Raw genomic sequence first — 115,343 nt, forward strand, 5'->3', positions numbered from 1 at the left:
CCTTTTCGCAAAAAGTGAGTGAATCGCTTATACTGAGCGCAGTCGAAGTATCTCAGAGAACCATTTTTTGCCTTTTCGCAAAAAGTGAGTGAATCGCTTATACTGAGCGCAGCCGAAGTATCTCAGAGAACCACTTTTTGCCTTTTCGCAAAAAGTGAGTGAATCGCTTATGCTGAGCGCATCCGAAGCATCTCAGAGAACTACTATTTCTCATTCATAGTGTAGTGTAGCATCTAAAATTAAATAGAATAACTAAAAGCGTTTCCTTGAGAAACGCTTTTTTTACATCAACAAATAAAATAGCATGTCGATAAAACACACTTTTAAAGCAACAGTAAACTGGGTTATTAACCAAGGTGAAAGCACACAAAATCCAAGAACTTTTAGTAGAAATCATGAAGTTTCAATTGCGAATAAATTGTCGGCTTTAAAAGTATCGGCTGCAAAACCATTTAGAGGTGATGATGCTTTATATAATCCAGAAGATTTATTATTGTCTGCTTTAACATCATGCCACATGATGTCTTACTTATACGTTTGTGCTCAAAATAATATAGAAGTTTTAAGCTATACAGATAGTGCTGAAGGCGATTTAGAAGTTAATGCTTCAGGAAGCGGAAGTTTTAAAACCGTAAGATTAAAACCTAAAGTGACTATAAAGGATATTAATCAAAAAGAATTAGCGCTGAGTTTACATAAAGAAGCAAATAGTTTATGCTTTATAGCTAATTCTTGCAACTTTCCAATTACTCATGAAGCCGTAATATTAGTAGAGTAATTCTTATTCAGTAAATATTATTAACTTTTTTGCATCTTTTTCAAGATTATCTCGTCTATTATATGAACATAAAAAATAGATATCATGAAAAATAAAGAATGTAACTGCAACTGTGAAGGTTGCTCAAAAGGAAATTGTAACAACTGTACGTGTGATAACTGTACATGTACAAATTGTAATTGTTAAATTAGTGTTAGTTCGGATGCAAAGTTTTGTGTCCGAACTAATTTTAATTAATTTAGAATATGACTACGAAAGATGTTTGGGGAATTTATGCAGAAGACATAAGACACTTTATTTTAAGTAAAGTAAAGAATCCTGTGATTACGGAAGATATTCTTCAGGAAACTTTTATTAAAGTACACACAAAGTTACATACCTTAAAAGATGAAGGCAAGCTGAAATCATGGTTGTTTTCAATCGCTAGATATACCATTTTAGATTACTTTAGAGAAAGTAAACGAGAAATTCCTGTAGACGATCTAGAAATAGAATCGGAACCAGAAATGAAAGCGCATTCCGAGCAAGATTGCCTTAGAGGTATTATAAAAAGCTTACCTAAAAAATATAGAGACCCTTTGTTTTTGTCAGATATAAAAGGCTTAAAACAACAAGAGGTTGCTAATCAATTACACTTATCATTATCCACGGTAAAATCACAAATTCAACGTGCTAGAAAACAAATAGCACAAGGTTTTATGGATTGCTGTGGCTTTAAAATGAATGACGAAGGACACTTGGTTGGAGAAATACAAGACAAAGCCGACTGTAAAGTTTGTCATTAATAGTATCTTTGAAATCTAAATAGCTAAATCATTAATCAAGCTATTGATTTAATCAGTAAGATGTCTTTCAAAAAACTACACCCTTTATTAAAAGAATCCCTAGAAAATGCAGGATTTGAAACTTCAAATGCATTTCAGAAAAAAGTATTACCTACTTTAAAAGGAGGTTCAGATGCCTATGTGATTGCACCAAAAGGAAGTGGTAAGACTACAGCATTGATTATTGCAACTATTCATAAATTAAAAGCGGAAGCTTTTGAGGATTCACCAAGAGCTATCATTACAGTAAAAGATAAAGCGGATGCTTTGGCCTTAAAAGAAGAATTTGAGCGTTTTACCAAAAATACAGACTTAAGGGTTTATGCGTTATATGATGAATATGATATTGAAAAACAAAAAACAGAAGTCTATTACGGACAAGACATTGTAATTGCGACGCCTTCTCGATTAAGTAAACTCTATTTTCTTAATGGAATTCATTTAGGGGAAGTACAACTCTTTGTTATTGAAGATGCTGATTATTTAGGTCGAAATAATGCTTATAATCATATATTAAGACTATCTGAAAGTGTTACTAAATGTCAGTTTTTAATTATTGCAGATGCAATGAGCCCTAAAATACAGAATTATCAGAATGCTTTTATGAATAACGCGCATATTATAAAACAGAAATAATGGTTTATAATGTCATCATCCAATGATGCTTTAATTTTCTGAATTTTCTTAATTCACCTTTAAGTATAGGTAAATAATCTTTGCCATTACTGTTCGCCATTTCTAATTTTTTGCAATTTCTATATAAACGGGTAGTTAAACGATCTAGACTTTCAAAATATTTACTTTTTTTATCTGAGCAGCTTTCTTGTTCTGCATTAATAATTTGAGGTGCAAGATTAGTAGATTGTTGTATGATGTCGCCAGTGAAATAAATGTGTTGATCTTCTGATCCATCTGCCTTTAAATAGTTTAGATCCTGATTTAAATACGTGGATATGCTTCGGGAAAGCACAAGGATATCCATAGCTTTCTGGTAAACAGGTAATTCTGAAAAATGCAATGGCAGGTTATAATTCATAATTTTAATAGCAATGTACACGAAGTTAAACCCAAAAATTCAATTCAAGCTTTAATATTTAAAGTTATTCTGTATATTTACTTTAATATTTATGTTATTAAAGCTTATTTTCTTTAAATGATAATTGATGAATTAAATTGGAAGATTTTAAAGTGCCTTCAAAATAACGCACGTATGTCTAATGCAGAGATTGGCAGGCAGGTTGGTGTAACATCACCTGCGGTTTCTGAGCGCATAAAAAAAATGGAAGATGCGGAAATCATTCAAGGGTATACCACTTTTGTTTCGCCTTTAGATGTTGGTTATCAGTTTAAAGCGCTTATTACATTAAGTGCATTTATGGGCATGTTAAAACCCTTTTTAGAAAAGGTAAAAACCTATGATGAGGTTGTAAATTGTTATAGGATTACAGGTAATGAAAACATAGTTATGGAAGTGGTTTTAAAAAACCAAAGACATCTTCAAACCTTTATTGACCAATTAATAATTTTTGGTGAAACAAAAACTCAAATTGTATTATCTCATGTTATTAAACACAGTGAGGTAAAACCTCTAAAATAATCAGATAAGGTTGTTTTCAATATGATTTGAAATTATTTTGGCGTGAATCCTAGAATTTTCAATGAACCATTTATGGGTTTCTAATCCACCACAAATAACACCTGCAAGATAGATGCCTTTAACATTAGATTCCATAGTTTCAGAATTGTAAACAGGAATTTGTTTTCCATCTTGAGAAAATTCAATACCAGCTTTGGCTAAAAATTTAAAATTTGGCCTGTAACCTGTAAGTGCAATTACAAAATCATTAGGAAGCGTTAGATTACCATTTGGTGTTTTTACTACAATTTCATTGGGTTTAATTTTAGAAATTTCAGAATTAAAATAGGCTTTAATGCTGCCTTCTTCAATTCTATTAATAATATCTGGTCTTACCCAATATTTCACACGTTCGCCTATGGCATCATTTCTAATAATCATGGTTACATTTCCACCTTTTCTATAAATTTCTAAGGCGGCATCTACAGATGAGTTGCTCGCACCAACTATGGCAATATTTTGCAACGTATAAGGATGTGCTTCTTTGTAATAATGTAGCACTTTTGGTAAATTTTCGCCTGGTATATTTAGCAAATTTGGTATATCATAAAACCCTGTAGCAATAATTACTTTTTTTGTATGATAGCTATTTTTATCTGAAATTACTGTAAACCCATCAGCTGTTTTCTCAAAAGATTGTACGTTTTCAAATAAATTAATATTTAAGTGGTTTGATGTTGTAACACGTCTGTAGTATTCTAAAGCCTCATTTCTAGTTGGTTTTGGGTTGTTGCTTATAAACGGAATATTATCAATTTCTAATTTATCTGAGGTGGAAAAAAAGGTCATGTTTAAAGGGTAATTGAATAGGGAATTGGTCAATGCTCCTTTTTCAATTACAGTGTAATTCCAACCATGTTTTTTGCATTCTAAAGCACAGGCAATACCTATTGGTCCTGCACCTATAATTACTACGTCTTTATGTTCAGTATTCATTTTTTAATTTTAATTGATTCTCCAATGCGGACTTTTTAGGTTTTTTTCTTTGTGATAAATGATTACGGAAATACCATCAAAATCATTTATATGTGCTTCCTGCCATAGCCAAGACTGTTCTTTTATTTCAGAATTAAAAATAATACCTTTTTCTTGAAGTTTAAAAACCATTTTTTAAACTTCAAAATAGGGACTAACTCCTTTATTGATTAATAAATCTTCAGTCTGGTGAATGGAAAACGTAGCGCCTCCATCAAGACGCTCCAAACGCGTATATAATGGTTAGGCATCAACTATAAGTTTTAGTCCCAATTTTTTATGAAATTTTACAGGTGTTCTGCTATCTAACGATGAGATAGTAATTTGGTTTAAGTTCATTATAAATTACGTTTTATACGTTTTTGTAGCCAAATAGATAGAATAATAGCCAGTAAACTGTATGATCCCGTGATTATCCAATTTATAGTATAACCATAATTTTCAATAATATCCATTCCTATTTTAGGGCCTACAATAAATGCGAGGGCAAATGACATGGTATATAGAGCCATATAACTGCCTTCACTTCCTGGTTTTGCTCTACTTAAAGCAAATGCATTGGTATATGGAAAGCCAATCATTTCAGCAAAAGTGAGTAATATTATGTTTATGATAAGTATACCAACCCAAACATCAAATAATAGAATAAAATAACTAAGCGCAAATAATATTGAGCTAAATAATATCAGTTTGGTATGAAGGATTTTTTTAGCTTCTAAATAAGCAATAAGTGGCATTTCAAAAATTACAATTAGAGCTCCATTTAAAAACATAATTAGACCTGTTTGCAATTCTGTTAGTCCATATTTATCAAAATGATAAATAGGCATTGATGTAATTAATTGAAAAAATGATAAAGCAATTAAAAAACTAATGGTAAAAAAAATTAGAAATGATTTGTCTTTTAATGCTGCGTTTTTGTTTTGTTTATGAATTAGTTTTTCTTCAATTGAGGCCTTTTTTACGGTTTCTTTTATTAATAATTTGAATAATAAAATGGCTAAAATACATGTGATGCCATCAATCCAAAATAAAAGTGAATAACCATCAAGCCCAATAATTAATCCAGCGATGATTGGACCAAAAGCCATTCCTAAATTTATAGCTAATCGCAGTAATGTAAGTGAACGTGTTTGATTCTCTGGTTTGCTATAAGTTTTAAGTGATACAAATAATGCAGGTCTAAAGGTGTCTGCAATACTCATAAGTACTAAAATACCAATACATAAACCTAGAAATGATGTAATGTATTGTAAAATAATGAAGCCAAATCCGGTAAAAAGTAAGCTGTAAAACATCACTTTGTAGAATCCTATTTGGTCTGTTAATTTACCACCAAGCCATGAACCAATTAATGAGCCAATACCAAAGAACATTAAAATTGTGCCAGCATCTGGTATTGAAAATTCTAGGTTTTCTTTAAGATATTTAGACAAAAATGGAATGACCATAGTACCTGCTCTATTTATTAGAGTAATAAGTGCAAGCAACCAAACTTCTTTAGAAAGTCCTTTAAAGTTGTTTATATAGTTGGTGTATATTTTATTCATTTTGGTGGTTGTATAAATATAAAAAGTCCGACGGTTAGGTCGGACTTTTAAATATTGTTTAATAATATATGTGAATTGTTACAATAGATAATGCGTCCGAATGACTTCCCAAGAAATCACGGTGGTTTGCTTTGTATATCTAATAATCTGTAACATTGTTTTTCTTTTATTATTAGCTCAAAGCTACAATAAAATTTGATATGTTGTATTTTTGGGATTAAAATTTATGTAGAATGAAGAATTTATTATTGCTTTTTTTAGTTGTTTTTTCGTTTGGTTGTGCGCAGCACCAAACAAAGACTATAGAAGAAACTCTTTTTCAGAAAACTATGAATGATGAATTTAAGGACGCTTCAAAATCTCCATTAAAAGCAAAAGATTTAAAAACATTTGAAGGGTTAGACTTCTTTTCTTATGATTCTGTTTTTGTTGTAAAAGCCTCAATAAAACGTTTGCCAGATGCGGAATGGTTTAATATGAAAACAACAACAGATCGCTTATCTAAAGAGCGCGTTTTTGGCATTTTAACTTTTCAGTTGAAAGGAAAATCTTTTCAGTTGAATATATACCAAGGACAAGAACTTATGCAAGAAGAAGGTTTTGAAAATTACTTGTTTCTACCTTTTCTAGATAATACCAATGGCACATTAACTTATGGTGGTGGGAGATATATAGATTTAGAGATCCCTGAAGGAGATACTATAGAGATTGATTTTAATTCTGCTTATAATCCTTATTGTGCCTATAATGAGAAATATTCTTGCCCAATAGTTCCTAGAGAAAATTATATTGATATAGACATTAAAGCTGGAGTAAAGGCTTTTAAGAAATAGGATTTATTCTTTTGAGATCAATATAATTGCTTAACAAAAAAGCATAAAAAAAGCCTGAACATTACTGTAATGTTCAGGCTTTTTTTTTAAGCTTTAGATTTTATTTATAAATTAAATCCAAGGGTTACTACGAAATCGGTATAATTTGTTTCAATAGACGCTGCATCTGTAAGTCCAACATCATATAATTGATAATTGGTATCTCGCATGGCTTGGCTAAAAGCAAAATCTAAATTAATATTTCCAAAATTATAACCAAGACCTAAAGAGTATCCAGTTAAATCCCCATAAAAATCAGTGTCTTTATATGGGCTTTCTTCAAAACGGTAACCACCTCTAAAGCTCATTTGTTTATAGCGATATTCACCACCTAATCTAAAAGTGGCTGCTGAGGTTAATCTGTCGTTGATGTCGTTATTTATTGCAGAAAAATAGGCGTCAGAAGTTGGTTTAAATTTTGTATTACTATAATCCTTCATTGAATAATCAAGACTCAATAAGCCACGCTTTCCAAAGACATAAGCTAAACTACCTGTGATTTTAGCAGGAGTTTGTAGTTTGTATTCCTCATATATATTAATAACATTTGGATTAACAAATTGATTAATGTTTTGTCCGCCTTCTATTCTAGATGTCGCTAAATATTGAGATGTTTCATCCGAAACTCTATACCATGTAGGTGAGTTATAAGACAGTCCAACTCTTAATTCTTCAGTTATTTTTGCAATACCTCCTAATTGAAGTGAGAATCCTGTTCCTGTGGTCAGTAAATTGTTTTCAAAATTAACATTGGTTACTGTGGAACTTAGATTTGAGTTTGATTCATTTAAAAATGTAGAGCGTTCATAATTTATAAAATGTGAATTCAGATTCAGACCAAAATAAAATTTATCGTTATAACTAGTGGCGAAGTTAAACGCTAGTTTGCCATTATAGCCAGTGCTTGAATATGCAAAGCGTTGGTTGTAATCACCTCCGTTTATGTTTGATGTATAATTTGTGTTTTCATCAGTATCTTCTACGGGATTAATAATATACCCTTCGTACCCTAAAAAGGCTTGTTGGTTTTGAAAACCAAATAAAGAGCCAATTTCTGAATAAGCTTGTGATATGGATTCTCCAGGTAAGGCAGAAATTTCATCAAGTCTTAATCCTTCGGCATTTAATCTAAAATAATCACCAATAGAATTGTTTGGGTTAGTTCCATTTGCAACCCAGTCATCATCAAAATTCCCAGAGCTATCATATGCCACACTCAATGAGAATTTTTTCCAAAGTGAGTTTGAATTCATATTATCAAAAACAAAAACAGCTCCTAATTGATTTAAATCTACGTTTAAGTCTGATGAAGAATTAATGCCTCCAAAATAATTAATATCGTTGCTTTTATTATATAAGCCTAATGATATTGATGCATGACTGTTGTTAAAAATAGCAGAACCTGCCGGATTAATATTAACACTAGACATATCACCGCCTAAGGCTCCAAAAGCACCACTCATAGCCTTAAAACGTGCAGTACCTTGGATTTCATCCATAGAATATCTTACTGCATCTGTAATGTCTTGTGCTAAAATAAAAGATGAGCTTACTAAGCCTATGCAAAGCATAAGTAATTTTTTCATAAGTAAAGTTTTTTTAATTTGGAATTATTTTAATGTCTAACCTCTTCCTCGTCTGCTGCTACTACTAGATGAACTACTTCTACTGCTACCGCTACTAGATCTAGAACTTCCAGATGATCTTACACTACTAGATGAAGATCTTGAGCTACTAGAGCTAGAACGAGTGGTTCCGCTTGATCTTGTGCTTCTTGTTGGTGAAGTTGATCTAGTACTATTAGAAGATCTAGTTGTAGATGGTCTAGTAATTCTAGTGCTAGATCTTGTAGTACGCGTTGTTGGAGTTGTAGCTCTTGTATTTCTAATAGTTCTTGTTGAAGTATTAGATCTAAGCGTTGAGTTTCTAGATATGCTTGATGAATTAGATAATCTGCTTGTTGAATAATTTCGTCTCGTTGATAATGCAGAATTACTTCTACTACGGCTCAAATTATTATTGTAAAGTAAAGACCCTCTTCTAGAATTGCTGTAGGCATATCTACTTGTGTTTCTATAATATCCGTTATTGTAATAACCGTTATTCCAGCCCCAATTATTATAGCCATAACCGTAGCCATAGCCATAATTCCATGGTGAGTTATAACCATAAAATCCACCATATGCCCAATGATTGTTCCAGCCCCAATTGTTCCAGCCCCAAGGTCTTCCCCAGCCACCATAGTAGCCATAAACACCTCCATACATCCATGGACTATTGTAACCATACCAACCATTATCTATATAATTTATAGTTATAGTATTATTGTCTTGTCCCCAACCACCATATGCTGGTCGTTGTTCTAAAGTATCTGTAGCTTGTTCTACATAATTACCTTCATAAGAATCTACATCTGTAAAAATTTCGCTTTCTTCTTGTATAGCATCTACTTCTGCAGAATTCTCTGCGAAATAGTTTTTATAATAATTAGAATCGTTAGTGGAAGTTGTTACTACAGCTTCATCAGTTTCGTAATCTTCAGTAGAATAGATACCATCATTATCGTATCCTGAATACTGAAACGAACCACAAGAAGTTAACACGGTAGCTAAACCGAGTGCAACAAAAAATGGCAATTTTTGAATTAAAATAGTTTTAAATTGCATATCTCTTTTATTTTATTGTTGAACATAGCAAAAATAGTTAGTTTTGCTGAACTATTTATTACATTTAACATAAGCACAATATTTGTGCCAAAACACTGAAAATGAGTAAAAATCTTACGAGTAGAGCTGAAGATTATTCAAAATGGTACAATGAATTGGTTGTAAAGGCTAATTTAGCAGAGAATTCTGCCGTTAGAGGTTGTATGGTAATTAAGCCATATGGCTATGCTATTTGGGAAAAAATGCAAGCTGAATTAGATAGAATGTTTAAAGAGACAGGGCATGAGAATGCCTATTTTCCATTATTTGTGCCTAAAAGTTTATTTGAAGCAGAAGAGAAGAATGCGGAAGGTTTTGCTAAAGAGTGTGCTGTTGTTACACATTATAGATTACAAAATGACCCTGATAATGCAGGGAAATTACGTGTAGATCCTGAAGCTAAATTAGAAGAAGAACTTGTGGTTAGACCAACAAGTGAAGCTATAATATGGAATACTTATAAAGGATGGATTCAAAGTTATAGAGATTTACCTATTTTAATAAATCAATGGGCTAATGTGGTGCGTTGGGAAATGCGAACACGTTTATTTTTGCGTACAGCAGAGTTTTTATGGCAAGAAGGCCATACGGCACACGCAACAAAAGCTGAGGCATTGGTAGAGGCAGAACAAATGAATGATGTGTATGCCAAATTTGCAGAAAATTTTATGGCTATGCCTGTCATTAAAGGTGTAAAAACAGAAAGTGAGCGCTTTGCTGGTGCTCTAGATACATATTGTATTGAAGCACTAATGCAAGATGGAAAAGCGCTTCAAGCTGGTACTTCGCACTTTTTAGGTCAAAATTTCGCAAAAGCTTTTGATGTTAAGTTCACCAATAATGAAGGTAAGTTAGACTATGTTTGGGCAACATCTTGGGGAGTTTCTACACGATTAATGGGAGCTTTAATTATGACTCATAGTGATGATAAAGGTTTGGTTTTACCACCAAATTTAGCTCCATTCCAAGTGGTTATTGTTCCTATTTATAAGAATGATGAACAGTTTGAAGCCATAACAGAGAAAGCAGAAAGTATAATTAAAGAACTTAAAGCATTAAACATAAGCTGTAAGTTTGATAAAAGAACAACACATAGACCAGGTGCAAAATTTGCGCAGCACGAATTACAAGGTGTGCCTTTGAGAATTGCAATAGGACCAAAAGATTTAGAAAATAATACTATTGAATTAGCAAGACGAGATACGTTAACAAAAGAAATTGTTCAAATAGATGAACTGACGTCTACAATAAAAGATCTTTTAAAAGTTATTCAAGATGAATTATTTAATAAGGCCTTAAATTATAGAGATGATCACATTACTGAGGTAAATGATTTTGAAACATTTAAAAAAGTTTTAGAAACAAAAACAGGCTTTATTTCAGCACATTGGGATGGAACAGCTGAGACTGAACAAAAGATAAAGGAACTAACAAAGGCAACGATTAGATGTATACCAATGAGCAATAAACTAGAAGATGGTGTATGTGTTTATAGTGGAAAACCATCATCACAAAGAGTGCTTTTTGCTAAGGCATATTAATTTTTTTTAAAAAAAATTAATCAAGGTGTTGCACAATTTAAAAATAGTTGTATTTTTGCATCCGCAATGGAAACGTTGTAGGTTCATTTAAATAATTTAATAACCAAAATGGCCCGTTCGTCTATCGGCTAGGACGCATGGTTTTCATCCATGTAAGAGGGGTTCGATTCCCCTACGGGCTACAATTTTTAATAAGAAAAAAATATAATGGCAAATCATAAGTCAGCTTTAAAAAGAATAAGAAGTAACGAAAAAAGACGTGTACTTAATAAGTATCATCATAAAACGACTCGTAACGCTATAAAGAAGTTACGTGAAATTACTGATGCAAATGAAGCTCAGAAAATGTTACCATCTATTATTAGTATGGTAGATAAGTTAGCTAAAAAGAATATTATTCATGCTAACAAAGCTGGTAACTTAAAGTCACAGTTAACTAAATATGTGGCTACAATATAATTGTAGTTTCTATTAAGATATTTAAAGTCTTTCCGAAAGGAAAGACTTTTTTTTGTTAATGAAATTTGAGCTGTGAAATGATCATATTTTTTTCTAGACTTTTTAGAACAATCCACTAATCTCTCCACTATCACTTATATCTATACCTTCTGAGGCTGGGTGTGTTGGCAAACCAGGCATTCTCATAATATCTCCAGTGATTGGTATTAAAAAGCCAGCTCCAGAAGCTATTTCAATTTCACTAACGGTAATAATAAAGTCTTTAGGACGACCTAAAAGCTTTGGATTATCTGATAATGATTTTTCAGTTTTTGCAACACAAATAGCTAATTGATTTAAGCCAAGGTTTTTAATACGTTTTAGTTGACGTTTAGCATTTGAGGTATATTCTACATGGTCAGCACCATATATCTTTTGTGCTATAGTTTCTATTTTAGACTCTATTGTGTCTTCCCATTTATATAAAGGCTTAAAATTGGTTTTACTAGATTCAACAACCTCAATAACTTTTTTAGCTAATTCAATAGCTCCTTCGCCACCTTTAGCCCATACATCTGCAACAGCAACGCTTATGTTTTTAGTTTTAGCAAAGTCTTTTATCAATTGTATTTCTTCAATACTATCAGATTCAAATTTGTTAATTGCAATTATAGGAGTAAGCCCAAATTGCTGGATGTTTTCAATGTGTTTTTCTAGATTTGGAAGTCCCTTTTCTAAAGCTTCCAAATTAGTAATAGTTAATGCTTTTAAATCTGCACCACCATGATATTTTAACGCTCTAATTGTTGTTGTGAGCACTACAGCTTTAGGAGAAATATCTGCACTTTGACATTTAATATCTAAAAATTTTTCTGCGCCTAAGTCACAACCAAATCCAGCTTCAGTGACAGTATAATCTGAAAATGTCATTCCCATTAATGTGCCAATTACAGAGTTTGTGCCTTGAGCAATGTTTGCAAAAGGACCTCCATGAATAATAGCTGGATTTCCTTCAATCGTTTGTACCAAATTTGGTTTTATAGCATGTTGTAACAAAGCTGCCATTGCTCCAGCTACTTTTAAGTCTTTGGCGTAAATGGGTTTGTTAGAAAATGTATAACCGATAAAAATATTACCGATACGCTTTTTTAAATCGCTTAAATCTTTAGAGATACAAAGAATAGCCATGATTTCTGACGCAGCAGTTATATCAAAACCAGTTTCTCTTGGTATGCCAAAAGTAGTCCCTCCCAAACCAATAATTATTTTTCTTAAAGCTCTATCATTTACATCAAATACACGTTTCCAAGTAACCGTTCTTGGATCAATGCCTAAAGAGTTTGTTTTACTTTGAATATTATTGTCAATTATTGCAGCAAGTAAATTATTGGCTTTTTCAATAGCCGAAAAATCACCAGTAAAATGTAAATTAATATCCTCTAATGGTAAAACTTGTGCATAACCTCCGCCTGTAGCTCCGCCTTTTATTCCAAAAACAGGACCTAATGATGGTTCTCTTAGCACTACAGTGGTTTTTTTATTCAATCTATTTAGAGCTTCAGATAATCCAATTGAAATGGTTGTTTTACCTTCTCCAGCAGGAGTAGGTGATGTAGCAGATACTAAAATAAGTTTGCTTAGGTTGGCTTTAGTTTTGTCTATACAAGAAACTGGAATTTTAGCTTTATGTTTTCCATACATTTCTATGAGTTCAGAATCTATTCCGAATTTTTCAGCTATTTCCGTAATTGGTTTTAAGGTTACCTTTTTCGCAATTTGAAGATCTGTCATAATAGATAGAAATAAGAAGTTATCTCTCAAATTTAAAAGAAAAATTGTGTTAAAATGGTGATTTTTGTCATGTGTAAAATTGTATTTCAACTCTTTTATGACTTAATGGTTTAAAGATTGTAACTTTGCAATAAATTTTTAAAGATGCACAAAGCTGGTTTTGTAAATATTATTGGTAATCCTAACGTGGGTAAGTCAACGTTAATGAATGCATTTATAGGTGAGAAATTGTCTATAATTACATCTAAAGCGCAAACTACAAGACACCGAATTTTAGGTATTGTAAATGGTGAAGATTTTCAGGTGATATTAAGTGATACACCAGGAATAATAAAACCTGCTTATGAACTGCAAGAATCTATGATGGATTTTGTAAAATCTGCTTTTGATGATGCAGATGTATTAATTTATATGGTAGAAATAGGAGAGAAGGAGCTTAAAGATGAAGCCTTTTTTAATAAAATTACCAATTCAAAGATTCCAGTGTTATTATTATTAAATAAGATTGACACATCTAATCAAGAGCAACTAGAGGAACAATCAGAGTTATGGCAAAGTAAAGTGCCTAATGCTGAATTTTTTCCTATTTCTGCAACTGAAGGATTTAATGTTCAAAATGTATTTGATAGAATTATAGAGTTATTACCTGAGTCACCTGCCTTTTATCCTAAAGATCAATTAACAGATAAACCAGAACGCTTTTTTGTAAACGAAGCGATAAGAGAAAAAATCTTAATTCATTATAAAAAAGAGATTCCGTATGCTGTAGAGGTTGATACTGAAGAATTTTTTGAAGAAGAAAATATCATCAGAATGAGATCTGTTATTATGGTAGAACGCGAAACCCAAAAAGGAATTATTATTGGGCATAAAGGTTCTGCTTTAAAACGTGTTGGAGTAGAAGCACGTAAAGATTTAGAAAAGTTTTTTGGTAAACAAGTTCACTTAGAATTATACGTTAAAGTGAATAAGAACTGGAGAAGTAATCAGAATCAATTAAAACGTTTTGGTTATAATCAGCGATAAACGCGAATTGTTTCTTTCATAAAGCTGTGTAGTTTGTGCATCTCAGGCATGCCTTTAGAGCGTCCAATTCTTCCAGCAAAATACAATACAAACCATATGATTATCATAAATAGGGTTAGAAACAGTTGTATGGCATAAGAGTTTCCTAATGTTGCATTTGTGTATGCCCAAATTCCAAAACCAAAGAATAATCCTGCGACTATAAAGTGTAAGAACATAAACATAGTCCAAACTGTTGGATTGGGTCCAAATAAGCCATGTATAATAGATTTATCATCACTTTCGCTATTGATTTCTAAATGCAACTGAGGTGACCAAAAGTGTTGGTCTTTTTTGGGGAATTTAATAAAAACATGATCATCTATTCTTGAAACTATAAATGCAGTTTGATTAGATTTTGTGCGATCAAAACCCTCTAACAATGATTCGTTGTTTGTAGCGACTTCAAATTTGAACCGTGGTCTTAAAACAATGTCATTTGAAAGAGCCATTATTAATTTGGATATAAGGAAACTTCCTTATTTTAGAATTAGGAATTCACAACGTCTATTAATTGAAAATTCTGTTTCTGTACAGTCATCACCACATGGTACTAATGGCTTAGTTTCACCATAACCTTTAGATGTTAATCTTGATCTTGATATGCCATTCTCTACCATATATTCTAAAGTAGCTTGTGCTCTTTTCTGTGATAATTCTAAATTAAACTCAAAACCAGCTCTAGAATCAGTATGCGCTCCTAATTGAATTTCCATACGTGGGTACTTTGTAAGTAATGCCACTAATACATCTAAAGTTTTTGCTGCTTGAGGTCTTATATCCCATTTTGCAAAATCGAAATATATATTTTCTAATTCAATATATGTGTTGCCTTCTTCATCATCCGTAACGATCTCCTCGGCATCTTTATAAGATTCAATTTCAAGTTCAATATTGAATTCTATATTACCTTTATCGTTAGTGTCAAAAAATTCAATTTGAGGGATATATTTTGGTTGAAAACCTTCAACAGAATACTTCTGATTAGGTTTTGTGGTTAATTGATATTTTCCATCTTCCCCTACAAGTTGTTCTGCAATTACATTGCCGTCTTCATCAAAAAGTGTAACAGTTGTATTTGGCAGTATTTCACCTGTTACCTTATCTGTAACTAATCCTTCAATAGTATAAGTTCTTTCATTTTCAATACGTTTAAACGTATAGATATTATCTTCTCCAGATCTATTAGATGATAAGAATCCTGTATTTAGCGAATCTACAACTACAAATGCGAAGTCGTCTTTTTCGGTATTTATAGATTCTCCTAAATTGAGGGCGTCTAAGTATTTTGAGTTTTTAGAACTACTAGAAAATAAATCTAAACCACCAAATCCAATTTTACCATTCGAAGCAAAATATAGTGTGCTGTCTTTTGCAACAAATGGAAACTGTTCTCTACGAACGGTATTTATGTTTTTACCAAGGTTTACTGGTTCTCCAAAAGAATTAGTATCTAAAATATCCACGTAAAAGATATCAAATGAACCTAGAGTATTAGGCATATCACTAGAAAAATAAAGTCTTGTTTCATCACTATTTAAAGCAGGATGCATGGTAGAATACGTGTCACTTGAAAATGGTACGGGTTCAATATTTGTCCATTCGTCATCAACTAATTCTGCTTTAAAAATACTTACAACTGCTATTTTTGTAGAATCTAAATCAATACGTTTTTTTAGATTTCTAGAAAAATACATGGTTTTGCCATCCTTGGTAAACACAGCATTACTTTCATGTTGTTTTGATGTATTTATTTTTTTGTTAAACGGTTCTATACTGTCTAATGTTATAGAATTGCCAACGGTAACTTTACCTTCATATAAATCTAAATAGGGTTTACTATTCCATTCGTAATTTGGATTTTTTAAGTTTTTTGTTGAAGCAAAAGTGATTTTATCTCCGTAAATACCCACTCCAAAATTAGAACCTCCTATATCTTCGGTAAGGTTTATGAGTTCATATTCGTATGGAATAATACGTTTTAATAAAGATTTAAAGCTTTTGGTATTAATTGGATTGTTTAAATGAAGTGTTGAAATTTCATCAGATTCTTCATATTTTCTAGTTCCTTTTAATACGTCAAAGTATTTGAAATAAAAGTCTTCAGTGAGTTCTGTATTGTCTTTTAAATCGTAAACTTGTTTATAGGCTTGATAGGCTCTATCAAATTCAGAATTATAATAATAGCAGTCTCCTAACTTTTCTAAGTTAACAGCTGTTTTTGGAAGCTCAGAATAAATTTCTGCAGCTTCAACATACGCTCTGTTTTCATATAGAGCGTCCGCTTTACTAGATTGCGAAAAACAAAGATTTCCTGTTGTTATTACAGCAAATAAGATATATAGTTTAATCGTTTTCATTTGTCTTTAATTAGAAAAATCTTGGTGATTTATCGTAGCCTTTTCCGAGTTTGCCAATGTTAAATAATAACATTATTTCGTGAGACCCAGAATTAAATCGACCTAAATTAGAAATTGTATGGTCATATGCATAACCAATACGAATAGCGTCTGTCATAGAAAAATTAACCATACCACTATAAGAATCATCAAAGCGATAACCTGCACCTAGTTCTACTAAATCATTAATTAAAACATTAGCATTTAAATCTATGGATAAGCGTGCTCCATTTACATGCTTAGCCATAAACGAATGTTTAAATTTAAAAGTATCACTTAAATCTATAACATAGCCACCTGTAAAAAAGTAGTGTATATTTTCTGAACCTTGGGATACAACACCACTATCTTCCTCTAGATGTTTCGTTTCTAAAAGGTTTGGTGCTGAAAAACCTAAATAATAATGATCTGAAAAAAAGTATAAACCTGCTCCTATGTTAGGAAATGTTTTACTTATGTTTTCAGCAAATGCTGGATCTTCATTTATTGGATCTGAATAAACAAAACCATCAAAATTAGTATTGAAAATGGTAGCACCTGCTTTAACACCAAAAGATAATTTTGTGTTAGTGCCAACGGGAAGTACATAGGCAATATCTGCAAAAGCACTTGTTTGTTTTACTACATCTCCTATTTCATCATGCACAACTGAGAGTCCTCCTTCTAAACGGCTTGTAATCGTAGAATGTACAAAGTACGTTCCTGTTGTAGGCCCTCCAACAGCCTTAGCCCATTGATTACGGTAAAGCAAGCCAATATTCATTAAGGTATTATCATCTGTAGCATATGCAGGATTTATAACACTCATATTATACATGTATTGAGTGTATTGCGGATCTTGCTGTGCATGCGACAATAACCCTAAAGTTAGAGTTGCTATGGCAATGCAATATTTTATTAACTTATCTATCATTTTGATTTGTCGTAATTATCTACTTAAATAAACTCTACCTTGTACAGGCTCTGTCTCTCCATCATTAAATTCTATAATATAAAAATAGACTCCTACAGGTAAAACGGTACTGTTATTTTTCCATGTACCATCCCATTGAGGTGTGTTTTTATTTCCTTCGTAAAGAATGTTTCCATAGCGATTATAGACACTAACTTTATAGTTTGGATAAAGGTCTTCTAAAAATAGAATGTCAAAAACATCATTTATACCATCGTTATTTGGTGAAAAACCATCAGGTATAACAAGGTCTCCTATACATTCTATAAAACTGACATTCGCTTCTAAACGAATTTCGCTCTCACAACCAAAAGCAGATCTAATAGAAGCATAATAAATAATACCTTCCTCTAGTACTTCAGAGTTGTTATATTGAGTACCATCTGTTAATTGATCGTACCATATAACTATTTCACCATCTTCATAGTTAACATTAGTTATATTATTTGATAAATCGTTTAGGGTTGAATTATCTTCTAAACAAAACTCTGTACCGTTGTCAATTAAAATTGGAGTAGGTATTTGTTCAACTATTATTTTTACAGGTTCTATTCCAGTTGTTATGGCGCTACAACTCTGTCCAAGAACAAATAATTGGTTGAGGTTAACTATGGTTAAACCAGAGTTTTCTAACAATACTTGTGGAATAGTAAATGTTGCATTTCCGCCTGAAATTGAAATAGCAATAGTGTTTACAGAAACATTTGAATCTGAAAGTTGATATACAATAGAATAATCTCCATCTGGCAATTGATTTGCACCTGTAATATCTATTATAGCATCTTCTAAACCTACACAAATTACATTATCTTCCATAGACATAGTAAGACCTGTAACATCTGGGAGATCTAGTATGGTAACCGTCACGTTTGCAGAAACCGTAATATTACATTCTGTTGAAGTTACAGAGTATGTATAGATACCATCATTATCTATGGTTGGGTCAAAAATTCCTGATCCACTAGTTAAAGTAGGAGACCAAGTGCCTCCAACATCTGGATTTCCTTCAAGGCTTTCAAATAAATTAATAGTATTAGTTTCATCTATACATAGAAGAACAGAACTGTCTATACCAGCGTTTGGTGTTGCAATAATAGAAACTTCAATAGATGCAGCAGCAGCTGGACAACTTGATGTGCTATCCGAAACGGTATAAGTATATGTGCCAGCAGAGTCAATTGCTGGATCAAATAGACCTGTGCCACTATTAAGTGCAGGAGACCAAGTTCCAGTAGTGTTAGGTGTTCCTTCTAAGCTTTCAAACAAATTGATAGCAGTAGCATTACTACATAATTCGATAGAAGTACCAATACCAGCATCATTTGGATTAGAGGTTGAAACTGTTACTTCCGCAGAACTTGTTCCACAAGAATTACTTACAGTATATGTATAAGTACCAACAGTATCTGTATTAGGATCAAATACCCCAGTCCCACTAGTTAATGTTGGAGACCATGTTCCTCCCGTATCAGGTGAGCCTAATAAGGCATCGGTTAAATTTGCTGTAACGGTTGCATCACTTAAACATATATCTAATAAGGCATCGGTTCCAGCATTTGGTAATTGTAAAACTGAAACTGTTACTGTTGCAAAGTCATCAGGACAGGACGCTGAAGCGCTTGTTACGGTATAAGTATAAATCCCAGAAGAATCTATAGTTGGATCAAAAACTCCCGTAGTACTGGTTAAAGTTGGTGACCATGTACCTCCCATATCTGGTGTTCCTCCTAAGCTATTAAATAAATCTAATGGAGAATCAGTAATACAAATTTCAAGATTACCATTGTCTCCTGCTTCTGCACTATCAGATGAAATGGTTACAGTGGAAGAGCTACTTCCACACGTATTACTTACGGTATAAGTATAAGTTTCAGCTGTATCTGTGCTAGGGTCATATATGTTAGTACCACTTGTTAGTGCAGGTGACCAAATACCTCCTGTTTCAGGCGTTCCTGTTAGTATATCAAATAGATTAACTGTATTTGTTGAATTACATAAATTTAATGTTCCGTTGCTACCAGCATCAGGTACTTGTAAAACAGAAACTGTAACTGTTGCAGTATCATTAGGACAAGCCGTTGTGCTACTAGAAACGGTATAAGTATATACACCAGCAGTATCAATAGATGGATTAAATACACCAGTTCCACTTGTAAGCGTTGGTGTCCAGGTTCCTCCAGAATCAGGTGATCCTTGTAAACTATTGAACAAGTTTACAGACATATCAGTAATACAAATTTCAAGATTACCATTATCGCCCGCGTCAGCACTGTCGGATGAAATGGTTACAGTGGCAGAGCTATTTCCACATGAATTACTTACAGTATAGGTGTATACAATAGCAGTATCAGTATTAGGATTATAAATGTTAGTACCACTAGTAAGTGCAGGTGACCAAACACCTCCTGTTTCTGGTGTTCCGGTTAGAGAATCAAATAAATTAACCGTATTTGTAGATCCACATAAATTTAATGTTCCGTTGCTACCAGCATCAGGTCCTTGTAAAATAGAAACTGTAACTGTTGAAGAATCATTAGGACAAGCCGCAGTACCACTTGAAACGGTATAAGTATATACACCAGCAGTATCAATAGATGGATCAAATACACCAGTTCCACTTGTAAGCGTTGGAGACCATGTACCACCAATATCAGGATTTCCACCTACACTATTAAATAAATCTACAGAAGTATCTGTGTTACAAAATTCAACTGTTCCATTATCACCAGCGTCATTCACATCAGATAGAGAAACGGTAACAGTTGCTGAGTTAGTGCCACAAGCATTACTTAGCGTGTAGGTGTATGTGCCTTCAGGATCAGAGTTAGGGTCGAAAATTCCAGTGCCACTAATTAAAGCAGGTGACCACGTTCCTCCTGTTTCTGGTGTTCCGGCAAGACCATTTATTAGATCTATTGTATTTGTTGTGTCACATAGGTTTAATGTTCCGTTGTTACCAGCATCAGGTCCTTGTAAAACAGAAACTGTAACTGTTGCATAATCATTAGGACAAGCTGCTGTACCACTTGAAACGGTATAAGTATATACACTAGCAATATCAATAGATGGATCAAATACACCAGTTCCACTTGTAAGCGTTGGAGACCATGTACCACCAATATCAGGGTTTCCACCTAAACTGTTGAATAAATCTACAGAAGCATCTGTGCCACAAAGTTCTATTGTCCCATTATCACCAGCATCATTCACATCGGATAAAGAAACGGTAACAGTTGCCGAATTAGTACCACAAGAATTGGTTAATGTATAGGTGTAAATTCCTTCAGGATCAAAGTTAGGGTCGAAAATTCCGGTGCCGCTATCCAAAGTAGGTGACCAAGTTCCTCCTATTTCAGGAGTACCAGAAAGACCAGTTAGTAAGTCTATTGTATTTGTTGTATCACATAGGTTTAATGTTCCGTTGCTACCAACATCAGGTCCCTGTAAAACAGTAACAGTAACTGTAGCAGAATCATTAGGACAAGCCGTTGTACCGCTAGAAACGGTATAAGTATATTCACCAGCAGCATCAACAGACGGATCAAATACACCAGTTCCACTTGTAAGCGTTGGAGACCATGTACCACCAATATCAGGATTTCCACCTAAACTGTTGAATAAATCTACAAAAGCATCTGTGCCACAAAGTTCTATTGTTCCATTATCACCCGCATCATTCACATCGGATAAAGAAACGGTAACAGTTGCCGAATTAGTACCACAAGAATTCGTTAATGTATATGTATAAATTCCTTCAGGATCTGTATTAGGGTCGAAGATTCCAGTGCCACTTGTAAGGGGTGGAGACCATGTGCCTCCTGATTCAGCTGTTCCTCCAAGCCCATTGATTAGATCTACAGTTATAGTTGCATCACATAAATTAAGGGTTCCATTGTTTCCTGCGTTTGGCTCTTGTAAAACTGTAACCAAAACGGTTGCAGTATCATCAGGACATAAATTTGTGCTGTTAGAAACAGTGTACATATAGGTTCCTGCAGAATCAACAGTTGGATCAAACATTCCAGTGCCACTATTTAACATAGGAGTCCAAGTTCCGCCAATATCAGGATTTCCACCTAAACTGTTAAATAAATTTATAGGTGCATCATTAAAACAAAGTTCTGCATTTCCGTTATTTCCAGCATCGTTAGCATCTGTTACAGAAACTGTAATGGTTGCAGTACTATTATTACATATTGCCGAACTTATAGAGTAAATGTAATCGCCTTCAGGATCTAAATTAGGGTCAAAAACGCCAGTTCCACTTGCTAGTGCTGGTGACCATGTACCTCCTGTTTGTGGCAAACCACCAAGACTACTAAATAAATCTACCGAATTGGCTAGACTACATAAATTTAGTGTGCCATCTAAACCTGCATCAGGTGATATTTCAATAGAGACTTCTACAGTAGCTTCATCTTCAGAACAAGGTCCTGAACCAGAAGTTGTATAAGTATAAGTTCCTGCTGCATCTATTAAAGGATCAAAAACACCAGTTGTACTATTAAGTGTAGGTGTCCAAATACCTCCAGATTGAGGTGAACCACCTAGACTGTTAAAAAGATCTATAGTGCCATCATTAGTACAAGCGGTAACAGTACCATCTGTACCAGCATTTTGGAATGGTACTACTGTTATTAGGATTGTTGCTGTATCATCTGCACAAGGGCTTGTTCCTGTTACTGTATATGTATAATCACCAACAGTATCAACTAAAGGGTCAAAAATATTTGTGCCACTGGTAAGTGCAGGAAACCATGTTCCTCCAGTTTCAGGGGTTCCACCTAGGTTATCGAATAAATTAATAAGCCCTATATTATCACAAATATTTATTGTAGCATCTATACCAGCATCTGGTGCTGGAATTACTGAAACTTCAACAATGGCTTCATCGTCAGAACAAGGTCCTGTTCCAGAAGTTGTATACGTATAGGTGTCGGCTAAATCGATAGCAGGATTAAAAATTCCAGTTCCACTAGTTAATGTTGGAGACCATGTACCACCAACTTCTGGTATACCTCCAAGACTATCAAAAAGATCAATTGTACCATCATTAGAACAAACAGTTACGGCACCATCTGTACCAGCATTTTGAAATGGTATAATTGAAATAGTTACTGTTGCTATAGCATCAGCGCAAGGACTGGTTCCTGTTACTGTATAATTATAATTACCAATAGGATCCACTAAAGGATCAAATATTCCTGTTCCACTTGTTAATGTAGGTGACCAAGTTCCACCAACTTCAGGATTTCCTCCAAGGCTATCGAACAAGTCTATTGTTCCATTATTACTACAGATATTTACAGTAGCATTTATGCCTGCATTTGGCTCTTGAATTATTATTACATTTACTTCTGCTGATATATCTGTACATGGAGGAGTTCCAGATACCGTATAAGTATATATTCCTGCGGTATCAGTAGATGGATCAAAGACACCCGTGTTACTAGTTAGTGTAGGTGACCAAGATCCTCCTGGTTGAGGTGTGCCACCAAGGCTATCAAATAAATCTATAGTGGCTAAGTCATTACTACAAAGGGTCAGTGTAGCATCACTACCAGCAATTGGTAATGGAACTACGTTTACAGAGACTGTTGCAGATTCATTAGGACAAGGATCATTTCCTGTAAAGGAATAGGTATATGTACCTGCAGAATCAATTAAAGGATCAAAAAATCCTGTTCCGCTAGTTAATGCTGGAGACCAAACTCCTCCAATATCAGGTACACCACCAAGGCTGTCAAATAAATCAATAATACCAACATTATCACATACATCTATAGATCCATTTTCACCTGCATCTTTATATTCGGTTACAGATACAGTTATAGTTGCAGTAGCATCAGCACATGGACCTGTTCCAGTTACGGTATACGTATAAATACCATCAGAATCAATAGCAGGATTAAATACACCAGTCCCACTATTTAATGAAGGAGACCAAACTCCGCCTGCTTCTGGATTTCCACCTAAACTGTCAAATAAATTGATAGCAGCATCTATACTGCAAAGATCTAAGTTGGCACTTGTACCTGCATTAGGGGCAGGAATTATAGATATTGTTACTGATGCAGATCCATCAGGACATGTGTTATTTGAAGCAACTGTATAGGTGTATTCTCCTACAGGATCTATATTTGGATCAAAAATTCCTGTGCCACTATTTAATGTTGGTGACCATGAACCTCCAGTTTCAGGAGAGCCTTCAAGTGATAAGAATAGATCGAAAGTTGAATTTAAATTATTATCACAAATATCTAGTATACCATTTTCACCAGCATCTGGAACTGTGTCTAAAATTGCAAGTACGGCTAATCTTCCGGTACTTTCGCACGGTGGATCTAAAGTTGTTGCATAATATGTTTGCCCACTTATTAAAGGAGTACTCGGAGACAAAGGTAATGCTGAGAATAATGAAATATACCAATTATTGTTTCCACTTGCTACTAAATCTCCGACAGTTGGCGTTGATCCTGAAGTGCTACAAAAATTTTGAACCATATCTCCTGTTGGAATAGAAGTTGAGCCTACAATAACTAAAACAGGTAGTCTAGAAGTTCTACAGCTTCCATCCGGACTTGCTTGATCTGCATAATACAATGTGCTATTTACTAATATATCACTGCCATCCAAAGGAGTGCCACCAGCAGGAGATGAATACCATTGTACATCATTTCCTGTTGCTATTAAACTACTTACAGTAGCTTGAGATACGTCATCTAAACAAACTCCTTGAAAGTTATTACCAGTAGGAGGTCCAATAAGAGTAAAATCTACACGTGCTCTTGTTCCACAAGATCCAGTATTGTCATCTGCATAATAATCTTCACCACTTATTAAACCTGCAGAATTAGATAAAGGTGTTGTAGAGTCTGCCGAAGCATACCATACTATTCCTCCACCATTATCCGTAGCTTCAAGATCACCAACTAAAACGGATTGCAAATCGCATAACGTTTGCGTACTGTTAGTTACTGTTGGGCATTGTGCATTAATAGAATTAAATGCGGTAGTAATTGTTAAAAGAAAAAATGTTATAGATATAGGATAACATTTAAAACGTTGCTGTTTGGCTTTCATTAAGAAAAATTAAAATAATTACTTTTGTTGAAATTGATGCCATGGATTAAGAACAGCAAGTTCAAAATAAAATCGTTCACTTGCAAAATTGTAAGATAAAGGGGAAACAAATATATGTAATTAGCCTTTACTTAGCAAAATTTAAATATGTCAGTTTTATAGTTTTTTTTATTTTAACATTCTAGCGCATTAATCAAGCTCCATTAATCCTTCATTTGAATGGTATTGCATTATTCTGACTCCATTGTTAGAATAAATAGAATCATTAGATTTTTGATACTCAAATTTTAGGTGAGGATGTTCGGAAATAACAGTATTTATAGTGTTTTCAAAAGATGAATTTTGGGAAAGTCTTAATAATATGTCTAAGGTAACATCAAATCCTAATTCAGAATATCTTGAGGGATTTGATTCAAATATATCTTTGTAATGACGCTCAAAGTCGTTCACTCCTTTTTTATTCCTTGGATCTGTAATTGAAGGGAAAATTAAGCGTAAAACACGATATCTCATATCTGAGACTTCAGTTTGATTAGGTCGTAATGATGATTTAAGCATTACAAGCTGAATGTTGAAGTCAGATAATTTACTCATTAATGTTGTTGTTGAGTTTAGAAAAATAATGGTTTTTTCACTGTCTAAAATCAAATAATTTAATTTGTCTTTTCTTAACGTATTTTCTAATGCATTTGCTTCAAAGAAACCAGCTTTATCTACTTTTAAGAATTTTGCATTAGGAATGATATTTAAAATTAGATTTTTATTTCTAGCTTCTTCAAGATCACTAACAACTATAACTTGTGCATTTTGCGTGGCTAAATAATTTAATGTTTTGGTTTTTTGAAAATTATCTGAAGGAATTGATTGATAAACTTTGCTACTATCTTTAGGGATAATATTAGATTCTATATCAATAATTGAAAGATCTTCATTAGACGTAATTTCTGGGTAATGTGAGGCGTTATCTAAAAATGGAACAAGAATTGCATTTTTTTGATGAGGACTCTCAATATTTAACTGAGGTTTACCAATATTCTTTTTAATTAATGTGACATCAAAATTAAGATTTAAGGTTTTAGCCGAATCGATTGCAATTTGAGCACCTTGGAAAAAATCAATATATTTTTGAAGATCTGCATTTGCACTGATCATTTTATCTCTTTGCTCAGGAGAACTTAATTCTTCACTAGAAAAAGGAGTATAAAAATAAATACCATTGGCTGTTTCTGTGACTAAATTATCATATAACGCTTGGTTTTTATTAACGCCAGTTTCTTCGTAATTAATTTCGGTTACAGTATCTGTAGTGCTTGATACCACGTTTATTGGCATTTTAATTATGTCTCCAGTATTAACAGAGGTTAGTAATTTTGGATTTAAAGTTGTTAATTCATTAATGGTCATGCCGGCTTTTTTAGATAAGCCATAAAGTGTTTCTTTTGGTTGAATAACATAATCCCTGTATTCTCCGTCAGAGGATGTTGTGCTTATTTCTGTTACTGAATTGTCTGTATCAGTAGAGCTAATTGTTTCATCTTGAGCGTAAGTGCTAGAGTTGTCTACATTAAGTCTATGACCAGCCATTAACATATCTACAATATGAGGGTTTTTGCTCTCGAGCTCAGCTATAGTCATATTAAAACGTCTGGCCAATTCAAATTTTGTATCACCTCGCTTTACTAAATATTCCCCTTCGGTTGTAATCTCTGCGTTCTTGTCTGGAATCACTAAAGTTTGTCCAATTTGCAAAAACTCAGATAATCTACCAGCGTTTGCAGCTTCTAATTGAGCAAGACTAATGCCATTGCTTCTTGCAATTCCCCAAAGCGTCTCTCCTTTAACTACAATATGCTCACCAGGCGCTGCCTGTCGTTCATTTTCTATAATAGTTTTGTCGATATTTATAATATGTCCTGCTTGAAGCATTCTAACAATATGGGGATTTTGTTGCTCTAACATAGCAATACTAACTCCAAAACGTCTTGAAAGGCCAGATTTTGTTTCACCTCGCTTTACTTCGTAGTTACTAATTAGGCTATCACTAATAACGGTATTATTATTATTATTATTATTATTATTTACTTGTGTATTAGTATCACTAGAATTAGGTATTTTTAAGGTTCTACCTGCGTATATTACATCTTCAGATCCTGGATTAAGTGAGAAAATCGCATTTACAGTAACTCCGTATTTTTTCGAAATCATATAAACACTTTCACCTTTTTGAATGGAGTGTTCAACGTAATTCTCTTGAGCTATTGCAAATTCCAAGCTTAAAAATAAAACTAAGATAAGCGTAAAGTATCTCCCCATTCTTTTTGAATATTTAATTATAATATTTTAGTGTTTAATACTAGCAATCAATAAAACCTTATGTATTGTTTTAACACACAATTTCCCGCAAGAAAAGGGGCTGTTTCTCGAAAGATTATGTTTGTTAAGCCTTTTTAAGGATGTGTATGAAAGCTTCATTTTATACACGCCTTAAAATTACTAAAAATATACGTCTCATTTTTTAAATAAATACTTGTTATCAACAGGATGTTAACAATATTAGCTGTGTTATTTATGCTTTTACTTTTTAATTTGTATACTTTTTAAAGTAATAAATGAAAAGTGATTAATAGTGCGCCATAACTAGGAAGGAAGTAGTATCTTTGTAGCCTTAAATAAAAATAAATGGGTAATATAGTCGCTGTAGTGGGTCGTCCAAATGTTGGGAAATCGACATTTTTTAATCGTCTTATTAAAAGAAGAGAAGCTATTGTTGATGCTGTTAGTGGTGTAACAAGAGATCGTCATTATGGAAAAACAGACTGGAATGGAAGAGAGTTTTCTTTAATTGATACCGGAGGATATGTCCTTGGTAGTGATGATGTATTTGAAGCGGAAATTGACAAGCAAGTTGAGTTAGCCATAGATGAAGCTGATGCTATTATTTTTATGGTTGATGTAGAATCTGGAGTTACAGGTATGGATGAAGACGTCGCTCAGTTATTACGAAAAGTTAAAAAACCAGTTTTTTTAGTAGTTAATAAAGTTGACAATAATAAACGTCTTGAAGATGCCGTTGAGTTTTACGCTCTTGGATTAGGAGAGTATTTTGCCATTGCAAGTATAAACGGAAGTGGTACAGGTGATTTATTAGATGCCGTTGTTGAGGCTTTACCAGAAAAAGAGGAAATTGAAGAAGATGAATTACCACGTTTTGCTGTGGTTGGGAGACCTAATGCAGGGAAATCTTCATTTATTAATGCTTTAATTGGAGAGGAACGCTACATTGTAACTGATGTTGCTGGTACAACGCGCGATTCTATTGATACAAAATATAACCGTTTTGGGTTTGAGTTTAATTTAGTAGATACGGCTGGTATTCGTCGTAAATCTAAGGTTAAAGAGGATTTAGAATTTTATTCTGTAATGCGAAGTGTAAGAGCTATTGAGCATTGTGATGTTTGTTTAGTTGTGTTAGATGCTACTCGTGGTTTTGATGGTCAGGTTCAAAATATTTTTTGGTTAGCAGAACGTAACAGAAAAGGTATTGTAATCCTTGTCAATAAATGGGATTTAGTAGAGAAAGACACAAAAACAGCCAAGGAATTTGAAAAACACATTAGAGAACAAATTGCTCCTTTTACAGATGTGCCAATTGTGTTTATTTCAGTTTTAAATAAGCAACGTATTTTCAAAGCTATTGAAACGGCTGTCGAGGTTTATAAGAATAGATCTAAACGTATAAAAACAAGCGTTCTAAATGAAACCTTATTACCAATAATAGAGAATCAGCCACCTCCAGCTTATAAAGGTAAATTTGTGAAAATTAAGTATATTATGCAGTTGCCAACTCCGCAACCACAATTTGCTTTTTTCTGTAATTTACCACAATATGTAAAGGATCCATATAAGCGTTTTTTAGAAAATAAACTACGTGACATGTTTGATTTCAATGGTGTTCCGATAAGTGTGTATTTACGTAAAAAATAATAGATTTTACTTAACGACCTAAAACACAAAAGCTATTTGCCATTGGGTTTTAGGTCGTTTTTTTATTTTATAAAAATAGATTTCACTTTTTTAAAGTGTACTAGTTTTTCTTGTTTAAGTTCTCTAATCTATACATGTAGAGCTACTTAGTGTTTGATGAAAATTTCTTAAAAAATTAATTAATTGGAATTAATATGAAGAAATTTCATACGAATTCTTAATTTAGGGCGTTTAAGAATTAATCATCAATCAATCAACTAACCAAACATGAACAAACTAGTCCTAGTTTTTGCACTCCTCTTTGCAATTAATTCATTTTCACAGGAAAAAAAATTCGAAATTAAAGGAACACTTATAGCTGAAGACACTAATAAACCATTAGAATCTGCAACTATTTATTTGGAGCGCGTAAAGGATAGCTCTGTAGTTACTTATACGATTTCTGATAAAGATGGAAATTTTAAAATTGAAAGCTCAACTTACGATAAAAGCTTAAATTTCTATGTGTCTTATATTGGATATGCTACTTATTTTAAAAAAATAAATATAGATAAAGAGAAGATAGATCTAAAGGCTATTTCATTACAATTAGATAACCAGCTTGGTGAAGTTTTAGTGAAATCTACTGCTCCAATAACTATTAAAAAAGATACCCTGGAATTTAATGTGAAATCTTTTAAAACTAAAAAAGATGCTAATGTTGAAGATTTATTAAAGCAATTACCAGGTGTAGAAGTTGATGAGGAAGGGAAAATTACGGTTAATGGTAAAAGTGTCAATAAGATTTTAGTGAATGGTAAGCCATTTTTTGGAGATGATCCTACCATTACTACAAAGAATTTAACTAAGGATATAATTGAGAAAATTCAGATTGTAGATACAAAAACAAAATCTGAGGAGTTTACAGGAGAAGAAGGTGACAAGGAAAACAAAACAATCAATCTTACCATTAAGGAAGAAAATAACAAAGGAGTATTTGGTCGTGTTTCTGCAGGTGGAGGAACAGATAAGCGTTATGAACTCGCTGGCATGGTTAATGTTTTTGACAATGACAGGCGTGTAAGTGTCCTTGCAGGCGCAAACAATACCAATACACCAGGTTTTAGTTTTGGAGAGATATCAAAAATGTTTGGAAATGGAGGAGGAGTTTCGTTTAATAGCAATGGATCTTTTTCAATTGGTGGTCGTTCGTTTGGAGGTGGAGAGGGTATTACAACATCACAAAATGCAGGACTCAACTATGCAGATGTTATAGGCGAAAAAACAGATCTATCAGCAGATTATTTTTTCTCATCAAGTAATTCCGAAAATATATCGTCATCTCAACGTGAAACGATTTTGTCTGATTCAAGATTTTTTACCAATTCAGATTCTAGATCAGATAACGATACAGATAACCATTCATTTAATTTAGAGTTTGAAATTAAAACAGATTCAACCTTTCAAATAAGTATTGAGCCATCTTTTGGGTATTCAAAATCGAGAACCAGGTATAATAGCAATGAAGAAACATTAGATGAAAATTTAGTGTTAACTAATCAATCTGAAGTGAACTCAGATGTAGAAAGTTTTGCGAGAAGATTTTCTAATGATATTTCTATTACAAAACGTTTTGGGAAGCGAGGAGCTTTTATAAAAGCGGAATTAGAAACTACGGTGAACCAGCAAGAAAGTGATGATTTTTTGGATTCAGAGACTGAAGTCTTTGGCACAAACCCTGAAACTATAGATCGTAATCAATTTACAGATGGTGAAAATAATAGTTATGGTGTTTCAACAGAATTGTCTTATAGATTACCGTTGATTACAAAAAAGTTTTTTTTAAATTTTAAATATAGATACGCTAGAGATAAAGATAATAATAGAGAAAGTACCTTCGATTATAATAATAGTACACAAGATTTCACGGATTTCAATACCGATCTAAGTACGGATTTTCAATATACAGATTATAGAAGTATTCCGGGATTGGGATTGTCTTATAGAGGCGATAAATTTTCTACAAATTTTAATGTAGGTTACAATATCCGGACATTAAAGAATGAAGACTTATTAAGACCTCAATTTAACGTAGAACGTGATTTTAAGAATATTGAAGCTAACTCTTATGTCAGTTACACGTTTAGTCCAAAAGCATCGATTTATGTTAATTATTGGCTAGAAAATCAGCCGCCAGCATTAAGACAACTTCAGGCATTTGAAGACGTATCAAATCCATTACAAACTATAATAGGTAATCCTAATTTAGAGCCTTCAAACAATCATAGTTTTTATGCAGGATATAATGGTTTTGATTGGCAAAAGCGCACAGGCTTTTATGTAGGTATTAATGCTAGTATTTCAGATAATCAAGTGGTGTCTAAAACTTTTGTAGATCAAGAAACGTTGAAGCGAACTACGACCTATGTAAACGTTGATGGTAATTACAATATTGGTAGTTGGGTTAACTATAACAAAGATTTTAAAGTTGATACATTAAGAACTATTAAATTAAAGGTTAGGGCAAGTTATAATACTTCAGAACGAATTAATTTTAATAATGATGTAAAATATGCGAGTAAGATAAATAGAATATCACCAAGAATAGGTATAGATTTTATTTGGGATAAAGTATTAGAGTTTAAGCCATATTACCAGTTGAGTTTTACTAATAATGCTTATGATATTGCAGCTTTTGAAGATCGTGAATTTACTAGCCATAATGCAGGTGTAAGAACGGCAACTTTTTTGCCTAAAAACCTAGAGTGGAGAAATGATATTAACTTTAATTATAATCCAAATGTAGCAGATGGATTTCAAAAAAGTGCTTGGTTTTGGAATTCTACTTTAGCCTATAGTGTGTTTAATGACAAAGCTATTGTTACATTAAAAGTATATGATTTGTTAAACCAAAATACCAATGCAAGACGTATAGCAACACAGGATTATATTGAAGATAAACAAAGTACCGTTTTAAGACAGTATTTTATGTTAAGCCTAAGTTATAAGTTTAATAGTTTAGGAAGTAAAGGTGAATCGGGAGGTGATGATGTTTACTTTTTTGATTAATGAAAGGACCTAAAATTACCAACCACCAGAAGCTCCTCCGCCTCCAAAACTTCCTCCACCGAAGCCACCGCCAAAGCCGCCTCCAGAGCTACCACCAAAGCCACCTCCAAAGCCACCAGAAGATGAGCCTCTAGAATAGCTACCTCGTCCCATATTGCTTAAAATAATAGCTTCAAGAAGACTTCTGCTGTCAGATTGGTTGCCTCTATTTCCACCGTTTCCGCTACCACGACTTTTAGAAATTGCTATAACGAAAATTATAAATATGATGACTAAAAAAATGATAACCTCAACCGGAAATTCTCGATTTTCGGATTGTCTTGTGCCTTGATATTCGCCATTCATTACTTCAAAGATGGCATCTGTAGCACGATTTAATCCTCCGTAATAATCATTGCGTTTAAAATAGGGAATAATGTCTGTGTTAATTATACGTTTACTCATAGCGTCTGTGAGTAAATGTTCAACACCTTTTCCTGTACTGATATTTATTTCTCTATCGTCTTTAGCTAGTAGTATAAAAATACCGTTGTCTTTGTCAGCTTGTCCAATGCCCCATTTTTCTCCCCATTGTGCGCCTAAGTAGTTAATGTATTCTCCTTTTGTGGAGCTAATTATTGCAACAACAATTTGCGTTGAGGTAGAATCAGAATAACGAATAAGTTTACGTTCTAAGTTACTCTTTTCTGATGCAGACAATAATTTTATCTCGTCATCATAAACGCTGGTCTGAAATTCTGGTTTGTCAGGAATATTATATTGTGCTAATCCTACCAGCGGACTTGCTAAAATTAATAACAATATAACTTTAAACGCTATGTGTTTCATGTTTTGCATTAACCTTTAGAAATAGCATTATCTAATTCGTCTTTATCATTATGGTGCCAAGGGAAGTGCTTAGATAATACTTTGCCTGCCTCAGTTATTCCATTTACAATACCTTGCTTGAAGTTGCCTGTTTTAAATTGTGTCGCAATTTTGTCTCGAGTAGAATTCCAAAAATCAGCACCAACAATATTATTAATGCCTTGGTCACCAAAGATTACAAAAGCTTTATTGTCTACAGCAACATAGATAAGTACGCCATTTCGCTGTATGGTATTGTCCATTTTTAAAGTATGAAATACCTCTAGTGCATGTTCGTAAACATCAGTGTCACATTTCTGTTCTATATGCACACGAATTTCACCAGAAGTATCGCATTCAGCAATTCTTATAGCTTCAACAATTTCCTCTTCTTCTTTTGATGTTAGGAAATCTTCAATTTTTGGCATAATTAGATTTTATTTAAAATCGAAATTAACATCTGGTGCATTTTCGCTTCCAGCATCTGCTTTATATCTTGGCATCTCTTCAAACCCAAACCAACCAGCTAAAACTGATCCTGGAAATTTTGAAGTATGAATGTCATAAATGTTTACTTTTTCGTTATAACGATCTCTGGCGATATTAATTCTGTTTTCTGTACCTTCTAATTGGCTTTGTAATTCTAAGAAATTCTGATTTGCTTTTAATTCAGGATAGCGTTCAACAGATACTAAGAGTTTAGATAGTGCTCCACTTAATCCACTTTGGGCTTGTTGGAATTGCGCCATGTTTTCAGCATTTAGATTGCTAGCATCTATTGTTGTAGATGTTGCCTTCGCTCTAGCTTCAATTACTGCAGTTAAAGTTGATTTTTCAAAATCAGCAGCACCTTGTACGGTTTTAACTAAATTACCAATTAGGTCATTTCGTCTTTGATAAGAACTTTCAACATTAGACCAAGCTGTTTTAGCATTAGCTTCATATTCTACAGCCGTATTATTAAATCCTACTGCCCAATTATAAATACCAAATGCAATAATTGCAATTACGATTACAGGAATTAGCCATTTTTTCATGATAGTTTATTTTTTAAAGTTGTGTTTTAATTTTTGTGAGTTGTGCTTTTATACTTTCAAGCTTATCAATTATTTCAAATTTATTTAAAGCTTGTTTTTTTTCTTCTTTAAGGTGAATTTTTGCGCCTTCAAGTGTAAATCCTCTTTCTTTTACTAAGTGGTAAATAAATTTAAGATTCTTAATATCTTCAGGTGTAAATTTTCTGTTGCCCTTGGCGTTTTTCTTCGGCTTTAAAACATCAAATTCTTTTTCCCAAAACCTAATCAAGGATGAATTTACCTTGAAAGCTTTGGCTACTTCGCCAATACCGTAATAACGTTTTTCTGGTAAGTCTATGTGCATCTTAATCGAGAGATTGGTTTTCTAATGACGCTTTTTTCAGCAAAATATCATATTCTTCTGCAGATAAATTACCATAGTAAAAATTAATAGGGTTAATACGCTCTCCATCTTTAAAAACTTCGTAATGTAAGTGTGGTGCTTCAGAACGACCTGTACTACCAACAAAACCTATTAAATCACCACGTTTTACACGTTGATTTACTTTAACATTATACTTGTACATGTGTGCATACAACGAGATATAACCGTAACCATGATCTATTCTTATATGGTTTCCGTAACCTGTAGAGGCATTATCTGCCCTTTTTATAACTCCATCTCCAGAGGCATAAATTGGTGTGCCACGAGGAGCTGTAAAGTCCATACCAAAATGAAATTTCCTCACCTTTGTAAATGGATCTGTTCTGTAACCGTACCCAGAAGCCATACGCGTCATGTTTTCATTGCTTATAGGCTGAATAGCAGGTATTGCTTCTAAAAATTTTTCTTTGTCTTCGGCAAGTTTTGCAATTTCATCTAAGGATTTTGATTGCACTACGATGGCTTTTTCTAAAATATCCATTCGCTTATTGCTTTCTGCAATGAGTTGCGAATTGTTATATCCTTCGTATTTTTTATATCGGTTAATGCCTCCAAATCCTGCTCTACGCTGTTCTGTAGGTATTGGGTTGGCTTCAAAATAAAGTCTGTAAATAGCATTATCACGTTCCTCTACATTTTCTAAAGCAGCAAAGGCATCATCTGTTCTTTTGTTTAACAACTCATATTGCAATTCCATATTCTGCAATTCTCTTGCTAATTGTTTCTCTTTAGGAGATTCTATATATTGACTAGCAATAAAAAATGATAGGAATCCAAAAAGTGCAGCAGCAGTTAAAAACACCGAAGCATATTTTAAAGTAGTGGTTTTTTTACGCTTTATCTTACGGTAAGAAAGCGTTTCAGAATCATAATAATATTTTACTTTAGCCATGTTTGAATTTATACTATTTTTGCAGCTAATAAGTGCACAAAGCAAGCAACTTATTTACAGCGTAACGACCAAAGATAAAAAAATGTTTTTCATTTACGCTAATTTATTACAAACAAGCTCTAATTTCAATATATGAAGTCTCAAGAAATCCGTTCTAAATTTTTAAATTTCTTTGAAGGAAAACAACACCTTATTGTTCCTTCTGCACCAATGGTATTAAAAGATGATCCAACATTAATGTTTGTTAATTCAGGAATGGCACCTTTTAAAGAATACTTTTTGGGCAACGCAGAACCAAAGAAAAATAGAATCTCAGATTCTCAAAAATGTTTACGAGTTTCAGGTAAACATAACGATTTAGAAGAAGTAGGTTATGATACTTATCACCATACGTTGTTTGAAATGTTAGGTAATTGGAGCTTTGGTGATTATTTTAAAAAGGAAGCTATTGCTTGGGCTTGGGAACTTTTAACTGAAGTTTACGGCATTGATAAAGACATTTTATATGTAACCGTTTTTGAAGGAAGTGATGATAAGGATAAGCTAGATATGGACACTGAAGCTTATGATATTTGGAAACAATACATTTCTGAAGACCGAATTTTAAAGGGGAATAAGAAAGACAATTTTTGGGAAATGGGAGATCAAGGACCATGTGGACCTTGTAGTGAAATCCATGTAGACATTAGATCTAAAGAAGAAAGAGCAAAAGTCGATGGAAAGACGTTGATTAATATGGATCATCCGCATGTGGTTGAAGTTTGGAATTTGGTTTTTATGGAGTATAACCGAAAAGCAAATGGTACACTAGAAACTTTGCCAAACAAACATATTGATACAGGTATGGGATTTGAACGTTTATGTATGGTTTTACAAGGCGTGCAATCTAATTATGATACTGATGTTTTTACACCAATTATACGTGAAATAGAAACAATTACTGATAAAAAATATGGTGATAATGAAGAGGTTGATGTTGCAATTAGGGTTATTTCAGATCACGTAAGAGCGGTTGCTTTTTCAATAGCAGATGGTCAGTTACCAAGTAACACAGGTGCTGGTTATGTTATTCGTAGAATTTTAAGAAGAGCAGTGAGATATGGCTTTACCTTTTTAGATAAAAAAGAGCCATTAATATATCGTTTAGTGGATGTGTTGAGTAAAAAAATGGGTGATGCATTCCCAGAATTGAAAGCTCAAAAGCAATTAATTGAAAATGTAATTAAAGAAGAAGAAGCCTCTTTTTTAAGAACATTAGACCAAGGTTTGGTTTTATTAAATCGTATTGTGGAAGAAACAAAAGGTGATACTGTGTCTGGTGAAAAAGCCTTTGAGTTGTATGATACTTATGGATTCCCTATTGATTTAACGGCATTAATTTTATCTGAAAAGAACTTAAAATTAGATGAAGAAGGTTTTAAAGAAGAATTACAGAAACAAAAAAATAGATCGCGTTCTGCAAGTGAAACGTCAACTGAAGATTGGACAATTTTAATTGAAGATGATGTTGAAGAATTTATAGGTTACGATACATTAGAAGCAAATGTAAGAATAACAAGATATAGAAAAGTAACGTCTAAAAAGGACGGAGAAATGTATCAGTTGGTTTTCAATTTAACACCATTCTACGCTGAAGGTGGTGGACAAATAGGAGATAAAGGGTTTTTAGAAGATATTAGTGGTGATGTTGTTTATATATTAGATACAAAGAAAGAAAATAACGTTATCATTCATTTTACAAAAGAATTGCCAGAGCATATTAATGAGGGTTTTAAAGCCGTTGTAAATAACGAGCACAGAGCTTTATCATCTAGTAATCATACCGCAACACATTTATTACACCAAGCTTTAAGAACCATATTAGGAGAACATGTAGAGCAAAAAGGGTCGTTGGTAAAACCAAAATCTTTAAGATTTGACTTTTCGCATTTTTCAAAAGTAACACCAGAACAATTACAAGAGATTGAAGATTTTGTAAATGCAAGAATTGAAGGCAAATTACCATTAGAGGAAGAACGAAATATTCCTATGGAAAAAGCCATTGAAGAAGGTGCCATGGCTCTATTCGGAGAGAAATATGGTGATACGGTAAGGACTATTCGTTTTGGAAATTCTATTGAACTATGTGGTGGAATTCATGTAAAAAACACATCAGATATATGGCATTTTAAAATCGTATCTGAAGGAGCTGTTGCAGCAGGAATAAGACGAATTGAAGGTATTACCAATAAAGCCGTTAAAGATTATTTCTCTGAAAATAATACTGCTTATCTTGAAATGAAAGGACTTTTAAATAATGCAAAAGAACCAGTAAAAGCATTAGAGAACCTTCAAGATGAAAATGCCGATTTAAAAAAGCAAATTGAAGGCCTTTTAAAAGATAAAGCCAAAAACATAAAAGGTGAACTTAAAAACGAATTAACCGAAATTAATGGTGTTCAGTTTTTAGCTAAGAAATTAGATTTAGACGCCTCAGGTATCAAAGATGTTTGTTTTGAATTAGGCAGTCAGTTTGATAATTTGGTGCTTTTATTTGGTGCAGAGAATAATGGAAAAGCGATTTTATCTTGTTACATTTCTAAAGAATTAGTAGCTAGTAAAGGTTTAAATGCTGGTACTATAGTTAGAGAATTGGGAAAACACATTCAAGGTGGTGGAGGCGGACAACCTTTCTTTGCAACTGCTGGAGGAAAAAATCCTGCAGGAATTGAAGCTGCTTTAGAAGCTGCTAAAGGTTATGTTGTTTAAATTAAAGATATTTCGTGTAAAGATTTTTATGATTTTTCGCGCAAAGATGCTAAGGCGCAAAGAAAAATGACCTAAGTTATAATTTATTGTTTAGGAAATAGCATATAAGACTTTGTAACTCTGAATGTGAAAATTAATTTATGACTGAAAACGAAATTTCAAGGATTATAGTAGATGTTAGTTATCACATTCACGTTGAATTAGGTCCAGGTTTATTAGAATCGGTTTATGAAGAAATTTTATTCGTTGAATTAAAAAATGAAGGATTATCAGTAGAGCGACAAAAACCTTTGCCAGTCGTTTGGAGGGGAAAACAATTGGATTTAAGTTACAGAACAGATTTAATTGTTGAAAATAAGGTAATTATTGAGATTAAGTCGGTTCAAGAGATTCATCCTGTTCATCCTAAACAATTGATGACCTATTTAAAACTTACAGGACTCAAATTAGGATTATTAATTAATTTTAATAGTCCATTAATTAAAACAGGTATTACAAGAATAGTAAATAATTTGTAACTTGTTTTACAGCTGAGCAAGCCTTTGCGACTCTGTGACTTTGCGCGAAAATATGAAACTACAAACACAAATACCATTAAAAAAACAACAACATAATCAAATAGATTACAACTCTAAGATTATGTTGTTTGGTTCGTGCTTTTCTGAAAATATAGGAGAGAAATTTAAATATTTTAAATTTGAAAGTAGTATTAATCCTTTCGGGATTTTATTTCATCCGTTAGCGATTGAAAATCTTATAACACGTGCTATAAACAGAGATTATTATTCGGAGGAGGATTTGTGTTTTCATAATGAACAATGGAGTTGTTTAGATGCACATTCTAAATTAAATAAAACATCTAAAGTTGAATTGTTAGCGATTTTAAATTCTCAAATTGATGAAACCTACAATCAATTAAAAAGTGCAAGCCATGTTATAATCACATTAGGAACAAGTTGGGTTTATAGGCTAATAGAATCTGATAAAATTGTAGCGAATTGTCATAAATTACCTCAGAAAAAGTTTTTAAAAGAGTTACTTTCAGTTGAAGAAATATCAGAATCTCTTGAGGCAATAATTAGTTTGGTAAAAAGTATTAATCCTGAAGTCTCGTTTCTATTTACAGTATCTCCAGTGCGACACGTTAAGGATGGTTTTGTGCAAAATACGCAAAGCAAATCTCATTTGTTGGCTGCCATACATCAAGTTGTAGAGCCAAGAAATCAGCTTTATTATTTTCCTTCGTATGAAATTATGATGGATGAATTAAGGGATTATCGTTTTTACAATTCTGATATGTTACATCCAAGCGAAATCGCGATTAATTATATTTGGGAAAAATTTAAAAATGTTTGGTTATCTAGTGATGCTTTAAATACTTCAGAAGTTGTTGCTGCTATTCAAGCAAAAAAAGCGCATCGTCCGTTCAATCCAAATTCTCAAGCACATCAAGCATTTCTTGCAAAACTTCAAATAGAAATAGAGAATCTACAAATGATATATCCTCATTTCAATTTTAATTAGATTGTAAACGGAATAAATAATTAGGTAATCCATAACCTTAAGATAAGATTCCGTATTAGACTTATTAAAAAGTGCTAAGAAAAATAATGCTCTGTTTTATTTATTAATTGAGATTTACTCTAGTTAATTACTAAATAATCTTATTTTAACAGTCTTATTTAAAAAAAACTAAACATGAAAAAACTGATTTTTATTTTTTGCGCCTTTGGCTTAATGCTTAATTCTTGTTCAAGCGATGATTCATCTGATGATGGTGGAGATCCAGACACTGTTTTATTGCAAACTTTAATTGAAACTTATGAAGGTGATGATTATATAACTAATTTCACTTATTCTGGGAATAAATTAATTGGTACTTCTGATAATGATGGTTACTCTGAAGAGTATATTTATACTGGTGATTTATTAACTACTATTAAGGAATATGAAGATGGTGTTTTAGATTTTCAGACCGAGCTAGGATATGACAGTAGCGATCGATTAATAACCGAAACATTTACATTTGGTTCAAATTCAGTTGACGTTAATACATTTACTTATAATGCAGATGGTACTATAACTTTATCAGAAAACGGAGAAAACACTTATATTTTAACTTATGCTGCAAATGGAAACCGTTTAGAGGAAGAAGATGTTGATGGAGGACAAGATTATACATTTACTTATGACACTAAGAATAATCCACTTAAAAACATCCACCAAAGAGAGGTTTTTGAATTAATAGGTAGATATGCATATGAGAATAATGTGTTAGATGAAGTTAATACAGGTAATGCAGTTTATGCTGATGAGAGTTCATTTACATATACTTACAATTCTGCAAACTATCCTACTACTGGTGTAGAAACAATAACGCTTGACACTGGAGGTGAAGAGGATTATATTTTACAATATATTTACGAGTAAATATTATATTCGCTTTTACATAGTAATAAAAAACTCAAGCCTTAACGGTTTGAGTTTTTTTATACTTTAAATATTTTTCTATGAGTATTAATAATTTGTTATCGGTTTACCCTCACACTTTCTGGAACCAAAACCGTATAATCACCATTGTTTCTTAGTACATCACGTACTATTGAAGACGAAATAAAAGAGGTTTTAGCCGCAGTTAACAAAAAGACTGTTTCAATTTTTGAGAGTCTTCTATTGGTATGTGCTATGGCCTTTTCAAATTCAAAATCAGCAGGATTTCTTAAGCCTCTTAATATAAATTCTGCATCAATTTTTTCACAGAAATCAATAGTTAATCCAGTATAAGTGACCACTTTTACTTTGGGTTCGTTTTTGAAGGCTTCCTCAATGAATTTTTTTCGTTCTTCTAAAGAGAACATATATTTTTTGTCGGCATTGATGCCAATTGCCACTACGACTTCGTCAAATAGCTTAATACCACGTTTTATAATATCGAAGTGTCCGTTTGTAATGGGATCAAATGATCCAGGGAATAATGCTCTTTTCATTGATTAGCTTTATAATTTGACAGAATGTTAGTTAAAGATACTAAACTTAATTATTTTTTTGTTTTTCCCATTCACTTTCAAAATATGTTACATACTTAGAAAACTGAGAGGTTCCATTAATATATTGTTTCGCTATTTTTATCCACTTGCTATATTTCTTTTCGTCTTTTTTATTGAAATAAACAGAACACATATTTATAGCCATTTCAGCCTTAATATTATCGTCTTTAGCGTTTTTAATACCTTCAGTAAATGCATTCTCAGCTTTTTCTAAATCTTGTAAATTCATAAAAGCGTAACCTAATTCTTTGTAAATTAATTGGTCATTATTTTTATTCGCTATTGCTTTTTCTAAAACGGGAATGGCTTTTTTAAATTGTTTTGTAGCATTATATGCAAAAGCTAACTCAAACTCTAATCCTTTAAAATGAGGTTGTTGGTTATAAGCTTTTAACAATGGTTCAATAGCATTTGCACTTGCTCCTACATGGTTGTAGAGATAACCAATTTGCTTAAGGTATTCAACATTATCGTCATCTCTTTTGTACAATTCTAACCAATCTGGAAATAATGGTAAGTTGAGTTCTTTTAGTTGTTTTGAATTAATTATGGCAACGTTTTTTGTGTCTGTATAAAGTCTACTTTTTATATATCCTATTTTTGAAACACTATCTGTTTTAGTAGGAATTAATATCTGGTCTTTGATTGTAAAAGAATTCTCAAAATTAAAAGTAAATCCTGCCATTTCATCTATATAGATAAAACCTAAAGTATATGTAGAATCCTTTTTAGTTTTAGGGAAAGCAACCCATTTATCTACTGCGTTATAATACTTGGTGTCAAATTTTAGAGGAATAGAATCGTTTTGAGCAAAACAAAATATTGAATTAATAGAATAGATAAGTATAAGAAAAGCCAGTTTGTTCATAATAATTGTTTTAGTTTTTTAAGGCTTCTTCAATAGCATTTCCAAACAAATCTACCAAACTAATTCCGGCTTCAGCAGCCTGTTGAGGTAATATACTCTCTTTAGTTAAACCAGGAACGGTATTTACTTCTAACAAATAAGGTTCATCGTTTTTAGAAATAAATTCGCTTCTAGAAAAGCCTTTCATTTTAAGAATTTCGTATATTTTTTTTGCTTCAATTCTTACTTTATTCGCGTAAGATTCAGAAATACGAGCAGGAGTAATTTCTTGAGATTTTCCTTCATATTTAGCTTCATAATCAAAGAAGTCGTTTTCAGAAACGATTTCAGTAATTGGCAAAACCAGAGTTTCATTGTTGTATGTAATGACACCAACAGAAACTTCTACACCATCTAAAAATTGCTCTATAATGATTTCATTATCTTCCTTAAATGATTTTTCGATAGCTGTTTTTAAATCTTCTTTTTTATAGACTTTAGAAATTCCAAAACTACTTCCTGCTTTATTAGCTTTTACAAAACATGGTAAGCCAACTTTTGCAATAATAGCATCTTCATCTATAGTATCACCAAGGTTTAATGGATAGCTTTCGGCTGTTTTAATACCGTACGGCTTAAGTGTAGCCAACAAATCGCGTTTGTTAAATGTAAGCGCAGCTTGGTACATTGAGCAGCTGGTTTGTGGCATATTTAACAAGTTAAAATATGCTTGCATGTAACCATCTTCGCCAGGAGAACCATGGATAGCATTAAAAACACAATCGAAATTAATTTTTGTTTCGTTTACTAAAACCGAAAAATCATTTTTATCTATTGGAAATTCTTCATCTAAATCATTCACAAAAACCCATTTGTCTTTGAAAATATGAACACGGTAAGCGTTGTATTTATTTTTGTCTAACGTGCTGTAAACCACGTTGCCACTCTTAAGGGAAATCTTATATTCACTAGAATAACCTCCCATTATAATTGCGATATTTTTTTTCATTATCAGGTTTAAAAAAGTCTTACCGTAAATGTATAATTTATTTTTTATAAACTAAATCACTTGTTCTAACGTATTTTATACATGTGTCGTTAATATAACGTCAGAATTTCTTAGTTTTGTCAACAATTATATAGCTTATGAGTTTAGTTAAGTTTCTTACTAGTAAAGTGTTTTTTAAACAATTGGCAATTGCCGTTGTTGCTATTGTGGTATTATGTTTTTTAATATTAAAATGGTTAGATGTCACCACCAATCATGGAGAATTTGTAATCGTTCCTGATTTAAAAGGTAAATCCTTAGAAACGGTAGGCATAGAATTAAAAGATCATGAACTGGCAATGGAAATTCAAGATTCAGCAAATTACAACCCAAATTACCCAAAGTATTCCGTTATAGAACAAAATCCAATAGCAGGATCTCACGTTAAGGAAAATAGAAAAATTTATTTAATCTTAAATCCTTCAGGTTATCGTAAAGTAGAGGTGCCAAACATCTTAAAACGCACTTTTAGACAAGCCAAACCACAATTAGAAGCTTTAGGATTTAAAATAGGTGAAATTAGTTACAAAAAATCCATTGGAGAAGGTGTGATGTCTATGTCACACAATGGAAAGCCGCTAAAACCAGGTACATTATTGCCTTTAACTTCAAAGATCGACTTGGTAATAGGTAAGGTTGACTAAAAAAAAATGATAATGCCAAATATTCCTGATATTTCAGAAAGTGACGATAACGAATTGTACGAGCATCACGCTTTTAGAGTTGTTGCGGGTCAACAACCACTTCGAATAGATAAATACTTAATGAATTTTATTGAAAACGCCACGCGTAATAAAATTCAAGCTGCAGCAAAAGACGGAAGTATTTTTGTGAATGATGTCCCTGTAAAGTCTAATTACAAGGTAAAACCCAATGATCACATTACAGTTAGGTTTGAGCATCCTCCGCACGAAAATTTATTAATTGCAGAAGACATTCCAATAGATGTCGTTTACGAAGATGATGATTTGCTCGTTGTAAATAAACCAGCAGGCATGGTAGTGCATCCAGGTCATGGCAACTATTCTGGGACCTTAATAAACGCATTAATTTTTCATTTTGAAAATCTACCAAACAATTCAAGTGAAAGACCAGGTTTAGTTCATAGAATAGATAAAGATACCAGCGGATTATTAGTAGTTGCTAAAACAGAACAAGCCATGGCGCATCTTTCTAATCAGTTTGCTAAAAAAACGAGCGAACGCGAATATGTGGCACTTGTTTGGGGAAATATGGAAGAAGAGGAAGGTACTGTTGAAGGTAATATTGGTCGTCATCCCAAAAACAGATTACAAAACACCGTTTTCTTAGATGACGAAGAAGAACAAGGTAAACCAGCCGTTACACATTATAAAGTCATAGAACGTTTAGGTTATGTAACGTTAGTGAGCTGTAAACTCGAAACCGGACGTACACACCAAATACGTGTGCACATGAAACATATTGGACATACCTTATTTAATGACGAACGTTATGGTGGTGAACGCATTTTAAAAGGAACCACATTTACAAAATATAAGCAGTTTGTAGATAACTGTTTTAAAATTTTACCAAGACAAGCCTTACATGCCAAAACTTTAGGTTTTGTACACCCAACAACAGGTAAGTTTATGCAGTTTCAATCTGAAATCCCAGAAGATATGACGCAGTGTATTGAAAAGTGGAGGCACTACGCTAAACACACAAAGGATTAATAAATTTTGGGCGTTTCTCTACTACGCAATAGCTACGTAGAGTCAGGCTGTCCATTATATCTTTTTTTTCGTGCCTCAAAAAAAGGATGCCATTTCCATCCTTAACGCACTTGCCGATGGTAAGTGATTATAAAGCTAATGCAATTACAACAACTCAATAGGTTTAGTGTAGTTGCATTTTTACTTTTGTTATATAAAAATGAGTTTCTGTCTCTTCATAGTTATTCATTATAACACTATCAAGATTAGTTCTCACTAAGATTTGAAACTCTTTCATTTACATCGTATTTTTACATTGAGAAAGAAAAATTGTTTAACTTTTAATGAAAAATCCACGTTTGTGGACATGTGTTATGAAATTAGTACTATCACCAGCAAAATCTTTAGATTACGATACTAAACTGCCAACAACTAAAACTACAGAAGGTGTTTTTTTAAATGAAGCAGAGCGTTTAAATAAATTACTAAAAAAGAAATCAGCAAAGAGTTTATCTACGCTGATGCATATATCAGATAATTTAGGGCAACTGAATTACGAGCGCAATCAAGAATGGGAATTACCATTTACATCAGAGAATGCAAGACAAGCTATTTACGCTTTTAGTGGAGATGTGTATAGAGGATTAGATGCTTATACCATTGACACAAATAAATTAGATAAAGTGCAAGATACTGTTCGTATTCTATCAGGATTATATGGTGTTTTAAAACCTCTAGATTTAATACAACCTTACCGATTAGAAATGGGGACAAAAATGCCCGTCGGTAAAAACAAAAATTTGTATCAATTCTGGCAAAAGAAAGTTACTAAAGCCTTAAATGAAGAGTTAGAAGACAACGAGATATTTCTTAATTTAGCAAGTCAAGAGTATTTTAAAGCCATAGATACAAAAGCTTTAAAAGTGCCAGTAATAAATGTAGCGTTTAAAGAGTTTAAAAATGACAAGTATAAAATCATAGCCATTTTTGCAAAATTAGCCAGAGGATTAATGACGAGATATATTATTGATACCGATGCAAAAACTATTGATGATATTAAAGGTTTTAATTACGATAACTATGGCTTTAGCGAAGCGTTATCTTCAGAGAATGAATTGGTATTTACAAGATAAAATAGATCTGTAGTGCTTTAAATTGTATTTATGTATTATTTACTTATTGTTGTTCAAGTGTATTGTTTATATCATGCCTATAAAAACAACAAGCCTTTTTATTGGTATTTTCTTATCTTTTTTGTTCCTGCCATTGGGTCTTTAATTTATATTGTAACCCAGATGTTTAACAAAAGTGATGCAGAAAAAATTCAAGAAGATATAACATCAGTCATTAATCCTACCAAAAAGATAAAAGAGTTAGAAAAGAAGGTTCAGCTTGTAGATACTTATACTAACCGAATAGAATTAGCAGATGCATATTTTAAAAACAATGATATTACTAATGCTATTATACACTATAAGAAAACATTAGAAGATACCATTCAAGATGATTTATATGCAAGGCAGAATTTAATCTTGTGTTATTTTCAACTAAAAGATTATGAGGGTGTCATTGAGCAAACTGAGTTTATCAAAGAGAAAGCTGAATTTAAAGGTTCAAAACAACAATTTTGTTATGGTTTGGCATTAAATGAATTGGGGAAAATAAATGAAGCAGAAGTACAATTAAAACAAATAGATAGACCATATTCAAATTATGCAGAACGTTTAGCTCTTGCTAAGTTTTATATTGAAAACGATAGGATTACTGAAGGAAAAGAGCTTTTAGAGGAAATTTCTACAGAATCAAAACGTTTAACCAAACCAAACAAAAAACGTTATGGATCAACCATAGTTGAGGTTGAGCGTATGTTGTCTGCATTATGAGATTTTACGTCAAAATCCAAACCAATGATTTATAATATCCACTAAGGTCGTTTTACTCAATCCTCACTTCCCCAAGGAGCATCTGGTGTTTCAATAGTTTTAGTTAAATCAAAACGAACCGTAAACAAACGATCACTACCTAAACGACGTAGGTTATAAGTTAAACTTGTATCATCTATTGTAAACCACCAAATATTAGTAGAAGCTGCAGGTAAAATTTTTGCAGTATGTGCATCGGCAGGAAACATTTGTAAATTAGCCAAACCTTGATTTGCACTTGTGCCTCCGTATTGTGTTAGTTTTTCTTCGGAGCCGTCTTCATGTCTATGATCGTGTTTTAGGCTAATTATTTTTTCATCATTCATATGTAAAACCCAGGTACGTGATTTGTTGTCACCAACAAAAAATGGAATTTTAATGTCGTTAGTATCGCAAGAACGCACATGCATCACTAGTTTTTCACCCGTAAAGCCATCACCTAATTTTCCTCCTTCTATAATCTCGCCTTCGTAAGCATTGCCACAATGCGCTTCGAGTTGCTTCCAAAATTTTTCTGAATTGGTTTGTTCTTGTGCTAAAAGGTGTAGTGGTAATATGAATAAAAAATAGAGTAGTGCCTTCATAATTAAATATTCTTAGTATACGTTTCTCTTACAGCTAATATACATGAATTCTTGAGGTTAAATAATTTTATAAAACGATGAAGTACTGATATAGAATCTAATTAGTTCATTAAATGTATAGGATAAAAATAAATAAGTACCAATAAGGTTCGTACCGTTTCATTTAAGTTAAAATATGGACAGAATAAGCTAAACTAATGCTTCATATGTTTTAAATTAGAGGAAAATTAAATCATGAAAAAAACGCTTCAGATAGGAAATATTATAGCTTTAATTTTAACTATATTCATCAATTATCTCTCTAATACAGGTGCCTTAAATAACACCACTATTGGCGAAGTTTCTAATAGTTATAGATCCTTGTTTACTCCAGCAGGTTATACGTTTGCTATTTGGGGACTAATTTATTTACTGTTGATAGGTTTTGCCATTTATCAAGGTCGTAGCTTGTTCAAAAAAGTTGAAAATGATGATTTTGTAATGAGAACAGGTTGGTGGTTTATGCTCTCATGTTTATTTAATTCGCTTTGGGTGTTTGCTTGGATTTATGAATATACAGCAGTGTCTTGTGTTTTTATTTTCTTATTACTTTTTTCATTAATAAAGATTGTAATCAACAACCGAATGGAGTTAGATGACGAGCCATTATCTATTATTGCTTTTGTTTGGTGGCCTTTTGTGGTGTATTCGGGTTGGGTAACTGTGGCTAGTATTGCTAATGTCTCAACGTATTTAGTAAAAATGGGTTGGGATGGTTTTGGTGTTTCTGATGTCACTTGGACAATACTATTAATTGCAATTGCAGTCCTTCTAAATATATTGATAACATGGAGGCGAAATATGAGAGAGTTTGCGCTTGTTGGAGCTTGGGCATTAATTGGCATAGGAAATGCCAATAAGCTCAATAATGAGACACTGATGTATGTGGCTTTTATAAGTGCAGCTATATTGATAATAAGCAGTTCTATTCATGGTTATAAAAATCGTGATACTAGTCCGTTAAAGAAGTTTCAAGAACGGAAGAATTCATAGCGTTTATAATATAATAGCCATTTTTTTAGAGTCAGGCATAAATTAGCTGTAACTTCGCACCAAATTAAAGGAGTGACCTAAATAAATAGAGTTTGCTTCATAAACACTATTTATGTCATTTAAATCTTTGGGCCTATCTGAGCCTTTACTTAAAGCTATCCAGAAAAAAGGATACGAAACACCTTCACCTATTCAATCAAAAGCTATTCCTTCTGTATTAGAAGGGAAAGACGTTTTAGCATCAGCACAAACCGGAACTGGGAAAACAGCAGGTTTTACATTACCGTTGCTTCACTTGTTATCTAATGGAGCTCAGCAAAGACATAGACCAATTAGAGCTTTAATATTAACTCCAACACGTGAGTTAGCAGCACAAGTTTACGCCAATGTTAAAGAGTACAGTGAGTTTTTAAACATTAGAAGTACTGTTATTTTTGGTGGAGTCAATCAGAAACCACAAGTTAATAAATTAAGTCAAGGAGTTGATGTTTTGGTGGCTACACCAGGACGTTTAATCGATTTAGAAAACCAAGGAGTAATATCTTTAAATAAGGTAGAGATATTTGTTTTAGATGAAGCAGATCGTATGTTAGATATGGGTTTTTTACGCGATATAGAACGTGTTATGAAACTTATGCCAGCTAAACGTCAGAACCTAATGTTTTCTGCAACCTTCTCTAAAGATATTAAGAAACTAGCCTATTCAATTCTTAATAATCCTGTTCAAGTTGAAGCGACACCTGAAAATACAGCTGTTGAGGTTATTGATCAAAAAGTATATCGTGTTGCCAAAGGCAAAAAAACAGGACTAATTATAAAGTTAATTTCTGAAGGGAATTGGAAACAAGTTTTAGTTTTTACAAGAACAAAACATGGAGCCAATAAACTTTGCAAAAAGATGATAAGCGATGGCATTACTGCAGCAGCAATTCATGGAAATAAAAGTCAAGGAGCCAGAACAAAAGCATTAGCAGGTTTTAAAAATGGATCGGTTAGAGTTTTAGTGGCTACAGATATTGCCGCTAGAGGTTTAGATATTCCGTTATTACCACATGTTATAAATTTTGAATTGCCTAATGTATCTGAAGATTACGTTCACAGAATTGGTAGAACAGGTAGAGCAGGAGCTAGTGGAGAAGCTATTTCTTTAGTAAGTGCTGATGAAACTACTTTTTTGCGAGATATTGAAAAGTTGATTGATATGAAGATTGAAATCGAAATCGTTGAAGGTTTTGAGCCAGATCCTAATGCTTCAACAGAACCAATAAGGCCAGGTCAGAATAGAAATCAAGGTCGTCGTAAAAATTCGAATAATAGAAATTCAGGAAAGGCTAAAAGCTCTAATTCAGATCGAAATAAAAACCGAAACCGTAATAGAAACAACGATAGTAGACGCTAAGTAATGACTTCAGCTTTAAAAGATAAAATCATAGAAGTTTGCGATAAGAAGATTGCTCAAAAAGGCACTAATGTTGGCATTTCATTTTATGCGTTTTTTAAAAATAAAAATGACAATCCAGAATTATTAATGGAAGCTGCTATCTGGTGGATTAAAACTCACCAATTAGATCATTTTGAAAAAGCGGTTAAGATTAAGGCTTTAATTGAAAACTAAATGTCAACCCAACCCAACAATCCACTTCACGGAGTAAAATTAGAACAGATTATAACAGAACTGCAAGCACATTACGGCTGGGAGTATATGGGCTATCAAATTAGTATTCGTTGTTTTACGGATAACCCTTCAGTAAAATCGAGTTTAAAGTTTTTAAGACGCACACCTTGGGCAAGAACTAAGGTTGAAGATATGTATTTAGACTATTTAAAAAAGAATAAGAAATAAGTGGTTTTAAATTCTTATTTAAAGTCATAGAATTAATTAAGAGACTTAAATTTTAGGTAACGTTTTACCCTTTTTCTTATCAAGATAATGACGTAAAACGCCACCTTTTACATTATTTACATCAAATTCTACTATAAATGCATTTTCGTCTATATTTTCAATAATACGATGCATTTTCTTTATGTCAATACGATTAATTATGGTGTGAATAATATCAAAATCTTGTTGTGGTCCATTACTACCAAAGCCTTTAGAACCTTTATAGGTTGTTAAGCCAACTCCTAATTCAATCATTATAGCATGCTTAATTTTAGCATAATCATTAGAAACGATTGTAACACCAATAAAATCTTCAAAACCTTCAATAGTCATGTCTGTAACTTTTGCTGTGACGATGTAAGTGAGGATGGAGTAAAGCGCTATTTCTAAAGAAACAACCATTGCCGTGATACTAAATAATATAATATTAAATATAAGAATTACTCTACCTATGCTTAATCCAAATTTATCATTGAGATAGATCCCTAAAATTTCTGAGCCATCTAAAACAGATCCATTCCTAATGGCAATGCCAATACCTCCACCCAAACATAAGCCTCCAAAAATGGAGATTAATAGTTTGTCGTCTGTAATGGTATCATAATTTCCAAAATGAATCAATGATGCAAAAGCGAGAATACTTAGAATAGACTTTATAACAATACGCTTAGAAACCGTATAATATCCAAGGATTAAAAATGGTAAACTGAAAATGACTAATAGTAATGAAATATCTACACCAATCAGTCTATTTACTAATAATGCTATTCCTGTAACGCCACCATCCATAAAACCATTGGGTAATAAAAAAGCTTTTAAACCTATACTCGCTAAAATAATACCTAGCGCAATCTGAGCAAATTCTGAAAAAAAATTATAGGATTTAGAGTGCTTCATAATACTGTATTAGATTAATGAAAAGTTACAAAAGGAAAATCATTTAAATGTTATCTAGGGGTAAAAAAAATATCCTCTAAAGTAACTTCTAGAGGATATTTTAAATCTTGATATTAAAAAATAATGTTATTCTTTTTTATCTAATTCAGCGCTCTTTTTTTCTTGAACCTTAATTTGATTTTTTACTCTCTTTGGTTTCTGTTTGCTATTGTAAAAAACACTAAACTCTTCTCTATTTAAAGTACCGTTTTTATCTGTGTCTATACTTAAATATCGTTTTTTAACAAGTTCTTCTTTAGATGCATCTTTTAATCTAGCGGTTTTATATTCTTCTAGAGTAATCACATCATCGGAATTTGCATCTATATGATTGAACATTTTTGATGAGTTATCTTTTTTTAAATCGACTGTTTCTTGAGCGTTAGAAAAAGAAAATGAAGCAACTGTAATTATAAAAATTCCGGTTTTTAATGTTTTAGTAATCATTGTATTATGATTTAGGGTTTGTTTAAATTTAAGACCAATATAAGCGAAAAAGGTTTAATTACCATAATAATTATTTTATTTGTCGCAATCCTTCATAAACTACAATGCCAACAGCATTTGCTAAATTTAGACTTCGTATGGATTCGCTATAAAGCGGAATTTTAAATAATTGTTTTTTATGATGTTCTATTATAGGTTTTGGTAAGCCAACAGATTCTTTGCCAAAAACTAAAAACATATTGTCTGTAAAATCAATATTCCAATGCGTTTTTGTGCCATGGCTAGATAAGAAAACCATTTTAGCATTTTTATTTTTTAAGAAGAATTCGTCTATATTATCATAGTAGATGACTTCTAAATGTTGCCAATAATCTAAACCAGCACGTTTAAGACGCTTATCATCAATTTCAAAACCAAATGGTTTTACCAAATGTAATTTAGAACCTGTTGCTAATGCTAAACGACCAATGTTACCAGTATTATTTGGTATTTCTGGTTCTATAAGTACAATATTAAGTGGCATTTTTATGCGTAATTTTTATAAAAATTAATCTTATTAATAATAGAAATGGAAAACCATGAAATACGACATCGAACCAATCCTTTAATGTCATTCCGTTTGCTCCACCTGCTATCCATCTTATTTTTCCAATGATATGAGGTTCTGGAAAAAAAGGTGCTAAACCTAATGTTAGGCATAATAGCAGTATAACACGCCAATCGTTTAAGATTTTCATATTATCTGATTGAGGTTATAAAGCTATCGATAGAGTTGGTGCCATTATTAGTAATGTGTTTAATAAACGCACTTCCAATAATAGCTCCTTTTGCGTACTGTGTTGCTTGTGTAAAAGTTTCATTGTTAGAAATTCCAAAACCTACTATTTGAGGATTTTTTAACTTCATATCTGCAATACGCTTAAAATAATTAGTTTGTTCATTTCCAAAACCAGAATTGCCACCCGTTACACTTGCAGAACTGACCATATAAATAAAGCCGTTAGAAACAGAATCAATATAACGAATGCGTTCGTCTGAAGTTTGAGGAGTAATTAAAAGGACATTTATTAAACCGTATTTTTCAAAAGTTGATTTATAATCGGAGTGGTACACGTCTACAGGCAAATCAGGAATAATAAGTCCATCAATTCCAACTTCTTCACATTTTTTACAAAAGGCTTCAACACCATATTGAAACATTGGGTTAAAATAACCCATTATAATTAAAGGAATGTTAACGGATTTACGAATGTCTTTGAGTTGCTCAAATAATAATTCGCTAGTCATACCATTTTTTAATGCTTGCGTAGAACTTGCTTGTATGGTTGGTCCATCTGCTAATGGATCACTAAATGGCAATCCAATTTCTATCATATCTACACCACTTTTTTCCAGATTTTCAATGATACTAACGGTATCATCAACGTTTGGATATCCTGCTGTAAAGTAGATGGATAAAAGTTTTTTGTCTTCTGCTAATTTTTGGTTAATTCTGTTCAAAATTTAAGTTTTGTTATTGGGTAGTGAACTTTAGAAAATTTTCACGGTAATTTGTTTAATGTAAAAGTATAACTTAATTACGAAACTTCGGTATTTTCATAAAACCTTCTTTTTGGATAATAGTGCATTTTTAGTGCTTGTTTTTATTGTTAAATTAGGAGATATATCTCTAAAAATTATATTGGCATAGTAATTGAAATTATGCGATTATGTTAGTTTTGTTTACTCATTAGTTGTTTCAGGAAATGACTGATAATAAAACATATTAAAATTTTAATTCATGAAATATATTATAAGCATCATAATACTACTGAGTTCCGTAATGGCGTTTGCGCAAAATGAATTCCATGTTTTTCCTGTAGATGGTAAAACAATAGCCGGAACACCAAGTGGAAATGGCAGTATTGAAAAGCCTTGGGATTTACAAACAGCATTATCGCAATCTCCAGAATACGTAAATGGAGGAGATACAATTTGGATTCATGATGGTGTTTATAAGGGAAGATACATTAGCTTAATTCGGTCTTCAAACTCAAAATTTATTACAGTTTCAGCATTTAAAGATGATACTGTAATACTAGATGGAAATGTATCTACCGAAGGCAAATATGTATTGGAGGTTAAAGGTGGTAAAGTAATATTTAGAAATTTTGAAGTGACCTATTTAGGAGATTTTCCGAGGTTGTATTCAGATAAAAATATTAGAGGAGCTAACGGAATTAATCATATTTCTGGCGAATGTAAATTTCAAAATTTAAAGATTTATAATATTCCTGGACTAGGGTTTGGTTCATGGAAATCAACAGGTGGTTCTGTCATAGAGGATTGTATTATTTATAATAATGGAATTATTGGTAAAGAAAGAGGTTATGGTGAAGGTATGTATGTTCAAAATCATAGTGATAATACTAGGATTATTAGAAACAACATCATCTTTAATAATTATTATAAAGGTGTAGAAATTTGGTCTGCAAGTTCAGGTCAGAATAAGGAGTTTGTTAAGAATATAAACTTAAGTGGTAATATTATATTTAATAATGGAATTCCCTCAGGAAGGCACCAAGGCAATGTAATTATAGCAAGTAATGACCGAGAAAGTGTAAACATTGCCAAGCATATTAAAGTAGAAAACAATGTGTTATATCACAACGTAGATTTTATTAAAAACAATAAATTAGGAGATGCTTCGTCTTTGCTTTTGGGTTTTATAAAACAAGCACTTGTTGAAGATATTACAGTTACGGATAATGTAATTATTGGTCAAAATAATGGGTTTAGTATTTTGCATGCTAAATCAGTTTTTTTTAAAAATAATACGGTTTATGCTGGTTATGTGCATTTTGATGCATCAACGTTACTAGGTTTAGAGTCGCAATTAATTCAAATGGATTATAATAGCTACTATACTAAAAGAGGAGTACCGTTTAGGATTTTAAAATACAAAGATTATACACTAGCAGACTGGCAGAATACTTTTAAAATTGATGTCCATAGTTCGGCTAGAGTTTTAAAAGAATTTGAAATTAATTCTGTGTTAAAAGTGAGTCCATTACATACAAATCCAAGTCACTTTAATGTTGCGCTTATAGAAAAAAATGGAAATGATGTTGAAGTCAATTTTAGTGATTTTAATATTGAAGAAGGTATGACATATAAAATCTATGATATAGAAAACAGTCATCAGGTTTTAAAATCTGGAGAAATCACAAAAACTTTAAATGTTAGTTTTCCTATGACTTTGAATAACTTTGAGAAACCGTTACACAATACTTTAGCCATAAAATCTGCTGAAAATTTTGGTGTATTTAGAATTGAATTCGAAAAATCAGAAAAGAAAAGTTTTTTCAAACGCTTATTCGGATGGTTGTTTTAAGGATTAAACACCTCTTACTTAATTATACCAACTATTTTTAATAACTCCGTTTATAATTATAAACAAATTCTATCGTTATAGATTTGGGATTGAATTATATTTGACATTAAATAAAATCATCAAAAAAACGTAAAACTAATGATGTTACTCAAAAAACAGTTAATCATCGTTTTTCTTGTAGTTTCTTCGCTTGCAATGGCTCAAAAATCGGCTGTTTACACTAGTGATTTACAAGATTATCAAAAAGCATTAACCTTATACAATAATAAACAATATCATGCAGCTCAGTCTTTGTTTGATAATGTTAAAGACAGTACAGACGACATTACTATCCAATCCGATTGTGCCTATTACATCGCTAATTGTGCTGTGCGTTTAAACCAGAATAATGCAGACGATTTAATCACAGAATTTGTTGAAGATTATCCAACAAGTACTAAGAGAAATACAGCTTTTTTAGATGTAGCTGATTATTATTTTGATAACGGAAAATATGCTTATGCTCGTAAATGGTATGAGAAGTTAGATGAAGGTAGTATAGCACGTTCAGAAAAAGAGCGTTTCAATTTTAATTATGGCTATGCTTTATATTCAACTAAAGACGAAAAGAAAGCGACGAAGTATTTAAATAGAGTTGTAAATTCTAAAGAATATGGTTCTCAAGCCAAATACTATATTGGTTTTTTAGCGTATCAAGGTGATGATTACGATACGGCGAATGAGTATTTTGATCAAGTTAGTGATAACGAAAAATACAAAGAAAAGTTATCTTACTACCAAGCGGACTTAAACTTTAAGTTGGGGAAATTTGATAAAGCCATAGAGCTTGCAGAAGCACAATTACCAAGAAGTAGTGCTGCAGAAAAATCAGAATTATCAAAAATTATTGGTGAAAGTTATTTCAATTTAGAAAAATATAAGGAAGCCATTCCATATTTAAAAGCGTATAAAGGTAAAAAACGAAAATGGAGTAATACTGATTATTACCAATTGGGTTATGCATATTACAAGCAAAATGATTTTGAAAGTGCGATTTCAGAATTCAATAAAATAATTGGTGGACAAAATTCAGTAGCACAAAATGCCTATTATCATTTAGGAGAAAGTTACATCAATTTAGATAAAAAGCAAGAAGCTTTAAATGCCTTTAGAAATGCATCACAAATGGATTTTGATTTAAAAATTCAGGAAGATGCATGGTTAAATTATGCTAAGATTAGTTACGAAATTGGAAATCCGTACCAATCCGTTCCTCAGGTTTTAACGAGTTATTTAAAAGCTTATCCTAATTCTGGCTATAAAGAAGAGGTTGAAACACTTTTAATAGATTCTTACATTACTTCAAAAAATTATAAAGAAGCTTTAGAACTTTTAAAAGGAAAAAATAGTTTTGAAAACAAAGCCGCTTATCAAAAAGTTGCTTTTTTTAGAGCTGTAGAATTATTTAATGAAAATAAATATAATGAGGCTTTAGATTTATTTAAAGGCTCTTTAAAAGAACCAATAGATGCAGTTTTTGTTGCCAAAGCAACCTTCTGGAAAGCAGAAACAGAATATAATTTAACTAATTATAATGATGCTTTAATTGGCTTTAAGCAGTTTGATGGTTATAGTGAATCTTCTAGTTTATCAGAAAACGAAAATCTAAATTATAATTTAGCATACACTTATTTTAAGCTGAAGGATTACACAAATGCTTCTAACTATTTTGAGAAATTTATAAAAAATAAGTCGAATGATAAACTACGCCAAAACGATGCTTATTTAAGATTGGCAGATGGCTATTTTGTTTCTAGTAAATATCAAAATGCGATTGATGCCTACAAAAAAGCCATTCAGATTAATGAGATTGAATCCGATTATGCCGCATTTCAAATAGCGATGAGTCAAGGGTATTTAGGAAAAGGTGCTGATAAGATCTCAGAATTAAAAGCTTTTATAAATCAATATCCTAAATCAGCATTACGAGATGATGCTATGTATGAGTTGGCAAATTCTTATGTAAAAGCAAACGAATCTGATAAGGCAATGCAAATGTACGATCGCTTAAATTCTGAATACAAAACAAGTGCTTTTACTTCTAAGGCCTTATTAAGGCAAGGTTTGGTTTATTATAATGGGAATGATAACACACGTGCATTAACTAAATTTAAAAAAGTAGCTACTGATTTTCCTGGTTCAGGAGAAGCGGTTCAGGCGGTTTCAACCGTAAGATTAATTTATATAGATTTAGGTAAAGTAGATGAATACGCAACTTGGGTAAGAACTTTAGATTACGTTGAGGTTACAGATGTAGATTTAGATAATGCCACCTATTTAGCAGCAGAAAAACCTTATTTAGATAATGAAACTGATAAAGCTATACGTCAGTTTAATAAGTATTTGAGTGAGTTTCCAAAAGGACTTCACAATGAAAAAGCGCATTTTTATTTAGCGCAATTGTATTACAAAAAAGAATTGTTTGATAATGCACAACCACATTATAAGGCTATTGTTGAAGCTTCAAAATCAGAATATACAGAACAAGCTATGGTTAAGCTTTGTGAAATTTATTTAGGTAAAGCTAATTGGGAAAAAGCAGTGCCTGTTTTAAAGCGATTAGAGCTCGAAGCTGATTATCCGCAGAATGTGATTTACGCACAATCTAATTTAATGAATGCGTATTATCAAACTGAAGACTATCCTAAAGCAGAAAGTTATGCTGAAAAAGTATTAAGCAATTCTAAATTAGATAACAAAGTTAAGAGTGATGCTAAATTAACTATTGCACGTTCAGCTATTAAAATAGGAGACGAAGCTAAGGCAAAAATAGCATATGCTGAGGTAGAAAAATTAGCAACAGGAAGTGTGGCTGCAGAAGCGTTGTTCTATAATGGTTATTTTAAAAATAAAGCAGGCGATTACGAAGCATCAAATATCACTATTCAAAAATTAGCAAAGGATTTTGGTAGTTATAAGTTATATAGTGCTAAAGGTTTGGTAGTAATGGCTAAGAACTTTTATGCTTTAGGAGATGCATTTCAAGCCACCTACATATTAGAAAGTGTAATTAGCAATTTCCCAGACTTTACAGAGGTTGTAACGGAAGCGAAAGCAGAATTGAATAAAATAAAAGCTGAAGAAGCAAAAACAAATTCATCAATCGAAACTGACGACAACTAAAGGTAGCATTAATCAAACGGTTAGGCTTAGCCTGCCGAAGCCAAGTTGAAGTATAAACAAAACATTTAAAATGAAAATCAAATTTTTAATTTTTATTATAACCATATCAAGCAGTATGTCTTTTGTTGTAGCTCAAGAAAAAGATACCATAGCAGATCAAACGGTTAACGTTATAAAGCCATACACACCAACAATTTCTGATGCTTTTAAAGTTAAGGATAATCCTAAATTGAATGATTCTAGCGCAGTTAAGAAAAAGGAAATTAAGTATAATATTTTTTCAATACCTGTAGCATCCACGTTTACACCTGCAAAAGGAAAGGCAGCAACCGTAGATAAAGCTAAAGCTGTGAAATTATACGATAATTATGCATCGCTTGGTGTTGGTAATTATGCTACGCTTTTAGGCGAAGTTTATTTAAATTACGAACTAAGTAAAAGTGAAAATGTTGGTGGTTACTTTAGCCATCATTCATCTCGAGGTGGTATTGATAATTTGTCATTAGATGATTATTTCTCTAAAACCAAATTGAATGCACATTACAGTAAGAGTCAACGCGATTATACATGGAAAGTTGATGGAGGTTTCGATTTGCAAGCCTATAATTGGTATGGTTTACCAGAAGGTGTTTATACTGATACACAAATCGATGTAATTGATTCTAAACATACCTTTAATAGTTTTAATGTTGGAGGAAAAATTAATTTCGATGATGCTATTGTAAAAGATGCTAGCCTTAGGTTTAGACGTTTTGGTGATAATCAAGATTCTGGTGAAAACCGTTTTATGGCTAATAGTAATTTTGAAGTTTCTATACAAGATGCAGATATTGATGCAGAAGTATTTATTGATTATTTAGGAGGAAGTTTCGATTCTACTTATTTAGAAACCCTACCAAAAACATCAATAGATTACGGTAATATTATGTTTGGTTTGGCTCCTTCTTATCAACTTAATCGAGATGATTTAACCATTAATTTAGGTGTAAGATTAACTTACCTTAATGATACAGAGTTAAGCAAAAGTAAATTCTATGTACATCCTAATATTAAGGCGTCATACCGTTTAGTAGACGAGCTTTTAATTGCTTACGCAGGCCTTACAGGTAAAGTGATTCAGAATTCGTATTACGATTTTGCTAATGTGAATCCATTTGTATCACCAACACTTTATGTAAGCCCAACAGACCAACAGTATAAAACTTTTGTAGGTGTAAAAGGGAAACTAACTAGTAATATAAGTTATAATATTACAGGGAATTATGCTTCTGAAAAAGCAAAAGCATTATACAAGTCTAATGAAGCAATAGCTACAGCAACAGAAGACTATCAATTTGGAAACTCGTTTAATGTTGTTTACGATGATGTAACTACATTTTCTATTGCAGGTGAATTAAATGTAGACTTTAATAGAAATTTCACTTTAGGAATTAAAGGAGAGTATTTCGCTTATGGTACAGATGATGAAGCTCAAGCATGGAATTTACCGGATTTAGAAGCCTCATTGTTTTTAGATTATCAGATTTCAGAACAATGGTTTGCTGGTGCAAGTGCTTATTTTGTTGGTGAACGTAAAGACGAAAGAATTGTTGAAATGGTGTTTGATAATGTCGAATTAACAAGAGTAAGTTTAGATAGCTATTTTGACCTTAATGCCCACGTTGGTTATAAAATAAACGACCAATTATCTGTTTTTGCAAAGGCTAATAATATTTTTAATCAAGATTATCAACGCTGGTTAAATTTCCCAGTTCAAGGTATTCAGTTTTTAGCAGGTGCAACGTATCAGTTTGATTTTTAAATAGAATGATCATTACGCACTTAGAGTAGTAATCTGATTAATTTATACTTATATGCAAAAGTGTTCCATTTGGAGCACTTTTCTTATTTTTACAAAGCTTATAAACTAACTATCATGAAATTTAAAACTTACAGACTAACTTCAATTTTAATACTGTTAACCATTTTTTCCTGCCAAAAAGATAAATTACAAGCAGATTTAGTTGTTACAAATGCTAATATATACACTGTTGATAACGACTTCAATAAAGCGGAAGCATTTGCTGTAAAAGATGGTAAAATAATAGCTGTAGGATCAACATCTGAAATTAAGGAGAAATACAAGGCTATTGATACGCTCAATGCTGAAGGAAAAACACTGTTGCCTGGATTTATTGATGCACATTGTCATTTTTTAGGTATGGGACTTATGCAAGAAACGGTAGATTTAGTTGGCACTAAGAGTTTTGAGGAGATGATGAAACGTGTTTTAGATTTTCAGAATACAAAACATAAAAAATTTATATACGGACGCGGTTGGGACCAAAATGACTGGGAAGACAAACAATTTCCAAATAAAAACTTATTAGATAAATTATTTCCTAATACACCTGTTGCTTTATTGCGTATAGATGGCCACGCTATATTAGCAAATCAAGCGGCTTTAGATTTAGGGAAAGTTACCAAAAATTCTAAAATTGATGGTGGTGAAGTCATAGTTGAAAATGGAAAACTAACCGGAGTTTTAATTGATAATGCAGAACAATTGGTAATGAATCATTGGCCACAACCAACAAAAATAGAACAAGCAAAGGCGTTATTAAATGCACAAAAAATTTGTTTCGATTTAGGCTTGACAACCGTTGATGACGCAGGTTTAAGCAAAGATGCTCTTGAGATTATAAATAACCTTCAAGAATCTGGAAAGCTAAAAATGCGTATATACGCAATGGTATCCTATTCTGAAGAGAATTTAGATTACTTTTTAAATAAAGGTATCACTAAAACAGACCGACTCAATGTGCGTTCATTTAAGTTTTATGCAGACGGAGCACTTGGTTCTAGAGGAGCTATGCTTAAAGAACCATATTCTGATAAACCTGGTCATTTAGGATTACTGGTTACTGATTTAGAAACGTTAAAGACATCTGCAGAACGTATTGCTAACTCAGAATTTCAAATGAACACGCATGCTATAGGAGATTCTGCAAACAGAGCCGTTTTAGAAACGTATAATAAAGTTTTAAAAGGTAAAAACGACAGACGTTGGCGTGTAGAACATGCGCAAATTGTCTCTCCTGAAGATTTTGATTTGTATAAAAATATAATGCCATCTATTCAACCAACACATGCAACAAGTGATATGTATTGGGCTGAGGATAGAGTTGGAGCGGAACGTGTAAAAGGCGCTTATGCTTACAAACAATTATTAGAAGCTTATGGAAAAGTAGCTTTAGGTACAGATTTCCCTGTAGAACGCGTTAGTCCTTTTTTAACGTTTTATGCTGCTGTGGCTAGACAAGATTTAGACCAATATCCTGAAGGTGGTTTTCAAATGGAAAATGCATTGAGTAGAGAAGAAGCTCTAAAAGGAATGACTATTTGGGCAGCGTACTCTAATTTTGAAGAAAACGAAAAAGGAAGTATAGAAGTTGGTAAGTTTGCAGATTTCATCATCTTAGATGAAGATATTATGACGGTTGATGCTAAGGAAATACCGAATATTAAAGTGTTAGAGACCGTTGTTGGAGGTGAAATTCAGTAATTGTTTTTTATAATTCATTAGGTTTTGGAATAATATTTGAGCAGTTTTTGATATGAAAAAATACTTACTAATTTCATTTCTATTCGTTTGTTTTAAATCAATAGCTTGCACTTGTATTATGGGAAGTCCCTCTCAAATATACGATGACTATGATTATATTTTTACTGGTAAAGTAACAGATATAAAAGAATATTACCCTGATTCTAAAAGAGTAAAACAAATTAGTTTTTCTATAGAAGAAAATTTTAAGGCTGACATAGATTTTAGCTTAATCAATGTAGATAGACCAGATGGAATGTGCCCAATTCCTTACTTAGTCTTAAATAGTAGTTATATTTTTTATGTCAATAAAGAGGATGGTGTAGTCAACATATCTATTTGTAACCCAACATTGAGGCTTGAAAAAAGTAAGAAAAAATTAGATCGCTATAAATTTTATGTAGAAGAATTACGTTTAATTAAAGAAGCTATATCTGAAAATGAGGAGACTATTGTTTTTGATAATGTTATTAAAAATAGTATTAGCTCTGGAAGACGATTTGCAAGAGGTATCACTAAATATTTAGATGCTAATTTTAAAAAGGAAGATTACAAGAGTGATCTAGGTTTTTATTTAGTTGTTTTTGATGATACGGATTTTAAATCGAATCATTTAATTATTCGCAAAAGTCATGGTGATAAGATAGATGATGCTATAAAAAAGTATATTAAAAGTGAAGAGTTTCTGACTTATCTGGAAAAAATAAAGGTTAAATATAAGAGCTCAGAAAACCTTATGTTGCCCATATTAATTCAAAAACCGTTAAATGATTTAGATTAAGCTTAGCTTCGCTAAATAATCAAAATGCTCACCGTCCATAACGTTTTCACATTTTAATCCAACCGTTAAACAAGCTGTTTTTAAAGTTTCAAAATCGAGATAAAGCCATTTCATAGCGGCTTCTTTTTCGCCTTTGTAAGACAAATAATAGTCTAATTCGCCAGGATAACCTTGGTTGAGGTCTAACCACATACCACCATCTTCATCTTCGTACATATATGAAATGTCTGAAGAGTCTACAAGAATTTGTCCTTCTGGTTGTAATAGCGATTTCAAATGCTTCAAATACATTGAAACTTGAGATAATTCTTGAAAAATCCCAGTACCATTCATCAATAATAAAATAGTGTCAAACGTTTCGGTTTCTTCCAAAAGTGGTTTTAATTCGGCATTTAGAATTCCACGCTTTTTAGCCACTTCAATAGCGCCTTTAGAGTTATCAATAGCTTTTATTTTTAAACCCTTTTCTTGTAACCAAAGTGAATGACTTCCAGAGCCACAACCAACATCTAAAATATGACCTTTAGATAATTGTAGTGCTTTCTGTTCTAGTTTTGGCATTTCAGAATAACCTCTAAATAGGTAGGGAAGAGGTAAGGCATCTTCATCCGAAATATTAGTAGAGGTTATGAGGTCTTCAGAATAATTTCCATTTTGGTAATCTAATAAGGCCTTTCCAAAAATATCTTTAGTCATAGTTTTTGTCTGTTTGAGTGATTTTTGTTTTAATTGAAATTGTATTGAGAACTTTAGTTAAATTTGTTTTATGCAAGACCAGATCAATAACCTTCCAAAGCTCGCCAAAGATAAACATAAGGAGAACAAAACCTTTTTTACAAAGCTAAAAAAGAAACCACCAAAGCAGTTAGACTATTTAATGCAAGAGTTGCACGAAGATGAATTTGAGCGTACCGATTGTTTAAAATGTGCCAACTGTTGTAAAACCACAGGTCCTTTATTTACAGATAAAGATATTCAGCGTATTGCTAAATCTTTTAAAATGAAAGAACAGCAATTTATTGACGCCTATTTGCATTTGGATGAAGAAAATGATTATGTACTGCAAGCTGTACCTTGTACTTTTTTAGGAGCAGATAATTATTGTTCTATTTATGATGTGCGCCCAAAAGCGTGTAGAGAATTTCCGCATACAGATCGAAAAAAATTTCAACAAATATCTAATTTAACCTTAAAGAATGTTGCTATTTGTCCTGCAGCTTACAATATTGTAGAAGAAATGAAGAAGAGAATCCAATTGTAACAGGTTTAATGTTTTCGGAATAATTTTTGATGTTAACACGATTAAAAAATACCATGGAAAAACGAATTATTATATCGCTATTGTTTTTTTTTACGATCAGTTTATCACATGCTCAAGCATGGATGACGAACTTGGAAATCGCGCAAAGTTTAGCTTCGGTGCAAAATAAAATGGTTTTAATGGTGTGGGAAGAAACAACAAAATACCCTTACCCTGTATTTATAAATAGCGAAAATGGCAAAACAATTTTTATAAATAACTTATTCGAAGATGAATTGGTCAGTCCTATAATTTGGAAAAATTTTGTGCCTGTAATTGTAAGTGAAGATGAATATGCGGATTTATATTTAAAAATTAAGGGTAAGCGTTCACAAAAATATATAGATAAGTTTAATGATGATTCTATTAAAATACTAGATATAAATGGTAATATATTAAATACATCTTATAGCTCACTTGATTATGAGAATATTACAACAATGATTCAGGAGTACGCATTAAATACCGAATTTATTGCAGTAGAATTAATGAGTTATAAGCAAAAGCAAGACTTTTATTCGGCTTATTATTTAGCTTCAAAATATATAGATTATTCCATGTATATGAAAGAAAGTGTTAGGCAAGAAGTTATTGATTTAGCAAATATCTATTTAAGTGAAGCTGCTGGTTTTGTTGAAACAGAAAAAAATGAAGATCAACTTTTATTACAGCAACGCGTAAAGCTTTTAAAAATTCAGGAAGATTTAATTACCAAACGTCCCAAAAAAGTATTGAGACAATTAAAACGAATAAATACTGAAGATGTAGAGACTAATAACCAAGCTTTCGTTGCTTTTTTATATTATACAGCTTATGAGATTTTAAATGACAAAACTAATGCTGAACAATGGAAGTCTAAGATTTCTTCAGTAAATTTGAAGAAAGCGGAGTTAATTATTAATCTTAATTCTTAGAAATAGTTTTAGTTTATGAAAAAAGTAATAGGACTATTATTAGTCGTTTTTATATTTAGCTGTTCAGATGATGATAGTTCTACAAGTCTCGATTTAAATTTATTATATGGTCAATGGTATGAAGTAGGTTTGTGTCAAGAACAAAATAGTTTGTTGTTAAATTCAGACGGAACTTATGAAAGTTTTAGTTCAGGAGCAATAGATTGTAATAATCCAGAGCCTGATACCTATAAATTTACAGGCACATATACAATTAATGGTAATTTCTATAACAGCAATGTGCTTACAAGTGAAATCGTAATCGACGGCACAAATCTCAGTGTTTTTGATTTTGAAAACCCTAATCTTAAAAGAGAAATATTAGAGCTTAGTGAGACTTCTTTGGTTATTAAAAGCTATATAGATAATGGTGATAACCATAACCAATTACTCGGAGAAGTAACATACGAACATTAAATATGGAAAACATTATTAATTACTTTGAAACTATTCCTTCATTACACAGAAGTCTTATTTTAGTTGGTGGACTTACATTTTTTTGGTTATTAGAAGGAGGTTTACCATTATTTAAGTTTAAATATAAAAAATGGCAACACGCTATTCCTAATCTGTTCTTTACATTAACTACGATTGTTATAAATTTTGCTTTAGCATTTGTACTTTTAAATTCTGCAGATTGGGTAAAAGCCAATGATTTTGGAATTATAAACTGGTTACCGCAAATGCCATTATGGTTATATGTATTTCTAGGTTTATTATTTTTAGATTTTTTTGGAGCCTATTTAGCACATTATGTGGAGCACAAAGTAAAGCCACTTTGGATGGTGCATTTAGTGCATCATACAGATCATAAAGTAGATACGACTACTGCAAATAGACATCATCCAATAGAAAGTTTTATTAGGTTTGGGTTTACGTTACTAGGTGTTTTTGTAGTTGGTACACCAATAGCTTTAGTGATGATGTACCAAGCCATGTCTTTAATATTTACGCAGTTTACTCATGCAAATATTAAATTACCAAAAGGCTTAGATAAAGCCTTAAGCTATTTTATTGTATCGCCAGACATGCACAAAACGCATCATCATTATAGGTTACCATATACAGATTCTAACTATGGAAATATTTTTAGTATTTGGGATCGTATTTTGGGAACTTACAGGTATATGGATCGTGAGAAGTTGATTTATGGAGTTGATGTTTTTCCCGATGAAGCTAAGAACAGTAATATTAAACATTTACTTAAACAACCTTTTCTGAATTATGAAAAATCAACACTTTCAGCAGAAATTGAAAATTAGTACAATCGCATTTTTAATTCTATTATGTATGAGCTGTAATACCAATTCAAAACAAATAGATATACAAGGACATAGAGGTTGTAGAGGATTGTTACCAGAAAATTCATTGCCAGCTTTTGAAAAGGCAATAGAATTAGGTGTGCATACTTTAGAGCTAGATATTGTGATCTCAAAAGATAATAAGGTAGTTGTATCTCATGAGCCTTTTATGAATCCTTTAATTTGTTTAGATATTAATGGTGACGTTATTCCAGATTCACTTGAGACAAACCTTAATTTGTACCAAATGAATTATGAAGAGATAAAGCAATTTGATTGTGGTTCAAAACTTCATCCTATTTATCCAAATCAAGAAAAATTAAAAACATACAAGCCATTATTATCTGAAGTATTTGATTTGGTGAAAACAAAAAAATCAGATGTTAAGTTTAATATTGAAATTAAATCTGAACCCAATTATTATGGCATTTTTACACCTTATCCTAAAGATTACGTCACCTTAGTTTTAGATGAAATAAAAAAACAAGAAATGCTTCATCGTGTAAATCTACAATCTTTTGATTTGCAAATTCTTGAACAAATAAAAAAGCAATCTCCAACAATGCAAGTCGCTTTACTTGTAGAAGATAATGAAACTATTGAGGAGAAACTGAAAGCTTTGTCTTACCAACCGGAGATCATAAGTCCATATTTTAAATTACTAACATCAACATCTGTTAAAGCCTATCAGGCAAAAGGTTTTAAAATTATTCCATGGACAATTAATAACGAAGAAGATATGAAAGAAATGATATCATGGAACGTTGATGGTATTATTACAGATTATCCCAATCGATTGATTGAGCTATTAAAGCTATAATTTTCTTACATTTTTTTAAAATAATGCAGTTCGTCGAATATTTGTGGTAGATAATGTAAATTATAGGTTGTATCATCTTAAAACCACTTATGTTTAAACGGATTAATTAATTATTGTTGGGTATACACTTGCTATGTGTAACTTAAAATTGTCTTGTTTTGAAAAATTTAATCCGCTTCTGCATTATCATTATCCTATCCATTTTATTGGGTTTTACACTTCATGCACAAGAGCAATATGCTAAGTTAGAGAAAAACCGAAATATTCAGGCTCAAGGATTAATCCATCAATTAAATAAAACGAGTGATACTTTAATTCTTAAAAGTGATAAAATAATTCATTCGCTTTATACAATCAATCAAAATTACACACGCGAACTAGATGTTGAAATTGATTCTACTGCTTATAAATTACCATTAAATAAACTATCTAAAGGAAAGCATGTGTTTGTTGCTAGGCAAGCACCAATGAAAATAGTATTTGTTGTAAGAATTTTAAAGGAGATTCCAAAGCAACATCCAGAGTCATATAGAACGAAAGCTTTGGTTACTATTGAGCAATTAAATCCTGTAGTCCTAAAAGATAAATAGCGTACGCTTAGTTGTAAATCAAATACTGCTTTCGTTTATCTTTAAAAGCCTCTAAATCGGTTTTCCAACTTGCTTTAATTTCCGCTTCGCTTAAACCAGCTTCAATCTGTTTTTGCAATGTTGCGGTGCCTGCATGCGTAGTGAAATTAGATGTGTTAAACACTTTAGTCTTATCAGTTGCATGGTTATAGGCATCCATAATATATTTCAAGGTAAAATGACGCTCAGCGCTAACCTTTGATAAATCTTCTCCATAGCAAATTTCATTTTCATGTTTTGGGTATTTAGATCCAAAATTGGCAACAGGTGTATAATTAAAAGCGTAATAATTCTTATCTAAAAACGGTGCGCCATAACGTTGAAACTGAAATTCAGTACCTCTACCAGCATTAATATTAGTGCCTTCAAACAAACCCAAACTAGGATATAATACAATAGATTGGTCGTTTGGTAAATTAGGAGAAGGTCTAATGGCTAAGTTGTAAGTGCTATTGTGATTGTAATTTTGTATTTCAATAACAGTAATATTGCAAGTGATTCCATTATTTAGCCATGCTTCACCATTTATCATTTGTGCATATTCGCCAATAGTCATCCCATGAACCAAAGGAATAGGATGCATACCTAAAAAACTACTGTGTTTTTTTTCTAAAACAGGACCATCAACATAATTACCATTTGGATTTGGCCGATCTAAAATTAAAAGCGGAATATTTTGTTCAGCGCAAGCCTCCATAACATAATGTAAGGTGGAAATGTAGGTGTAAAAGCGCACACCAACATCTTGTATATCAAAAACCACAATATCTACATCTTCAAGCTGTGCTTTGGTAGGTTTTTTATGTTTTCCATGTAGTGAGTAGATAGCTAAACCTGTTTTGGTGTCTTTGCCATCTTTTACTAATTCACCAGCATCTGCAGTACCTCTAAATCCATGTTCTGGGGCAAATACTTTTGTAATATCTACATTTCTAATTAAAAGAGAATCTACAAGATGTGAATAAGGTTTGTTTGGATACGTACTTTTATCTTCAGTGAAATGAAAACGATTTAATTCATTATAATATGCTTTTTTAAAAATCACAGACGTTTGGTTAGCAACAACACCAACACGTTTTCCTTTTAGTAGTGGTAAATATGACTCTGTTTTATTAGCGCCAACTAAAATTAATTTTTCTTTTTCAATTTCTGTACTGAGACTTAATGAGTCAATGTGTTGGTTTTCAGAAATTGTATGTAAATCATTACTATTTTTGTCTTCTACAAGTTGAGAATTGTCTGCTTTTGATTTCATTTGATTTCCACAAGAAAATGTAAGCAAGGATATCCCAATAATTATCGAGAATAAAACTGTATTTTTGAAAACCTTTAAAAGCATATATTAGGTTTGAATTTCGAGTTATTTATAGCTAAACGTATAATTGGCAATAAAACGTATAAAAGTAGTGTTTCGGCACCAATAATTAAAATTGGTATCGCAGCAATTGCTATTGGCATTATTGTAATGCTTATTGCAATCGCAACAGGTTTAGGATTGCAGCAGAAAATTAGAGATAAAGTTGTGGCATTCAACGGTCATATTGAAATCACTAATTACGATACAAATGCGTCAGATGAATCTCAAGTTCCAATTTCAATAAACCAAGATTTTTATCCTAATTTTAAGGATGTAGAAGGTGTAGAACACATTCAAGCTGTAGCTACAAAATTTGCGGTGATTAGAACCGAAACGGATTTTGAAGGCGTGGTTGTAAAAGGTGTTGGAGCTGATTATAATTGGGATTATTTTAAAGGGTTTTTAATAAAAGGAAGACTTCCAGATTATGCAAAAGCGCAAAACGAGGAAGTTTTGATTTCTGAATATCTATCCAAAAGACTAGGCTTTAAAGTAGGCGATAAGTTTCAAACCCTATTTACAGAACAATTAGATAGACTACCAAGAATCATGAATTTTGAAATTGTAGGTATTTACAATTCTGGTTTTCAAGAACTCGATGAAAAATTTTTAATAGCCGATTTAAGGCATTTGCAACGACTTAATAAGTGGGAATCTAACCAAATAGGCAGTTTTGAGGTCTTTATTGATGATTTTTCTCAAATTGAAGAAAAGACTGTTGAGGTTTATAAATCGATTCCATCTTTAATGAATGCGACTTCAATTACACAAAAATACTACACCATCTTTGAGTGGATTAAAATTTTTGATAACAATACTTACGGTATTATTGCCATAATGATAATTGTTGCAGGTATTAATATGATTACCGCATTATTGGTTTTAATCTTAGAACGTACTAGTATGATTGGTATCTTAAAAGCATTAGGTAGCTCTAACTGGACCATCAGAAAAGTATTTCTTTACAATGCTTCTTATTTAGTTGGGTTGGGATTACTTTGGGGAAATATTATAGGTTTAGGTTTATTGTTTGCACAGAAATATTTTGAGCTATTTCCATTAAATCCAGATACATATTATGTAAGTACGGCTCCTGTTTATATCAGTTGGGAATATATTGTAATTCTTAACCTTGGTACATTTATAGCATGTTTATTAATGCTATTAATTCCTTCTGTAATTATTTCTAAGATTTCGCCAGTTAAAGCGATTAGATTTGATTAATAATGACTTCTTAGTGCTTGAGCCTAAGCCAATAGATGCTTTCAACTATTAATGCTTTTGGCCAGAGGCAATAGACCATTATTATAACCTTTTTAACTTTATACTTCTAACTTTTCACTTATTTTTGCATCCTTGAAAAAACAATTATGGAATACGTAGAAAATATATTAGGCACAATAGGGAATACACCATTAGTAAAAATGAACAAACTAGTGGAAGACTTACCATGTCTAGTACTTGCAAAATACGAAACTTTTAATCCAGGAAACTCTGTAAAAGACAGAATGGCTTTACAGATGATTGAAGATGCTGAAGCAGATGGTCGTTTAAAACCAGGAGGAACCATAATTGAAGGTACTTCAGGAAATACAGGTATGGGATTGGCTTTGGCAGCAATTGTAAAAGGTTACAAATGTATTTTTGTAATGGCAGATAAGCAGTCTAAAGAAAAAGTGGATATTATGCGTGCTGTAGGTGCAGAAGTTATTGTTTGCCCAACAGCAGTAGAGCCAGACGATCCAAGGAGTTATTATTCCGTCTCAAAACGTTTAGGTGAAGAAACACCTAATTCTTGGTACGTGAATCAATACGATAATCCAAGTAATACTAAAGCACATTACGAAAGTACAGGTCCAGAAATCTGGAAACAAACCGATGGTAAAATCACACACTTTGTAGTTGGTGTTGGTACAGGTGGAACTATCTCTGGTGTTGGAAAATACCTAAAAGAACAAAATCCAAATATTAAAGTTTGGGGAGTTGATACGTATGGTTCTGTATTTAAAAAATATCACGAAACAGGTATCTTTGATGAAAAAGAAATCTACCCTTATGTAACAGAAGGCATCGGTGAAGATATTTTACCAAAAAATGTAGATTTTAGTATTATTGATGGTTTTACTAAAGTTACAGATAAAGATGCTTGTGTTTATACGCAACGTTTAGCTAAAGAAGAAGGCATGTTTTTAGGGAACTCAGCAGGATCAGCAATAAAAGGTGTATTGCAATTAAAAGAACATTTTAAACCAGATGATGTGGTTGTGGTTTTGTTTCATGATCATGGCAGTCGTTATGTTGGTAAAATGTTTAATGACGATTGGATGCGTAAAATGGGATATATTGATTAGAGTTTGCTGCTAAAAAAGTAATCTTATTATTAATGATGTAGGTCATTTGAGAAGTGGGTGCTAAAAATTACCTTAGAGTATTAAAAATTAATGCTTTATGGGAACTTCTAAAATTAAATTACACAAAAAAATCTATTGGGTTTTAATCATTTTATCCATAGTTATTGATTATATCTTTTATAGTGTTATAGAAGATCAGTTTTCTTTATTCTTTCTTGTTTGTTTTTCTGGTATACCTTTCTTGTTATTTGCAACAGGATGCTTTGGGTTGTTATGGCCAAAAATTAAACCAGAAGGAGATGATGAAGTTTATATTAGCCATTCTTTAATAATAGGCTTCCTTTTTATCATTATGTTTTTTATCCATGTTTGGATTATTTTACCAAGTATTTGTCCAGAATTTGGGACGCTTTTAGGGGTTTAAAACTTATGATTATTAGTAATTTAAAATTTACTTATGTTTTTTAACCTATAAATTTTATTTTAGCTAAATGCAAGAAGACTTCCTTCACTACATCTGGAAACATAAAGCCTTCGATTCCTTATTGTTAAAAACAACAAAAGACGAAACTATTAGCATTGCTAATTTAGGACAGCATAATTATAATGCTGGTCCAGATTTCTTTAATGCACAATTAAGTATTGCAGATCAGCTTTGGGCTGGTAACGTTGAGATTCATATTAAATCTTCGGATTGGTATATACATAATCATGAAGTCGATAAAGCCTACGATAATGTAATTTTACATGTGGTTTGGGAACACGATACCGAAATCTTTAGAAAAGATAACTCTGAAATTCCAACTCTAGAACTCAAACACTATGTAGATAAAAATTTAATCTACAAATATGAAAAACTGATGCATTCTAAATCTTGGATCAATTGTGAATCTAATTTCTCAGAGGTTAATGATTTTCTACTTAGTAATTGGTTAGAAAGACTTTATATAGAACGATTAGAAAGAAAATCTGAAATTATTGAGCAATTGCTAAAAGATTCTAATAACGATTGGGAAGCGGTTTTGTTTAAGATGTTATTAAAGAATTTTGGACTTAAAGTAAACGGTGAATCGTTTTTTAGTTTGGCAAATTCAATAGATTTTGCCATAATCAGAAAATTGCAAAACGATGTTTTAGATTTGGAAGCCTTACTTTTTGGTCAGTCAGGATTGTTGTTAGATGAAAATATTGAAGACCGTTATTTTATAGATTTAAAAAATCGCTATGGATTTTTAAAACAAAAATTCAAATTAGAAAATCAAGGCGTATTACCACTACAATTTTTTAGATTGAGACCACCAAACTTTCCAACCGTTCGATTGTCTCAATTTGCAAACTTATATAGTTTAGAGCAGAATTTGTTTTCAAAAGTGATGCAATTTAATACGTTAGATGAGTTTTATTCGTTTTTTAATAAGGGAGTTACAACGTTTTGGACATCACATTATACGTTTGCTAAAACTTCAAAAGTGTTTAAAAAAACCTTAACCAAATCCTTTATAGATTTACTAATCATTAATACGCTAATTCCATTAAAATTCGCTTACGCTAAATCTCAAGGGAAGACTATTGAGGATAATGTGTTTAAGCTTTTAAAAGAAATTAAGATAGAGAATAATAGTATAGTTGCTAAATTTTTGAATTTAAAAGTAATAGAGAAAAATGCATTTAGTTCACAGGCTTTATTACAATTAAAACAAGATTATTGCGATAAAAATAAGTGTCTTCAATGTGCTATTGGTAATAGTTTAATTGTGAAAAATAAGTAAATTGCAGCATGAAATGGTTCTACAACTTATTATTGTATTTTCAAAAAAGAGGGTATTATGTGTGTCAGCGTATTGCAGACCGCTTAGGTATTAGAGCTAAAATTGTGAGAACAACATTTATGTATCTTACTTTTGTAACCGTAGGTTTTGGTTTTGCACTATATTTGTTTTTGGCGTTTTGGATGCGAATTAAAGATATAGTTTACACAAAACGTTCTTCTGTTTTCGACTTATAATTACATTGTTATTATATGGATAATCCGCTTTTAAGACTTTATAGATCTAAGATTTACACAGCTGTAATGATGTTAGTGTTTTTGCTGGGTATTGGCGTTTTGGGGTATAGGTTTATTTCCGGTTTTGAGTGGTTAGATGCACTATACATGACTGTAATAACGATAACTACAGTCGGTTTTGCAGAAGTAAATCCTTTAGACGCACAATCTAAAGTTTTTACAATATTTTTAATATTGGCGAGTGTAGTTATTGTGGGTTATGCTCTTTCAATCATCACCGAATTTATATTAAATAGAAATAATATAGAAGATATAAAACAACGTAAGATGCAGAAGAAAATTGATGCTATGACTAATCACATCATTATTTGTGGTTATGGACGTAACGGTAAACAAGCGGCAAAAAAGTTAAGTGATTACGGAAAACCTTTTGTGATTATTGAACGAAATAAAGACATTATTGAAAAATTTCAAGACGATGATATTATCTTTATTGAAGGAAATGCTAACGAGGATGAAATACTTTTTTCTGCAGGTATCGCTAAAGCAAGTACACTAATTTGTGCTTTACCAAATGACGCAGATAATTTATTTGTGGTTTTATCAGCTAGGCAGATTAATTCAAACTTGACTATAATTAGTCGAGCTTCTGAGGAGACTTCGTATAATAAGTTAAAATTGGCTGGTGCTAATAATGTTATTTTACCAGATAGAATAGGAGGAGATCATATGGCATCTTTAGTGGTAATTCCAGATTTGGTAGAGTTCATAGATAATTTAGGAATTGTTGGAGAACGTAATATCAATATTGAAGAAGTTAAAGTAGAACAACTTTATAATATTAATGAAGTTAAAACCATAAGAGACTTAGATTTACGAAGAAAAACAGGTTGTACTGTTATAGGTTTTAAAGATGATAATGGAGATTATATTATAAATCCAGAGGCAGAAACAAAATTGATTCCAGGGTCTAAAATTATCGTTTTAGGTCGGCCAGAACAGATTATAAAACTAAATTCTAAATACAATATTGTATAAAATTACGGCTGTTTTATAGGTTGAGACTTTATTGGTTCAGTTTTTTTTTGCATCTTGTCATCTTATAAATTAAAAAAACTAACTAATCACTACACGCATGAAGAAGTATCTTCTATCAATTCTTACACTTTTATTACCACTATTAAACTTTGCTCAAGAAACAACTTCCGAAAAAATTGATACTATTTTTAAGGATTATACAGGTTGGTTTGTTGATGCTATTTTCTATGAAATTCCATTTTCAGAATCATACAAAATTCCATGGGTACTAATTGTATTAATATGTGGTGCCTTGTTTTTTACCATTTATTTTAAATTTATAAATGTTACTGGTTTTAGAATGGCTATTAGAGTTGTTAAAGGACAGTATGAAGATATTGAAAAACATGGAGCAGACACTTTATATGGTGATAATACTGCAAATGAAGGTGAAAACATAATTGAAACCATGAGAGATGATGGTGCAGACGGAGAAGTTTCGCATTTTCAGGCTTTAACAGCAGCTTTATCTGCAACTGTAGGTTTAGGGAATATAGCAGGTGTTGCTGTAGCCTTATCAATTGGTGGACCTGGTGCAACATTTTGGATGATTATTGCAGGATTACTAGGAATGGCTTCAAAATTTGCAGAATGTACTCTTGGTGTAAAATATAGAGATGTTGGTGATGATGGTACCGTTTATGGTGGTCCAATGTACTACTTAACCAAAGGTTTAAAAGCCAAAGGTATGGGTGGCTTTGGTAAAGTACTAGCTGTATTATTTGCCATATTTGTAATAGGAGGTTCTTTTGGCGGTGGAAACATGTTCCAAGCTAATCAGGCTGCTGCACAATTTGTTAAAGTATTCGATTTAGATCCGGCTTCTAATGCAGGTCTTTATTTTGGTTTAGTTATGGCTGCTCTTGTGGCAGTTGTAATTATTGGTGGAATTAAGCGTATTGCTAAAGTAACTGAAAAAGTAGTGCCATTTATGGCAGGTATATATGTGTTAGCTTCTTTGATAATTCTAGGAGCTAATTTTAGTCTAATTGATGATGCATTTGCATTGATTTATGAAGGTGCTTTCTCTGGATTAGGAATAGCAGGTGGACTTGTAGGTGTAATGATTCAAGGTATTAGAAGAGGAGCATTTTCTAACGAAGCAGGTGTTGGTTCTGCGGCAATTGCACACTCTGCCGTTCGTACCAAATACCCAGCATCAGAGGGTATTGTTGCGCTTTTAGAGCCTTTCGTTGATACTGTTGTTATCTGTACAATGACCGCATTGGTTATTGTAATCACTAATTTTGATGGTGGTTTTATGGAATATGGTGTTGAAATTAAAGAAGGTGTTGAAATTACAGCTACTGCTTTTGATTCTGTGATTCCACATTTCTCAATAGTACTTACTATTGCAGTAATATTATTTGCATTCTCAACGATGATTTCTTGGTCTTATTATGGTATGCAAGGTTGGGTATTTTTATTCGGAAAAGGGAAAGTTTCAGATTTAGCTTATAAAATATTATTCTTATTCTTTGTGGTTGTTGGTGCATCAATAAGTTTAGGTGCTGTAATTAATTTCTCTGATGCCATGATTTTTGCTATGGTAGTGCCTAATATTATAGGTGTAGTGATTTTATCTCCAGTTATTAAAATGGAATTGAATAAGTATTACAAAGCTATCAATGTTAAGAAGGATGCAATTGAAGATGGTGCAGATGATTTAAATGAAATTTTATAAAGTAAAATTATAACGTATGAAATCCCATTTCTTGTTTACTAATCAACAAAGGAATGGGATTTTTTTATTGTTGGCAGTAATCGTAATTTTTCAATGTGTATATTGGTTTATGCCTAATATTCTCACAAGTACAACTGAGGATATACCTGAAAACGAAAGTAAACTAGAAACGTTTAGAAAAGAAGTAGATTCATTACGTCTGGTTGAAATAGAAAATAGGAAACCAAAAATTTATCCTTTCAACCCAAATTATATAACAGATTATAAAGGTTATACTTTAGGAATGACAAATGAAGAAATTGATAGACTTCATAAATTTAGAGAAAGTAACCAATGGGTTAATTCCGCTAAAGATTTTCAAAAAATCACCAAAGTTTCAGATTCATTTTTAGATATAATTTCACCTTATTTTAAATTCCCAGATTGGGTAACAAATCCTAAGCCAAAGGCTAAAACTTACAGTAATTCATATTCAAATTCTTCATCACCAAAATTGTATAATCAGAAGGTAGACCTAAATTTAGCAACAGCAAGTCAGTTAAAAAAGGTGTATGGTGTTGGAGAAAAATTATCTGAACGGATAATAAAATATCGAAACAAGTATAAAGGAGGGTTTATTTCAGATGTTCAACTTAGTGAAATTTATGGGTTATCTCCAGAAGTTATAGAGCGTATTAAAAATGATTTCACAGTAAAAACACCAAGAGCAATTAAAACCTTTAATCTTAATACGGCAACTAGGGATGAGTTGGTCACCATTCAATTTGTTGATTACGAAGTAGCTCATAATATTATTGAAGAACGAAGCCTAAGAGACGGCTTTAAATCTATAGAAGAGTTAATGAAAGTTGAAGATTTCCCCATCAAAAAATTCGATATAATTAAGTTATATTTGTACTTATAACAAACAACAATTTATGTCTAATTTATATTTTACAGAAGAGCACAATTTATTCCGAGAAAGCCTCAGAGAATTCTTAAAAAAAGAAGTTGTACCGCATATTGACAAATGGGAAGAAACAGGTCATATTGAGCGTTTCATCTGGAAAAAATTTGGTGATATGGGTTATTTTGGTTTAGCAACACCAGAAGCTTATGGAGGCTTAGATTTAGATTTATTTTATACCGTTATTTTTCTTGAAGAAATGCAACGCATAAATTCTGGTGGATTTGCAGCAGCAATGTGGGCACATGCATATTTAGCGATGACACATCTTAACAAAGAAGGAAATCATGAACAAAAAGAAAAATATTTAACACCTAGTGCTTTAGGTGATGCCATAGGATGTCTTTGTATTACTGAACCTTTTGGAGGAAGTGATGTGGCTGGTATGCGCACAACTGCAGTGAAAAAAGGTGATACCTATGTGATTAATGGGTCAAAAACATTTATAACTAATGGAGTTTATAGTGATTATTTAGTGGTTGCTGCTAAAACGAGTCCGGAATTAGGAAATAAAGGTATTAGCATTTTTGTAATGGATAGAGATACGCCAGGTATCTCAGCAACAAAATTAGATAAGTTGGGATGGAGAGCTTCAGATACTGGTGAGATTGCATTTGATAATGTTGTAATTCCTGCTTCTAATTTAATGGGAGAAGAAGGTCAAGGGTTTCCATATATTATGCAACATTTTGCGCTAGAGCGATTAATAATGGGAGTGAATTCGCATGCTAGGGCAGAATATGCTTTAGAATACGCAAAACAATATATGTCTGAAAGAACTGCCTTTGGTAGAACTATAGATAAATTTCAAGCTTTAAGACATACTTATGCAGATTGTGAAACACAGATGGAAATCTGTAAGCAATTTAACTACTATGTTGCAAAAAGATTAGACATGGGTGATTATGTTGTAAAAGAAGCAACAATGTCTAAACTTCAATCGACTAAAATGGCAGATGATGTTATTTACCAATGTCTTCAGTTTTTAGGAGGTTATGGCTATATGGAAGAATATCCATTAGCACGTATGTCTAGAGATAGCCGATTAGGTCCAATAGGTGGAGGAACTTCCGAAATCTTAAAAGAGATTATCGCTAAAATGGTAATTGATAATAAAGACTATAAGCCTGCGACTTAATTTTGAAGTAATAAATTTGAAATATAGGTCTTAGACCTATAAAATTGAAAACTCGTGAATTTATTCATGAGTTTTTTTGTTTTTCATCATTTTTTTATACTGATAATTGGTAATTTATCAACACGCAAACGTTTTCGTGAATTATTGGGTTTCTATTGAAGTCATTATTCATGTAAATTTAGAGATATAAAAAAATCTTAATATTCATGAAGTATTTAAAAATCATTGTTCTTGTCTGTTTAATGCTATTCCTTTTTAATTGTAGTCAGGATGAAATTTTTGCGGAAGAACAATCAGCGCAAACTAACGAGACAACAGTAGAATATGCTAAACGTGATGGACTGAAACCAATTGGTTCAGGTGTTATGATGCAAGCTTTTTATTGGGATGTTCCAGCAGGCGGAACTTGGTGGAACACTGTAAACTCTAAAGTAGCAGATTGGAGTAATGCTGGTATTGATGCCATTTGGCTTCCTCCAGCTTCAAAGGCACAAAATGGCCCTTTTTCTATGGGTTACGATCCTTTTGATTATTTTGATTTTGGGGAATACAACCAAATGGGAAGTGTTGAAACACGTTTTGGATCCAGAACTGAGCTTACAAAATTAATTGATGCAGCACATCAAAATGGACTTAGTGTAATAGCAGATATAGTAATTAATCACAATAGTGGAGGAGCAAGTGAGGCTAATCCATATGCTGGAGGTAATACATGGACGGATTTTAATCCTATGTCAGGTAATTTTTATCGCTCAGCTAATGATTTTCATGCCAATAATATACACTCTAATGATACTGGAGCATTTGGAGGTTATCCAGATTTATGTCACAATCAAACTTATGTGCAAGATTGGTTATGGAATAATTCAAATAGTGTGGCAAAATATTATAGAGATGTTATAGGTTTTGATGGATGGCGTTTTGATTATGTTAAAGGTTTTGAACCTTGGGTTGTAAAAGCATGGAAAGATGAAGCTGGTGGTTTTGCCGTTGGTGAATATTGGGATAGCAATGTATCAACCTTAGATTGGTGGACAAGTACTGCGGAAGCAAGTGCTTTTGATTTTGCGTGTTATTATAAAATGAAAGATGCGTTTATGGGAAATAACCTAAGTGTTCTTAATGATAATATGTTGTGGAAACAAAATGCTTCAAGGGCAATGACATTTGTAGCTAACCATGATACAGATGAAATTATAAATAATAAAATTTTGGCTTATGCTTATATATTAACTCACGAAGGATATCCGACTATATTTTATAAAGACTATGAGGAATGGCTAAATAAAGAGCGATTGAATAATTTAATATGGATTCATAATAATTTGGCTGGTGGAACAACAAATATATTACATGCGGACACAGATGAATATATTGCGAGAAGAAATGGATATAATAATTCTGGGCTTGTAGTTTATATTAATAATTCAGATGCATGGCAAGAAAGATGGATAGAAACCAATTGGTCTAATACTATTATTAAAGATTATACAGGTCACTCTGCTTGGGAACCTACTACTCAATATGGTAAATGGGTTAAAATACAAGCACCACCAAAAAGTTATTCAGTGTGGTCGGTAAAGTAATTTTTTTATTGTTTAGTTTAAATCCTGCCAAAATGCAGGATTTTTAATATTATGCTAAATTATACCAACTAATCGTTATATTTATTCTTATTGAAACTAGTTGAATGAGTATTAAATTCTTTTCAGAGTATTTATTATTAGAAAAAAAATATTCTAACCATACTGTATTGGCCTATACAAAGGATATTGAAAATTTTCAAACCTTTTTAAATCAATATAATTATTCTGAAGATTTAAGAGCAGTTGGATATTCTGAAATTAGACAATGGATTGTAACGTTAGTAGATGCAGGTATTTCTAATCGAACTATTAACAGAAAAGTATCTTCATTAAACACTTATTATAAGTACTTACAAAAAACAGAAGACATTAAGATAAATCCATTAAAGCAGCATAAAGCCTTAAAAGTTGGAAAAAAAGCACAATTACCATTTTCAGAACAAGAATTAAAAACTGTATTAGAAAATTCGATAATAGTAGATGATTTTGAAAGTGCCAGAAATCATTTTATTATTGAGTTATTTTACGCTACTGGAATTAGACGAATTGAGCTTGTAAATTTGAAACTAATAGATGTAGATAAAAGCAACAACCAAATAAAGGTATTGGGTAAACGAAAAAAAGAAAGGTATATCCCTTTAATAGAATCGTTATCAAAGTCCTTTAATTGTTATTTAGAATATAGAAACAAATTACCAATAGTTAAAGATAAGGAACAGCTATTTTTAACAAATGGTGGTCTTAAAATTTATGAAAAGCTTGTTTACAGAATAATAAATAAGTATTTTAGTGAAGCATCTACGAAAGCAAAATGCAGCCCTCATGTAATTAGACATTCGTTTGCAACGCACTTGTTAAATCAAGGTGCAGATTTAAACACCGTAAAAGAACTTCTTGGACATACAAGTTTAGCAGCTACTCAGGTATATACGCATAATAGTATAGCTGAATTAAAAAAAGTACATGCGAAGTCGCATCCAAGAAATCAAAGTTAATTATAACTTAATGCGAATAATCAATAAATAAGTACTAAACAAATGCGTTTTAGTACTCATGTTTAACTTAAAACTAAATAAATGAAAGTAAACACTCAATCCGTTAATTTTACAGCAGATAGTAAACTGATAGATTTCATTCAGAAGCGAATGGATAAATTAGATTTATTTTATGATAAAATAATTCAGTCCGATGTGTATTTAAAAGTAGAAAATACAAGTGATAAAGAAAATAAAATATTCGAAGTTAAAGTAAGTGTGCCAGGAGATAGCTTCGTTGTTAAGAAGCAATGTAAATCTTTTGAGGAAGGTGCAGATGCCGCAATTGCCTCATTAGGAAGGCAAATCAAAAAGCGAAAAGAAAAATTAAGGTCACATAGTTAAATTTTTTTAAAAAAATGTTTTGAATAGTAAAATAAAGTCTTACATTTGCAGTCCGTTAGAAATAGCGGACTTTTTTATGGTCAGTTTTTGATCTTGAAAAAGTATAAAAAGCCGATGTAGCTCAGCTGGCTAGAGCAGCTGATTTGTAATCAGCAGGTCGTGGGTTCGAGTCCCTCCATCGGCTCTTTAAAAGTTTGATTTTTTGATTAAAAAAGTAAACTTTTATTGTTTGAAATATTGAAATTAAGTTTTGGGGAGATACTCAAGCGGCCAACGAGGGCAGACTGTAAATCTGCTGACTACGTCTTCGCAGGTTCGAATCCTGCTCTCCCCACAAATATTTTTGCAAATAGTTTTGATAATTAAATTTCATTAAGCTACTTTTGCAAAAAAAAAAATGATTCCATTTATGGAGTCGTTTAAAATGAAATATTAATTACCTTTCAAAGTGTAAAAATTTTGATAAAATGCGAGAGTAGCTCAGTTGGTAGAGCGTCAGCCTTCCAAGCTGAATGTCGCCGGTTCGAACCCGGTCTCTCGCTCTAAAATTTACGAGTTAAGATTTAGACTTTTATATCGTAATTCGGAAATCGGCTATCTTAAGTGAAAAGCCGGTGTAGCTCAGGGGTAGAGCGTTTCCTTGGTAAGGAAGAGGTCACGAGTTCAATTCTCGTCATTGGCTCTTTTTTCTAAGTAATAGATTAGAAATAACAATTGAACACTAATATTTAACAAGAATAAAATAAATTAAACATGGCAAAGGCAACTTTCGATCGTTCAAAACCACACTTAAACATAGGTACTATTGGGCACGTAGATCACGGTAAAACAACTTTAACTGCTGCTATTACTAAAGTATTAGCTGATGCAGGTTTATCTGAAGCAAGATCATTTGATCAAATTGATAATGCACCAGAAGAAAAAGAAAGAGGTATAACAATTAATACTTCTCACGTAGAATATGCAACTGCTAATCGTCACTACGCTCACGTTGACTGTCCAGGTCACGCGGATTACGTAAAGAACATGGTTACAGGTGCTGCTCAAATGGATGGTGCTATTTTAGTTGTTGCTGCAACAGATGGTCCTATGCCACAAACTCGTGAGCACATTTTACTTGGTCGTCAGGTAGGAATTCCTCGTATCGTTGTATTCATGAATAAAGTGGATATGGTTGATGATGAAGAGTTGTTAGAGTTGGTTGATATGGAGATTAGAGATTTGTTATCTTTCTATGAATATGATGGTGACAATGGTCCTGTAATTGCTGGTTCTGCTTTAGGTGCGCTTAATGGTGAGCAAAAGTGGGTTGATTCTGTAATGGAATTGATGGAAGCTTGTGATGCTTGGATTGAAGAGCCTGTTCGTGATATGGACAAGCCTTTCTTAATGCCAATTGAAGATGTATTCTCAATTACTGGTCGTGGTACTGTTGCAACTGGTCGTATTGAAACTGGTGTAGCTAATACAGGTGATCCTGTTGAGATTATCGGTATGGGTGCTGAGAAATTAACATCTACTATTACTGGTATTGAAATGTTCCGTCAGATTTTAGATAGAGGTGAAGCTGGTGATAATGCTGGTATCTTATTAAGAGGTATTGAGAAGTCTCAAATTTCTAGAGGTATGGTAATTACTAAGCCTGGTTCTGTAACACCACACGCTAAATTTAAAGCTGAGGTTTACGTATTGAAAAAAGAAGAAGGTGGACGTCACACTCCATTCCATAATAATTACCGTCCACAGTTTTACGTTCGTACAACGGATGTAACTGGAAACATTGCGCTTCCAGATGGTGTTGAAATGGTGATGCCTGGTGATAACTTAACAATTACAGTTGAGTTAATCCAACCAATTGCAATGAACGTAGGTTTACGTTTCGCTATCCGTGAAGGTGGTAGAACAGTTGGTGCTGGTCAGGTTACTGAAATTTTAGACTAAACAAAATAGTTAAAATATTTAATTAAGGTGTCTCGATATTTCGGGATGCCTTGATTATTGTTTACGGGTTTAGCTCAGTTGGTAGAGCACTGGTCTCCAAAACCAGGTGTCGTGAGTTCGAGTCTCTCAACCCGTGCGAAATTAAACATTGGATTATTTTTATAATTCTTAATAAAGTAAAGTATCAAATGGCAGGATTAATAACATATATAAAAGAATCGTTTGAAGAGTTGAAGAATAACGTGTCATGGACTCCATGGCCAGAAGCTCAAAAATTAACGGTAATTGTAGCTGTGTTTTCAATTATTTTTTCATTAGCTATTTGGGGAGTTGATACCGTATTTAGTAGAGCGGTTAAGGCTTATTTTGAAATGATTCACTAACAATTTACAAGAAGAATATGTCCGATAAAAAATGGTATGTTGTTAGAGCGGTAAGCGGTCAAGAAAACAAAATTAAAGCTTATATTGAAAATGAAATTTCAAGATTAGGTCTAGAAGATTTTGTTGATCAAGTTTTGGTACCAACCGAAAAAGTTATTCAAATCCGTAACGGAAAGAAAATACAAAAGGAAAAAGTTTATTTTCCTGGTTATATAATGGTTCAAGCCAATTTAAGTGGTGAGATTCCTCATATTATTAAATCGATTACTAATGTTATCGGTTTTTTAGGTGAGACAAAAGGAGGGGATCCTGTGCCTTTAAGACAGTCTGAAGTAAATAGAATGTTAGGTAAAGTAGATGAGTTATCTGTAGAGGCTGATGCAAATGTGGCAATACCATTTACTAAAGGTGAAACTGTGAAAGTTATTGATGGTCCATTCAACGGTTTTGATGGTACTATTGAAAAGATTAATGAAGAAAAGCGTAAGCTTGAGGTAATGGTTAAGATTTTTGGAAGAAAAACACCATTAGAGTTAAGTTATATGCAAGTAGAAAAAGTTTAATAATTGTTACAATAAAGAGCGTTAGTCTATGCTTCCAATATAGATAAACGTATAAACATTAAGAAATGGCAAAAGAAATAGACAAAGTAGTTAAGCTACAAGTTCGGGGAGGTGCTGCGAATCCATCGCCACCGGTAGGACCCGCTTTAGGTGCCGCTGGAGTTAATATCATGGAGTTCTGTAAGCAATTTAACGCTAGAACACAAGATAAACAAGGTAAAGTTTTACCTGTGGCAATCTCTGTTTACAAAGACAAATCGTTTGATTTTGTAATCAAGACTCCACCAGCAGCAGTACAATTATTAGAAGCGGCCAAAGTAAAGAAAGGATCAGGTGAACCAAACCGACGTAAAGTAGCAAAAGTAACTTGGGATCAAGTAAAAGCGATTGCTGAAGACAAAATGGTAGATTTAAATGCGTTTGAAATCGGATCAGCTATGAAAATGGTTGCCGGTACAGCAAGATCTATGGGTATCACTGTTAAAGGAGGAGAAGCTCCAAACTAAATTTTTAGAAATGGCAAGATTAACAAAGAAGCAAAAAGAAGCAAGAGCAAAGGTTGATAATAACAAAATTTACTCTTTAGAAGAAGCTTCAGCTTTACTAAAAGAAATTACATATACAAAGTTTGATGCTTCTATCGATTTAGCAATCAGATTAGGTGTAGATCCACGTAAGGCCAATCAAATGGTTCGTGGTGTAGTTTCATTACCACATGGTACAGGTAAAGACATGAAGGTTCTTGCGCTTGTAACACCAGATAAAGAAGCCGAAGCTAAAGAAGCGGGTGCTGATTATGTTGGGTTAGATGAATACTTACAGAAAATTAAAGATGGTTGGACAGATGTTGACGTTATCGTTACTATGCCAAGCATTATGGGTAAGTTAGGACCATTAGGTAGAGTATTGGGACCAAGAGGTCTTATGCCAAACCCTAAGACAGGTACAGTAACTATGGATGTAGCTAAAGCGGTTGCAGAAGTAAAAGCTGGTAAAATAGATTTTAAGGTAGATAAAACAGGTATTGTTCATGCACCAATAGGTAAAGCATCGTTTAGTACTGATAAAATTATTGGCAATGCTCAAGAGTTGTTATCTACAATAATGAAATTAAAGCCAACTGCTTCAAAAGGAGTTTATGTTAAAAGCATTTATATGTCTAGTACCATGAGTCCAAGTATAGCAGTTGATACAAAAATAGGATAGTAGTAAACTTAGAATATTATGACAAGAGAAGAAAAATCCCAAGTAATTGAAGAGTTAACTGCTCAATTAGCAGATAATACAAATATCTATTTAACTGATATTTCAGGATTAGATGCAGTTGCAACTTCAAATTTAAGAAGAGCCTGTTTTAAAGCTAATATTAAATTAGCAGTTGTTAAGAATACACTTTTAGAGAAAGCAATGGAAGCATCGGATAGAGAATTCGGTGATTTACCTACAACTTTAAAAGGAAATACATCAGTAATGTATTCTGAAACAGGTAATGGACCAGCCAAAGTAATTAAAGAATTCCGTAAAAAATCTGAAAAGCCTTTATTAAAAGGTGCTTTCATTGAGGAATCGGTTTACATAGGTGACGATTTATTAGATGCATTAGTAGATATCAAGTCAAGAGAAGAACTTATTGGTGAAATTGTAGGTTTACTACAGTCTCCTGCTAAGAACGTTATCTCAGCGCTTAAATCTAGTGGTGGAAAAATCGCAGGTATCGTTAAAACATTATCCGAAAGAGAAGGATAATATTAGAATTACACAATAGAAAATTATATTATAACACACATTATTAAACAATAGAAAAATGGCAGATTTAAAAGATTTCGCAGAACAATTAGTTAACTTAACAGTAAAAGAAGTTAACGAATTAGCAACTATATTAAAAGATGAGTACGGTATCGAGCCTGCTGCTGCTGCAGTAGCTATGGCTGGTCCAGCTGCAGGTGGTGGTGACGCTGCTGAAGAGCAAACTGAATTTGATGTAATCTTAAAAGCGGCAGGTGGTTCTAAACTAGCTGTAGTAAAATTAGTTAAAGAATTAACTGGTTTAGGTTTAAAAGAAGCAAAAGGTTTAGTTGATGATGCACCAAGTGCAATTAAAGAAGGTGTTTCTAAAGATGAAGCAGAAGCTTTAAAATCTCAATTAGAAGAGGCTGGAGCTGAGGTTGAGCTTAAGTAAGCTTACTCATTCAACAATACAAGGTTTAGGTCTGGAGTCGTACTCTAAGACCTAAACCCTTTTGTGTATATAAACGTTATATGCATTTTTTAGTTTTTATTTATTAAAATCTCGTTCATCAATGTTAGCAAAAAAGGCTGAAAGAATTAATTTCTCTTCTATTGTAAATAGGACAGATTACCCAGACTTTTTGGATATTCAAATTAAATCCTTCCAGGATTTTTTCCAATTAGAAACAAAGTCAGAAGAAAGAGGCACTGAAGGTTTGTACAACACCTTCATGGAGAACTTCCCAATCACAGACACGCGTAATCAATTCGTATTAGAATTTTTAGATTACTTTATAGATCCACCAAGATATTCTATAGAAGAATGTATCGAAAGAGGATTAACATACAGTGTGCCTTTAAAAGCAAGATTGAAATTGTATTGTACGGATCCAGAACATGAGGATTTCGAAACAATCGTTCAAGATGTATATTTAGGTACAATTCCTTACATGACTCCGAGTGGTACATTTTGTATCAATGGTGCAGAGCGTGTAGTAGTTTCTCAGTTACATAGATCACCAGGTGTATTCTTTAGCCAGTCTTTTCATGCTAATGGAACTAAATTGTATTCTGCAAGAGTAATTCCTTTCAAGGGATCTTGGATAGAATTTGCTACAGATATCAATCAAGTAATGTATGCTTATATTGATAGAAAGAAAAAATTACCAGTTACAACGCTTTTCCGTGCTATCGGTTTTGAGCGTGATAAAGATATTTTAGAAATTTTCGATCTTGCGGAAGAAGTAAAAGTTTCTAAGTCAGGTTTGAAGAAAGTTATAGGTCGTAAATTAGCTGCTCGTGTATTGAATACATGGCATGAGGATTTCGTTGATGAAGATACAGGTGAAGTTGTATCTATTGAGCGTAACGAAATTGTATTAGATCGTGACACAATTATAGACAAAGACAATATTGAAGAAATTCTTGAAGCTGATGTAAAAACAATCCTTTTACATAAAGAAAGTGCGCAACAAGGAGATTATGCAATTATCCATAATACATTACAGAAAGATCCAACAAACTCTGAAAAAGAAGCTGTTGAGCACATCTATCGTCAATTACGTAATGCTGAGCCGCCAGATGAAGAAACGGCGCGTGGTATTATTGACAAATTATTTTTCTCTGATCAACGTTACTCTTTAGGTGAAGTAGGTCGTTATAGAATGAATAAGAAATTACAGTTAGATATTGGTATGGACAAACAAGTTTTGACCAAATTAGATATCATAACTATCATAAAATATTTAATTGAACTTATCAACTCGAAAGCAGAGATTGATGATATTGACCACTTATCTAACCGTCGTGTACGTACAGTAGGTGAGCAGTTATCTTCTCAGTTTGGTGTTGGTTTAGCACGTATGGCTCGTACTATTCGTGAGCGTATGAATGTGCGTGATAACGAAGTATTTACTCCAATTGATTTAATTAATGCAAAGACTTTATCGTCTGTTATTAATTCGTTTTTTGGTACTAACCAGTTGTCTCAATTTATGGATCAAACGAATCCTCTTGCTGAGATTACGCACAAGCGTCGTCTTTCAGCATTAGGACCAGGTGGTTTATCTAGAGAAAGAGCAGGTTTCGAAGTACGTGATGTTCACTATACACATTATGGACGTTTATGTCCTATTGAAACACCAGAAGGACCAAACATTGGTTTAATTTCTTCTTTATCAGTATTTGCAAAAGTGAATTCAATGGGATTCATTGAAACACCATATCGTAAAGTTGAAAATGGTGTTGTTGATATTAAGAATACTCCAGTATACTTAAGTGCAGAAGAGGAAGAAGATATGTTAATCGCGCAAGCGACTATAAAAGTTGATGAGGATGGTAAAATCTTAGCTGATAAAATTATTTCTCGTCAAGAAGGTGATTTCCCAGTTATTGATCCAACACAAGTAGATTACACAGATGTTGCACCTAATCAAATTACTTCAATTTCTGCGTCATTAATTCCATTCTTAGAACATGATGATGCCAACCGTGCATTAATGGGATCTAACATGATGCGTCAGGCCGTTCCTTTATTACGTCCTGAAGCACCAATTGTAGGTACTGGTTTAGAACGTCAAGTAGCATCAGACTCAAGAGTATTAATTAATGCAGAAGGAGCTGGTACTGTTGAATATGTTGATGCTGAAAAAATCACCATTAGATATGAGCGTACTGAAGAAGAAGCAATGGTTAGTTTTGAAAGTGATACTAAAACATATCCTTTAGTTAAATTTAGAAAAACAAACCAAGGAACATCTATCAACTTAAAACCAATCGTAGTGAAAGGTGATAAAGTTGCTAAAGGACAGGTTCTTTGTGAAGGTTATGCAACTGAAAATGGAGAATTAGCACTTGGTAGAAATATGAAAGTAGCCTTTATGCCTTGGAAAGGGTATAACTTTGAGGATGCCATCGTTATTTCAGAAAAAGTTGTTAGAGAAGATGTATTTACATCTATTCATATTGATGAGTACTCATTAGAAGTTAGAGATACTAAATTAGGTAACGAAGAGTTAACTAATGATATTCCTAACGTTTCTGAAGAAGCGACTAAAGATTTAGATGAAAATGGAATGATTCGCATTGGTGCGGAGATTAAACCAGGTGATATCTTAATTGGTAAGATTACTCCAAAAGGAGAATCTGATCCAACTCCAGAAGAAAAACTTCTTAGAGCTATCTTTGGTGATAAAGCAGGTGATGTAAAAGATGCATCTTTAAAAGCATCTCCATCTCTTAATGGTGTTGTAATTAATAAAAAATTATTCGCTAGAGCCGTAAAAGATAAACGTAAGAGAGCACAAGATAAAGAAGATATTGAAGCATTAGAAAATGCTTATGACAATAGATTTGATGACCTTAAAAATGTTGTAGTTGAAAAATTATTCAACATTGTTAATGGTAAAACTGCTCAAGGTATTTATAACGATTTAGGTGAAGAAATTATTCCTAAAGGTAAAAAGTATACCTTAAAGATGTTAAATGCTGTAGATGATTATACGCATTTAACATCTGGAAAATGGACTACTGATGACCATACTAATGAAATGGTTGCAGATTTAATCCATAATTATAAAATTAAGGAAAATGATCTTCAAGGATCTTTAAGACGTGAGAAGTTTACAGTTTCTGTGGGTGATGAATTACCTGCAGGTATCATAAAATTAGCTAAAGTTTACATCGCTAAAAAGCGTAAACTAAAAGTTGGTGATAAGATGGCAGGTCGTCACGGTAACAAAGGTATTGTTGCTCGTATCGTTCGTCAAGAAGATATGCCTTTCTTAGAAGATGGAACTCCAGTTGATATTGTATTAAATCCACTTGGTGTACCTTCTCGTATGAATATTGGTCAGATTTATGAAACCGTTTTAGGTTGGGCTGGTCAAGATTTAGGAAAGAAATATGCTACTCCAATTTTCGATGGTGCTACTTTAGACCAAATTAATGCATACACTGATGAAGCTGGTATACCAAGATTTGGACATACGTATCTTTATGATGGTGGAACAGGAGATCGTTTTGATCAACCAGCAACAGTTGGTGTAATCTATATGATTAAACTTGGTCACATGATTGATGATAAAATGCACGCACGTTCTATTGGACCATACTCATTAATTACACAACAGCCATTAGGTGGTAAAGCACAATTTGGTGGTCAGCGTTTTGGTGAGATGGAAGTATGGGCACTTGAGGCTTATGGAGCATCAAGTACATTACGTGAGATCTTAACTGTAAAATCAGATGATGTTATTGGTAGAGCTAAAACTTACGAAGCTATCGTTAAGGGTGAGCCAATGCCAGAACCGGGACTTCCAGAATCATTCAACGTACTTATGCACGAATTGAAAGGTTTAGGATTAGATATTAGATTAGAAGAATAAAAAATAGTAGCCAGTCATCAGTATGCAGTTATCACTGCGTACTGAAGACTGAAGACTGAATACTATAAAGAACATGGCAAGAAAACAAGATAAGAATACAGTACAGAAATTTAACAAAATTTCTATTGGTTTAGCATCTCCTGAGTCTGTTTTAGCAGCATCTCGTGGTGAGGTATTAAAGCCAGAAACTATTAATTATCGAACTCACAAACCAGAAAGAGATGGTTTGTTCTGTGAGCGTATTTTTGGTCCTGTAAAGGATTTTGAATGTGCTTGTGGTAAATATAAAAGAATACGTTACAAAGGTATAGTATGTGACCGTTGTGGTGTAGAAGTAACTGAAAAGAAAGTACGAAGAGATCGTGTTGGGCACATTAATTTAGTGGTACCTGTAGCACATATCTGGTATTTCCGTTCGTTACCAAATAAAATTGGTTACCTTCTTGGATTACCATCTAAGAAATTAGATATGATAATCTATTATGAGCGCTATGTGGTTATTCAATCAGGTATTGCTATGAATGCTGAAGGAGAACCAATTCAAAAGATGGATTTCCTTACAGAAGAAGAGTATCTTAATATCTTAGAATCACTTCCTAAAGAAAATCAATATTTAGATGATACAGACCCTAACAAATTCATTGCAAAGATGGGTGCTGAGTGTCTTATCGATTTGTTAGCTAGAATTGATTTAGATGAGTTGTCATATGAATTAAGACATAAAGCAAATAACGAAACTTCTAAACAACGTAAAACTGAAGCTTTAAAACGTTTACAGGTTGTAGAGGCATTTAGAGATTCAAATTTAAATAGAGAGAATAGACCTGAGTGGATGATTATGAAGGCTGTTCCTGTAATTCCACCAGAATTAAGACCTTTAGTGCCTTTAGATGGTGGTCGTTTTGCAACTTCAGATTTAAATGATTTATACCGTCGTGTAATTATCCGTAACAACCGTCTTAAAAGATTAGTTGAGATAAAAGCACCAGAAGTTATTTTACGTAATGAAAAACGTATGTTACAAGAATCTGTAGATTCATTATTTGATAACACACGTAAATCATCTGCTGTAAAAACAGATTCTAACAGACCATTAAAATCATTATCAGATTCACTTAAAGGTAAGCAAGGACGTTTCCGTCAAAACTTATTGGGTAAGCGTGTTGATTATTCTGCACGTTCTGTAATTGTTGTTGGACCAGAATTAAGATTATTTGAATGTGGATTGCCTAAAGGTATGGCAGCAGAACTTTACAAGCCTTTTATCATCAGAAAACTGATTGAAAGAGGTATCGTAAAAACTGTAAAATCTGCAAAGAAAATTATAGATAGAAAAGAGCCTGTAGTTTGGGATATATTAGAGAATGTTTTAAAAGGACATCCAGTGCTTTTAAACCGTGCTCCTACATTACACAGACTTGGTATACAAGCATTCCAACCTAAACTTATCGAAGGTAAAGCAATTCAGTTACACCCATTAGTGTGTACTGCATTTAATGCCGATTTTGATGGTGACCAGATGGCTGTGCATTTACCATTAGGGCCAGAAGCTATTTTAGAATGTCAATTATTAATGTTGGCTTCACATAATATATTGAACCCAGCAAATGGTTCTCCAGTTACAGTACCTTCTCAGGATATGGTACTTGGTTTATATTATATGACTAAACTTAGAAAATCGACTCCAGAAGTGCCAATTAAAGGAGAAGGCTTAACTTTTTATTCACCACAAGAGGTTACAATTGCTTACAACGAGAAGCAGGTAGACTTAAATGCTGGTATAAAGGTAAGAACTTTTGATTTTAATGAGGAAGGTGAATTAACTAAGCAAATTATAGAAACAACTGTAGGACGTGTACTTTTCAACGAAAAAGTACCACCAGCAGCAGGTTATATAAATGAAGTATTAACTAAAAAGTCTTTAAGAGAAATCATTCATGGTATTCTTAAAAAGACTAGTGTACCTGAAACTGCAGATTTCCTTGATGAGATTAAGACTCAAGGGTATAAATTTGCATTCCAAGGTGGACTATCATTTAGTTTAGGTGATATTATTATTCCAGCAGAGAAACAAGGAATGATTGATGCTGCTAACAAACAAGTTGATGGTATTATGGGTAACTATAATATGGGACTTATTACCAATAACGAACGTTATAACCAAGTTATTGATATTTGGACATCAACCAATGCTGAATTGACGGAATTGTCAATGAAGCGTATTCGTGAAGATCAACAAGGATTTAACTCGGTATTTATGATGCTTGATTCTGGTGCAAGGGGTTCTAAAGAACAGATTCGTCAGTTAACAGGTATGCGTGGATTAATGGCTAAACCTAAAAAATCTACAGCAGCAGGTGGTGAAATTATTGAAAATCCAATTCTTTCTAACTTTAAGGAAGGACTTTCAATTTTAGAATACTTTATCTCTACTCACGGTGCACGTAAAGGACTTGCAGATACGGCTCTTAAAACTGCCGATGCAGGTTACTTAACACGTCGTTTGGTAGATGTTTCACAAGATGTAATTGTTTACGAAGAGGATTGTGGTACATTAAGAGGAATTGAAGTTTCTGCACTTAAGAAAAATGAAGAAATTGTTGAAAGCTTAGAAGCTAGAATCGTTGGTAGAACATCTCTTAATGATGTATATCATCCTTTAACTGAAGAGTTAATTGTAGAGTCTGGTGATCATATTAACGATATTATTGCTAAGAAGATTGGTGAGTCTCCAATTGATTCAATTGAAGTACGATCACCATTAACATGTGAAGCTAAGAAAGGTATCTGTGTTAAATGTTACGGACGAAACCTTGCTACTGGTAAAATGGTACAACGAGGTGAAGCTGTTGGTGTTGTAGCTGCTCAATCTATTGGTGAGCCAGGTACACAGTTAACATTGCGTACTTTCCACGTGGGTGGTATTGCAGGTAACATTTCTGAAGAGAATAAGTTAACTGTGAAGTTTGATGGTATTGCTGAGATTGAAGATTTAAAAACGGTTAAGTCTGTTGATAAAGAAGGAAAAGAGGTTGATGTTGTAATATCAAGAACTTCAGAATTGAAATTAGTTGATGTTAAAACAGGAATCATTTTAAGTACTAATAATATTCCTTATGGTTCTTTCATCTATGCTAAGAATGGAAGTAAACTTAAGAAAGGAGATGTAGTTTGTGAATGGGATCCATATAACGGTGTAATTATTTCAGAATTTGCTGGTCAAGTGAAGTATGAAAACATTGAACAAGGGGTGACATACCAAGTTGAAATTGATGAACAAACTGGTTTCCAAGAGAAAGTAATTTCAGAATCTAGAAATAAGAAGTTAATTCCAACATTATTGATTACAGATAAGAAAGGTGAAACAATCCGTTCTTACAACCTTCCAGTTGGAGCACACATTATGATTGATGATGGTGATAAAATTGATATTGGTAAGATTTTAGTTAAAATACCTCGTAAATCATCTAAAGCTGGTGATATTACTGGTGGTCTTCCTCGTGTAACAGAATTGTTTGAAGCGCGTAACCCTTCTAATCCTGCTGTAGTGAGTGCGATTGATGGTGTTGTGTCTTTCGGTAAAATTAAGCGTGGTAACCGTGAAATTATAATCGAGTCTAAATTAGGTGAGGTTAAGAAATACTTAGTGAAGTTATCTAGTCAAATTCTTGTACAAGAAAATGATTACGTAAAAGCTGGTATGCCTTTATCTGATGGTTCAATTACACCAAACGATATTCTTAACATTAAAGGACCTGCTGCGGTTCAGCAATACTTAGTAAATGAAGTACAAGAAGTATATCGTTTACAGGGTGTGAAGATTAATGATAAGCACTTCGAAGTTGTTGTAAGACAGATGATGCGTAAAGTTAGAATTATTGATTCTGGTGATACCATTTTCTTAGAAAACCAATTAGTTCATAAATCAGATTTCATTGAAGAAAACGATAAGATTTTCGGAATGAAAGTGGTAGAAGATGCTGGTGATTCTAATAATATGAGATCTGGTCAAATTGTAACAGTTAGAGATTTAAGAGATGAAAACTCTAGTTTACGAAGGGAAGATAAAAATCTTGTAACAGCAAGAGATGCTAGTCCTGCGACTGCAACTCCAATATTACAAGGTATTACTAGAGCTTCATTACAAACTAAGTCATTTATATCTGCGGCATCGTTCCAAGAAACTACAAAAGTTCTTAACGAAGCAGCTGTAAACGGTAAAGTAGATTCACTAGAAGGACTTAAAGAAAATGTAATTGTTGGTCATAGAATACCAGCAGGTACAGGTGTTAGAGAATACGAAAACATCATCGTTGGTTCTAAAGCAGAATTTAATGAAATGATGAAGGCTAAAGAAGAAATGAATTTTAATTAAATGAGATTTAGATTTAGCTGGCCGAAGGCGAGGCGAAATATTAAAATCGAATTTATCCTCAACTAGAGTCAAAGATTCATTCTTAAAATAGTAGAATAAACCAAAAGCCTTCAAGTTATATAACTTGAAGGCTTTTATATTTTAGATAATAATTAATTAGACTTCCTTCTTCAAGGAAGCGTAAATAAATTTACCATGGCAGACGAAAAAAATAACCCTAAAAAAGGTCAAATAAATATTGAATTAGATGAAAAAGTAGCCGAAGGTACTTATTCTAATTTAGCAATTATAAATCATTCTGTATCAGAATTTGTAGTGGATTTTGTAAGCATTATGCCAGGCACTCCAAAAAGTAAAGTAAAGTCTCGTATTATTCTTACACCGCAACATGCAAAGCGTTTATTGAAAGCCTTAGGCGAAAATATTGTTCGCTTTGAAAAAGCACATGGTGAAATTAAAGATTATGAGCAACCTCCAATACCTTTGAATTTTGGACCAACTGGACAGGCTTAATTTTTTGCTACAAGTTTAGGATATAATTACACCTTTTGGCTTTCTTAAAATATGTAGTAATTGAAATCACAATTTTACTGTTCCTTTACTCTATTTATCTAAAGTAAACTAATAATAAGCATGATAGTTTTTTTCAATTGTTTCGGTGCTTTTAATTGAATTTACATATTAATATTGACTTATTTAAAGAAGTGTTTTAGCTTAGTTTATGAATTTAACGGGTGCTTTTATTTAAATTGATATTTGTGGCTTTAAAACGCTTTTAAAATTAGTATTTTTGATTTTTACTTGTTTTCAGATAAAAAAACCTTTGAATTTTTAAATTCAAAGGTATTTTTATGTCATTAAATAAATTTTGTTACCTATGCAACTTCCTTTTTATTTAAATGATATTGTAATGCTCCAGAAGGACATTTTTTAATCTGATTGATAATGGCTTCAGTTTGTGCTCCTTCTAGGTCAATCCAAGGAATCACTGAGTTTCTAAATACATTAGATAATTGCTTCGCACAAAGCTGTGCATTTGCACAACATCTAGGCTTGTAGGTAACGGTAATTTCAGAGTTACTGAAAACGTTTGCGTTAATTTCCATAATAAGTAGATTAGTTTGGGGTTAATCGTATTCTGAATTTATTGAATGCAAATGGATTAATGTTTAATATTCGATTATAATCATATTTAATCGTTTATTTGTTTTAATTTGAAGGAATATACTTTGTTGTTCGATGAAATGCACACTCTATTTATTCAAATTCTGATGTCATATGAAAGGTAATGCTTGGATATTTTTGTTGAGACATTTGTAGTGAGAACATAGAATCAGCTAAAAATACCAATTGATTTTGCTTATCTCTGGCTAAGTAGCGTTGTTTGACTCTTATAAACTCTTTATATTCTTCACTTTTTTCATTCTCTGTTTTTATCCAACAGGCTTTATGTACGTTAAGATTTTCGTAAGTACATTTAGCACCATATTCGTGCTCTAATCTATATTGAATAACTTCATATTGTAATGCTCCAACGGTACCAATGACTTTTCTACCATTAAAATCTAGTGTAAATAATTGTGCAACACCTTCATCCATTAATTGGTCGATGCCTTTGTATAGTTGCTTAGCCTTCATAGGATCAGCATTATTGATATATCTAAAATGCTCAGGAGAAAAACTAGGTACTCCTTTATAGTTTAAGATTTCACCTTCTGTTAAAGTATCTCCAATTTTAAAACTTCCAGTATCTTGAAGTCCTACGATATCGCCAGGATATGAGATATCTACAATCTCTTTTTTCTCTGCAAAAAATGCATTAGGACTAGAAAATTTTAATTTTTTATTTTGTCTTACATGTAAATACGGAGTATTACGCTTAAATTCTCCCGATACAATTTTTATGAAAGCTAATCTATTTCTATGATTAGGATCCATATTGGCATGAATTTTAAAAACAAAGCCGCTAAATTCTTTTTCCTCAGGTTTTACTATGCGTTCTTCACTCTGTTTTGGTCTTGGTTTCGGTGCTATTTCTACAAAACAATCTAATAATTCTCTAACTCCAAAATTATTAAGTGCAGATCCAAAAAATACAGGTTGTTGATTTCCATTTAAATAGTCCTCTTTATTAAATTGAGGATAGATGCCTTCAACTAACTCGATCTCTTCTCTTAAGGTATTAGCCGCTTTTTGACCAACTAATTTATCTAACTCTGGTGACGATAAATCCGATATTTCAATGGTTTCCTCAATATCTTTTCTGCTATCTCCAGAAAATAAGTTAATATTCTTTTCCCAGATATTGTATATGCCTTTAAAATCGTAACCCATTCCTATAGGAAAACTTAAGGGAACAACTTTTAAACCTAATTTCTGTTCAATTTCATCTAAAAGATCAAAAGCGTCTTTTCCTTCTCTATCCATTTTGTTAATAAAAACAATCATTGGGATATTACGCATCCTACAAACTTCAACTAGTTTTTCGGTTTGTTCCTCAACACCTTTGGCAACATCAATGACCACTATTACACTATCTACAGCCGTTAATGTTCTAAATGTATCTTCTGCAAAATCCTTGTGGCCAGGTGTGTCTAAAATATTAATTTTAATACCGTTATATTCAAAAGCCAAAACTGAAGTAGCTACGGATATTCCACGCTGACGTTCAATTTCCATAAAGTCACTGGTAGCACCTTTCTTTATTTTGTTGCTTTTAACTGCACCAGCTTCTTGTATAGCACCACCAAATAATAGTAGTTTTTCTGTAAGTGTAGTTTTACCTGCATCTGGATGCGAGATGATTCCGAACGTTCGTCGTCTATTTATTTCTTTTAAAAAACTCATAAAAATAATTAAAAAAGGGAACGCAAATATACCATTAATAACTTCATTTAGGATAACTAATCTTTTGGTTTTACTTCGTTTATTTATGGAAGGCTATGTTTTGTATTTGCGGTTAAAATTGAGATTAGCGTAACTAATACTTGTTGTGATGATAATACTTGTAAAGTAATATTCTAACGAGTTTTCAATCTATCTTCATGTTTTTTTATCTAAGATTTCTGGGGCTTGTGATTTATCTTAGAGTAACCTGTATGTATTAGAGTTGTTTATGTTTTAGTGAAAAATAAAAATTTCTTGTATAAGAATACTTACATGTTAATTTTTTTGTAATTTTACCTTTATAAATTATGGGATTAATTTTTTTGAAGTTGATTAATAGTAAGTCTCTTCACTAGTTTAATGGTTATTTATTTTAGGTTTTTAAGTGTGACTTAAAGACTTTTTATGTGTCTTAAAAATTTATTATTGTTAGTTGTTTTCTATATTAATATAGATTAGATCTAACAATAAATTATTTTATTTACACTTTGCCGAAGATACTGGTCGTTTTATCGGTTTTTTCGTTTTTTATTTGTTCAAATTGAATTATACATCAACTATATAATATATGGAAATCTTTACTCGATTCTCTTTCCCAAAGAACATAAATTTATTTAAATGCTCAGTTCTAGAGAACTTATCTCAGTTTAGGATGAAAACCTTATTGCTGGTTAGTTTTCTCTTATCATCAATGACGATAACTGCTCAGGTAGATGTAACCACTATATATGGTGATCAAGGTGGTTTTTTTGTATCTTCTACAGCCTCACCTATTATGGCCACAGATTCAAATAATTTATTAGGCTTTATAGCTAATGGAGTCACATATTCTACAGGTGTGGATGATTCTGTGTTAACATCAAATGGAATAACGACTTTCACTGCTGCTGAATTTCAGGCGTTTCCTGTACCTGGTAACATAACTTACTCAGCTACTGAGTTAATTGGGGTTGCTTATAATTGGGGTGGGACTATACAAAATAATGCTGTTACAGATTATATTAAATCTTATAATCCTATTGTTCCGAGCTCTTTTATAAGAGATGGTATCAATGGTCTTGAGTTATCAACTAATTTTTTTAATATAGATGCCCAAGACTTTATCTATGATAATTTATCTATTAACTTAATAGGCAGTATTAATGATGGTATACCCGATATTATAGCAACTCAAACAGGAGATCCAAGTGGAAGTGATACTTTTAAGTTTGTTGATAGCTTTGGAAATACGGTAGGGAGTTCAGTTTTGGTAAATTTTTCTTCAGTAAATGTATTAGGGAGTATTAATTGGACTATTTACAATGTTAATTCTAGTACAGGTACAGTCACAAGTTTATTTGGATCTAATACTCCTAGAAATTTAAGACTATTAACTTTCGAACTTAGCGATTTTGGTATTACTAGTGCAAATGCCGCTCAAATTACTGATTTTATTCATACAACTTCTGGCAATACAGATATTGCTTTTACAGCATTTAATACGAATAGTTTAATTTTTAGTTCTGTTGATTTAAGCATAGATTCTAGCATTGTTTCAGCAGCACCTCTATGTACAACAACCGCACTAGATTTTGTTTCTACAATTACAAATAATAGTGCAACTGATAGTAGTGGTTTTGAGGTTGATGGGACTCTCCCTAGTGGTGTTACTTATAGCAGTAGTGCGTCTGTGTTTTCTTCTGGTACAAGTACTGCGACATATAATAGTACCTACAATAAATGGATTATTTCAGGATTAGATGCTGGTGAAAGTGTAACATTAACGATTAGTGGATCCGTCTCTTCGCTTACATTACCGGTGATTTACAATGCTGGTATTACTAACATGACTCAGTCAGATACCGATACCAATAATAATACATTTACCGTGTCTGAAACTGACACCGATTGCGATGGCGTGTATGATTCAGCTGATTTAGATAATGATAATGATGGTATTCTTGATTCAAATGAAGATGAAGACTTAGATTTTGATAATGATCCTTCAACAATTCCTACCGATACCGATAATGATGGAGTTCCTAATTATTTAGATTTAGATTCAGATAATGATGGTTGTAATGATGTGATAGAATCTGGAGGAATAGATACAAATAATGATGGGGTTTTAGACGGTGATGGTTTTAATACAGATGGCCAAGTAACAACAGGAGGAGTTATAACCGATGGATATGATGATGTAACAGGTGATGAGATCGAAGCATCACAAGTTATCGTTAATTCTAGTCCAGATGATCAAGTTTTAGTAGACGGTGACTCGGCCGTTTTTACAATAGATGCTTCTATATTAACTACAACAAGTTATACGGGTAGCTCTCCCAACACTGTACCAGTTTATGATGTAAATACACCAACCACAGTTGGTTTAAATTATCAATGGTATTTAGGAGACCCATTTAGCGGAGGAGTTTTGCTTACTAATTCAGGTGTTTACACAGGAGTAAATAGTGCGTCTTTAAATATCAGCGATGTTACAGGACTTGACGGTAATAATTATTATGTTGTAATTGGTCAAGATAATAATGTATGTACAGAGGTCGTTAGAAATGCTACATTATCTGTTTTAAATCCATGTGCATTAGATAGTTATTCGGTTTCGTCAATCATAAATAATTCTCTTTCTCCAAATACAAGTTTGGATGTTCCAACCTTTAATGCTGCATTAGGAACATTAGCACAGGTGCGTATTCAAGTTGAAATATCTACAGAAAATAATAACAATAGCTCAGCTTCTGAGAACCAGGGAGTTTCTGCTTGTACTGCGGAAATTAGTAAAACTTTGGATTATACTCTTAGCTACAATGCATCTAATATATTAAATGAAACGGGCTTAATACTTAGAGATATAGATGTAGATTTAGATGCCTATGATGGGACTTTAGATTTCGGAGGATCATCTGGAGTTAGAATACAGGATAATTTACTTTATAATGAAGGCGAGTTGTTTTTAACAAGTGCTGCTGATAGAGCAGTATTTACTAATGATGGGATAACAACAGTAACAGCTGTAGATTTTACATCTTCTGTGAATTCAAATATAGGTGGATGTGGCACTGTGATAAACAACTTCCAAACAGCTTATGACTTAAAGGTTAATGTAAGTTATTTATATATACCAACAGTATCTCCTTGTCCAGATCCTTGTGACGCTTTAGCATCAGGGAATCCAGATAATGATAATGATGGAATAGCCGATTTATGTGATGAAGATGATGATAATGATGGTATCTTAGATATTTATGAAGGATGCGGAAACCTAATCATTAATGGTAATTTTGAAAAACAAGATTTTTCAAGTCAGGCAGATTTTCCAGATGCGTCTAATACGAGTTCTGCAGGTACATTTATTGGTGCTACCTACAATACAAACACAATGTTAGGGTGGGATTACACTCAGAATTTTGATGGTTGGATTGGCGCGCAATCACCAACTTGGGGTCCTAGTTTTACATTTGCCAATGCTTATAGTGGTAATCAATATTTGGATGTGCTTGGAAATAATAATGTTACAGGAGGTGTTAATAATGTACTTTCTCAAACAATTAATACAGTTCCAGGGGAAACTTATACACTCTCATTTTATTGGGGTGAAGATGTAGGACATCCTGCAGGTTCTGACATAACTTTAGATATTGATGTTATTGATGCTACTACTACATCTTTATATAGCCAGACTCTAACTGCTGTGGCTCAAGGAGAAATAGGAGGAATTATAGGTGCAAAAACATGGTATGCCTTCTCGCAAACTTTTGTAGCAACAACATCTCAAACTACAATACAATTTGAAGCAACACCTCCTAGTGGTTTAACTGCGGCAGGAGCGGCTCTTGATTTTGTTAGTGTATTTGCTAATAATTGTGCAGATACGGATAACGATGGAGTTGATGATGTTTTTGATTTAGACTCAGATAATGATGGAATTTATGATGTTGATGAAGTTGGCGGAACTGATGCTGATAATGATGGAATGGCTGATGGTGCAGTAAATACAGAAGGAGTGCCAACCACTGCTGGATCAGGACTTACTCCAATATCTACAACTAGCGGAATTTTTGATTTCCAAAACACAGATAGTGATGGAGATGGGTGTTCAGATGCCAATGAAGCCTACGATGATTTAGATGCAGATGGTGGTGATGGAGGTCAATTTGGTGCGGGTGACCCATCTACAGTAAATTCAACCAATGGATTAGTAACTGAAACAGGTGTTGATTATACTAAAGGTACTAATGCTACTGTAATAGATGATAGTGTATCGTCTGGTTGTAGTTTATGTATTGATGATATTCCTGCCGGAAATCCAACAGCAGCAATAGTTGCTGGCGATGTGACTTTTGATATAGATAGTGGTTTAAGTGCAGGTTTCCCTGCAGAATTGAATTCAATAACAATTGCTGGTGAACCAAATCCTTTTTCAGCGATTTATGCACCTAATAATTTAAATTATCAATATGCAAATCCAGCAGGAAATAGTCAGTATGTTAGAGATCAATTAAGTACGACAGCTACAATAGCAGATGGAGCTGAAATTTATAATGCAGCTTTACTGGCAGCAAATGCTGAAAATGATTTAAGACATTATGTGTCAATGGATAATAACATAGATCCAACGGATTATAATGAATACATTTATAACTCTCCAATTGCCTCTGCTTCTAATAGGTATATTGTTGTTACTGAACGAAATGGTAATAATGAATTAAGTATTCAGGCCTTAGATAATGCTTTAAATCCAACTGGAAATATTGTATTAGCTAATGCTACTAATTATATTGATACAGGTGTTGATACAGATTTTACCCAACACGTGTTTTTGGCAATTTATCCTTTAACAGCTCTAGTACCATCAGGTACAGATGTACAAGGAATAAGAATTACTCAAACAGGAGCTGCAGGTGGTGATGGTGGTGATGGAAAAGCTTTTATTATTTATGATCCAAGTTTCTTGGTACTACCACCAACTATAGAAGTTTCAACTTCTAGTGTTCAACCAGATTGTACAACAGTTCAAGGTTCTATTACAATTGATGCCATCGATAATGGAGGTGGTGCTATGGAATACAGTGTTAATGGTTTAACAGGTCCTTTCCAACCAAGTCCAACATTTAATAATCTTGTTCCAGGTTCATATACTGTAGCAGTTAGATATATTTCTTCACCTAGTTGTGTTGAAGTGGCTTTAAACCCTATAGTTTTAGATGTGCCAGATTTATGCGATATTGTCTCTTCAAATGAGTCAGCATGTAGTGATAATGGAACTCCTCTAGATATTACAGATGATACATTTACAGCTGATATTACCGTGTTTTTCTATGATCCTCCTGCAACTGGAAGTTTAGATTTAACTGGCGACGTTATACTTCCTATGTCTATACCAGTTTCTAGTATCACTGCCCCATCGTACACTTTTGTAGGAGTGGTTTTACCAGCTAATGGTAGTGATATTTCATTAACTGCAACTTTTTCAGCAGATTCCGCTCGTACTATTACAGTTGAAGATGTTGTAGTTGCTCCTTTTGAGTGTAGTGATGAAGCATGTTTAGATGTAATTCCAGTTGGAAATTCAACATCTGCTCTTTTAGCTAGTGAAGTAAGTTTTAATATTTCTAGTGCGCCTAATGAAGGATTTCCTGCAGTATTAAATTCAATTACAGTTGCAGGGCAATTGAATCCTTTCACTGAGATTTATGCTCCAAATAATGTTAATTATCAATATGCTAATCCTAATGCTTCGAGTCAATTCGTTAGAGATCAGCTGAGTACAACGGCAACTATTGTAGATGATGTGGCAGTTTATAATGCAGCATTGTTAGCTGCAAATTTTGAAAATGATTTAAGACATTATTTATCAATGGATAATACTATTGATCCTACTGATTTTAATGAGTTTATCTACAATACTCCTATTGCAGCTGCTGAGAATCGATATATAGTGGTTACTGAACGTAACGGAAATAATGAAATGAGTATTCAGGCTTTAGATAATACTTTAAGTCCTACAGGTAATATATTATTAGCTAATCCTTCAGTTTATATTAATACTAGTGTTCCTACAGATTATACACAAGAAATATATGTTGCAATTTACCCATTGACAGCTTTAGTGCCAGCAGGTACAGATGTTCAAGGTATTAGAGTCACTCAAATTGGTGCTGCTGATGCCGGTCCAAACTTTCAGGACGGAGGAGATGGTAAAGTATTTATAATGTATGATAATGCATTTTTTATACCACCACCTACAATTAGTCCAGCAACATCTGTAGTACAACCAACTTGTTTAACTACCACTGGTTCAATTAATGTAATTGCAGTAGATAATGGTGGTGGAGCTATTGAATATAGTGTGAATGGTTTAGCAGGACCTTTTTTACCAACATCTAATTTTACAGGTTTAGCAGCTGGTTCTTACTCTGTTGCAGTTAGATATGCAGGTAACCCAGGTTGTGTTGAAGTAGCATTGGAACCGATTGAAATTGTAGCGGCGGATTGTTCATTGAGTTTAATTAAAAGTATTTTAGACGTAGATTCATTAGGATCTCCAGGATTATTGGATGATGAAATTGAATATGTATTTACAGTGACCAATACTGGTGATGAGACTTTAACAAATATTATTGTAACTGACCCAATAGTAGGTACGGTAACATGTGTCGCAACCACGCTTGCACCAGGTGAAAATACTACATGTAGTGCTACTTACACTATTTTGCAAAGTGATGTTGATGCAGGTGGTGTAGAAAATTCTGCAACTGTACGAGCTGATTTTCCAGGTGGTGATAATTCAGATCCAAGTGATGATGTGATAGATGTATCAGATACAGGGACAACAAGTGACGGTTCAACTGTTACCGATCCTGAAACTGTGGAGACAGATGATATTGATAGTGTAAACGGAAATAATAATGATTCAGATCCAACAAATGATGTAACACCTTTCTCTATTTCTCAAAATGCAGCCTTAACGGTAGTTAAGACGGCAGTGGTAACGGATAATGGAGCAACAGGCTTAGGAGTTGATGATTTGATTACCTATAGTATTGTAGTGAATAACACCGGAAACGTAACAGTAAGTGATATTACATTATCAGATACCCTTACAGATTTAGACGGTAATGTACTAACGTTATTAAGTGGACCAACATTAACAAGTTCGAGTTCAGGTAGTAGTGCAGCCAGTTTATTAGTTGGAGGTAGCTTAACGTATACGGCGACATATGTATTAGATCAAGACGATATTGATGCAGGCGGAGTAAGTAACACAGCGACAGCCACAGGAGACAGTCCAACAGGAACAGATGATGTAACTGATGTGAGTGATGATGGAGATGAAGCAGCAGACGGTCCAGATGCAGATACAGATCCAACGAATGACCCAACATTAACGACAGTAACACCAACAGCAGCCTTAACGGTAGTTAAGACGGCAGTGGTAACGGATAATGGAGCAACAGGCTTAGGAGTTGATGATTTGATTACCTATAGTATTGTAGTGAATAACACTGGAAACGTAACAGTAAGTGATATTACATTATCAGATACCCTTACAGATTTAGACGGTAATGTACTAACGTTATTAAGTGGACCAACATTAACAAGTTCGAGTTCAGGCAGTAGTGCAGCCAGTTTATTAGTTGGAGGTAGCTTAACGTATACGGCGACATATGTATTAGATCAAGACGATATTGATGCAGGCGGAGTAAGTAACACAGCGACAGCCACAGGAGACAGTCCAACAGGAACAGATNTTATCGATTGATGAGTAAGGTCCAAGAATTAATAAATTTTCCCAATCAAAGTCATTCAGATTGCTTAAGTCTATATTTTCTGATTTAAATTCCGATTCAATTTTTTCGGTCAGAGAATTGTCCGAATTCAATTGGTTTAAGTATTGACAAGAAAATAAAGTCAAAAAAAATGTTCCAATTATTATCAGTTTTCTCATTTTCTTAAATTGCTTACAACGTGTTTGTATATGGTTTGTTGCGTGGTTTAAGCAACTAATTTAGTAAATAATTACCGACCAAGAAAGTCCGCGAGGACTTTCGTAAGTAAGCAATAAGCCAGCAATAAATTATATACGGTGTTAGCATTAGTTTTTATTTTTAAACAATATTATTTTACCCGAGCAATTTATATTCGGCACTCATTTCTGAGTAATCTAACATTACATTTGCAAGTATTTCTATTTCATTTGCCAAGTGATGATTTTCTAATTCAAATCTTGGGTCATTAATTTTAGATTCATATAAGAATATTTCAGTCATTGTGTCAAGTAACATAAATAATCGAATGCAATTTTCTTTGGTTGCAAACTGATTGTCATTTAATAAGTGTGATGCTACGTGCCTATTGAAATTTGCATATGATGAACCTTCGTCACTAGGTTTATAAAGGTGTTGATTTAATATTTTATCACAAATTTTCGTGTATACATTGTGAAATAAAATATTACTTGGACAAGGTTGTCTTTTATGAGAGTTTTTGAAAAATTTTCTGAGATCATCAAATTGAGGTTTTTTATCTCCATCTGAATATCCCATCCACCTTATAATTACACCCTCGATTATTGGTGTTAGAGTTAAATAGCAACTAATGTAATTTGTTCGATAATATGATAAGGTAGCTGCGTCAATTAGATGGACAAATTTTTTGAAATATTCAAATTCTTCAAAACGACCTTTTTTTTGCATTACTCTAACTTTAGGGTGCATTGTGTCATTTCCAATTATTTCAAGAATTTTAGATTCAGAAGAAGGTAATTCTTTCGATAATTGATTAATGTAATCTAACTGTGGTACAGTTGAAAAAATCGGAATTAGTAAAGCATAGTTAGAAAGTACATCATTTAATATTAAAATCTCTTTTATTTTTTTATTTGATGTACATAAAGTATTTGGCTTTAATTCTGAAGTTTTTCTTTCTTTTTTACCAATTGATAAATATTCATTGTAAGCTTTTGAACTAAATCTATGCCATTCATCTTCGGTTGAAGCTAGTCTGGATTTTAAAGAATTAATTGATTCTCCATTTTTTATACCTTTAATGATTTCATCAGCTATTTCCTTGGATTTCGACATTTTTCTTAAATTAATGCTAACGGTTTTGTGTATGGTTAGTTGCGTGGTTAAGCAACTAAATTAGTAAACATTTACGAACCCGTGAATATTCCGCAGGAATATTCGCAAGTAGGCAAGAACTAAGCAATTAATTATACACGGTGTTGGCAAATCGTTTTTAATTTTCAGATTCTAATTTGGGTAAAATTTGTCCATCTTCCCATTCCAATTCTCTACTCACTTTATTAATTTCAACCCAATTCGTTTCTTCGTCTTTGTAACTCCCAATTTCTTTTTCATATACTATTTTCCCTTTGACTCCTTTTTGGTCATTTGGAAATATTAATTTTTCATTTATCCAATAAACTCCAGCATCAGAAATTTGTGAAACCCAAAATACTTTTTTTAAAACGCTATTAACTTGAAACATATAAATTCCACCACCATCAATTCCACAAGCTTCAGCTAGATAGTTAACATATATAATGTTTTGAATCCCTTCAATTCCTTTATTGTCATAGATTTCAAGAGAAAAATCATTTGTTTTAAGTTCGGCAACATCTTCGTTTATTTCAAGTTTCTCATTTACGTGTCTAATTATCAAATAGAATTTATCATCTTCTTTTCCGTATGCGTAGAAATATTTTGATTTCTCAAATTCCTTTTTTTCGAGAGAAATAAGACTGCCTAAAATATAACCAATCTTATGGTCATATTTTACCTTATAGTAATGTGATATAATTCCATAATAGTCAACTTTGCTTTCGGATTTTTCAATTATTTTAATTTCAGTTCCAATTTCTAAAATATCTATTACTTTAGATTTTTTGTCAGGTTCAGTCCGAAACACAACATCGTGTCCGAATAAATAGTAAGTTTTACCATTTTCTAAATCTGAATATGGACTGTTATACTGAATTTCTTGACTAAAAGTAAGACTTGAAATCAATAAAAATAGGATTGTAATTCTGTTCATCTCAAATGTTTGCCAACGTGTTTGTGTAAGATTAGTTGCGTGTTTAAGTAACTAATTTAGCAAATAAAAACCGAATAGAATATTCCGCAGGAATATTCGTAAGTAGGCTAGAACTAGCAATTAATTTTACACGGTGTTGTGCAACGTTTTTTAATCAAATTCAGTTTCTATTTTAGTCAGATTTGAAATGTCTTTATTTAGATATTTTATACTGACTTTAGGTGGAATTGAAATTTCAATACAAGTTTCGCTAAAAACTAATGTGTCCGAAGATAATTTACCTTGAAATTCGTTTGACATTTTCAAAGCCTTGAATATTAATTTAAACATTTTTCGGTCAGAATATAATTCAAGTAACTTTTCAGTTTCTTCTGGACTAAGTTCCTTAAATCTACTAAAGTGGATTTCAATAGATGGCGGAACAGAAATTCCAACAATCAGTCTATTTGTTTTAAATCCAGCGTTTTCAATTAAAGGTAAAACATCAAATACATCTTTTACATAATCCACAAACTTGTTTTTAGTAGTGGTTCCAATATCTCCAATTTTAGAAAGTCCGTTTTTGAGTTGATTTAGTATTTGTTCAGAACTGTCGGTAACCGTTTTAGTCGTTTTTTTTAAAATTGATTTTTTTTCCATTTGGTTTTTGTTTCGTCCTGTTTCTCAAATGTTGCACAACGTGTTATAAGAACATAAAAACAGTTGTTATCCCTTTTTAATTTACTGATAAACAGTGTTTTTATGGTCTTTAAAAATACTAAAATAAAACTATGATACTATAAGTAGAACTACGTATTTTAATAAAAAAAACCACCAAGCTTGCGCAAGGTGGTTTTAAATATCTAATATATTTTTATATTATGGAACTGCGGCTACTACACCAAGCGTGTAGAGTTGTTCCATGGTTGGTGATTTGCTGCCTCCTTCGGGTTCTAAAGTAATTCCAAAGGCTTCACTTTTGTTAGCATTGGCAATAGAAAAGATTTTATTATCATCGGTATTAAAATCTTCTATTGTACCTAAGCTTGTTGGAGTTAATGGGTTAAGAGTTAAAGACCAAACTTGCCAAACTTTGCCTTTTGGTGCATTTGGCAAACCTTCTGCGTCTAAGTAGATGGTATTATCTGCTTTGTTCCAATATACTTTAGCAAAGCTAGAAGCAAAATCACCTTGGCCACCAAGTGGTACAGCAATAATATCCTTATCTCTTATAACATTTAGTAGGTTTTTAGTTGCCGCTAAATCTGCTCTAGCATCTTCTATTTGTGTTTCGAGATATTGGTTTTCTATTTCTGCAGTTTGTATTTGTTGTTCTAAGTCTGTTTTCTGGTTTAAAGTCCAGAATAAACCTACAGCCAATAAAATGGAAGCTGCCCAACCTGTATAATTAATCCAATTGGTTTTTTTAGGTTGCAGTTCTACAACTTTAGTTTCGTTAGTGTTTAAACGTTCTTTAATAGTACTAAACCCTTTTGCTCTTGGTGATACTGCAGCTGTTAATTTAACAACGGCACGTTCTATTTCTATAACTTCTTGTAACAATTCTGGATGTTGTTGCAAAAGGTCATAAATCTCCTGATTTTCTGTTTCAGAAAGTTGTCCTGCTACGTATAGCTCTAAAATACCAGATTCTATGTATGCTTTTATATCCATATTACAATACCATATCTCTTAATTGTTGAATACAGTTTCGGTTTCTTGTCTTAATAGTGCCAATTGGCATTTGTAATTCTTCCGAAGCTTCCTTTTGCGTAAAACCTTTAAAGTAAAGCAATTCAATTACTGCTTTACATTTTTCACCTAACTCGGTTACAAATTTCTTAATGCCAATAGCATCTGTACTGTCATCTAAATTATCATGACTGGCTATAATATCTACGAAATAATCTGTATTAAGGTTTTGTTTAGACTGTTTAAATGCCTTAGAACGTGTTTTATCTATAGCAGCATTACGCGCTATGTTAAGAATCCACGTAAAAAAGCGCCCTTTTTTTGAAGAGTAAGTATCTGACTTATGCCATGCCTTTATAAAGACATCTTGCATTAACTCGTCTGCAATAGCTGTATCTTTTACAATGTTGTAAACCACACCATGTATGCTTTTACTGTACATGCCGTAGAGCTTCTCAAATGCGGCATGGTTTTTATTTTGAAACTGATTTATCAGTGTTTCTAATTCCATTTATTAGCGATGTTAATTAGAATTTTTCGCAGAAAAGGGGAAGAAATCGCCGCAATTGTTCTAACAATTTAAATGTTATGTAATAGTTTAGTTAATTATTCTATAATGCCTGCACAACCAATACGAGCACCAGCAGCTCCAGTAGGTTGCGTTTTTAAATCGTCTATACCCAAATGTACAATAATTGCTTTACCTAAAATATCTTTGGTGTTGTCTCCACAACCAATACACCATTCATTTGTTGATTTAGTTATTGTTGCACGTCCATTAGCGTTTGCTGTTAAGTTACCAATATCTCCTTTATGATAGCCAGCTTTGTCTCCCCAAGCACCATGTGGCTGACCTGTAGGATTCCAATGCCCTCCTGAAGAGGTGCCATCATCAGCAGAACAATCTGCTTTTTCATGAATATGAATGGCATGCTCGCCTTCTTCTAATCCAGTGACTGTGCCAACCATAGTTACCATACCATTTTTCTCAGTAAAATTAATGGTACCTTCTACATTACTATCGCTTTTTGGTGCTAAAGAAATAGCTAATTTCTTTTCAGAAGACATGCTATCTTTAACGTCTTCGGTTTCTGTTTTTGTAGTCGTTTCTGCTGTCTTTTTTTCTTCTTTACAAGCTGTAGCACATACAACAGCAAATGTGAGTACTAATAGTTTTAAATTTTTCATGATGCGTTCTAATTTTTAATTGGTGTTAAAATTAATAAGTGTTATATCCCTTCTATACCAATAATAGTTGCTGCGATGTTTCTAATGCATCACAGTTAGTAATCATATAAGTGAAATATCTTCAATTAAAATTTTTCACAATATGCCATGTTATATAGGATGGATAATAACAATAAGCACAAATTACCAAAGTAATATGTGCTTAAAGAACGCAATCCATAATAATATTAACCCATTTGATAAACGCTACCCAATGGTAAAATTAAAAGGAAATTATTTTTCGCGTAGGTAAGTGTTTACTTCAATTGCAACATCTTCCCAAGTTTTACTAACACCATCTGCACCTTTATGAAGATCAAAACAAACTTTGTTTAAAGATTCTAAAGCATCTAATGCATCCCAATCTTTTAGTTGCATTGTGCCTTTCATATTTACACGTCTTTCATCAGTAATACTAACTTCTAGAGGCAAGTCTGCAGTAACACCATTCATAGTTATCGTTGCTAAATATGCATTGTCTATATACTTAATAGTACCTTTTAAAATCTCGGTATCAAGCATTGCACCAAAGAAAGATGCTTTTAGTTTGGCATCTCTAGTTTCGTCTTTAGTAAATAAACTACTAATAGGGATTGAAAACTCTAAACTATTTAAGGCTTCCTCTGGAGTAGAACCTACTTTTTCTTCAAATTTTAAAGTGGCAAATTCACCACCAACAGGTACTTTTTCTGTTGTTTTATAAGCTGTCCAAGTAACTGTAGTTGCTTCTGGTTTAACCACGTATTTAGCGGAGTTTTCTACCGTCTCTGTTTGTACCTCTGTCTGTGCTTCTTTTTTTTCTTCTTTACAAGATGTAAATACTAAAGTAATAATAACAAGTAAGGATAAGAATTTTGTGCTTTTCATGGCTATTTCTATTTTTTAGTAAAGTTAATTATATAAATGATTTTGTGCAAGATGAATTAATGGTCTTCATGTTGAGATTAAATCGATATGACAAATATCATATTTTAATTCTGTACATACTACTAATTTTGAACCCAAGTTTTTAGGTATGAGTCAATCGTTAATTAATAAATATAATGTTGCGGGTCCTCGCTATACGAGCTATCCAACAGTGCCCTATTGGGATTTAGAATCCTTTTCATTGGCCCAATGGAAAGCATCGTTAAAGCGTTCTTTTGAAGAGAGTAATGCAACAGAAGGTTTAAGCCTCTATATCCATTTACCGTTTTGCGAAAGTTTGTGCACTTTTTGTGGTTGTCATAAACGCATTACTAAACGCCACGAAGTTGAATCACCATATATAAAAGCCGTTTTAAAAGAGTGGCAATTGTACCTTAAATTATTAGGTAGTCAACCAAAAATAAAAGAGTTACATCTTGGTGGAGGTACACCAACATTTTTTTCACCAGAGCATTTGGACGTTTTAATTTCAGGGCTTTTAAAAGATGCTGAATTGGCTGAAGGTTATGAGTTTAGTTTTGAAGGCCATCCTAACAATACCACAGAAGCACATCTCCAAACGTTATACAATTTAGGATTTAGACGTGTGAGTTATGGAGTTCAAGATTATAATCTCAACATTCAGAAAGCGATACATCGTATTCAGCCTTTTGAAAACGTAAAACGTGCTACAGATTTGGCACGTAAAATAGGTTATACTTCTGTAGGCCACGATATTATTTTTGGATTGCCATTTCAAACTGAAGCTGATGTCATAGAAACCATTAATAAGACGAAAACATTAATGCCAGATCGCATAGCGTTTTATAGTTATGCTCATGTACCTTGGATAAAAGGAAATGGTCAGCGTGGCTTTAGTGAAGACGATTTACCAACTCCAGAATCTAAACGTCAACAATATGAAACAGGGAAACAACGTTTTGAAGCTGCTGGTTATGTAGAAATTGGTATGGATCATTTTGCATTAAAAACAGATTCACTTTATAAAGCGATGGAAAATAAAACGTTGCATCGTAATTTTATGGGATATACTGCTTCTAAAACACAAGCGATGATTGGTTTGGGAGTATCTTCTATTAGTGATAGTTGGTATGGTTTTGCACAAAATGTAAAGTCTAATGAAGAGTATTATAAGTTATTAGACCAAGATATAATTCCGGTGTTTAAAGGTCATATTTTAAATACAGAAGATTTAGTTATTAGAAAACACATTCTTAATCTAATGTGTAATTTTGAAACGTCTTGGGCTGATGAAGCAATGGCATTTAAAGAATTACCAGAAGTTCTTATTAAATTAAAGGAATTTGAATTAGACGGATTACTTCAATTTGAAACAAAAAGTGTTACTGTTACAGCTAAAGGGAAACCGTTTATAAGAAATATTTGTATGGCTTTCGATTTGTTATTACAAAGAAAAAAACCAGAAACAAAGTTGTTTTCTATGACGATATAGTGATTTAAATAAAAGGGAATAACACAGAGTTTGATGAATGCTAATTTCAGTTTAAAAATGAATTATTAACAAAATAAATAAACGATGAAAAAAATAATTGTACCCATAGATTTCTCTGAACATTCAGAGTTTGCGCTAGAAGCAGCAGCAAGTTTGGCTCAAAAATTTGGCTCAGAACTTATTGTTTTACACATGTTAGAATTGTCTAATGCAATTATTTCTTCTGCTAATGATACATTAAGTCAGGAGGCCGTTTTTTATTTAAAATTAGCCGAACAAAAGTTTGATACCTTCTTAGATAAGCCGTATCTAAAAGATATTAAGGTGACACCAATTGTAAAACACTTTAAAGTTTGGAGCGAAGTAAATGATATAGCCATTGAGCATGATGCCAATTTAATTGTAATGGGTTCACAAGGTGCAAGTGGATTTAAAGAGGTATTAATTGGTTCTAATACTCAAAAAGTGGTTAGACATGCCAATATACCTGTTTTAGTAATTAAGCATAACCCAATATTATTGGATTTTGAAAATGCGGTTTTTGCTAGTGATTTTGAAGAAGAGGCTGTAAAACCTTATTTAAAAGCAAAGGAGACGTTTGATGCTTTAGGCACTAACATGCATTTAGTGTATGTAAACTCTCCAGATGGTAATTTTAGAAGCTCGTCTGAAATTGACAAGAAAATAGCAGCTTTTTTAAGAATTGCAGAAGGTGGTTTAGATAATTTAAAGGATGTTAACGTAGTGTCTGATTATTCTGTAGAAAAGGGCATTCTAAATTTTGCAAATGTGATTGGTGCAGATGTTATAGCTGTGGCAACGCATGGTAGAAAAGGACTATCTCATTTCTTTGATGGTAGTGTGTCTGAGGATATTGCTAATCATTCCACATTGCCTGTAATGACTTTTAAAATATAATATTTGATGTTATTATCTTAGGGGTTTTTAACATCAGATTAAACGTCAAAAGTTTAGACTTTTGACGTTTTTTTTATAATCTATATTCATGAGAAGCGTATAGTTTTAGAATCTGTAACCAATTCTTAAATGAATATTTGCACTAACGCTATTTGTGTATTTGAGGTTAACATTTTCTTCTTTAAAAAAGTGAATATACCCAATTCCTATAGCGGTTTCATAATTAAAATGATTGCCAATATTACGTCGAATTCCCCATGTTGGAATAATAGAAAGATCACTAATAAAATTTAAATGATCTGGCACATGGCCAATAACGAGGTCTGGATGATAAGCTGATTTTATAGAAATAAAATTACCGCTATTACCATCAATTCTCTTCGATTTAGAAACTCTTTTGTTTAAATTATAATACCATCTTGGTTCAAGTGATAGTACAGGTAATAAAATAAATAGAGAGCCATCTTCTAAATTATCACTAAATGCACCAGCATCTAATCCTATTTCACTTCGTAGAACTGTAGAATTTGATAATTTATATTCATTATGTCCCCAAATTCCTAATATTCCCGTTTGAACTCCAGAAGTGGATTTTTCTACGCTTGCATCTTGTGCCAAAGTTACGAGTGTTGTGGCACAAAGAATTATTACCAAATAAAATGCTTTCATCTATTTAAATTTGAAAGAAATATAGTAATAAATACTCGTTTTACAACGATTTATTATTTAGTGACATTCTATGGCACTCGTAGCAGTTTCTACAATTGGAGCAGGAGAGACGTAAGGAATTCCCAAACCTAGACCTCTAAGAATAAATAAGACACCAATAATTACAACAAAAACTGGAATTGCTTTTTGGATGCGTTGTTTAATAGTGCTGTTTAAAAATTTTCCTAAGTAAATAGCAGTGGTCATTAATGGAATAGTACCAAGTCCAAATAAAAGCATGTATAAACTGCCTTCTAATAGGCTTCCAGTAGCTATAGATCCAAAAACAGCCATATACACTAATCCACAAGGTAAAAAACCGTTGAGAAAACCGATAGTTAAAAACGTATCTGCCGTTTTCTTTTTTAGGGCTTTACCAAGCGATGATTTTACTTTAGAGATAATTCGGTATAAAGGTTTTGATAAGTTGTATTTACCAATGACTTTATGCGGTAAAATCACAATAATTATCATTAGAATACCAATAATAATAGAGAGTTGTTGCTGTATGCCAAATAAATAAAAGCTTTTGCCTAAGAGACCAAAAACTAAGCCTATTAAGCTGTAAGATAATAATCTACCAAAATGATATATGGCAATTTGACTTACTTTTTTGAAAGAATTAGACCGATCTACAGGTAACATAAAGGCAATTGGGCCACACATACCTACACAGTGTAAACTCCCTAATAAACCTAGTATGAAAGCTGAAAACAACATTTAATATGTTATTTCGGTTTTATAAAGATAAGAATTAGTGTTATATTTCCAGTCTATTTTAATGTTCCAACGACCATCCAACATGCGTTTGTCAGGTATGAGCAAATTATGGTTAGATAGTGAAATCGGTGTTTCAAAATCTAATTGCTTGTTAGATGGTCTGTATAGGAACACTTTACCTTTTATTAAGTTAATATCTAAATCTTCTGGAAACGTGATAACAATGCCATCCGTTGTTTTTTTCCACGTTACATTTGTCTTTAATGCTTTCGCATTTTCTTCGTGAGTAATATCTTCTTGAAATTGAAGTTCTTGACCGTAATAATCTTCTACCACCAAATCGTGTTCATATTTAGTACCAATACTCATGGTAATAACGAAATACATGATAAATGATATAAAACATACAAACGCAATTACAATTGCTGTTCCCCAATTTATTTTCATAATTCAACTTCCCTAATGGGAATCTCCATTTTTAGTTGTGTTCTGAAAGTGTTTCAGAATATTAGTATTTTGTATCTAATTAAAACTTCGTGGTCCTAAGAATGATACAGATGTGGTTTCAATTAATTCACCATCACTATATAAATCAATCATTACCTCGTTTTTATCTCCAGATAAATCACTTTGTTTTAATTCAATAAACAACGTGCCTTCTGCTGTACCTTGAGCATCTACTTCAAATGTATCTGATGTAGATACAACATTTATAGTACCATCCCAACCTCTTAGTTTAAAACTTAAATCATCAATGTCTTGAGAGGTTTTATTGACTAGTTTAAAGGTATAAACATTACTAATAATGCCATTTTCTTTATGTTCAAATAATTGTCCAGGTAAACGCAATATTCTTGCTTCGACATCACTTCTTAGTAATAACATACCAGCTAAAATACCAATTAAAATGGTTAATACTGCCATGTAACCTTTCATACGAGCCGTAATTTTAAATGGCTCTTTTTTCTCAATTTCATCTTCACTAGCAAAACGAA

99 protein-coding genes and 6 tRNA genes (1 of these 105 only partly in view) are annotated in these 115,343 nt (G+C 32.6%); 64 read left to right on the forward strand and 41 right to left on the reverse strand.

Annotated elements, in window-relative coordinates; translation table 11 throughout:
• Positions 1–304: 304 nt before the first annotated feature.
• From ACJJVO_RS17605 to ACJJVO_RS17615, 3 genes are all read left to right on the forward strand, one after another.
• Entirely contained in the window at positions 305–778 is a 474-nt protein-coding gene (locus tag ACJJVO_RS17605) for an OsmC family protein (protein ID WP_405576509.1), read from the forward strand.
• A gap of 245 nt (positions 779–1,023) precedes the next feature.
• Positions 1,024–1,563: a sigma-70 family RNA polymerase sigma factor gene (locus ACJJVO_RS17610; RefSeq protein WP_405576511.1), complete on the forward strand. Its 540-nt coding sequence runs from the start codon at positions 1,024–1,026 to the stop codon at positions 1,561–1,563.
• A gap of 60 nt (positions 1,564–1,623) precedes the next feature.
• Entirely contained in the window at positions 1,624–2,238 is a 615-nt protein-coding gene (locus ACJJVO_RS17615) for a DEAD/DEAH box helicase (RefSeq protein WP_405576513.1), read from the forward strand.
• A gap of 4 nt (positions 2,239–2,242) precedes the next feature.
• Here ACJJVO_RS17615 and ACJJVO_RS17620 read toward each other — a convergent pair whose 3' ends face one another.
• Entirely contained in the window at positions 2,243–2,638 is a 396-nt protein-coding gene (locus ACJJVO_RS17620; RefSeq protein WP_405576515.1) for a hypothetical protein, read from the reverse strand.
• A gap of 117 nt (positions 2,639–2,755) precedes the next feature.
• Between ACJJVO_RS17620 and ACJJVO_RS17625 the strand changes: the two genes are divergently transcribed.
• Positions 2,756–3,199 (forward strand): Lrp/AsnC family transcriptional regulator, encoded by a 444-nt coding sequence (locus ACJJVO_RS17625; protein ID WP_405576517.1) that lies wholly within the window; start codon positions 2,756–2,758, stop codon positions 3,197–3,199.
• On the opposite strand, the gene ACJJVO_RS17630 is transcribed toward ACJJVO_RS17625, so the two are convergent.
• The 3 genes from ACJJVO_RS17630 to ACJJVO_RS17640 all read right to left on the reverse strand — a co-directional run bounded on the left by ACJJVO_RS17630 (position 3,200) and on the right by ACJJVO_RS17640 (position 5,763).
• The gene (locus ACJJVO_RS17630; RefSeq protein WP_405576519.1) at positions 3,200–4,174 is read right to left on the reverse strand and encodes a YpdA family putative bacillithiol disulfide reductase; all 975 of its coding nucleotides are present in this window, start codon (positions 4,172–4,174) and stop codon (positions 3,200–3,202) included.
• 9 nt (positions 4,175–4,183) lie between these two features.
• Entirely contained in the window at positions 4,184–4,345 is a 162-nt protein-coding gene (locus ACJJVO_RS17635; protein WP_405576521.1) for a hypothetical protein, read from the reverse strand.
• A gap of 206 nt (positions 4,346–4,551) precedes the next feature.
• Positions 4,552–5,763 carry an MDR family MFS transporter gene (locus ACJJVO_RS17640; protein WP_405576523.1) on the reverse strand — a complete coding sequence of 404 codons (1,212 nt, stop codon included), beginning with the start codon at positions 5,761–5,763 and terminating at the stop codon, positions 4,552–4,554.
• Positions 5,764–5,996: 233 nt separating this feature from the next.
• Here ACJJVO_RS17640 and ACJJVO_RS17645 point away from each other — a divergent pair, with 233 nt between their 5' ends.
• Complete coding sequence (locus tag ACJJVO_RS17645; protein WP_405576525.1) at positions 5,997–6,596, forward strand: DUF1684 domain-containing protein; 600 nt, start codon at positions 5,997–5,999, stop codon at positions 6,594–6,596.
• A 104-nt stretch (positions 6,597–6,700) separates the two neighbouring features.
• Here ACJJVO_RS17645 and ACJJVO_RS17650 read toward each other — a convergent pair whose 3' ends face one another.
• Both ACJJVO_RS17650 and ACJJVO_RS17655 read right to left on the reverse strand, forming a co-directional pair.
• Entirely contained in the window at positions 6,701–8,221 is a 1,521-nt protein-coding gene (locus ACJJVO_RS17650; protein WP_405576527.1) for an OmpP1/FadL family transporter, read from the reverse strand.
• A gap of 36 nt (positions 8,222–8,257) precedes the next feature.
• A complete protein-coding gene (locus tag ACJJVO_RS17655) occupies positions 8,258–9,301 on the reverse strand; it encodes a hypothetical protein (RefSeq protein WP_405576529.1) in 1,044 nt (347 codons plus the stop codon).
• A gap of 101 nt (positions 9,302–9,402) precedes the next feature.
• Between ACJJVO_RS17655 and proS the strand changes: the two genes are divergently transcribed.
• The 3 genes from proS to rpsT all read left to right on the forward strand — a co-directional run bounded on the left by proS (position 9,403) and on the right by rpsT (position 11,340).
• Entirely contained in the window at positions 9,403–10,881 is a 1,479-nt protein-coding gene (proS, locus tag ACJJVO_RS17660) for a proline--tRNA ligase (RefSeq protein ID WP_405576531.1), read from the forward strand.
• A gap of 110 nt (positions 10,882–10,991) precedes the next feature.
• Positions 10,992–11,063 (forward strand) — tRNA-Glu (locus tag ACJJVO_RS17665).
• Positions 11,064–11,088: 25 nt separating this feature from the next.
• A complete protein-coding gene (gene rpsT / locus ACJJVO_RS17670; protein WP_405576533.1) occupies positions 11,089–11,340 on the forward strand; it encodes a 30S ribosomal protein S20 in 252 nt (83 codons plus the stop codon).
• A gap of 102 nt (positions 11,341–11,442) precedes the next feature.
• On the opposite strand, the gene ACJJVO_RS17675 is transcribed toward rpsT, so the two are convergent.
• A complete protein-coding gene (locus ACJJVO_RS17675; protein ID WP_405576535.1) occupies positions 11,443–13,110 on the reverse strand; it encodes a formate--tetrahydrofolate ligase in 1,668 nt (555 codons plus the stop codon).
• A gap of 144 nt (positions 13,111–13,254) precedes the next feature.
• On the opposite strand from ACJJVO_RS17675, the gene era reads away from it, so the two are divergent.
• Entirely contained in the window at positions 13,255–14,136 is an 882-nt protein-coding gene (era, locus tag ACJJVO_RS17680; protein WP_115816324.1) for a GTPase Era, read from the forward strand.
• Here era and ACJJVO_RS17685 read toward each other — a convergent pair.
• The 5 genes from ACJJVO_RS17685 to ACJJVO_RS17705 all read right to left on the reverse strand — a co-directional run bounded on the left by ACJJVO_RS17685 (position 14,127) and on the right by ACJJVO_RS17705 (position 26,922).
• Positions 14,127–14,627 (reverse strand): GTP-binding protein, encoded by a 501-nt coding sequence (locus ACJJVO_RS17685; protein ID WP_405576537.1) that lies wholly within the window; start codon positions 14,625–14,627, stop codon positions 14,127–14,129. The genes era and ACJJVO_RS17685 overlap by 10 nt on opposite strands.
• 27 nt (positions 14,628–14,654) lie before the next feature.
• Complete coding sequence (locus tag ACJJVO_RS17690) at positions 14,655–16,535, reverse strand: OmpA family protein (RefSeq protein WP_405576539.1); 1,881 nt, start codon at positions 16,533–16,535, stop codon at positions 14,655–14,657.
• Positions 16,536–16,545: 10 nt separating this feature from the next.
• Positions 16,546–17,487 (reverse strand): type IX secretion system membrane protein PorP/SprF, encoded by a 942-nt coding sequence (locus ACJJVO_RS17695; RefSeq protein WP_405576541.1) that lies wholly within the window; start codon positions 17,485–17,487, stop codon positions 16,546–16,548.
• A 15-nt stretch (positions 17,488–17,502) separates the two neighbouring features.
• Positions 17,503–24,609, reverse strand: coding sequence for a gliding motility-associated C-terminal domain-containing protein (locus ACJJVO_RS17700; RefSeq protein WP_405576543.1), 7,107 nt, complete (start codon positions 24,607–24,609; stop codon positions 17,503–17,505).
• 189 nt (positions 24,610–24,798) lie between these two features.
• The gene (locus ACJJVO_RS17705) at positions 24,799–26,922 is read right to left on the reverse strand and encodes a LysM peptidoglycan-binding domain-containing protein (protein WP_405576545.1); all 2,124 of its coding nucleotides are present in this window, start codon (positions 26,920–26,922) and stop codon (positions 24,799–24,801) included.
• Between the two features lie 366 nt (positions 26,923–27,288).
• Here ACJJVO_RS17705 and der point away from each other — a divergent pair, with 366 nt between their 5' ends.
• Both der and ACJJVO_RS17715 read left to right on the forward strand, forming a co-directional pair.
• On the forward strand, positions 27,289–28,593 hold the full coding sequence (gene der, locus ACJJVO_RS17710) for a ribosome biogenesis GTPase Der (RefSeq protein ID WP_405576547.1): 1,305 nt from the start codon (positions 27,289–27,291) through the stop codon (positions 28,591–28,593).
• A 267-nt stretch (positions 28,594–28,860) separates the two neighbouring features.
• A complete protein-coding gene (locus ACJJVO_RS17715) occupies positions 28,861–31,641 on the forward strand; it encodes an outer membrane beta-barrel protein (protein ID WP_405576549.1) in 2,781 nt (926 codons plus the stop codon).
• A 15-nt stretch (positions 31,642–31,656) separates the two neighbouring features.
• On the opposite strand, the gene ACJJVO_RS17720 is transcribed toward ACJJVO_RS17715, so the two are convergent.
• Genes ACJJVO_RS17720 through ACJJVO_RS17740 form a run of 5 tightly spaced genes read right to left on the reverse strand, consistent with a single transcriptional unit; the run spans position 31,657 to position 34,840 of the window.
• Positions 31,657–32,469 (reverse strand): TPM domain-containing protein, encoded by an 813-nt coding sequence (locus ACJJVO_RS17720; RefSeq protein ID WP_405576551.1) that lies wholly within the window; start codon positions 32,467–32,469, stop codon positions 31,657–31,659.
• An 8-nt stretch (positions 32,470–32,477) separates the two neighbouring features.
• On the reverse strand, positions 32,478–32,915 hold the full coding sequence (locus tag ACJJVO_RS17725; RefSeq protein ID WP_405576553.1) for a TPM domain-containing protein: 438 nt from the start codon (positions 32,913–32,915) through the stop codon (positions 32,478–32,480).
• A gap of 9 nt (positions 32,916–32,924) precedes the next feature.
• The gene (locus ACJJVO_RS17730) at positions 32,925–33,524 is read right to left on the reverse strand and encodes a LemA family protein (RefSeq protein ID WP_115816333.1); all 600 of its coding nucleotides are present in this window, start codon (positions 33,522–33,524) and stop codon (positions 32,925–32,927) included.
• A gap of 13 nt (positions 33,525–33,537) precedes the next feature.
• A complete protein-coding gene (locus tag ACJJVO_RS17735; RefSeq protein WP_405576555.1) occupies positions 33,538–33,867 on the reverse strand; it encodes a MerR family transcriptional regulator in 330 nt (109 codons plus the stop codon).
• Between the two features lies 1 nt (position 33,868).
• A complete protein-coding gene (locus tag ACJJVO_RS17740; protein ID WP_405576557.1) occupies positions 33,869–34,840 on the reverse strand; it encodes a M23 family metallopeptidase in 972 nt (323 codons plus the stop codon).
• Between the two features lie 132 nt (positions 34,841–34,972).
• Here ACJJVO_RS17740 and alaS point away from each other — a divergent pair, with 132 nt between their 5' ends.
• The 4 genes from alaS to ACJJVO_RS17760 all read left to right on the forward strand — a co-directional run bounded on the left by alaS (position 34,973) and on the right by ACJJVO_RS17760 (position 40,018).
• Entirely contained in the window at positions 34,973–37,588 is a 2,616-nt protein-coding gene (gene alaS / locus ACJJVO_RS17745) for an alanine--tRNA ligase (protein WP_405576559.1), read from the forward strand.
• Between the two features lie 140 nt (positions 37,589–37,728).
• Entirely contained in the window at positions 37,729–38,106 is a 378-nt protein-coding gene (locus ACJJVO_RS17750; protein ID WP_405576561.1) for a GxxExxY protein, read from the forward strand.
• Positions 38,107–38,158: 52 nt separating this feature from the next.
• Entirely contained in the window at positions 38,159–39,112 is a 954-nt protein-coding gene (locus ACJJVO_RS17755; RefSeq protein ID WP_405576563.1) for a GSCFA domain-containing protein, read from the forward strand.
• Between the two features lie 174 nt (positions 39,113–39,286).
• Complete coding sequence (locus ACJJVO_RS17760; protein ID WP_405576565.1) at positions 39,287–40,018, forward strand: hypothetical protein; 732 nt, start codon at positions 39,287–39,289, stop codon at positions 40,016–40,018.
• A gap of 98 nt (positions 40,019–40,116) precedes the next feature.
• Here the strand turns inward: ACJJVO_RS17760 and coaD are convergent, their stop codons facing one another.
• From coaD to ACJJVO_RS17775, 3 genes are read right to left on the reverse strand one after another with little or no spacing between them, the layout of a single operon-like run.
• Positions 40,117–40,575 carry a pantetheine-phosphate adenylyltransferase gene (gene coaD, locus ACJJVO_RS17765; protein ID WP_405576567.1) on the reverse strand — a complete coding sequence of 153 codons (459 nt, stop codon included), beginning with the start codon at positions 40,573–40,575 and terminating at the stop codon, positions 40,117–40,119.
• Between the two features lie 46 nt (positions 40,576–40,621).
• Entirely contained in the window at positions 40,622–41,503 is an 882-nt protein-coding gene (locus ACJJVO_RS17770; RefSeq protein ID WP_405576569.1) for a tetratricopeptide repeat protein, read from the reverse strand.
• Positions 41,504–41,513: 10 nt separating this feature from the next.
• Positions 41,514–42,491 carry a D-alanine--D-alanine ligase gene (locus ACJJVO_RS17775; RefSeq protein ID WP_405576571.1) on the reverse strand — a complete coding sequence of 326 codons (978 nt, stop codon included), beginning with the start codon at positions 42,489–42,491 and terminating at the stop codon, positions 41,514–41,516.
• Positions 42,492–42,628: 137 nt separating this feature from the next.
• On the opposite strand from ACJJVO_RS17775, the gene ACJJVO_RS17780 reads away from it, so the two are divergent.
• The 4 genes from ACJJVO_RS17780 (at position 42,629) to ACJJVO_RS17795 (ending at position 46,086) form a co-directional block, all read left to right on the forward strand.
• Entirely contained in the window at positions 42,629–43,174 is a 546-nt protein-coding gene (locus ACJJVO_RS17780) for a PASTA domain-containing protein (RefSeq protein WP_405576573.1), read from the forward strand.
• A gap of 12 nt (positions 43,175–43,186) precedes the next feature.
• Positions 43,187–44,224, forward strand: a complete 1,038-nt coding sequence (locus ACJJVO_RS17785; RefSeq protein WP_405576575.1) for an RluA family pseudouridine synthase — start codon at positions 43,187–43,189, stop codon at positions 44,222–44,224.
• Between the two features lie 353 nt (positions 44,225–44,577).
• Complete coding sequence (yaaA, locus tag ACJJVO_RS17790) at positions 44,578–45,336, forward strand: peroxide stress protein YaaA (RefSeq protein WP_405576577.1); 759 nt, start codon at positions 44,578–44,580, stop codon at positions 45,334–45,336.
• A 30-nt stretch (positions 45,337–45,366) separates the two neighbouring features.
• Positions 45,367–46,086, forward strand: a complete 720-nt coding sequence (locus tag ACJJVO_RS17795; protein ID WP_405576579.1) for a hypothetical protein — start codon at positions 45,367–45,369, stop codon at positions 46,084–46,086.
• A 56-nt stretch (positions 46,087–46,142) separates the two neighbouring features.
• On the opposite strand, the gene ACJJVO_RS17800 is transcribed toward ACJJVO_RS17795, so the two are convergent.
• On the reverse strand, positions 46,143–46,709 hold the full coding sequence (locus tag ACJJVO_RS17800; protein ID WP_405576581.1) for a hypothetical protein: 567 nt from the start codon (positions 46,707–46,709) through the stop codon (positions 46,143–46,145).
• A 234-nt stretch (positions 46,710–46,943) separates the two neighbouring features.
• Here ACJJVO_RS17800 and ACJJVO_RS17805 point away from each other — a divergent pair, with 234 nt between their 5' ends.
• The 4 genes from ACJJVO_RS17805 (at position 46,944) to ACJJVO_RS17820 (ending at position 49,584) form a co-directional block, all read left to right on the forward strand.
• Entirely contained in the window at positions 46,944–47,741 is a 798-nt protein-coding gene (locus tag ACJJVO_RS17805) for a tryptophan-rich sensory protein (protein WP_405576583.1), read from the forward strand.
• A 112-nt stretch (positions 47,742–47,853) separates the two neighbouring features.
• Positions 47,854–49,140, forward strand: coding sequence for a DEAD/DEAH box helicase (locus ACJJVO_RS17810; RefSeq protein ID WP_405576585.1), 1,287 nt, complete (start codon positions 47,854–47,856; stop codon positions 49,138–49,140).
• Between the two features lie 3 nt (positions 49,141–49,143).
• Positions 49,144–49,356, forward strand: a complete 213-nt coding sequence (locus ACJJVO_RS17815) for a DUF6500 family protein (RefSeq protein WP_405576587.1) — start codon at positions 49,144–49,146, stop codon at positions 49,354–49,356.
• Positions 49,357–49,584, forward strand: coding sequence for a VF530 family DNA-binding protein (locus ACJJVO_RS17820; protein ID WP_405576589.1), 228 nt, complete (start codon positions 49,357–49,359; stop codon positions 49,582–49,584).
• A 45-nt stretch (positions 49,585–49,629) separates the two neighbouring features.
• Here ACJJVO_RS17820 and ACJJVO_RS17825 read toward each other — a convergent pair whose 3' ends face one another.
• The 5 genes from ACJJVO_RS17825 to trpA all read right to left on the reverse strand — a co-directional run bounded on the left by ACJJVO_RS17825 (position 49,630) and on the right by trpA (position 52,506).
• Positions 49,630–50,520 (reverse strand): YitT family protein, encoded by an 891-nt coding sequence (locus tag ACJJVO_RS17825; RefSeq protein ID WP_405576591.1) that lies wholly within the window; start codon positions 50,518–50,520, stop codon positions 49,630–49,632.
• Positions 50,521–50,646: 126 nt separating this feature from the next.
• Positions 50,647–51,006 carry an EF-hand domain-containing protein gene (locus ACJJVO_RS17830; RefSeq protein ID WP_405576593.1) on the reverse strand — a complete coding sequence of 120 codons (360 nt, stop codon included), beginning with the start codon at positions 51,004–51,006 and terminating at the stop codon, positions 50,647–50,649.
• A gap of 70 nt (positions 51,007–51,076) precedes the next feature.
• Entirely contained in the window at positions 51,077–51,529 is a 453-nt protein-coding gene (locus ACJJVO_RS17835; RefSeq protein ID WP_405576595.1) for a tRNA (cytidine(34)-2'-O)-methyltransferase, read from the reverse strand.
• Positions 51,519–51,743 carry a hypothetical protein gene (locus ACJJVO_RS17840; RefSeq protein ID WP_405576597.1) on the reverse strand — a complete coding sequence of 75 codons (225 nt, stop codon included), beginning with the start codon at positions 51,741–51,743 and terminating at the stop codon, positions 51,519–51,521. Before ACJJVO_RS17840 ends, ACJJVO_RS17835 begins: the two co-directional genes overlap by 11 nt.
• A 1-nt stretch (position 51,744) precedes the next feature.
• Entirely contained in the window at positions 51,745–52,506 is a 762-nt protein-coding gene (trpA, locus tag ACJJVO_RS17845; protein ID WP_405576599.1) for a tryptophan synthase subunit alpha, read from the reverse strand.
• A 280-nt stretch (positions 52,507–52,786) separates the two neighbouring features.
• On the opposite strand from trpA, the gene ACJJVO_RS17850 reads away from it, so the two are divergent.
• The 5 genes from ACJJVO_RS17850 (at position 52,787) to ACJJVO_RS17870 (ending at position 61,905) form a co-directional block, all read left to right on the forward strand.
• Positions 52,787–54,379, forward strand: coding sequence for a hypothetical protein (locus ACJJVO_RS17850; protein WP_405576601.1), 1,593 nt, complete (start codon positions 52,787–52,789; stop codon positions 54,377–54,379).
• A 138-nt stretch (positions 54,380–54,517) separates the two neighbouring features.
• Positions 54,518–57,541 (forward strand): tetratricopeptide repeat protein, encoded by a 3,024-nt coding sequence (locus ACJJVO_RS17855; protein WP_405576603.1) that lies wholly within the window; start codon positions 54,518–54,520, stop codon positions 57,539–57,541.
• Positions 57,542–57,611: 70 nt separating this feature from the next.
• The gene (locus tag ACJJVO_RS17860) at positions 57,612–59,342 is read left to right on the forward strand and encodes a TonB-dependent receptor (RefSeq protein ID WP_405576605.1); all 1,731 of its coding nucleotides are present in this window, start codon (positions 57,612–57,614) and stop codon (positions 59,340–59,342) included.
• Positions 59,343–59,456: 114 nt separating this feature from the next.
• Complete coding sequence (locus ACJJVO_RS17865) at positions 59,457–61,085, forward strand: amidohydrolase (RefSeq protein WP_405576606.1); 1,629 nt, start codon at positions 59,457–59,459, stop codon at positions 61,083–61,085.
• 52 nt (positions 61,086–61,137) lie between these two features.
• Positions 61,138–61,905: a hypothetical protein gene (locus ACJJVO_RS17870; protein WP_405576608.1), complete on the forward strand. Its 768-nt coding sequence runs from the start codon at positions 61,138–61,140 to the stop codon at positions 61,903–61,905.
• On the opposite strand, the gene ACJJVO_RS17875 is transcribed toward ACJJVO_RS17870, so the two are convergent.
• Positions 61,897–62,601, reverse strand: coding sequence for a class I SAM-dependent methyltransferase (locus ACJJVO_RS17875; protein WP_405576610.1), 705 nt, complete (start codon positions 62,599–62,601; stop codon positions 61,897–61,899). The two genes, ACJJVO_RS17870 and ACJJVO_RS17875, sit on opposite strands and share 9 nt — an antisense overlap.
• A gap of 70 nt (positions 62,602–62,671) precedes the next feature.
• Between ACJJVO_RS17875 and ACJJVO_RS17880 the strand changes: the two genes are divergently transcribed.
• The 6 genes from ACJJVO_RS17880 (at position 62,672) to ACJJVO_RS17905 (ending at position 66,869) form a co-directional block, all read left to right on the forward strand.
• Positions 62,672–63,166 carry a YkgJ family cysteine cluster protein gene (locus tag ACJJVO_RS17880; RefSeq protein ID WP_405576612.1) on the forward strand — a complete coding sequence of 165 codons (495 nt, stop codon included), beginning with the start codon at positions 62,672–62,674 and terminating at the stop codon, positions 63,164–63,166.
• Between the two features lie 53 nt (positions 63,167–63,219).
• A complete protein-coding gene (locus ACJJVO_RS17885; RefSeq protein WP_405576614.1) occupies positions 63,220–64,119 on the forward strand; it encodes a hypothetical protein in 900 nt (299 codons plus the stop codon).
• A 15-nt stretch (positions 64,120–64,134) separates the two neighbouring features.
• Positions 64,135–64,575, forward strand: coding sequence for a hypothetical protein (locus ACJJVO_RS17890; RefSeq protein ID WP_405576616.1), 441 nt, complete (start codon positions 64,135–64,137; stop codon positions 64,573–64,575).
• 2 nt (positions 64,576–64,577) lie between these two features.
• Entirely contained in the window at positions 64,578–65,420 is an 843-nt protein-coding gene (locus ACJJVO_RS17895; protein WP_405576618.1) for a sterol desaturase family protein, read from the forward strand.
• Entirely contained in the window at positions 65,383–66,279 is an 897-nt protein-coding gene (locus tag ACJJVO_RS17900) for a glycerophosphodiester phosphodiesterase (RefSeq protein ID WP_405576620.1), read from the forward strand. Before ACJJVO_RS17895 ends, ACJJVO_RS17900 begins: the two co-directional genes overlap by 38 nt.
• A 158-nt stretch (positions 66,280–66,437) precedes the next feature.
• Positions 66,438–66,869, forward strand: a complete 432-nt coding sequence (locus ACJJVO_RS17905; protein ID WP_405576622.1) for a hypothetical protein — start codon at positions 66,438–66,440, stop codon at positions 66,867–66,869.
• Between the two features lie 7 nt (positions 66,870–66,876).
• Here ACJJVO_RS17905 and ACJJVO_RS17910 read toward each other — a convergent pair whose 3' ends face one another.
• Positions 66,877–68,247 carry an exo-beta-N-acetylmuramidase NamZ domain-containing protein gene (locus ACJJVO_RS17910; protein ID WP_405576624.1) on the reverse strand — a complete coding sequence of 457 codons (1,371 nt, stop codon included), beginning with the start codon at positions 68,245–68,247 and terminating at the stop codon, positions 66,877–66,879.
• A 9-nt stretch (positions 68,248–68,256) separates the two neighbouring features.
• Here ACJJVO_RS17910 and ACJJVO_RS17915 point away from each other — a divergent pair, with 9 nt between their 5' ends.
• The 27 genes from ACJJVO_RS17915 (at position 68,257) to ACJJVO_RS18045 (ending at position 94,319) form a co-directional block, all read left to right on the forward strand.
• Positions 68,257–69,489 carry an ABC transporter permease gene (locus ACJJVO_RS17915; RefSeq protein ID WP_405576626.1) on the forward strand — a complete coding sequence of 411 codons (1,233 nt, stop codon included), beginning with the start codon at positions 68,257–68,259 and terminating at the stop codon, positions 69,487–69,489.
• Positions 69,490–69,635: 146 nt separating this feature from the next.
• A complete protein-coding gene (locus ACJJVO_RS17920) occupies positions 69,636–70,616 on the forward strand; it encodes a PLP-dependent cysteine synthase family protein (protein WP_405576628.1) in 981 nt (326 codons plus the stop codon).
• A 97-nt stretch (positions 70,617–70,713) separates the two neighbouring features.
• Positions 70,714–71,040, forward strand: coding sequence for a hypothetical protein (locus ACJJVO_RS17925; protein WP_405576630.1), 327 nt, complete (start codon positions 70,714–70,716; stop codon positions 71,038–71,040).
• A 67-nt stretch (positions 71,041–71,107) separates the two neighbouring features.
• Complete coding sequence (locus ACJJVO_RS17930; protein WP_405576632.1) at positions 71,108–72,385, forward strand: DUF2851 family protein; 1,278 nt, start codon at positions 71,108–71,110, stop codon at positions 72,383–72,385.
• 8 nt (positions 72,386–72,393) lie between these two features.
• Positions 72,394–72,621, forward strand: coding sequence for a PspC domain-containing protein (locus ACJJVO_RS17935; RefSeq protein WP_115816371.1), 228 nt, complete (start codon positions 72,394–72,396; stop codon positions 72,619–72,621).
• A 15-nt stretch (positions 72,622–72,636) separates the two neighbouring features.
• Positions 72,637–73,659 (forward strand): potassium channel family protein, encoded by a 1,023-nt coding sequence (locus ACJJVO_RS17940; protein WP_405576634.1) that lies wholly within the window; start codon positions 72,637–72,639, stop codon positions 73,657–73,659.
• A 97-nt stretch (positions 73,660–73,756) separates the two neighbouring features.
• Entirely contained in the window at positions 73,757–75,382 is a 1,626-nt protein-coding gene (locus ACJJVO_RS17945) for an alanine/glycine:cation symporter family protein (RefSeq protein ID WP_405576636.1), read from the forward strand.
• 16 nt (positions 75,383–75,398) lie between these two features.
• A complete protein-coding gene (locus tag ACJJVO_RS17950; RefSeq protein ID WP_405576638.1) occupies positions 75,399–76,286 on the forward strand; it encodes a ComEA family DNA-binding protein in 888 nt (295 codons plus the stop codon).
• Positions 76,287–76,299: 13 nt separating this feature from the next.
• Positions 76,300–77,466 (forward strand): acyl-CoA dehydrogenase family protein, encoded by a 1,167-nt coding sequence (locus ACJJVO_RS17955; RefSeq protein WP_282032018.1) that lies wholly within the window; start codon positions 76,300–76,302, stop codon positions 77,464–77,466.
• A 206-nt stretch (positions 77,467–77,672) separates the two neighbouring features.
• On the forward strand, positions 77,673–79,052 hold the full coding sequence (locus ACJJVO_RS17960) for an alpha-amylase (protein WP_405576640.1): 1,380 nt from the start codon (positions 77,673–77,675) through the stop codon (positions 79,050–79,052).
• 104 nt (positions 79,053–79,156) lie between these two features.
• Positions 79,157–80,047 carry a tyrosine-type recombinase/integrase gene (locus tag ACJJVO_RS17965; RefSeq protein ID WP_405576642.1) on the forward strand — a complete coding sequence of 297 codons (891 nt, stop codon included), beginning with the start codon at positions 79,157–79,159 and terminating at the stop codon, positions 80,045–80,047.
• Positions 80,048–80,128: 81 nt separating this feature from the next.
• On the forward strand, positions 80,129–80,431 hold the full coding sequence (gene hpf, locus ACJJVO_RS17970) for a ribosome hibernation-promoting factor, HPF/YfiA family (protein WP_405576644.1): 303 nt from the start codon (positions 80,129–80,131) through the stop codon (positions 80,429–80,431).
• Positions 80,432–80,541: 110 nt separating this feature from the next.
• A tRNA-Thr gene (locus ACJJVO_RS17975) sits at positions 80,542–80,615 on the forward strand.
• A 68-nt stretch (positions 80,616–80,683) separates the two neighbouring features.
• Positions 80,684–80,765 (forward strand) — tRNA-Tyr (locus tag ACJJVO_RS17980).
• A gap of 135 nt (positions 80,766–80,900) precedes the next feature.
• Positions 80,901–80,973 (forward strand) — tRNA-Gly (locus ACJJVO_RS17985).
• A gap of 68 nt (positions 80,974–81,041) precedes the next feature.
• Positions 81,042–81,113 (forward strand) — tRNA-Thr (locus ACJJVO_RS17990).
• Positions 81,114–81,184: 71 nt separating this feature from the next.
• Complete coding sequence (gene tuf, locus ACJJVO_RS17995; RefSeq protein WP_405576646.1) at positions 81,185–82,372, forward strand: elongation factor Tu; 1,188 nt, start codon at positions 81,185–81,187, stop codon at positions 82,370–82,372.
• Positions 82,373–82,435: 63 nt separating this feature from the next.
• Positions 82,436–82,508 (forward strand) — tRNA-Trp (locus tag ACJJVO_RS18000).
• Between the two features lie 52 nt (positions 82,509–82,560).
• Complete coding sequence (secE, locus tag ACJJVO_RS18005) at positions 82,561–82,755, forward strand: preprotein translocase subunit SecE (protein ID WP_178989339.1); 195 nt, start codon at positions 82,561–82,563, stop codon at positions 82,753–82,755.
• Between the two features lie 17 nt (positions 82,756–82,772).
• Positions 82,773–83,318: a transcription termination/antitermination protein NusG gene (gene nusG / locus ACJJVO_RS18010; protein WP_115816381.1), complete on the forward strand. Its 546-nt coding sequence runs from the start codon at positions 82,773–82,775 to the stop codon at positions 83,316–83,318.
• Positions 83,319–83,383: 65 nt separating this feature from the next.
• A complete protein-coding gene (rplK, locus tag ACJJVO_RS18015) occupies positions 83,384–83,824 on the forward strand; it encodes a 50S ribosomal protein L11 (protein ID WP_020896666.1) in 441 nt (146 codons plus the stop codon).
• Between the two features lie 10 nt (positions 83,825–83,834).
• Positions 83,835–84,524 (forward strand): 50S ribosomal protein L1, encoded by a 690-nt coding sequence (rplA, locus tag ACJJVO_RS18020; protein WP_405576649.1) that lies wholly within the window; start codon positions 83,835–83,837, stop codon positions 84,522–84,524.
• Positions 84,525–84,542: 18 nt separating this feature from the next.
• Entirely contained in the window at positions 84,543–85,064 is a 522-nt protein-coding gene (gene rplJ, locus ACJJVO_RS18025; protein WP_092469063.1) for a 50S ribosomal protein L10, read from the forward strand.
• 58 nt (positions 85,065–85,122) lie between these two features.
• Positions 85,123–85,497 (forward strand): 50S ribosomal protein L7/L12, encoded by a 375-nt coding sequence (gene rplL, locus ACJJVO_RS18030; protein ID WP_092446939.1) that lies wholly within the window; start codon positions 85,123–85,125, stop codon positions 85,495–85,497.
• 121 nt (positions 85,498–85,618) lie between these two features.
• Positions 85,619–89,431: a DNA-directed RNA polymerase subunit beta gene (rpoB, locus tag ACJJVO_RS18035; protein ID WP_405576654.1), complete on the forward strand. Its 3,813-nt coding sequence runs from the start codon at positions 85,619–85,621 to the stop codon at positions 89,429–89,431.
• A gap of 73 nt (positions 89,432–89,504) precedes the next feature.
• A complete protein-coding gene (rpoC, locus tag ACJJVO_RS18040) occupies positions 89,505–93,806 on the forward strand; it encodes a DNA-directed RNA polymerase subunit beta' (RefSeq protein WP_405576656.1) in 4,302 nt (1,433 codons plus the stop codon).
• Between the two features lie 195 nt (positions 93,807–94,001).
• Positions 94,002–94,319 (forward strand): DUF3467 domain-containing protein, encoded by a 318-nt coding sequence (locus tag ACJJVO_RS18045; RefSeq protein WP_405576658.1) that lies wholly within the window; start codon positions 94,002–94,004, stop codon positions 94,317–94,319.
• Between the two features lie 362 nt (positions 94,320–94,681).
• On the opposite strand, the gene ACJJVO_RS18050 is transcribed toward ACJJVO_RS18045, so the two are convergent.
• Together ACJJVO_RS18050 and ACJJVO_RS18055 are read right to left on the reverse strand one after the other, a co-directional pair.
• Positions 94,682–94,912, reverse strand: coding sequence for a (4Fe-4S)-binding protein (locus tag ACJJVO_RS18050; protein ID WP_405576660.1), 231 nt, complete (start codon positions 94,910–94,912; stop codon positions 94,682–94,684).
• 151 nt (positions 94,913–95,063) lie between these two features.
• Positions 95,064–96,653 carry a peptide chain release factor 3 gene (locus ACJJVO_RS18055; protein ID WP_405576662.1) on the reverse strand — a complete coding sequence of 530 codons (1,590 nt, stop codon included), beginning with the start codon at positions 96,651–96,653 and terminating at the stop codon, positions 95,064–95,066.
• Between the two features lie 607 nt (positions 96,654–97,260).
• Between ACJJVO_RS18055 and ACJJVO_RS18060 the strand changes: the two genes are divergently transcribed.
• Positions 97,261–104,448, forward strand: a complete 7,188-nt coding sequence (locus ACJJVO_RS18060; RefSeq protein WP_405576664.1) for a hypothetical protein — start codon at positions 97,261–97,263, stop codon at positions 104,446–104,448.
• 361 nt (positions 104,449–104,809) lie between these two features.
• Here ACJJVO_RS18060 and ACJJVO_RS18065 read toward each other — a convergent pair whose 3' ends face one another.
• The 7 genes from ACJJVO_RS18065 to ACJJVO_RS18095 form a co-directional block, all read right to left on the reverse strand.
• Positions 104,810–105,769 carry a hypothetical protein gene (locus ACJJVO_RS18065; RefSeq protein ID WP_405576666.1) on the reverse strand — a complete coding sequence of 320 codons (960 nt, stop codon included), beginning with the start codon at positions 105,767–105,769 and terminating at the stop codon, positions 104,810–104,812.
• A 157-nt stretch (positions 105,770–105,926) separates the two neighbouring features.
• Positions 105,927–106,724 (reverse strand): SH3 domain-containing protein, encoded by a 798-nt coding sequence (locus ACJJVO_RS18070; RefSeq protein ID WP_405576668.1) that lies wholly within the window; start codon positions 106,722–106,724, stop codon positions 105,927–105,929.
• A gap of 150 nt (positions 106,725–106,874) precedes the next feature.
• On the reverse strand, positions 106,875–107,363 hold the full coding sequence (locus ACJJVO_RS18075) for a hypothetical protein (RefSeq protein ID WP_405576670.1): 489 nt from the start codon (positions 107,361–107,363) through the stop codon (positions 106,875–106,877).
• Between the two features lie 219 nt (positions 107,364–107,582).
• Positions 107,583–108,377, reverse strand: coding sequence for an anti-sigma factor domain-containing protein (locus tag ACJJVO_RS18080; RefSeq protein ID WP_405576672.1), 795 nt, complete (start codon positions 108,375–108,377; stop codon positions 107,583–107,585).
• Between the two features lies 1 nt (position 108,378).
• Positions 108,379–108,906 (reverse strand): RNA polymerase sigma factor, encoded by a 528-nt coding sequence (locus ACJJVO_RS18085; protein ID WP_405576674.1) that lies wholly within the window; start codon positions 108,904–108,906, stop codon positions 108,379–108,381.
• 95 nt (positions 108,907–109,001) lie between these two features.
• A complete protein-coding gene (locus ACJJVO_RS18090; protein WP_405576676.1) occupies positions 109,002–109,583 on the reverse strand; it encodes a superoxide dismutase family protein in 582 nt (193 codons plus the stop codon).
• Between the two features lie 273 nt (positions 109,584–109,856).
• Positions 109,857–110,489, reverse strand: a complete 633-nt coding sequence (locus ACJJVO_RS18095; RefSeq protein ID WP_405576678.1) for a YceI family protein — start codon at positions 110,487–110,489, stop codon at positions 109,857–109,859.
• Between the two features lie 148 nt (positions 110,490–110,637).
• Between ACJJVO_RS18095 and hemN the strand changes: the two genes are divergently transcribed.
• On the forward strand, positions 110,638–112,002 hold the full coding sequence (gene hemN, locus ACJJVO_RS18100) for an oxygen-independent coproporphyrinogen III oxidase (RefSeq protein ID WP_405576680.1): 1,365 nt from the start codon (positions 110,638–110,640) through the stop codon (positions 112,000–112,002).
• A gap of 84 nt (positions 112,003–112,086) precedes the next feature.
• Positions 112,087–112,920, forward strand: coding sequence for a universal stress protein (locus ACJJVO_RS18105; RefSeq protein WP_405576682.1), 834 nt, complete (start codon positions 112,087–112,089; stop codon positions 112,918–112,920).
• A gap of 105 nt (positions 112,921–113,025) precedes the next feature.
• Here the strand turns inward: ACJJVO_RS18105 and ACJJVO_RS18110 are convergent, their stop codons facing one another.
• The 4 genes from ACJJVO_RS18110 to ccoG form a co-directional block, all read right to left on the reverse strand.
• A complete protein-coding gene (locus tag ACJJVO_RS18110; RefSeq protein WP_405576684.1) occupies positions 113,026–113,589 on the reverse strand; it encodes a hypothetical protein in 564 nt (187 codons plus the stop codon).
• A gap of 57 nt (positions 113,590–113,646) precedes the next feature.
• Complete coding sequence (locus ACJJVO_RS18115; protein ID WP_405576686.1) at positions 113,647–114,348, reverse strand: sulfite exporter TauE/SafE family protein; 702 nt, start codon at positions 114,346–114,348, stop codon at positions 113,647–113,649.
• Positions 114,349–114,795 (reverse strand): FixH family protein, encoded by a 447-nt coding sequence (locus ACJJVO_RS18120; protein ID WP_405576687.1) that lies wholly within the window; start codon positions 114,793–114,795, stop codon positions 114,349–114,351.
• 75 nt (positions 114,796–114,870) lie between these two features.
• A protein-coding gene (gene ccoG / locus ACJJVO_RS18125) for a cytochrome c oxidase accessory protein CcoG (protein ID WP_405576689.1) crosses the window boundary here: on the reverse strand, positions 114,871–115,343 show its end. It continues 952 nt past the right edge of the window; the window shows 473 of its 1,425 coding nt (coding positions 953–1,425); the start codon falls outside the window, past its right edge; it ends in the stop codon at positions 114,871–114,873.

The sequence above is a fragment of the Winogradskyella sp. Asnod2-B02-A genome (assembly GCF_045063645.1).
In the GTDB taxonomy this organism is placed as follows: domain Bacteria; phylum Bacteroidota; class Bacteroidia; order Flavobacteriales; family Flavobacteriaceae; genus Winogradskyella.

Bases quoted from the DNA above. Each gene is read 5' to 3' on its own strand.
- ACJJVO_RS17605 (WP_405576509.1), top strand. From the start codon at position 305: ATGTCGATAAAACACACTTTTAAAGCAACAGTAAACTGGGTTATTAAC.
- ACJJVO_RS17610 (WP_405576511.1), top strand. From the start codon at position 1,024: ATGACTACGAAAGATGTTTGGGGAATTTATGCAGAAGACATAAGACAC.
- ACJJVO_RS17615 (WP_405576513.1), top strand. From the start codon at position 1,624: ATGTCTTTCAAAAAACTACACCCTTTATTAAAAGAATCCCTAGAAAAT.
- ACJJVO_RS17620 (WP_405576515.1), bottom strand. From the start codon at position 2,638: ATGAATTATAACCTGCCATTGCATTTTTCAGAATTACCTGTTTACCAG.
- ACJJVO_RS17625 (WP_405576517.1), top strand. From the start codon at position 2,756: ATGATAATTGATGAATTAAATTGGAAGATTTTAAAGTGCCTTCAAAAT.
- ACJJVO_RS17630 (WP_405576519.1), bottom strand. From the start codon at position 4,174: ATGAATACTGAACATAAAGACGTAGTAATTATAGGTGCAGGACCAATA.
- ACJJVO_RS17635 (WP_405576521.1), bottom strand. From the start codon at position 4,345: ATGGTTTTTAAACTTCAAGAAAAAGGTATTATTTTTAATTCTGAAATA.
- ACJJVO_RS17640 (WP_405576523.1), bottom strand. From the start codon at position 5,763: ATGAATAAAATATACACCAACTATATAAACAACTTTAAAGGACTTTCT.
- ACJJVO_RS17645 (WP_405576525.1), top strand. From the start codon at position 5,997: ATGAAGAATTTATTATTGCTTTTTTTAGTTGTTTTTTCGTTTGGTTGT.
- ACJJVO_RS17650 (WP_405576527.1), bottom strand. From the start codon at position 8,221: ATGAAAAAATTACTTATGCTTTGCATAGGCTTAGTAAGCTCATCTTTT.
- ACJJVO_RS17655 (WP_405576529.1), bottom strand. From the start codon at position 9,301: ATGCAATTTAAAACTATTTTAATTCAAAAATTGCCATTTTTTGTTGCA.
- proS (WP_405576531.1), top strand. From the start codon at position 9,403: ATGAGTAAAAATCTTACGAGTAGAGCTGAAGATTATTCAAAATGGTAC.
- rpsT (WP_405576533.1), top strand. From the start codon at position 11,089: ATGGCAAATCATAAGTCAGCTTTAAAAAGAATAAGAAGTAACGAAAAA.
- ACJJVO_RS17675 (WP_405576535.1), bottom strand. From the start codon at position 13,110: ATGACAGATCTTCAAATTGCGAAAAAGGTAACCTTAAAACCAATTACG.
- era (WP_115816324.1), top strand. From the start codon at position 13,255: ATGCACAAAGCTGGTTTTGTAAATATTATTGGTAATCCTAACGTGGGT.
- ACJJVO_RS17685 (WP_405576537.1), bottom strand. From the start codon at position 14,627: ATGGCTCTTTCAAATGACATTGTTTTAAGACCACGGTTCAAATTTGAA.
- ACJJVO_RS17690 (WP_405576539.1), bottom strand. From the start codon at position 16,535: ATGAAAACGATTAAACTATATATCTTATTTGCTGTAATAACAACAGGA.
- ACJJVO_RS17695 (WP_405576541.1), bottom strand. From the start codon at position 17,487: ATGATAGATAAGTTAATAAAATATTGCATTGCCATAGCAACTCTAACT.
- ACJJVO_RS17700 (WP_405576543.1), bottom strand. From the start codon at position 24,609: ATGAAAGCCAAACAGCAACGTTTTAAATGTTATCCTATATCTATAACA.
- ACJJVO_RS17705 (WP_405576545.1), bottom strand. From the start codon at position 26,922: ATGGGGAGATACTTTACGCTTATCTTAGTTTTATTTTTAAGCTTGGAA.
- der (WP_405576547.1), top strand. From the start codon at position 27,289: ATGGGTAATATAGTCGCTGTAGTGGGTCGTCCAAATGTTGGGAAATCG.
- ACJJVO_RS17715 (WP_405576549.1), top strand. From the start codon at position 28,861: ATGAACAAACTAGTCCTAGTTTTTGCACTCCTCTTTGCAATTAATTCA.
- ACJJVO_RS17720 (WP_405576551.1), bottom strand. From the start codon at position 32,469: ATGAAACACATAGCGTTTAAAGTTATATTGTTATTAATTTTAGCAAGT.
- ACJJVO_RS17725 (WP_405576553.1), bottom strand. From the start codon at position 32,915: ATGCCAAAAATTGAAGATTTCCTAACATCAAAAGAAGAAGAGGAAATT.
- ACJJVO_RS17730 (WP_115816333.1), bottom strand. From the start codon at position 33,524: ATGAAAAAATGGCTAATTCCTGTAATCGTAATTGCAATTATTGCATTT.
- ACJJVO_RS17735 (WP_405576555.1), bottom strand. From the start codon at position 33,867: ATGCACATAGACTTACCAGAAAAACGTTATTACGGTATTGGCGAAGTA.
- ACJJVO_RS17740 (WP_405576557.1), bottom strand. From the start codon at position 34,840: ATGGCTAAAGTAAAATATTATTATGATTCTGAAACGCTTTCTTACCGT.
- alaS (WP_405576559.1), top strand. From the start codon at position 34,973: ATGAAGTCTCAAGAAATCCGTTCTAAATTTTTAAATTTCTTTGAAGGA.
- ACJJVO_RS17750 (WP_405576561.1), top strand. From the start codon at position 37,729: ATGACTGAAAACGAAATTTCAAGGATTATAGTAGATGTTAGTTATCAC.
- ACJJVO_RS17755 (WP_405576563.1), top strand. From the start codon at position 38,159: ATGAAACTACAAACACAAATACCATTAAAAAAACAACAACATAATCAA.
- ACJJVO_RS17760 (WP_405576565.1), top strand. From the start codon at position 39,287: ATGAAAAAACTGATTTTTATTTTTTGCGCCTTTGGCTTAATGCTTAAT.
- coaD (WP_405576567.1), bottom strand. From the start codon at position 40,575: ATGAAAAGAGCATTATTCCCTGGATCATTTGATCCCATTACAAACGGA.
- ACJJVO_RS17770 (WP_405576569.1), bottom strand. From the start codon at position 41,503: ATGAACAAACTGGCTTTTCTTATACTTATCTATTCTATTAATTCAATA.
- ACJJVO_RS17775 (WP_405576571.1), bottom strand. From the start codon at position 42,491: ATGAAAAAAAATATCGCAATTATAATGGGAGGTTATTCTAGTGAATAT.
- ACJJVO_RS17780 (WP_405576573.1), top strand. From the start codon at position 42,629: ATGAGTTTAGTTAAGTTTCTTACTAGTAAAGTGTTTTTTAAACAATTG.
- ACJJVO_RS17785 (WP_405576575.1), top strand. From the start codon at position 43,187: ATGCCAAATATTCCTGATATTTCAGAAAGTGACGATAACGAATTGTAC.
- yaaA (WP_405576577.1), top strand. From the start codon at position 44,578: ATGAAATTAGTACTATCACCAGCAAAATCTTTAGATTACGATACTAAA.
- ACJJVO_RS17795 (WP_405576579.1), top strand. From the start codon at position 45,367: ATGTATTATTTACTTATTGTTGTTCAAGTGTATTGTTTATATCATGCC.
- ACJJVO_RS17800 (WP_405576581.1), bottom strand. From the start codon at position 46,709: ATGAAGGCACTACTCTATTTTTTATTCATATTACCACTACACCTTTTA.
- ACJJVO_RS17805 (WP_405576583.1), top strand. From the start codon at position 46,944: ATGAAAAAAACGCTTCAGATAGGAAATATTATAGCTTTAATTTTAACT.
- ACJJVO_RS17810 (WP_405576585.1), top strand. From the start codon at position 47,854: ATGTCATTTAAATCTTTGGGCCTATCTGAGCCTTTACTTAAAGCTATC.
- ACJJVO_RS17815 (WP_405576587.1), top strand. From the start codon at position 49,144: ATGACTTCAGCTTTAAAAGATAAAATCATAGAAGTTTGCGATAAGAAG.
- ACJJVO_RS17820 (WP_405576589.1), top strand. From the start codon at position 49,357: ATGTCAACCCAACCCAACAATCCACTTCACGGAGTAAAATTAGAACAG.
- ACJJVO_RS17825 (WP_405576591.1), bottom strand. From the start codon at position 50,520: ATGAAGCACTCTAAATCCTATAATTTTTTTTCAGAATTTGCTCAGATT.
- ACJJVO_RS17830 (WP_405576593.1), bottom strand. From the start codon at position 51,006: ATGATTACTAAAACATTAAAAACCGGAATTTTTATAATTACAGTTGCT.
- ACJJVO_RS17835 (WP_405576595.1), bottom strand. From the start codon at position 51,529: ATGCCACTTAATATTGTACTTATAGAACCAGAAATACCAAATAATACT.
- ACJJVO_RS17840 (WP_405576597.1), bottom strand. From the start codon at position 51,743: ATGAAAATCTTAAACGATTGGCGTGTTATACTGCTATTATGCCTAACA.
- ACJJVO_RS17850 (WP_405576601.1), top strand. From the start codon at position 52,787: ATGAAATATATTATAAGCATCATAATACTACTGAGTTCCGTAATGGCG.
- ACJJVO_RS17855 (WP_405576603.1), top strand. From the start codon at position 54,518: ATGATGTTACTCAAAAAACAGTTAATCATCGTTTTTCTTGTAGTTTCT.
- ACJJVO_RS17860 (WP_405576605.1), top strand. From the start codon at position 57,612: ATGAAAATCAAATTTTTAATTTTTATTATAACCATATCAAGCAGTATG.
- ACJJVO_RS17865 (WP_405576606.1), top strand. From the start codon at position 59,457: ATGAAATTTAAAACTTACAGACTAACTTCAATTTTAATACTGTTAACC.
- ACJJVO_RS17870 (WP_405576608.1), top strand. From the start codon at position 61,138: ATGAAAAAATACTTACTAATTTCATTTCTATTCGTTTGTTTTAAATCA.
- ACJJVO_RS17875 (WP_405576610.1), bottom strand. From the start codon at position 62,601: ATGACTAAAGATATTTTTGGAAAGGCCTTATTAGATTACCAAAATGGA.
- ACJJVO_RS17880 (WP_405576612.1), top strand. From the start codon at position 62,672: ATGCAAGACCAGATCAATAACCTTCCAAAGCTCGCCAAAGATAAACAT.
- ACJJVO_RS17885 (WP_405576614.1), top strand. From the start codon at position 63,220: ATGGAAAAACGAATTATTATATCGCTATTGTTTTTTTTTACGATCAGT.
- ACJJVO_RS17890 (WP_405576616.1), top strand. From the start codon at position 64,135: ATGAAAAAAGTAATAGGACTATTATTAGTCGTTTTTATATTTAGCTGT.
- ACJJVO_RS17895 (WP_405576618.1), top strand. From the start codon at position 64,578: ATGGAAAACATTATTAATTACTTTGAAACTATTCCTTCATTACACAGA.
- ACJJVO_RS17900 (WP_405576620.1), top strand. From the start codon at position 65,383: ATGAAAAATCAACACTTTCAGCAGAAATTGAAAATTAGTACAATCGCA.
- ACJJVO_RS17910 (WP_405576624.1), bottom strand. From the start codon at position 68,247: ATGCTTTTAAAGGTTTTCAAAAATACAGTTTTATTCTCGATAATTATT.
- ACJJVO_RS17920 (WP_405576628.1), top strand. From the start codon at position 69,636: ATGGAATACGTAGAAAATATATTAGGCACAATAGGGAATACACCATTA.
- ACJJVO_RS17925 (WP_405576630.1), top strand. From the start codon at position 70,714: ATGGGAACTTCTAAAATTAAATTACACAAAAAAATCTATTGGGTTTTA.
- ACJJVO_RS17930 (WP_405576632.1), top strand. From the start codon at position 71,108: ATGCAAGAAGACTTCCTTCACTACATCTGGAAACATAAAGCCTTCGAT.
- ACJJVO_RS17935 (WP_115816371.1), top strand. From the start codon at position 72,394: ATGAAATGGTTCTACAACTTATTATTGTATTTTCAAAAAAGAGGGTAT.
- ACJJVO_RS17940 (WP_405576634.1), top strand. From the start codon at position 72,637: ATGGATAATCCGCTTTTAAGACTTTATAGATCTAAGATTTACACAGCT.
- ACJJVO_RS17945 (WP_405576636.1), top strand. From the start codon at position 73,757: ATGAAGAAGTATCTTCTATCAATTCTTACACTTTTATTACCACTATTA.
- ACJJVO_RS17950 (WP_405576638.1), top strand. From the start codon at position 75,399: ATGAAATCCCATTTCTTGTTTACTAATCAACAAAGGAATGGGATTTTT.
- ACJJVO_RS17955 (WP_282032018.1), top strand. From the start codon at position 76,300: ATGTCTAATTTATATTTTACAGAAGAGCACAATTTATTCCGAGAAAGC.
- ACJJVO_RS17960 (WP_405576640.1), top strand. From the start codon at position 77,673: ATGAAGTATTTAAAAATCATTGTTCTTGTCTGTTTAATGCTATTCCTT.
- ACJJVO_RS17965 (WP_405576642.1), top strand. From the start codon at position 79,157: ATGAGTATTAAATTCTTTTCAGAGTATTTATTATTAGAAAAAAAATAT.
- hpf (WP_405576644.1), top strand. From the start codon at position 80,129: ATGAAAGTAAACACTCAATCCGTTAATTTTACAGCAGATAGTAAACTG.
- tuf (WP_405576646.1), top strand. From the start codon at position 81,185: ATGGCAAAGGCAACTTTCGATCGTTCAAAACCACACTTAAACATAGGT.
- secE (WP_178989339.1), top strand. From the start codon at position 82,561: ATGGCAGGATTAATAACATATATAAAAGAATCGTTTGAAGAGTTGAAG.
- nusG (WP_115816381.1), top strand. From the start codon at position 82,773: ATGTCCGATAAAAAATGGTATGTTGTTAGAGCGGTAAGCGGTCAAGAA.
- rplK (WP_020896666.1), top strand. From the start codon at position 83,384: ATGGCAAAAGAAATAGACAAAGTAGTTAAGCTACAAGTTCGGGGAGGT.
- rplA (WP_405576649.1), top strand. From the start codon at position 83,835: ATGGCAAGATTAACAAAGAAGCAAAAAGAAGCAAGAGCAAAGGTTGAT.
- rplJ (WP_092469063.1), top strand. From the start codon at position 84,543: ATGACAAGAGAAGAAAAATCCCAAGTAATTGAAGAGTTAACTGCTCAA.
- rplL (WP_092446939.1), top strand. From the start codon at position 85,123: ATGGCAGATTTAAAAGATTTCGCAGAACAATTAGTTAACTTAACAGTA.
- rpoB (WP_405576654.1), top strand. From the start codon at position 85,619: ATGTTAGCAAAAAAGGCTGAAAGAATTAATTTCTCTTCTATTGTAAAT.
- rpoC (WP_405576656.1), top strand. From the start codon at position 89,505: ATGGCAAGAAAACAAGATAAGAATACAGTACAGAAATTTAACAAAATT.
- ACJJVO_RS18045 (WP_405576658.1), top strand. From the start codon at position 94,002: ATGGCAGACGAAAAAAATAACCCTAAAAAAGGTCAAATAAATATTGAA.
- ACJJVO_RS18050 (WP_405576660.1), bottom strand. From the start codon at position 94,912: ATGGAAATTAACGCAAACGTTTTCAGTAACTCTGAAATTACCGTTACC.
- ACJJVO_RS18055 (WP_405576662.1), bottom strand. From the start codon at position 96,653: ATGAGTTTTTTAAAAGAAATAAATAGACGACGAACGTTCGGAATCATC.
- ACJJVO_RS18065 (WP_405576666.1), bottom strand. From the start codon at position 105,769: ATGTCGAAATCCAAGGAAATAGCTGATGAAATCATTAAAGGTATAAAA.
- ACJJVO_RS18070 (WP_405576668.1), bottom strand. From the start codon at position 106,724: ATGAACAGAATTACAATCCTATTTTTATTGATTTCAAGTCTTACTTTT.
- ACJJVO_RS18075 (WP_405576670.1), bottom strand. From the start codon at position 107,363: ATGGAAAAAAAATCAATTTTAAAAAAAACGACTAAAACGGTTACCGAC.
- ACJJVO_RS18080 (WP_405576672.1), bottom strand. From the start codon at position 108,377: ATGGATATAAAAGCATACATAGAATCTGGTATTTTAGAGCTATACGTA.
- ACJJVO_RS18085 (WP_405576674.1), bottom strand. From the start codon at position 108,906: ATGGAATTAGAAACACTGATAAATCAGTTTCAAAATAAAAACCATGCC.
- ACJJVO_RS18090 (WP_405576676.1), bottom strand. From the start codon at position 109,583: ATGAAAAATTTAAAACTATTAGTACTCACATTTGCTGTTGTATGTGCT.
- ACJJVO_RS18095 (WP_405576678.1), bottom strand. From the start codon at position 110,489: ATGAAAAGCACAAAATTCTTATCCTTACTTGTTATTATTACTTTAGTA.
- hemN (WP_405576680.1), top strand. From the start codon at position 110,638: ATGAGTCAATCGTTAATTAATAAATATAATGTTGCGGGTCCTCGCTAT.
- ACJJVO_RS18105 (WP_405576682.1), top strand. From the start codon at position 112,087: ATGAAAAAAATAATTGTACCCATAGATTTCTCTGAACATTCAGAGTTT.
- ACJJVO_RS18110 (WP_405576684.1), bottom strand. From the start codon at position 113,589: ATGAAAGCATTTTATTTGGTAATAATTCTTTGTGCCACAACACTCGTA.
- ACJJVO_RS18115 (WP_405576686.1), bottom strand. From the start codon at position 114,348: ATGTTGTTTTCAGCTTTCATACTAGGTTTATTAGGGAGTTTACACTGT.
- ACJJVO_RS18120 (WP_405576687.1), bottom strand. From the start codon at position 114,795: ATGAAAATAAATTGGGGAACAGCAATTGTAATTGCGTTTGTATGTTTT.